117 protein-coding genes and 4 riboswitches (1 of these 121 only partly in view) are annotated in these 113,154 nt (G+C 47.8%); of the genes, 83 read left to right on the top strand and 34 right to left on the bottom strand.

Annotated elements, in window-relative coordinates; genetic code table 11:
* A protein-coding gene (locus C7R92_RS11980) for an acyl-CoA dehydrogenase family protein (protein ID WP_106834410.1) crosses the window boundary here: on the top strand, positions 1 to 1,061 show its 3' portion. 718 nt of this gene lie to the left of the window's left edge; only the last 1,061 of its 1,779 coding nucleotides appear in the window; its start codon lies beyond the left edge, outside the window; the stop codon is at positions 1,059 to 1,061.
* A gap of 90 nt (positions 1,062 to 1,151) precedes the next feature.
* On the opposite strand, the gene C7R92_RS32015 is transcribed toward C7R92_RS11980, so the two are convergent.
* Positions 1,152 to 1,319, bottom strand: coding sequence for a hypothetical protein (locus tag C7R92_RS32015; RefSeq protein WP_158265746.1), 168 nt, complete (start codon positions 1,317 to 1,319; stop codon positions 1,152 to 1,154).
* A gap of 189 nt (positions 1,320 to 1,508) precedes the next feature.
* Between C7R92_RS32015 and C7R92_RS11975 the strand changes: the two genes are divergently transcribed.
* Together C7R92_RS11975 and C7R92_RS11970 are read left to right on the top strand one after the other, a co-directional pair.
* Positions 1,509 to 2,150 carry a hypothetical protein gene (locus C7R92_RS11975; RefSeq protein ID WP_146147611.1) on the top strand — a complete coding sequence of 214 codons (642 nt, stop codon included), beginning with the start codon at positions 1,509 to 1,511 and terminating at the stop codon, positions 2,148 to 2,150.
* Between the two features lie 24 nt (positions 2,151 to 2,174).
* The gene (locus C7R92_RS11970; protein ID WP_106834408.1) at positions 2,175 to 2,777 is read left to right on the top strand and encodes a hypothetical protein; all 603 of its coding nucleotides are present in this window, start codon (positions 2,175 to 2,177) and stop codon (positions 2,775 to 2,777) included.
* A 176-nt stretch (positions 2,778 to 2,953) separates the two neighbouring features.
* Here the strand turns inward: C7R92_RS11970 and C7R92_RS11965 are convergent, their stop codons facing one another.
* Genes C7R92_RS11965 through C7R92_RS11955 form a run of 3 tightly spaced genes read right to left on the bottom strand, consistent with a single transcriptional unit; the run spans position 2,954 to position 6,786 of the window.
* Positions 2,954 to 4,105, bottom strand: a complete 1,152-nt coding sequence (locus tag C7R92_RS11965) for a Ger(x)C family spore germination protein (protein WP_106834407.1) — start codon at positions 4,103 to 4,105, stop codon at positions 2,954 to 2,956.
* Between the two features lies 1 nt (position 4,106).
* Entirely contained in the window at positions 4,107 to 5,615 is a 1,509-nt protein-coding gene (locus C7R92_RS11960) for a spore germination protein (protein WP_106834406.1), read from the bottom strand.
* On the bottom strand, positions 5,602 to 6,786 hold the full coding sequence (locus tag C7R92_RS11955) for an endospore germination permease (protein WP_106834405.1): 1,185 nt from the start codon (positions 6,784 to 6,786) through the stop codon (positions 5,602 to 5,604). Before C7R92_RS11955 ends, C7R92_RS11960 begins: the two co-directional genes overlap by 14 nt.
* Positions 6,787 to 6,850: 64 nt before the next feature.
* Between C7R92_RS11955 and C7R92_RS11950 the strand changes: the two genes are divergently transcribed.
* Genes C7R92_RS11950 through C7R92_RS11940 form a run of 3 tightly spaced genes read left to right on the top strand, consistent with a single transcriptional unit; the run spans position 6,851 to position 10,607 of the window.
* Positions 6,851 to 8,395, top strand: coding sequence for a spore germination protein (locus C7R92_RS11950; RefSeq protein ID WP_106834404.1), 1,545 nt, complete (start codon positions 6,851 to 6,853; stop codon positions 8,393 to 8,395).
* Positions 8,395 to 9,495 (top strand): GerAB/ArcD/ProY family transporter, encoded by a 1,101-nt coding sequence (locus C7R92_RS11945; protein WP_106834403.1) that lies wholly within the window; start codon positions 8,395 to 8,397, stop codon positions 9,493 to 9,495. The genes C7R92_RS11950 and C7R92_RS11945 overlap by 1 nt, the downstream gene beginning before the upstream one ends.
* Complete coding sequence (locus tag C7R92_RS11940) at positions 9,492 to 10,607, top strand: Ger(x)C family spore germination protein (RefSeq protein ID WP_106834402.1); 1,116 nt, start codon at positions 9,492 to 9,494, stop codon at positions 10,605 to 10,607. Before C7R92_RS11945 ends, C7R92_RS11940 begins: the two co-directional genes overlap by 4 nt.
* Positions 10,608 to 10,659: 52 nt before the next feature.
* Here C7R92_RS11940 and C7R92_RS11935 read toward each other — a convergent pair whose 3' ends face one another.
* From C7R92_RS11935 to C7R92_RS11920, 4 genes are read right to left on the bottom strand one after another with little or no spacing between them, the layout of a single operon-like run.
* Positions 10,660 to 11,172 (bottom strand): 1,2-dihydroxy-3-keto-5-methylthiopentene dioxygenase, encoded by a 513-nt coding sequence (locus tag C7R92_RS11935; RefSeq protein WP_017251464.1) that lies wholly within the window; start codon positions 11,170 to 11,172, stop codon positions 10,660 to 10,662.
* Between the two features lie 13 nt (positions 11,173 to 11,185).
* Positions 11,186 to 11,842, bottom strand: coding sequence for a methylthioribulose 1-phosphate dehydratase (locus C7R92_RS11930; RefSeq protein ID WP_069848847.1), 657 nt, complete (start codon positions 11,840 to 11,842; stop codon positions 11,186 to 11,188).
* 3 nt (positions 11,843 to 11,845) lie between these two features.
* The gene (locus tag C7R92_RS11925) at positions 11,846 to 12,514 is read right to left on the bottom strand and encodes a 2-hydroxy-3-keto-5-methylthiopentenyl-1-phosphate phosphatase (protein WP_106834401.1); all 669 of its coding nucleotides are present in this window, start codon (positions 12,512 to 12,514) and stop codon (positions 11,846 to 11,848) included.
* Entirely contained in the window at positions 12,511 to 13,725 is a 1,215-nt protein-coding gene (locus C7R92_RS11920; protein ID WP_106834400.1) for a 2,3-diketo-5-methylthiopentyl-1-phosphate enolase, read from the bottom strand. The genes C7R92_RS11925 and C7R92_RS11920 overlap by 4 nt, the downstream gene beginning before the upstream one ends.
* Before the next feature lie 86 nt (positions 13,726 to 13,811).
* Positions 13,812 to 13,988: riboswitch (SAM riboswitch) on the bottom strand.
* A gap of 285 nt (positions 13,989 to 14,273) precedes the next feature.
* Between C7R92_RS11920 and C7R92_RS11910 the strand changes: the two genes are divergently transcribed.
* The 8 genes from C7R92_RS11910 (at position 14,274) to C7R92_RS32320 (ending at position 23,236) form a co-directional block, all read left to right on the top strand.
* On the top strand, positions 14,274 to 14,441 hold the full coding sequence (locus tag C7R92_RS11910; RefSeq protein WP_244195728.1) for an anti sigma factor C-terminal domain-containing protein: 168 nt from the start codon (positions 14,274 to 14,276) through the stop codon (positions 14,439 to 14,441).
* Between the two features lie 96 nt (positions 14,442 to 14,537).
* Positions 14,538 to 14,683: riboswitch (SAM riboswitch) on the top strand.
* A 135-nt stretch (positions 14,684 to 14,818) separates the two neighbouring features.
* Positions 14,819 to 16,048 (top strand): S-methyl-5-thioribose kinase, encoded by a 1,230-nt coding sequence (mtnK, locus tag C7R92_RS11905; RefSeq protein WP_069848840.1) that lies wholly within the window; start codon positions 14,819 to 14,821, stop codon positions 16,046 to 16,048.
* The gene (mtnA, locus tag C7R92_RS11900) at positions 16,045 to 17,085 is read left to right on the top strand and encodes an S-methyl-5-thioribose-1-phosphate isomerase (protein ID WP_106834399.1); all 1,041 of its coding nucleotides are present in this window, start codon (positions 16,045 to 16,047) and stop codon (positions 17,083 to 17,085) included. Before mtnK ends, mtnA begins: the two co-directional genes overlap by 4 nt.
* Before the next feature lie 100 nt (positions 17,086 to 17,185).
* Positions 17,186 to 17,758 (top strand): GNAT family N-acetyltransferase, encoded by a 573-nt coding sequence (locus C7R92_RS11895; protein WP_069848838.1) that lies wholly within the window; start codon positions 17,186 to 17,188, stop codon positions 17,756 to 17,758.
* A gap of 138 nt (positions 17,759 to 17,896) precedes the next feature.
* The gene (locus C7R92_RS11890) at positions 17,897 to 19,639 is read left to right on the top strand and encodes an ABC transporter ATP-binding protein (RefSeq protein ID WP_106834398.1); all 1,743 of its coding nucleotides are present in this window, start codon (positions 17,897 to 17,899) and stop codon (positions 19,637 to 19,639) included.
* Between the two features lie 19 nt (positions 19,640 to 19,658).
* Positions 19,659 to 21,743, top strand: a complete 2,085-nt coding sequence (locus C7R92_RS11885; protein WP_106834397.1) for an ABC transporter ATP-binding protein — start codon at positions 19,659 to 19,661, stop codon at positions 21,741 to 21,743.
* 28 nt (positions 21,744 to 21,771) lie between these two features.
* Positions 21,772 to 22,956: an MFS transporter gene (locus tag C7R92_RS11880; RefSeq protein ID WP_106834396.1), complete on the top strand. Its 1,185-nt coding sequence runs from the start codon at positions 21,772 to 21,774 to the stop codon at positions 22,954 to 22,956.
* A 133-nt stretch (positions 22,957 to 23,089) separates the two neighbouring features.
* On the top strand, positions 23,090 to 23,236 hold the full coding sequence (locus C7R92_RS32320) for a hypothetical protein (RefSeq protein WP_167403201.1): 147 nt from the start codon (positions 23,090 to 23,092) through the stop codon (positions 23,234 to 23,236).
* A gap of 65 nt (positions 23,237 to 23,301) precedes the next feature.
* Here C7R92_RS32320 and C7R92_RS11875 read toward each other — a convergent pair whose 3' ends face one another.
* The 3 genes from C7R92_RS11875 to sppA all read right to left on the bottom strand — a co-directional run bounded on the left by C7R92_RS11875 (position 23,302) and on the right by sppA (position 25,916).
* Positions 23,302 to 24,312, bottom strand: coding sequence for a CAP domain-containing protein (locus C7R92_RS11875; RefSeq protein ID WP_106834395.1), 1,011 nt, complete (start codon positions 24,310 to 24,312; stop codon positions 23,302 to 23,304).
* Positions 24,313 to 24,428: 116 nt separating this feature from the next.
* Entirely contained in the window at positions 24,429 to 24,920 is a 492-nt protein-coding gene (locus C7R92_RS11870; RefSeq protein ID WP_017251451.1) for an RDD family protein, read from the bottom strand.
* 30 nt (positions 24,921 to 24,950) lie between these two features.
* Positions 24,951 to 25,916: a signal peptide peptidase SppA gene (sppA, locus tag C7R92_RS11865; RefSeq protein ID WP_017251450.1), complete on the bottom strand. Its 966-nt coding sequence runs from the start codon at positions 25,914 to 25,916 to the stop codon at positions 24,951 to 24,953.
* Positions 25,917 to 26,093: 177 nt separating this feature from the next.
* On the opposite strand from sppA, the gene C7R92_RS11860 reads away from it, so the two are divergent.
* Entirely contained in the window at positions 26,094 to 26,822 is a 729-nt protein-coding gene (locus tag C7R92_RS11860) for an amino acid ABC transporter ATP-binding protein (RefSeq protein ID WP_083261665.1), read from the top strand.
* A 57-nt stretch (positions 26,823 to 26,879) separates the two neighbouring features.
* Here the strand turns inward: C7R92_RS11860 and C7R92_RS11855 are convergent, their stop codons facing one another.
* On the bottom strand, positions 26,880 to 27,581 hold the full coding sequence (locus C7R92_RS11855; RefSeq protein ID WP_017251448.1) for a polysaccharide deacetylase family protein: 702 nt from the start codon (positions 27,579 to 27,581) through the stop codon (positions 26,880 to 26,882).
* A gap of 141 nt (positions 27,582 to 27,722) precedes the next feature.
* Between C7R92_RS11855 and C7R92_RS11850 the strand changes: the two genes are divergently transcribed.
* From C7R92_RS11850 to gcvH, 7 genes are all read left to right on the top strand, one after another.
* Entirely contained in the window at positions 27,723 to 28,535 is an 813-nt protein-coding gene (locus tag C7R92_RS11850; protein WP_017251447.1) for a DUF2797 domain-containing protein, read from the top strand.
* 47 nt (positions 28,536 to 28,582) lie between these two features.
* Positions 28,583 to 28,774 (top strand): hypothetical protein, encoded by a 192-nt coding sequence (locus tag C7R92_RS11845; RefSeq protein WP_106834394.1) that lies wholly within the window; start codon positions 28,583 to 28,585, stop codon positions 28,772 to 28,774.
* 83 nt (positions 28,775 to 28,857) lie between these two features.
* Positions 28,858 to 29,706, top strand: a complete 849-nt coding sequence (locus C7R92_RS11840; RefSeq protein WP_106834393.1) for a hypothetical protein — start codon at positions 28,858 to 28,860, stop codon at positions 29,704 to 29,706.
* A gap of 58 nt (positions 29,707 to 29,764) precedes the next feature.
* Entirely contained in the window at positions 29,765 to 30,130 is a 366-nt protein-coding gene (locus C7R92_RS11835; RefSeq protein ID WP_106834392.1) for an arsenate reductase family protein, read from the top strand.
* Positions 30,127 to 31,317 (top strand): aminotransferase class I/II-fold pyridoxal phosphate-dependent enzyme, encoded by a 1,191-nt coding sequence (locus C7R92_RS11830; protein WP_106834391.1) that lies wholly within the window; start codon positions 30,127 to 30,129, stop codon positions 31,315 to 31,317. Before C7R92_RS11835 ends, C7R92_RS11830 begins: the two co-directional genes overlap by 4 nt.
* A gap of 33 nt (positions 31,318 to 31,350) precedes the next feature.
* Entirely contained in the window at positions 31,351 to 31,803 is a 453-nt protein-coding gene (locus tag C7R92_RS11825; RefSeq protein ID WP_106834390.1) for a redoxin domain-containing protein, read from the top strand.
* 59 nt (positions 31,804 to 31,862) lie between these two features.
* Positions 31,863 to 32,243 (top strand): glycine cleavage system protein GcvH, encoded by a 381-nt coding sequence (gene gcvH, locus C7R92_RS11820; protein WP_017251442.1) that lies wholly within the window; start codon positions 31,863 to 31,865, stop codon positions 32,241 to 32,243.
* Positions 32,244 to 32,297: 54 nt separating this feature from the next.
* On the opposite strand, the gene C7R92_RS11815 is transcribed toward gcvH, so the two are convergent.
* Complete coding sequence (locus tag C7R92_RS11815) at positions 32,298 to 34,352, bottom strand: methyl-accepting chemotaxis protein (protein ID WP_069848819.1); 2,055 nt, start codon at positions 34,350 to 34,352, stop codon at positions 32,298 to 32,300.
* Between the two features lie 308 nt (positions 34,353 to 34,660).
* On the opposite strand from C7R92_RS11815, the gene C7R92_RS11810 reads away from it, so the two are divergent.
* The 5 genes from C7R92_RS11810 to pckA all read left to right on the top strand — a co-directional run bounded on the left by C7R92_RS11810 (position 34,661) and on the right by pckA (position 39,439).
* Positions 34,661 to 35,101, top strand: coding sequence for a hypothetical protein (locus tag C7R92_RS11810; protein ID WP_017251440.1), 441 nt, complete (start codon positions 34,661 to 34,663; stop codon positions 35,099 to 35,101).
* Positions 35,102 to 35,123: 22 nt separating this feature from the next.
* Positions 35,124 to 35,516 (top strand): VOC family protein, encoded by a 393-nt coding sequence (locus C7R92_RS11805; protein ID WP_007726371.1) that lies wholly within the window; start codon positions 35,124 to 35,126, stop codon positions 35,514 to 35,516.
* A gap of 497 nt (positions 35,517 to 36,013) precedes the next feature.
* Positions 36,014 to 36,361: an SCP2 sterol-binding domain-containing protein gene (locus C7R92_RS11795; RefSeq protein WP_244195727.1), complete on the top strand. Its 348-nt coding sequence runs from the start codon at positions 36,014 to 36,016 to the stop codon at positions 36,359 to 36,361.
* A 59-nt stretch (positions 36,362 to 36,420) separates the two neighbouring features.
* Positions 36,421 to 37,563: a M20 peptidase aminoacylase family protein gene (locus tag C7R92_RS11790; protein WP_106834389.1), complete on the top strand. Its 1,143-nt coding sequence runs from the start codon at positions 36,421 to 36,423 to the stop codon at positions 37,561 to 37,563.
* Between the two features lie 292 nt (positions 37,564 to 37,855).
* On the top strand, positions 37,856 to 39,439 hold the full coding sequence (gene pckA, locus C7R92_RS11785) for a phosphoenolpyruvate carboxykinase (ATP) (protein WP_106834388.1): 1,584 nt from the start codon (positions 37,856 to 37,858) through the stop codon (positions 39,437 to 39,439).
* 98 nt (positions 39,440 to 39,537) lie between these two features.
* Here the strand turns inward: pckA and C7R92_RS11780 are convergent, their stop codons facing one another.
* On the bottom strand, positions 39,538 to 40,113 hold the full coding sequence (locus tag C7R92_RS11780; RefSeq protein WP_158265745.1) for a stalk domain-containing protein: 576 nt from the start codon (positions 40,111 to 40,113) through the stop codon (positions 39,538 to 39,540).
* Between the two features lie 282 nt (positions 40,114 to 40,395).
* Between C7R92_RS11780 and sufC the strand changes: the two genes are divergently transcribed.
* Genes sufC through sufB form a run of 5 tightly spaced genes read left to right on the top strand, consistent with a single transcriptional unit; the run spans position 40,396 to position 45,591 of the window.
* Positions 40,396 to 41,184, top strand: coding sequence for a Fe-S cluster assembly ATPase SufC (sufC, locus tag C7R92_RS11775; protein WP_017251436.1), 789 nt, complete (start codon positions 40,396 to 40,398; stop codon positions 41,182 to 41,184).
* 21 nt (positions 41,185 to 41,205) lie between these two features.
* Complete coding sequence (sufD, locus tag C7R92_RS11770) at positions 41,206 to 42,504, top strand: Fe-S cluster assembly protein SufD (RefSeq protein WP_106834386.1); 1,299 nt, start codon at positions 41,206 to 41,208, stop codon at positions 42,502 to 42,504.
* Positions 42,504 to 43,730: a cysteine desulfurase gene (locus C7R92_RS11765; RefSeq protein ID WP_017251434.1), complete on the top strand. Its 1,227-nt coding sequence runs from the start codon at positions 42,504 to 42,506 to the stop codon at positions 43,728 to 43,730. Before sufD ends, C7R92_RS11765 begins: the two co-directional genes overlap by 1 nt.
* Positions 43,717 to 44,154 carry a Fe-S cluster assembly sulfur transfer protein SufU gene (sufU, locus tag C7R92_RS11760; RefSeq protein ID WP_069848808.1) on the top strand — a complete coding sequence of 146 codons (438 nt, stop codon included), beginning with the start codon at positions 43,717 to 43,719 and terminating at the stop codon, positions 44,152 to 44,154. Before C7R92_RS11765 ends, sufU begins: the two co-directional genes overlap by 14 nt.
* Positions 44,155 to 44,193: 39 nt before the next feature.
* On the top strand, positions 44,194 to 45,591 hold the full coding sequence (gene sufB / locus C7R92_RS11755) for a Fe-S cluster assembly protein SufB (RefSeq protein WP_015893091.1): 1,398 nt from the start codon (positions 44,194 to 44,196) through the stop codon (positions 45,589 to 45,591).
* A gap of 119 nt (positions 45,592 to 45,710) precedes the next feature.
* On the opposite strand, the gene C7R92_RS11750 is transcribed toward sufB, so the two are convergent.
* On the bottom strand, positions 45,711 to 46,028 hold the full coding sequence (locus tag C7R92_RS11750) for a hypothetical protein (protein WP_106834385.1): 318 nt from the start codon (positions 46,026 to 46,028) through the stop codon (positions 45,711 to 45,713).
* Positions 46,029 to 47,091: 1,063 nt separating this feature from the next.
* Here C7R92_RS11750 and C7R92_RS11740 point away from each other — a divergent pair.
* The 5 genes from C7R92_RS11740 (at position 47,092) to C7R92_RS11715 (ending at position 50,878) form a co-directional block, all read left to right on the top strand.
* Positions 47,092 to 47,274: a hypothetical protein gene (locus tag C7R92_RS11740; RefSeq protein ID WP_106834383.1), complete on the top strand. Its 183-nt coding sequence runs from the start codon at positions 47,092 to 47,094 to the stop codon at positions 47,272 to 47,274.
* A 271-nt stretch (positions 47,275 to 47,545) separates the two neighbouring features.
* Positions 47,546 to 48,082, top strand: a complete 537-nt coding sequence (locus tag C7R92_RS11730; RefSeq protein ID WP_069848803.1) for a suppressor of fused domain protein — start codon at positions 47,546 to 47,548, stop codon at positions 48,080 to 48,082.
* 16 nt (positions 48,083 to 48,098) lie between these two features.
* The gene (locus tag C7R92_RS11725) at positions 48,099 to 48,563 is read left to right on the top strand and encodes an NUDIX domain-containing protein (RefSeq protein WP_026133939.1); all 465 of its coding nucleotides are present in this window, start codon (positions 48,099 to 48,101) and stop codon (positions 48,561 to 48,563) included.
* 234 nt (positions 48,564 to 48,797) lie between these two features.
* The gene (locus C7R92_RS11720; RefSeq protein ID WP_106834382.1) at positions 48,798 to 49,337 is read left to right on the top strand and encodes an NfeD family membrane protein; all 540 of its coding nucleotides are present in this window, start codon (positions 48,798 to 48,800) and stop codon (positions 49,335 to 49,337) included.
* On the top strand, positions 49,337 to 50,878 hold the full coding sequence (locus C7R92_RS11715; protein ID WP_017251413.1) for a flotillin family protein: 1,542 nt from the start codon (positions 49,337 to 49,339) through the stop codon (positions 50,876 to 50,878). Before C7R92_RS11720 ends, C7R92_RS11715 begins: the two co-directional genes overlap by 1 nt.
* Positions 50,879 to 50,940: 62 nt before the next feature.
* Here C7R92_RS11715 and C7R92_RS11710 read toward each other — a convergent pair whose 3' ends face one another.
* A complete protein-coding gene (locus tag C7R92_RS11710) occupies positions 50,941 to 51,693 on the bottom strand; it encodes a polysaccharide deacetylase family protein (RefSeq protein ID WP_106834381.1) in 753 nt (250 codons plus the stop codon).
* Between the two features lie 188 nt (positions 51,694 to 51,881).
* On the opposite strand from C7R92_RS11710, the gene C7R92_RS11705 reads away from it, so the two are divergent.
* Complete coding sequence (locus tag C7R92_RS11705) at positions 51,882 to 53,285, top strand: aspartate kinase (RefSeq protein ID WP_106834380.1); 1,404 nt, start codon at positions 51,882 to 51,884, stop codon at positions 53,283 to 53,285.
* Here the strand turns inward: C7R92_RS11705 and C7R92_RS11700 are convergent.
* Positions 53,216 to 53,722, bottom strand: a complete 507-nt coding sequence (locus tag C7R92_RS11700; RefSeq protein ID WP_106834379.1) for a M67 family metallopeptidase — start codon at positions 53,720 to 53,722, stop codon at positions 53,216 to 53,218. The two genes, C7R92_RS11705 and C7R92_RS11700, sit on opposite strands and share 70 nt — an antisense overlap.
* A gap of 52 nt (positions 53,723 to 53,774) precedes the next feature.
* Here C7R92_RS11700 and C7R92_RS11695 point away from each other — a divergent pair, with 52 nt between their 5' ends.
* From C7R92_RS11695 to C7R92_RS11675, 5 genes are all read left to right on the top strand, one after another.
* Positions 53,775 to 54,632, top strand: a complete 858-nt coding sequence (locus C7R92_RS11695; RefSeq protein ID WP_106834378.1) for a DUF72 domain-containing protein — start codon at positions 53,775 to 53,777, stop codon at positions 54,630 to 54,632.
* Between the two features lie 19 nt (positions 54,633 to 54,651).
* A complete protein-coding gene (locus tag C7R92_RS11690; RefSeq protein WP_017251408.1) occupies positions 54,652 to 55,476 on the top strand; it encodes a sulfite exporter TauE/SafE family protein in 825 nt (274 codons plus the stop codon).
* A gap of 24 nt (positions 55,477 to 55,500) precedes the next feature.
* Positions 55,501 to 56,955 (top strand): bifunctional metallophosphatase/5'-nucleotidase, encoded by a 1,455-nt coding sequence (locus tag C7R92_RS11685; RefSeq protein ID WP_106834377.1) that lies wholly within the window; start codon positions 55,501 to 55,503, stop codon positions 56,953 to 56,955.
* 47 nt (positions 56,956 to 57,002) lie between these two features.
* Positions 57,003 to 57,242, top strand: a complete 240-nt coding sequence (locus C7R92_RS11680) for a DUF6154 family protein (protein WP_106834376.1) — start codon at positions 57,003 to 57,005, stop codon at positions 57,240 to 57,242.
* A 72-nt stretch (positions 57,243 to 57,314) separates the two neighbouring features.
* Positions 57,315 to 57,617 carry a YunC family protein gene (locus C7R92_RS11675; protein WP_017251406.1) on the top strand — a complete coding sequence of 101 codons (303 nt, stop codon included), beginning with the start codon at positions 57,315 to 57,317 and terminating at the stop codon, positions 57,615 to 57,617.
* Between the two features lie 201 nt (positions 57,618 to 57,818).
* Here the strand turns inward: C7R92_RS11675 and C7R92_RS11670 are convergent, their stop codons facing one another.
* The 3 genes from C7R92_RS11670 to C7R92_RS11655 form a co-directional block, all read right to left on the bottom strand.
* Positions 57,819 to 59,885, bottom strand: coding sequence for a hypothetical protein (locus C7R92_RS11670; RefSeq protein WP_106834375.1), 2,067 nt, complete (start codon positions 59,883 to 59,885; stop codon positions 57,819 to 57,821).
* Positions 59,886 to 59,893: 8 nt separating this feature from the next.
* Positions 59,894 to 60,724, bottom strand: coding sequence for a hypothetical protein (locus C7R92_RS11665; protein WP_106834374.1), 831 nt, complete (start codon positions 60,722 to 60,724; stop codon positions 59,894 to 59,896).
* Positions 60,725 to 61,012: 288 nt separating this feature from the next.
* Positions 61,013 to 62,026: a DUF2804 domain-containing protein gene (locus C7R92_RS11655; protein WP_106834372.1), complete on the bottom strand. Its 1,014-nt coding sequence runs from the start codon at positions 62,024 to 62,026 to the stop codon at positions 61,013 to 61,015.
* A gap of 159 nt (positions 62,027 to 62,185) precedes the next feature.
* Here C7R92_RS11655 and C7R92_RS11650 point away from each other — a divergent pair, with 159 nt between their 5' ends.
* Positions 62,186 to 63,280, top strand: a complete 1,095-nt coding sequence (locus C7R92_RS11650) for an HD-GYP domain-containing protein (RefSeq protein ID WP_106834371.1) — start codon at positions 62,186 to 62,188, stop codon at positions 63,278 to 63,280.
* Here the strand turns inward: C7R92_RS11650 and corA are convergent, their stop codons facing one another.
* From corA to C7R92_RS11640, 3 genes are read right to left on the bottom strand one after another with little or no spacing between them, the layout of a single operon-like run.
* Positions 63,281 to 64,216 (bottom strand): magnesium/cobalt transporter CorA, encoded by a 936-nt coding sequence (gene corA, locus C7R92_RS11645; protein ID WP_106834370.1) that lies wholly within the window; start codon positions 64,214 to 64,216, stop codon positions 63,281 to 63,283. It lies immediately after the preceding gene.
* Entirely contained in the window at positions 64,179 to 64,355 is a 177-nt protein-coding gene (locus tag C7R92_RS32010; protein WP_158265744.1) for a hypothetical protein, read from the bottom strand. The genes corA and C7R92_RS32010 overlap by 38 nt, the downstream gene beginning before the upstream one ends.
* 47 nt (positions 64,356 to 64,402) lie before the next feature.
* A complete protein-coding gene (locus C7R92_RS11640) occupies positions 64,403 to 65,083 on the bottom strand; it encodes an NAD(P)H-binding protein (protein WP_069848779.1) in 681 nt (226 codons plus the stop codon).
* 118 nt (positions 65,084 to 65,201) lie between these two features.
* Here C7R92_RS11640 and C7R92_RS11635 point away from each other — a divergent pair, with 118 nt between their 5' ends.
* Positions 65,202 to 65,993 (top strand): hypothetical protein, encoded by a 792-nt coding sequence (locus tag C7R92_RS11635; protein ID WP_106834369.1) that lies wholly within the window; start codon positions 65,202 to 65,204, stop codon positions 65,991 to 65,993.
* A 124-nt stretch (positions 65,994 to 66,117) separates the two neighbouring features.
* Positions 66,118 to 67,434, top strand: coding sequence for a globin-coupled sensor protein (locus C7R92_RS11630; protein ID WP_106834368.1), 1,317 nt, complete (start codon positions 66,118 to 66,120; stop codon positions 67,432 to 67,434).
* 20 nt (positions 67,435 to 67,454) lie between these two features.
* Here the strand turns inward: C7R92_RS11630 and C7R92_RS11625 are convergent, their stop codons facing one another.
* On the bottom strand, positions 67,455 to 67,922 hold the full coding sequence (locus C7R92_RS11625) for a cysteine dioxygenase (protein WP_017251399.1): 468 nt from the start codon (positions 67,920 to 67,922) through the stop codon (positions 67,455 to 67,457).
* A gap of 400 nt (positions 67,923 to 68,322) precedes the next feature.
* Here C7R92_RS11625 and C7R92_RS11620 point away from each other — a divergent pair, with 400 nt between their 5' ends.
* From C7R92_RS11620 to C7R92_RS32860, 4 genes are all read left to right on the top strand, one after another.
* Entirely contained in the window at positions 68,323 to 69,513 is a 1,191-nt protein-coding gene (locus C7R92_RS11620; protein ID WP_106834367.1) for an MFS transporter, read from the top strand.
* A gap of 51 nt (positions 69,514 to 69,564) precedes the next feature.
* On the top strand, positions 69,565 to 70,290 hold the full coding sequence (gene yunB / locus C7R92_RS11615) for a sporulation protein YunB (protein ID WP_106834366.1): 726 nt from the start codon (positions 69,565 to 69,567) through the stop codon (positions 70,288 to 70,290).
* 117 nt (positions 70,291 to 70,407) lie between these two features.
* On the top strand, positions 70,408 to 70,716 hold the full coding sequence (locus C7R92_RS32865; protein WP_244195726.1) for a hypothetical protein: 309 nt from the start codon (positions 70,408 to 70,410) through the stop codon (positions 70,714 to 70,716).
* A gap of 27 nt (positions 70,717 to 70,743) precedes the next feature.
* Positions 70,744 to 71,052 carry a hypothetical protein gene (locus C7R92_RS32860; protein WP_244195731.1) on the top strand — a complete coding sequence of 103 codons (309 nt, stop codon included), beginning with the start codon at positions 70,744 to 70,746 and terminating at the stop codon, positions 71,050 to 71,052.
* Here C7R92_RS32860 and C7R92_RS11605 read toward each other — a convergent pair.
* A complete protein-coding gene (locus C7R92_RS11605) occupies positions 71,015 to 71,239 on the bottom strand; it encodes a hypothetical protein (RefSeq protein ID WP_328138860.1) in 225 nt (74 codons plus the stop codon). The two genes, C7R92_RS32860 and C7R92_RS11605, sit on opposite strands and share 38 nt — an antisense overlap.
* 175 nt (positions 71,240 to 71,414) lie before the next feature.
* Here C7R92_RS11605 and C7R92_RS11600 point away from each other — a divergent pair, with 175 nt between their 5' ends.
* From C7R92_RS11600 to C7R92_RS11545, 12 genes are all read left to right on the top strand, one after another.
* Positions 71,415 to 72,410 (top strand): ABC transporter substrate-binding protein, encoded by a 996-nt coding sequence (locus C7R92_RS11600; protein WP_106834365.1) that lies wholly within the window; start codon positions 71,415 to 71,417, stop codon positions 72,408 to 72,410.
* On the top strand, positions 72,407 to 74,593 hold the full coding sequence (locus tag C7R92_RS11595) for an ATP-binding protein (protein WP_106834364.1): 2,187 nt from the start codon (positions 72,407 to 72,409) through the stop codon (positions 74,591 to 74,593). Before C7R92_RS11600 ends, C7R92_RS11595 begins: the two co-directional genes overlap by 4 nt.
* A 7-nt stretch (positions 74,594 to 74,600) precedes the next feature.
* Positions 74,601 to 75,980: a sigma-54-dependent transcriptional regulator gene (locus C7R92_RS11590; protein ID WP_106834363.1), complete on the top strand. Its 1,380-nt coding sequence runs from the start codon at positions 74,601 to 74,603 to the stop codon at positions 75,978 to 75,980.
* 158 nt (positions 75,981 to 76,138) lie between these two features.
* The gene (locus C7R92_RS11585) at positions 76,139 to 77,071 is read left to right on the top strand and encodes a c-type cytochrome (protein WP_069848758.1); all 933 of its coding nucleotides are present in this window, start codon (positions 76,139 to 76,141) and stop codon (positions 77,069 to 77,071) included.
* A gap of 152 nt (positions 77,072 to 77,223) precedes the next feature.
* Positions 77,224 to 77,892 carry an HAD family hydrolase gene (locus tag C7R92_RS11580; RefSeq protein ID WP_106834362.1) on the top strand — a complete coding sequence of 223 codons (669 nt, stop codon included), beginning with the start codon at positions 77,224 to 77,226 and terminating at the stop codon, positions 77,890 to 77,892.
* Between the two features lie 66 nt (positions 77,893 to 77,958).
* A riboswitch (FMN riboswitch) is annotated at positions 77,959 to 78,107 on the top strand.
* 111 nt (positions 78,108 to 78,218) lie between these two features.
* Positions 78,219 to 78,363: riboswitch (FMN riboswitch) on the top strand.
* Positions 78,364 to 78,496: 133 nt separating this feature from the next.
* Positions 78,497 to 79,603, top strand: a complete 1,107-nt coding sequence (gene ribD / locus C7R92_RS11575) for a bifunctional diaminohydroxyphosphoribosylaminopyrimidine deaminase/5-amino-6-(5-phosphoribosylamino)uracil reductase RibD (RefSeq protein WP_106834361.1) — start codon at positions 78,497 to 78,499, stop codon at positions 79,601 to 79,603.
* 19 nt (positions 79,604 to 79,622) lie between these two features.
* Positions 79,623 to 80,279, top strand: coding sequence for a riboflavin synthase (locus tag C7R92_RS11570; RefSeq protein ID WP_106834360.1), 657 nt, complete (start codon positions 79,623 to 79,625; stop codon positions 80,277 to 80,279).
* Between the two features lie 16 nt (positions 80,280 to 80,295).
* The gene (locus tag C7R92_RS11565; protein ID WP_106834359.1) at positions 80,296 to 81,495 is read left to right on the top strand and encodes a bifunctional 3,4-dihydroxy-2-butanone-4-phosphate synthase/GTP cyclohydrolase II; all 1,200 of its coding nucleotides are present in this window, start codon (positions 80,296 to 80,298) and stop codon (positions 81,493 to 81,495) included.
* Between the two features lie 15 nt (positions 81,496 to 81,510).
* Positions 81,511 to 81,975, top strand: coding sequence for a 6,7-dimethyl-8-ribityllumazine synthase (gene ribH / locus C7R92_RS11560; protein WP_015893048.1), 465 nt, complete (start codon positions 81,511 to 81,513; stop codon positions 81,973 to 81,975).
* A 124-nt stretch (positions 81,976 to 82,099) separates the two neighbouring features.
* Positions 82,100 to 83,602 carry a spore germination protein gene (locus C7R92_RS11555; protein ID WP_106834358.1) on the top strand — a complete coding sequence of 501 codons (1,503 nt, stop codon included), beginning with the start codon at positions 82,100 to 82,102 and terminating at the stop codon, positions 83,600 to 83,602.
* A 5-nt stretch (positions 83,603 to 83,607) separates the two neighbouring features.
* Entirely contained in the window at positions 83,608 to 84,696 is a 1,089-nt protein-coding gene (locus tag C7R92_RS11550; RefSeq protein ID WP_106834357.1) for a GerAB/ArcD/ProY family transporter, read from the top strand.
* Positions 84,693 to 85,811, top strand: coding sequence for a Ger(x)C family spore germination protein (locus C7R92_RS11545; RefSeq protein WP_106834356.1), 1,119 nt, complete (start codon positions 84,693 to 84,695; stop codon positions 85,809 to 85,811). Before C7R92_RS11550 ends, C7R92_RS11545 begins: the two co-directional genes overlap by 4 nt.
* Positions 85,812 to 85,834: 23 nt before the next feature.
* On the opposite strand, the gene C7R92_RS11540 is transcribed toward C7R92_RS11545, so the two are convergent.
* The 3 genes from C7R92_RS11540 to C7R92_RS11530 form a co-directional block, all read right to left on the bottom strand.
* Positions 85,835 to 87,367, bottom strand: a complete 1,533-nt coding sequence (locus C7R92_RS11540) for an aldehyde dehydrogenase family protein (protein ID WP_106834355.1) — start codon at positions 87,365 to 87,367, stop codon at positions 85,835 to 85,837.
* Positions 87,368 to 87,370: 3 nt separating this feature from the next.
* Complete coding sequence (locus tag C7R92_RS11535) at positions 87,371 to 87,997, bottom strand: TetR/AcrR family transcriptional regulator (protein WP_106834354.1); 627 nt, start codon at positions 87,995 to 87,997, stop codon at positions 87,371 to 87,373.
* Positions 87,998 to 88,112: 115 nt separating this feature from the next.
* A complete protein-coding gene (locus tag C7R92_RS11530; protein ID WP_106834353.1) occupies positions 88,113 to 89,120 on the bottom strand; it encodes a M23 family metallopeptidase in 1,008 nt (335 codons plus the stop codon).
* Positions 89,121 to 89,326: 206 nt separating this feature from the next.
* On the opposite strand from C7R92_RS11530, the gene C7R92_RS11525 reads away from it, so the two are divergent.
* The 4 genes from C7R92_RS11525 (at position 89,327) to lipA (ending at position 94,338) form a co-directional block, all read left to right on the top strand.
* Positions 89,327 to 89,878 carry a DJ-1/PfpI family protein gene (locus C7R92_RS11525; RefSeq protein ID WP_106834352.1) on the top strand — a complete coding sequence of 184 codons (552 nt, stop codon included), beginning with the start codon at positions 89,327 to 89,329 and terminating at the stop codon, positions 89,876 to 89,878.
* A gap of 136 nt (positions 89,879 to 90,014) precedes the next feature.
* A complete protein-coding gene (locus tag C7R92_RS11520) occupies positions 90,015 to 91,142 on the top strand; it encodes a metallophosphoesterase family protein (protein ID WP_106834351.1) in 1,128 nt (375 codons plus the stop codon).
* Entirely contained in the window at positions 91,139 to 93,334 is a 2,196-nt protein-coding gene (locus C7R92_RS11515; protein ID WP_106834350.1) for an ATP-binding protein, read from the top strand. Before C7R92_RS11520 ends, C7R92_RS11515 begins: the two co-directional genes overlap by 4 nt.
* A gap of 101 nt (positions 93,335 to 93,435) precedes the next feature.
* On the top strand, positions 93,436 to 94,338 hold the full coding sequence (gene lipA, locus C7R92_RS11510; protein WP_017251375.1) for a lipoyl synthase: 903 nt from the start codon (positions 93,436 to 93,438) through the stop codon (positions 94,336 to 94,338).
* A 71-nt stretch (positions 94,339 to 94,409) separates the two neighbouring features.
* On the opposite strand, the gene C7R92_RS11505 is transcribed toward lipA, so the two are convergent.
* Entirely contained in the window at positions 94,410 to 95,267 is an 858-nt protein-coding gene (locus C7R92_RS11505; protein WP_208636200.1) for a YhcN/YlaJ family sporulation lipoprotein, read from the bottom strand.
* Between the two features lie 79 nt (positions 95,268 to 95,346).
* Between C7R92_RS11505 and C7R92_RS11500 the strand changes: the two genes are divergently transcribed.
* Both C7R92_RS11500 and C7R92_RS32580 read left to right on the top strand, forming a co-directional pair.
* Positions 95,347 to 96,012 carry a YutD family protein gene (locus C7R92_RS11500; RefSeq protein ID WP_106834348.1) on the top strand — a complete coding sequence of 222 codons (666 nt, stop codon included), beginning with the start codon at positions 95,347 to 95,349 and terminating at the stop codon, positions 96,010 to 96,012.
* A gap of 222 nt (positions 96,013 to 96,234) precedes the next feature.
* The gene (locus C7R92_RS32580) at positions 96,235 to 96,540 is read left to right on the top strand and encodes a hypothetical protein (RefSeq protein WP_106834347.1); all 306 of its coding nucleotides are present in this window, start codon (positions 96,235 to 96,237) and stop codon (positions 96,538 to 96,540) included.
* Between the two features lie 143 nt (positions 96,541 to 96,683).
* Here the strand turns inward: C7R92_RS32580 and C7R92_RS11485 are convergent, their stop codons facing one another.
* Together C7R92_RS11485 and glpX are read right to left on the bottom strand one after the other, a co-directional pair.
* Positions 96,684 to 96,953, bottom strand: a complete 270-nt coding sequence (locus tag C7R92_RS11485; protein WP_017251371.1) for a DUF3055 domain-containing protein — start codon at positions 96,951 to 96,953, stop codon at positions 96,684 to 96,686.
* Between the two features lie 12 nt (positions 96,954 to 96,965).
* A complete protein-coding gene (gene glpX, locus C7R92_RS11480; RefSeq protein ID WP_069848719.1) occupies positions 96,966 to 97,940 on the bottom strand; it encodes a class II fructose-bisphosphatase in 975 nt (324 codons plus the stop codon).
* A gap of 345 nt (positions 97,941 to 98,285) precedes the next feature.
* Between glpX and C7R92_RS11470 the strand changes: the two genes are divergently transcribed.
* From C7R92_RS11470 to C7R92_RS11455, 4 genes are all read left to right on the top strand, one after another.
* The gene (locus C7R92_RS11470; RefSeq protein ID WP_106834346.1) at positions 98,286 to 98,720 is read left to right on the top strand and encodes a DUF86 domain-containing protein; all 435 of its coding nucleotides are present in this window, start codon (positions 98,286 to 98,288) and stop codon (positions 98,718 to 98,720) included.
* Between the two features lie 276 nt (positions 98,721 to 98,996).
* A complete protein-coding gene (locus tag C7R92_RS11465; RefSeq protein ID WP_106834435.1) occupies positions 98,997 to 99,626 on the top strand; it encodes a helix-turn-helix transcriptional regulator in 630 nt (209 codons plus the stop codon).
* 307 nt (positions 99,627 to 99,933) lie between these two features.
* On the top strand, positions 99,934 to 101,163 hold the full coding sequence (locus tag C7R92_RS11460; RefSeq protein ID WP_106834345.1) for a DUF4073 domain-containing protein: 1,230 nt from the start codon (positions 99,934 to 99,936) through the stop codon (positions 101,161 to 101,163).
* A 135-nt stretch (positions 101,164 to 101,298) separates the two neighbouring features.
* Complete coding sequence (locus tag C7R92_RS11455; RefSeq protein WP_106834344.1) at positions 101,299 to 102,078, top strand: TIGR01457 family HAD-type hydrolase; 780 nt, start codon at positions 101,299 to 101,301, stop codon at positions 102,076 to 102,078.
* Here C7R92_RS11455 and C7R92_RS11450 read toward each other — a convergent pair.
* Positions 102,073 to 102,588 (bottom strand): phosphatidylglycerophosphatase A family protein, encoded by a 516-nt coding sequence (locus C7R92_RS11450; RefSeq protein WP_106834343.1) that lies wholly within the window; start codon positions 102,586 to 102,588, stop codon positions 102,073 to 102,075. The two genes, C7R92_RS11455 and C7R92_RS11450, sit on opposite strands and share 6 nt — an antisense overlap.
* A 164-nt stretch (positions 102,589 to 102,752) precedes the next feature.
* Here C7R92_RS11450 and C7R92_RS11445 point away from each other — a divergent pair, with 164 nt between their 5' ends.
* From C7R92_RS11445 to C7R92_RS11435, 3 genes are read left to right on the top strand one after another with little or no spacing between them, the layout of a single operon-like run.
* Positions 102,753 to 103,838: a protein kinase family protein gene (locus C7R92_RS11445; RefSeq protein WP_069848709.1), complete on the top strand. Its 1,086-nt coding sequence runs from the start codon at positions 102,753 to 102,755 to the stop codon at positions 103,836 to 103,838.
* Entirely contained in the window at positions 103,795 to 104,754 is a 960-nt protein-coding gene (locus tag C7R92_RS11440) for a 2-hydroxyacid dehydrogenase (RefSeq protein WP_106834342.1), read from the top strand. The genes C7R92_RS11445 and C7R92_RS11440 overlap by 44 nt, the downstream gene beginning before the upstream one ends.
* The gene (locus C7R92_RS11435; RefSeq protein WP_069848703.1) at positions 104,751 to 105,671 is read left to right on the top strand and encodes an alpha/beta hydrolase; all 921 of its coding nucleotides are present in this window, start codon (positions 104,751 to 104,753) and stop codon (positions 105,669 to 105,671) included. The genes C7R92_RS11440 and C7R92_RS11435 overlap by 4 nt, the downstream gene beginning before the upstream one ends.
* Positions 105,672 to 105,722: 51 nt before the next feature.
* On the opposite strand, the gene C7R92_RS11430 is transcribed toward C7R92_RS11435, so the two are convergent.
* Complete coding sequence (locus C7R92_RS11430; protein WP_007715787.1) at positions 105,723 to 105,950, bottom strand: NifU family protein; 228 nt, start codon at positions 105,948 to 105,950, stop codon at positions 105,723 to 105,725.
* Positions 105,951 to 106,145: 195 nt separating this feature from the next.
* Between C7R92_RS11430 and cysK the strand changes: the two genes are divergently transcribed.
* The 8 genes from cysK to C7R92_RS11390 all read left to right on the top strand — a co-directional run bounded on the left by cysK (position 106,146) and on the right by C7R92_RS11390 (position 112,198).
* Entirely contained in the window at positions 106,146 to 107,069 is a 924-nt protein-coding gene (gene cysK / locus C7R92_RS11425; protein ID WP_007715789.1) for a cysteine synthase A, read from the top strand.
* Position 107,070: 1 nt separating this feature from the next.
* Positions 107,071 to 108,204: a bifunctional cystathionine gamma-lyase/homocysteine desulfhydrase gene (locus C7R92_RS11420; RefSeq protein WP_069848700.1), complete on the top strand. Its 1,134-nt coding sequence runs from the start codon at positions 107,071 to 107,073 to the stop codon at positions 108,202 to 108,204.
* A gap of 29 nt (positions 108,205 to 108,233) precedes the next feature.
* A complete protein-coding gene (locus C7R92_RS11415) occupies positions 108,234 to 108,569 on the top strand; it encodes a YuzD family protein (protein ID WP_106834341.1) in 336 nt (111 codons plus the stop codon).
* A 180-nt stretch (positions 108,570 to 108,749) separates the two neighbouring features.
* Entirely contained in the window at positions 108,750 to 108,884 is a 135-nt protein-coding gene (locus C7R92_RS33130; RefSeq protein ID WP_279629818.1) for a hypothetical protein, read from the top strand.
* Between the two features lie 115 nt (positions 108,885 to 108,999).
* Positions 109,000 to 109,893, top strand: a complete 894-nt coding sequence (locus C7R92_RS11405) for a hypothetical protein (RefSeq protein ID WP_106834340.1) — start codon at positions 109,000 to 109,002, stop codon at positions 109,891 to 109,893.
* Positions 109,894 to 110,037: 144 nt separating this feature from the next.
* Entirely contained in the window at positions 110,038 to 110,379 is a 342-nt protein-coding gene (locus C7R92_RS11400) for a hypothetical protein (RefSeq protein WP_106834339.1), read from the top strand.
* Positions 110,380 to 110,518: 139 nt separating this feature from the next.
* Entirely contained in the window at positions 110,519 to 111,424 is a 906-nt protein-coding gene (locus C7R92_RS11395; RefSeq protein WP_106834338.1) for an ATP-grasp domain-containing protein, read from the top strand.
* Positions 111,425 to 111,439: 15 nt separating this feature from the next.
* On the top strand, positions 111,440 to 112,198 hold the full coding sequence (locus C7R92_RS11390; protein ID WP_106834337.1) for a carbon-nitrogen hydrolase family protein: 759 nt from the start codon (positions 111,440 to 111,442) through the stop codon (positions 112,196 to 112,198).
* Positions 112,199 to 112,250: 52 nt separating this feature from the next.
* On the opposite strand, the gene C7R92_RS11385 is transcribed toward C7R92_RS11390, so the two are convergent.
* Complete coding sequence (locus C7R92_RS11385; protein ID WP_106834336.1) at positions 112,251 to 113,111, bottom strand: MBL fold metallo-hydrolase; 861 nt, start codon at positions 113,109 to 113,111, stop codon at positions 112,251 to 112,253.
* Between the last annotated feature and the right edge of the window lie 43 nt (positions 113,112 to 113,154).

Genomic DNA, 113,154 nt, shown 5'->3' with positions numbered 1-113,154 from the left:
CTGTGCCGATAGACAATCTGCTAGGTGAGCCTGGAAGAGGTCACGTGATCGCGTTCAACATCTTGAACGTTGGTCGTTACAAGCTCGCGGTGGGCGCAGTCGGCTCCGCGAAAAAAGCGGTGGAACTCGCGTCGAACTACGCAAAAGAACGCAAGCAGTTCAAAACGCCAATTGCCAACTTTACTTTAATCAAAAACAAGCTGGCGAATATGGCAGTGAAAACGTATGCAGCTGAAAGCTCCGTCTATCGGACAGTGGGTCTGTTCGATACAGCACTGACTCGATTGGGTGAAAAAGCGGATGATGGCGCAGAGGTTGCGAAGGCGATTGCGGATTATGCGATCGAATGCTCGATCAATAAAGTATTTGCCACTGAGGTTTTGGATTACTGCGTGGACGAAGGCGTGCAAATCCACGGTGGATACGGCTTTATGTCCGAGTATGAAATCGAGAATATGTACCGTGACTCGCGGATTAACCGCATTTTCGAAGGAACGAACGAAATCAACCGCATGCTCATTCCGGATACACTCGTGAAAAAGGCGATGAAAGGCGAACTGCCGCTCATGCAAGCAGCAAGCAGCCTGCAAGCAGATCTGATGAGCTATTATCCAGAAGAGATTGAAGATGCACCTTTAGCTATGGAGAAGCATCTGATCAACATCACACGCAAAATTATTTTGATGGTGGCTGGTTCTGCGTTGATGAAATACCAACAAGCGATGTCCAAAGAACAGGAACTATTGGCATTCGCGGCTGACATGCTGATCGAGCTATATGCAATGGACAGCATCGTGAAGCGTACAGAGAAAGCAATGGCGGCAAATGGCATCGAAGCCGAGCAGCAAAAGCTGGAAATGACCGCTGTCTATGTGCATGAGGCATTCGATCGTATCGAAGGCTGGGCGAAGGAAGCATTGGCGGCAATGGAAGAGGGCGACGAGCTTCGTCTGCGCCTCTCGATCCTGAAAAAGCTGACCCGCCGCACGCCGATCAATACGGTGGCACTCAAACGTTCGATTGCGGATCGTGTGATCGAAGCGGGAGCATATGTGGTGTAGTTCTAAATAGTAAAAGAGAAAAGGAGCAAAGCTCAAAGCTTTGCTCCTTCTTAATTATCTGGGGTGGAAAATATACAAGAATTTTGCAAATTAATATAACCATTTGATATAGATAACGGAACAAATATAAAACGTTAAATATCCAAAGACAAATCCCAAAATTATCTTTCTTACTTTATTTTCTCCTTTAGCAGAGGAAACTACCGCTGCGACAAGTACAGGAATCAGACCGAGTAACAATAGTGATAACAACAACATTTTGCTCCCTCCTAAACTTTCAAATTCCGTTTATTGTTATTGAAATAAATTCTCTCTCAGGATAGGGGGTGTTAAAGTCTCTTCGATACCTATCGTTTCCTGATTATATCATAAAATAAAATAAATGTATTTTATTGCCGTTATTTGTAAAATGTTAACAAAAGCATCACAAAATAAGCATGAAGTAATATGTTAAAATATGTATATAATTGGAAAAAATACAAAAGAGGTGTGATGATGTTGCGGAAAAAACTTGTTTTACCTATTTCAACTTTAGTTCTAGGTCTCGCTTTATTTCCCCAGCAAACATTTGCAGCAGATTGGAGTAAATCTAAAAGCTGGTCTGAATCAAATTATTCTGCTTTCCCATATGAGGGAAACACATCCTTGAAAGACACTGGTGACACTGTAGAGACCCATGTTAGGTTTACGTTTGATAAGAAAGCAATTAGAGAATTAAAATCATTGGGACAATATTCTCAAGATGACGGAGTTACTTATTACACGATGGATATTTCTGTTAATGATGATAATGATGAAACAGTTAGTGCATTAGATGGAGGTATTTATACCGATTTGCCTGATCCTTACATGGAAGTAGAAGATGATCCAATGGGTGGAAATGGCTATAATGATGAAGCTGAAGTGGTCTGTCAAGATCCAGATTCACTTGAGGCTGAAACCGATTATCGAGTTGAAGCAACCTGGGATGTACATGATCGAGGAGGGACAACATTCCAATTTCATTCTCAACTAAGCACTAAAGATTATTCCTTCGAGTACAATACAATTAGGTACGAGTTTCATGTTAAACAAAAATTCCCTTGGTAAAAAATGAGTAGGAGTTGATCATTAATGAGTAAAAAGAAAGCAATTTCCGTAACTCTGGGTGCAATGCTACTATCGGGTAGTTTGTTTAGCGGTCTTGTATATGCCAAACAACATAAACCCTTAGATCCAATCGACAGAATATCCCAACTAAAAAGTAGTGAAGATATACTAAATTACAAAAAAGAGATCGAACAAATAAACAAAGAACTTGCCGAACAAGTTTCTCTTAGATCAAATAGTGGGGATGACGTGAAAATAACATTAACTTTTTCACAATTCATCACTGAGTCCAAACTTAAAGAAATCGTTGAAAAATACGATATAAAACCAAAAATGGTAGCTGCAAGGTTTAATCAAGAGGATGGAAAAAAAGGAACGTATTTTGTTGCTTTTGAAAAAGCAGGAGAGAAAGAGATTAATCGAGTAGCAAAAAAAAATGAAGCTACATTTGAAGGTTATATTGAACTTGTCGGAGATATTCCGCGGGAACAAATTGATATGCTGTCTAGTGAAGAGGAGGTTTTCTTAGTAGACCCAACAGCTGATAAGACCCTATCTGAAAATCCAAAGGAAAAGTATGCTCCAGGTTTATTTTGGAAAATTGAAAAGCATGAATTGGTGAAGTAATATAATTGGCTCGTCCTAAGCAATGCTTTTATTGTGGGACGAGCCTTTATGATTGACTATCGTGGAATGTAGTTGATGAAATCAACAGGCCAGAAAAGATGGCTTTTATTGACAAGATGGTGGAGGGTGGCACAGAAAAAGAAAGGAGCAAAGCTCACGCTTTGCTCCTTTCCCATTCAACGCTCTTGCTTCACCTTCGAAATCCCGCCATCGAAAATCGTTACTTTGACGTTCACCGCCTCCAGAGAGGACGGGTTAAGCGGTAGCGTTTCATTTTGCTGCATTCGTTTCCATTCTTTCGGATATTTGCGATAAAGGGTGTGCCCCAGTTGAAGCGTGTCCATCTGTTGCTTCCGTCCTTTTTCGTATAGCCCCCGAATCTCCTCTTCGATTTTTTTCGCGGCTTCTTTCTCAATTTCCCGAACGGGGCTTATGTGATGGTATAGCGGTATGAAGCCCAGCAGCTCCACATCGATCTGAAACGTGACTTGATTGTCTCGCAGCAGCGGCTGTATCTTTACTTTTGGTTTTTGCAGGACGAGATTTGCCAGAGGTTGTTTGCCCTTTTTTACGGTCAGTAACGATCGATTGGTATGCTCGTCTAGCCAGCGCAATCCGAGCAGCTCAGAGCGCGGCCAGCAACCCTTGACCTCCTTGTTTTGCAGCATGCAGGCACCGGTTGTTTTAAGCTGGGGCAAAGGTTTGTTGTCCTCCGACCAGGTCTTTCTGTTAATGGAGAGCATTGGCAAATAGACGACCTTGTTGGGTTCATCTCTTTTCCTGACAAATTGAAACAGCTTCATCGGATAAATCGCCGAGTTTTGCTTGTGAAGATACTGTGGATTGGACAATTGCGAGTAAATGGCAGGCTGGTTGAATACTTGCTTGGGCGTAAGAATATCCATCAGTGGTTCTTTGGACACATACGTCCAGATGGTGTAACGAAATTCGTAAAACCGGTCGAGCTCATCGATGACTTGATCGAGAAGCGGGCGTTTCAATACCTGTTCACTGAGAACCAAGGAACGAATATGACTCCAAGTCATTTGCGCCTGATTCGTGGGATACAGACTAAAAAGGGCGCTCACAAAAGAATCGCCGCTTCCTTTTGCAATGGCCACCCCGCTTGCAGATCGTTCTCCTCCCGCTTCTTGTTTGGCGATGGTAGAGAAGTTCAGCAATTGGGCGTACACCTCGAATTTATTGTCAACATAATCGACCCCAAGTGCATTGACATAAAGTAGATTTTCAATTTCACGTGCGTTCCAGCAGCCACTTAGCAGGAGCGGGAGGAGGAGGATGACGGCCATTACACGGATGCGAGCCATATCAGGAGCCCTTCCTTTTTGAGGGAACGTGCAGGAATTCAGGGCTTTTCTCTACTTTTCGCCAAGGTGTGCGGAACAGTGTTTTATACAAGTCAGGCCAAGAGGTCGGCGCAAGCGGAGACAAATAGTAAAGGCCAAAGGAGCGCATGTTGGAAAAGAACAGAACCATTGCCAGAAGCGACATCATGAAGCCAAACATCCCGAGAAGGGAGCATAAGAGCAATATCCCGAACCGAAACAGGGTAACAGACGAGACGATATGCTGATTGGATAACGTAAAGGTTGCCATTACGGAAAGCGCGACAATGACCAGACTGCCTGTAGAGGTCAAACCGGCCGATATCGCTGCTTGTCCGACGATCAGGCCTCCAACAACGGACAGTGTTTGACCAATCGATAGAGGAAGGCGCAAACCAGCCTCTTTAAACAAATCAAACAAGAGCACCATGAGCAAAACTTCCAATGCAGCTGGCAACGGAACGCCTTGTCGCGACTTCACAATGGTGGCAATCAAGGTGTAGGGAAGCTGTTCCTGATGATAGGTAATAAGCGCGACCCAAAGGCCGGGTAAAAAGAGCGCAATGATCACACAGGCCATCCGCAGAATACGGACAAACACTACGGAAAAAACAGATGAGCTCGAATCCTCGGCAGCGTTTAGCAGCATGAAAAAGTTAACCGGGCCAATTAATGAAATAGGTGAGCCATCGATCAATATGGCAAATCGACCTTTTAAAAGAGCGTTCACTACATAATCGGGCCTTCCGGTGTACTGAAATTCTGGCAAAAGAGTAAAGGGGGATCGAGATAACCGTTCTTCTACTTGCATACCGCTTACAATGCCCTTGCTATCAAGCGAATCCATTCTGTCGTGAATTTCCTTCAACAAAATCGGATCGATTTGGTCTTGCAAATACAATAAACCAATGCGCGTATGAGTGTGGCTCCCGACGATATATGGAACGAATTTTAGCTGATACGTCCGAAGCCTTTTGCGGATCAGACCCAGATTCGTATTGATTTCTTCCGTAAATCCATCGCGCGGGCCGCTAATCGATGCGTCGGTATTGGTTTCCTCAGGTTCGCGTCGGGGGGGATTTCCCGTCTCTACATAATAGACAGTATGAAAGTCTTCAAACACCATCAGCAAATTTCCGGAGAAAACGCGTCTGCAAATCCAATCAACATTCGTCGTCTGTGTCAGCTCATTCATGAAAAAGAGCCGTTTTTCAAATAAATCCTCAGCATCTAGGATGTTTTCATTCACAAAAAGCTGCACGAGCTGCGGCATCAAATACTCGCTGATCTGGTTCAAATCGCACAAGCAGTCGGAGTAGATAAAATGCACGCGAGTGGGAGAGTGTCCTGGGACGAGGGAGTGCGTATCTATGCATATGTCATTGCAGTCTTCAAACAAATCTTGAAATGCCTGTAGCGAAATCGAAGGCAATTCTTTAACGGTTGTTGCTGGCGTGTACCCTTTGACCTTGGCAAACCTACGATTCGTCATGTTGTTTCCTCCTAGAGGCGAAGGTTGTCAAGAGAGCAAAAACGATGGAAAGAGACAGGGCCAATACGAAAAGACTGGGCAAAAGCTGTTTCGATAACAGGCTGTAAAATTGGATCGCACTTATGGGATAGCGGGAGAGGGCAGATGAGAAGAAAAAGAGCCCGATTAACCACCAAATCCGTTTCTGTCCATACGGAATCATCAGTATTTCGACAATCAGCAAAAGCGAGAGAGAAATGCGCGTAAAGGCACCGCTAAACCATTGGTATAGGCTCAGGGTATCGAGATGCTCGATATATAGGCCAATATTGGCGAGTCGCCATTCCTCATAGGCAGGATAGCGCAATTTTCCGGCTTTATCCGGACCGAATTCTACAATAGCACCTAAGGTTGGCCCGAATGTGAGGCCAATCATGACAAACGCCAAAATGAAAAGTTGATAGTACGGCACTCTCGATTGAAGGTGATGCTGCATACATAACAGGAGGATCAGTTCGACAAAGCCTGTGCCTGCATACATCATTCCTCGTAAAACAGGGGCAATCCCGTTTTCCATCATAGGGAGGAGCAGACTGTAATCTTTGTTTGGAAAGTTAGTAGACATCACGAAAAATCCCAAAAGGACGACGAATGGCAAAAGTACAGAAGAGGTCATTGCGATGGAGCGGATTCCAAACATCGCGTTGACGAGACAAAGGACTGCAAACAAGATCGTATGTACCTCTAGCGGTGTCTCTGGAGCAAACGATAAATTAACCCACGTAATCGTATCGGTCATCGTCATGGTGGCGATTGTAAAGCAGTAGACACATGTCAGCAGCGCCAATACGAAATAAAGCGGGAAGCCGTAAGTCTTTTTGATCCACTGGAATAGATGCCCATTCTCTGTTTTTTTATAAACCGAATAGAGTAAACCAGTCCACAACAAGTAAAGCACCCCAGCTAACAAAACCGAGATCCAGGAGTCTCTTTTGGCCGAATCTAGCATCATCGGAATGACGATGACATGGTTCATCAATCCGTTGGTTAAAAGCAGCATGACGACGATTTGTGTAAAAGATAATCCGTTTTTCATGATTTCCCCGCCAAAGTAATCTCGTACTCCCAACAGTATTTGCAGGGCGTTGGGATTTATTCGATCGAGCGGCAGAATGTGCCAAGTCTCATGCATATTTTGGGAAGCTCTCACGAACGCTAATGGAACATACTTCGTAAAAGGGCGGGAGCTGTAGGAGATGGCGATGAGAGGGTGGCTGAGAAGAAAAAAGACATCTGTCAAAGACAGGATGAGCCACTCGAGTGAGCCTATCCGTGTTCGGGAGATCAGTGAGCGATTGAGTGATAACCTTGCGGAGCTGAATGCGATTTTCACGCTGACACCCGATTTGGTCATTCGGACGTTTGCTTGTCAGCATATAGAGGGCATGGTTACACTCGTCTACTTGAATGGCTTGGTTGACAAAAATTCGATTAACAACAATGTCCTTCGGCCGCTTTTGTCACACCCAGAGGGTGAGAAATCGAGTGTTTTTGACCTGTTATCTGTCGGAAAGGTATCAGTTGCCTACGACTTTCGGAAAGTAGAAACTGAGATTTTGCTTGGGAGCAGTCTTTTATTTATCGAGGGTCGAAAAGAAGTGCTTGTGATTGAAGCGAATGGATGGCCGCAGCGGGCGATAGAAGACCCGCAGTTGGAGGCTGCGCTGAAGGGCGGACACCAAGGGTTTGTCGAAACGGACACGCAGAATATTGCCCTCATTCGCCGCTATATTCCTAACCGTGAATTGAAAATAAAAGAAATGTGGTTAGGAGAACGAGGCCTTACCAAGCTCTCGATCATCTTTTTGGCTGATGTGACGAATCCGGAAATATTACAGGAGCTGGAAGATCGACTCAAGAGCATCAAGGTTGACTCGATTCTCAATGCGTCTGAACTGGAAGAGTATATCGAGGATAATCCTTACTCGCTGTTTCCGCAGTTTTTGACTTCAGAACGGCCAGATTCAGTGGCCTCTCATATCTTGCAAGGGAAGATTGCTGTCGTTGTGGATCGTTCACCAAGTGTATTAATTGGTCCAGCTACTTTCGTTTCCTTTTTTCAAAACGTTGACGATTACGGTACGCGCTGGCCAGTCGCTACGTTCATCCGCATGCTTCGGTACTTGGCTTTCTTGATTGCTACTTTTTTGCCCGCGATTTATATTGCGTTGATTTCTTTCAATTATGAGGTGATCCCACTCGATTTGATTTTGTCAGTCGGAGAATCCCGCGAAAAGGTTCCATTCCCTCCCTTGTTAGAGGCATTCATTATGGAGCTCACACTGGAAATGCTCCGGGAATCGGGAATTCGCTTGCCGGCGCCTATCGGACAAACAGTAGGTATCGTAGGAGGTATCGTGATCGGGCAAGCGGTCGTACAAGCGGGGATTGTCAGCAACATTATGGTGATTGTCGTTGCATTTACAGCGATCTCATCTTTTATTATCCCGAACTACGATATGGCTTCGGCAGTCAGGCTGATTCGTTTTTTGATGATGATACTTGCTGCGATGTTTGGGTTCGTTGGAATTATTGTGGGATTAATGGCGCTGATTGGCCATTTGATTACGCTAGAATCATTAGGCGTCCCTTATGGAAGCCCACTTGCCCCTGCGCGTTTCGGAGATTGGAAGGACTTGTTTATCCGCCTACCACTATGGAAAATGAAAGATCGTCCCCTGTCAGCCCACACGATTGAGGAGCAAAGGCAGGGGGATAATCGGCCAAGGGAGGACGGGTGATGAAAAAGTATACATACAACCAATTGAGCGTTCTCCAGTACATTCTCCTCATTCATGGGGCACAAGTAGGGATCGGAGTATTGACGATTCCCAGAGAATTGGCGGAGAAGGCGAGCACCGATGGATGGATATCGCTTTTGATCGGATGGCTTGCGGCAACGTTAGTCAGTCTCATCATCACGAACATGATGAAGCAGTACCCGGAGAAGACGATTATCGATATATTTCCATTGATCTTGGGCAAGTGGCTCGGTCGTGTCGCTATTGCTTTGATGTCCATTTATTGTGGGATAGCGGCGTTCGTTTTGCTGATAAATGCCACGGGAATCATTAATGTGTGGCTCCTGTCTCAGACACCGGCCTATGTCGTCGTATTCCTTTTTGCTCTGCCGACCTATCTGGTTATCCAGGGTGGGGTTCGCGCGATTGGAAGGTACGCCGAGCTCGTGTTCTATCTTACACTTTGGATACCTTTTGTTCTCACGACAGCTTACCGAGAGGTTCATTGGTTAAACCTGCTGCCAGTAATTAAGGAGGGCTGGCACCCAATATGGGAAGCGAGCAAATCCACGGTGCTCTCGTTTCTTGGATTTGAATTTGGTTATTTCGCCTACCCTTTTTTGCAAAAAAAGCAATATGCGTCTCTCGGCATTGTCATTGCGAATACATTGACGATGCTTGTGTATATATCTGTCATCATCGTTTGCTTTGCTTATTTTAGCCCCGATGAAATCAAGGAGTATACATGGCCTACGCTCAATCTATGGAAAGCCATCGAGTTCCGTTTTTTGGAACGTGTCGATATTCTATTTCTCTCTAGTTATTTGTTTATATTGTCAACAACTGCATCTCCGTACATCTATTTTTGTGTCTTTTCATCCAGTCAGTTATTCGGCATGAAGGATCACCGCAAGCATTTGCGTCTGTTCCTTCTTTTGGTTCCAGTGGCGCTATGGTTATATACGCCATCCTTTATCGATCTGAAGAAAGCGTCACAAATTTGGAGCTATACAGGATTGTTCTTTGCTTATGCGCTTCCGTTACTGGCTTGGGGACCGATCAAGCTATCGAAACGAGCAGAAGGTGGGAAAAAAGCATGAGGGCATTTCAGATTCTGTTATGTAGCTTCCTGGTAATCATGTTGGCAGGATGCAAGGACCAGATCAATTTGGAGGATACTACTTTAACGCTGATGCTCGGAATCGATTTGAACGAAAAAAACGAGCTTCTCTATTTTATCTCAAGCCCCGTGTTCAATCGGGAGGCAAAGGAAAAATCTGAGCAATACGGTATCCGGTCATCTACAATTAGAGAGGCGAGAATGGGCTTTGATGAGCGAGTGACAGGCTTGACCCAGCCAGGCAAGATTCAGGTGCTTGTAATGGGGAAAAAGCTGCTGGCTCACCCGGACTGGTTTCGGTTGCTGGATGTCGTTTTTCGGGATGCAAAGTTCAGTGTCAACGCCCGCATGGCTGTGCTTGATGGTCCGTTGCATGAGTTGTTTGATTTTAAACCAAAGGACAAGCCTCGTCTGTCCATTCATGTAACAACGCTGATTGACACAGCCAATAACAGAAATCTGACGGTAAAGACGAGGGCGCAGGAGCTCCATCGGCAAATGTATGAAAAAGGGATGACGCCTACCCTGACTGAGTTGAAGAAAGAAAAGAAGGCGGTCAAGGTAATGGGGACGGCTTTGTTAAAAGAAAATGGAACGTACGCAGGCTCGATAGAACCGCGGGATACGATTCTTTTGCAAATGTTGCTCCATGAAAAACAAGGGGAACTGTCCGTCACCATCCCGATTAAAGAGCCGAACGAACACAATCAAATTGTGAAAGACAGGATCAGTTTTTTTATCAAGGGCGTCCAAAAAAAAGTGAAAACAACCTATCAGAACGGTCGATTTCATTTTGACGTTCATTTCAAGTTGCGAGTGTCCGTATCGGAGCGAATGTTTCCGTTCGACATGAAAAAGGACTACAAAAAGATGGAGCGAATGATCAGTGACGAGTTACAGAAGGATTACATGAAGTTAATCAAGAAATGCCAGGAAATCGGTGCAGACCCATTTGGGTTTGGTCTCTATGCGCGTGCCTATGAATATAAGGAATACAAAAAGGTAGAGGATGATTGGACGAAAGCCTTTTCCAATGCCACAGTTGAAATCAAGCCTGACGTATCGATTAAGGGAAATGGCGTCATAAAGTGAAGGGTGAAAGACAAAACCCCCTGGCAATCAGTAAATGCCAAGGGGTTCGTTATTAATAGATCGCTTCCCAGCCTGCAGGAGTGACGAACAGGCGAATCGCCTTGATTTTGCGGTCGTCCATCAGGGTGAAGTAGTGGCGGTAGTTCGGTGGTACGGAGATCAGATCGCCTGGCTCCAGCTCGACGTCGAAGTAGCGATCATCTTTGCCTTTGATGGCGAAAATACCGTGACCATCGACGCAAAAGCGGCACTCATCGTCTGTGTGGTGATGCTCGCCCTTGAATTTCACCAACAGCTCGTCGAGGTTAGGCGTTTTGTCAGAGAGGACGATAATGTCCGCTGTCAAGTAACCGCGACGTTGGCTGATCGCATCAATTTCCGGCTTGAAGGTGTCGAGAATCTCTTGTTTTTCCTCGTCTGTCGGGCTGTAGTTATCACGGTGCTTCGGATCAAGACGATCCACGCCCCATTTTTCGTAAATGATCTCTTGGGTGTCCAGGAAGGAGACAACTTCCTCGGGTGCTGAGATGTACTCATTGTTGTCGTGAAAACGAATTTGTGCCATCGTTTATTCCTCCTTAATTGGTGGTTGTAGTGGACACGACTGCTTGGCGCAATTGCAGCCAGCGGGCGTGATACTCGAATAGGAATTCAAAAGCTTCCAGGTGGCGCTTGGCCTCGAAGTCATTGCCGCCCCACGTGTAGATACCGTGGTTACGGATGAGTACACCGGGAACTTCTGGTGTGATCACTTTTTCAATTTCGGTAGCCAAGGTCGGAATATCGGCAAAGTTCTCAACAATCGGAACAGTAATGCGCGCGTTTTCTTCCCAGATTCCGAGTCCCTTGATCAGCTCTTGTCCTTGAATGGAGAAGGCTCGTTGTCCAAAGTACAGCTCGGAAATGAGGTTGTTCCACACGGTATGGACGTGGAAGCAAGCACCCGCCTTCGGGAACGATTTGTAGACGACGGCGTGGATGAGCGTTTCCGCGGAAGGCTTGAGCGTAGTTTCATCCACCGGACGCGAGTCTTGATCTACGACCAGATAATCTTCGGGGGACAGCTTGGTTTTGTCTTTGCCGCTTGCCGTTACGGCAAATTGCAAGGGATCGTTTTGTATTTTAATAGAGAGATTGCCGCTGGTGCCGGGAAACCAGTCCCGGCGGGCAAATGTCAGCTTGGCGTCATCCAGACGGCGAAAGGCATCTAGACGTTGTTCGAGTGTTGCAGTCATGAGTTAGACGACCTCCTGTTGGACTTGCTGTAAAATGCGAATCACATCGTGGAACGTAGCGAACTTGCTATGCGACAATTGCAGCTCTTCCGCCTTGTCAGCGAGGAAGTGACGGGCAATCACATAGTCAGCGATTTTGGCTCCAGCCAAATCAGTGATAGAGTCGCCGATGACGATGCGGAAATGGGTTGCTGGATCGTAACGGCGGATGATTGTCGTCTTGCACATGCCGCAGCCGTTCGTGCAATGCTCATCGCACGCGTTGGGCCATGTAATGGTGATGCGCTCTCCGCTGAAATCACTGCCATTGCAGTAGATCGGTACATCGGTAAGATCAAAAGGTGCCAGGATAGGCTCCAGGAAAAAGTCGATGCCACCACTCGTGATCAACAGCTCAATGCCTTCTTCGCGGCAATAGCTCACGAATTCAGCAAATCCCGGGCGAATCGTCGCTTCTTGGACAATGAAATCAATAATGTCCTGGCGCAAGGAGGAGGGCAAGAGTTGAAACAGCTTGCCTACCCCTTCTTGAACGCTTATTTTTTGCGAAAGGATTTGCTCCGTCAAGGCTTCCCACTCAGGGGGAGCAAACTTGCGGACAATCGCTACAATGTTGTCTTTTTCGGTAATCGTTCCGTCGAAATCGCAGAACAGGACGAGCTTCTTGCTCATCGTGCACTACCCCACTTTTCCAGGGCGATCGCCAGTTCTTGTGATTCCGCGGCAGCCTCTTTCAGTGTTCGGCCTGCGGTGACAGCCTCAATCGCGGCGACGAATGCTTTCGCTCCTGCGGTTGCTCCACCGGGATGACCGTGGATTCCGCCACCTGCATTGACAATTTGATCTAGACCGAAGTCTTGATAAAGCTGTGGAACCAGCCCAGGATGAATGCCGGCAGATGGAACCGGGAAGGAACGGCGTACACCATTCAGTGGGTCGGTCAAATGCTTGGCGAGCTGTAACGCTTCTGTCTTGTCCAAGGCGACGTTGCCATATGGAGATGGGAAGAGTACCAAATCTGCACCAGCTACGCGCATCAACGTTCCGAGCAGAAGCGGGGTGGCGATACCGTAGTCAGGTGATGGATAGTAAGCGCCTGCCAATGCTGGATGCGCCATGATCGGTACGTGTACATCTGGATCGGCTGCCAAACGGTGCAGGGCATCGAATCCAAAGGCCAGCACATTGAACAAGAGGCAGTCAGCACCTGCATCTACCGCACGTTTCGCTTTTTCGTTCAGCTCATGCACTGGTCCAGTCAGGTTGGCTGCATAAAGGACGGGCTTGCCTGTTTCGGCTTCTGTCTCCTGGGCGATTTGCTTGAACGCTTTGATCCGTTCGATAAAAGGAGCGCGATCATCTGCAAAGAAGATTTCGTCATCTTTCACCAGATCGACTCCGCCTAAGGCTTGTGCCCGAAATTGCGTCTTCAGGTCATCGAAAGGAAGACCCAGGCACGATTTGAAAATGCTCATCAAGAGTGGACGGTTATGTGCTCCTAAACGTTCGCGCAGACCATCAATGCCGAACTTCGGTCCAGGAAAAGCCTGAAGGAATGAGTCAGGGAAAACGATGTCGACGAGCTTAATTTTGCCATCCATCGACAGTTTGCCGAATATTCCGGTCAACAAGGATGGAATGTCTGCTGTAAAATTGCGGGTCGGATAGCTGACGGTAATCAAACCGCGTGTTTCTCCGTTTTCCAGTGTCGCAAGCGGTGTCGCACTCACGGCTTCACCAAGATACGGCGCTAGCTCAGCTTGCTTGGCAAGCGGCAGGTCCGTCCAGGAACCGACTGTCATGCCGACAGCAATGGCTTGCGCTTTCTTGTTCAAGTCTTTTGCTTGTGTGAGATAGGTGACGAGGATACGTTGTTCACTCATGGTACGTCTCATCCTCCTTGAATGATTAAAAAAAGCCTCCCCATTGAGCGGGGAGGCGGTTGTCGACTATGAAAGCGTCTCGTCTCCTCTCATCTCTCGGGTCAGTAGCCGAAACGAGCCCAAAAGGCTCCATCTCGACTCTTATCCGTTGGAATTAGCACCGTTTCGCTATCCAAGGTACGCATCATCCGCGTACGATTCATGGTATAGCGCCGGTTGCCGGGCATCATAGGGCCAGTCCCTCAGCCAGCTCGCGATAAGAGTTATTCGTTTCCCCCATGATATGACGTTCATTGTCAGGAGTCAATCCTTGTTTTTGCAGTGAATGTGCAGCAGGTTATCAGAAAAATAAGACGAAGGTGAAACTATTTGGCACTTCCTTCGTGGTAAGGGATGAAGGGGTGTGAACGGCTTGGGAAAGTAGGTCTGGAGGATGTGTACCGGCTGCATGTAAACGATATTTACCGCTATCTTTTCCGGCTGACACAGGAAACCTTTTGTCGCGCCTACTCTTCCTTGGACGACTACCGTGGGGAAAAAGTACGGCCTTGGCTGTTCAAAACGGAGTGCGAATCTACAGAGCCGTCCTCACCGGACCTACCAAAGAACTGCTGAAGCTCAAGGCCGAAAAGTCGATAACAGCAGCGTTTCTAGGCAAGATAGACTGGTGGAATTGGGAGCGACCTGCGGCATCGGGAACACAATACAGCTACTGATAGCAAGGTGCGAATTTTTGCACAAAAGGGTGTTGACATCGCGGAAGCGTTGGTTGTATGATTCAAACTAAATCAAAAACCGAATACGTTTTGGATACCTTATCCAGAGAAGGTGGAGGGACTGGCCCGATGATACCCGGCAACCGACATGACGCCATTCAGACGCGAGGAAGCGACTGATTGACAGGCGACATGCACGGTGCTAATTCCTGCAGAAACAAAAGTAGTCTGGAAGATAAGGGGGACATCAACACGGTTCTTACACGTGACGACAGCGACCTCTTTTCTTCGGGAAAAGAGGTCTTTTTATTGCTTCAGGTACTCAAACAAAACAAGTAGAGATAGAGGAAAAATACGTAGAGGGGAGTTTTGGAATCATGGCATATCGCGCATTGACTGAACAGGAAGCAGTGGAGTACGTAAAAGGAATACCAGGTCTTTTTAGCGAAGGAGCAGAGCTGACCAGCCGTGAAATCGGGGATGGCAATCTCAATCTGGTTTTTGACATTCAGGAGTTGGCAACCGGTAAGAGCGTTATTGTCAAACAAGCACTGCCTTTTGCCCGCGTCGTGGGAGAATCTTGGCCACTTACGATTGATCGGGCTCGTATCGAGAGCGAGGCACTCCGCATTCAGCACAAATACGTTCCAGACTTGGTGCCGCAGGTGTATCATTTCGATGGGGAACTTGCGTTGACTGTCATGGAAAACGTCGGGGACCACATCATCATGCGCAAAGGTCTGATCGAAGGAAAGCGGTACCCACTATTCGCGAAGCAAATTGGTCGTTTTCTCGCGCAAACCTTGTTCTTCACCTCCGATCTGGGCGCGCATCCGTACGATAAAAAAGCGCTAGTCGGAACATTCATAAATCCAGAATTATGCAAAATCACGGAAGATCTCGTCTTTACCGATCCGTATGAAAATGCGCCTACCAACGACTTCAACCCGTTGATTCGCCGGGAAGTCGAGGCGATCTGGAACAACAGGCCGCTGAAGCTGGAAATCGCCAAGCTGAAATACGATTTCCTTACGCGCTCGGAAGCGCTGCTGCATGGTGACTTGCATACGGGAAGTATTTTCATCACGGAAAACAGCTTGAAAGCAATCGATCCAGAGTTCGCTTACTACGGTCCAATCGGTTTTGACATCGGGGCGGTCATTGCCAATCTATTGCTCAACTACGCAGGACAGCACGGTTTGCAAAAAGATCAAGGAGAACGGGAAGCGTACCGCGAATACTTACTTGAAACGGTCGAGGATGTCTGGAATGAATTCGTTTCGCAATTCGTTCAGCTCTGGCACAAGCAAGCCAAAGAGCGCAGCGCCCATGTCGAGGGACTGTGGCAAAGCTACGTGAAGCGCTTGATTCAGGATACAGCAGGCTATGCCGGATGCAAAATCTTGCGCCGTGTCATCGGCTTGGCAGGCGTAGCGGACCTGAATGCCATTGAAGACGACCAGACTCGCGCAGAAGCAGAGCGTCTGGCTCTCTCGATTGGAGAAGCGCTGATTCTCGGTCGCGGCGGCATCGACGAATCGACAGATATCACGGACATCGTACGCACTGTGACCGAACGTTACTATCAGGAGGCTACAACAGTATGACAACCAGCACCCAATTGGCACCTGTTAAGTGGGAGAATGACGCATTGGTCTTGCTAGACCAGACGCGTCTGCCAGTAGAAACGATCTATTTGAACTTGACTACCTCCGAGCAAGTATGGGGTTCCATTCGTCGCTTGGAAGTACGAGGCGCACCGGCGATTGGCATGGCGGCGGCTTACGGGCTCTACCTTGGTATTCGTGGCAGTGAAGCGAGTAACTACGACGAGTTTTGGCAGGAACTGAACCAGCAGGCAGACTACCTGGGCTCTTCCCGTCCGACAGCCGTGAATCTGTTCTGGGCGTTGGATCGCATCAAAGCTCGTGTTGAAAAAGAAAGCGGAGCGTCGATTGCCGAGTTGAAGGCGGCTGTGCTCGATGAAGCACTGACGATTCAAAAGGAAGACGCTGAAGTATGCCGGACCATTGGAGAGCATCTGCTCACTCTGTTGCATGACGGTATGGGAATTCTCACGCACTGTAATCCAGGCGCATTGGCTACAGCAGCGTACGGTACGGCTACCGCTCCATTTTATTTGGCAAAGGAACGCGGCTGGAACCTGAAGGTGTACGCGGACGAAACCCGTCCTGTCCTGCAAGGCGCTCGTCTTACTGCATTTGAATTGCAGCAAGCAGGGATTGATGTGACGCTGATCTGCGACAACATGGCGGCGATGGTTATGTCCCAAGGGAAAGTAGAGGCTGTCATCGTGGGTACAGACCGCGTAGCAGCGAATGGCGATGTCGCCAACAAAATTGGTACGTATGGGGTAGCGGTATTGGCAAAAGCTCACGGCATTCCTTTTTACGTGGCAGCTCCTTTGTCCTCCGTCGATCTGGACACTCCGACAGGCGCAGATATTCCGATTGAAGAGCGTCCAGCCGAGGAAATTACCCATGGCTTGGGCAAACAGGTAGCTCCAGACGATATCAAGGTGTACAATCCTGCGTTCGATGTAACGCCTGCGAAGTACATTACAGCGATCGTCACGGAGACAGGCATTTTCAAGCCGGACGAGATCGGCAATAGCAAACCATAAAAGAATGATTGATAAGCGTTCGCCCTGTTGTTACTGGCGGGCGCTTTTTTGCTCATTTTGGCGTTTTCCAGTAAAATATCCAAGAAAAGGGGAGATTCGTATGCAAACGATTCAACGGATAGCAATCAATGAAGATACATACTTGAAACAATTAGAATTAGCAGATGCTGAGGAGTTATTTTTGCTTACGGATTCGAACCGGGAGAATCTTATGGAATGGCTGCCGTGGCTGAATTATACGAAGAAGGTAGAGGATTCTCGCCAATTCATCCAAGCGACGATCCATCAGTACAACGATAATCGCGGCATCAACTACGGCATTTGGTACCAAGGACGTCTGGCTGGTACAGTCGGCGTACATACGGTGGATTGGATCAACAAAAAGACGTCTATTGGCTACTGGCTGGGATCACAATTTCAAGGCAAAGGCCTGATGACAGAAGCAGTGGCGACCTACTTGGATGTATTGATCTTCGGGTCATGGGATTTGGAAAAAGTAACGATTCAGGCTGCTACGGAAAACGATAAGAGCAGATCGATTCCAGAACGATTAGGGTTTCAACTGGAAGGGATACTCCGCCGGAATGAATTCCTTTACGATCATTACGTGGATCATGCCACTTACAGCCTGCTAAAAGAGGAATGGCTTGACTGGAAAACCGATAAAAAATAGTAGATTGAACTGTATGCTTCGATTGACAATGAAAATTCTGTCAATTACGATGGTGAAGACAGATCAAGAGGGCTGCGTGTGATTCGCAAGCCCTTTTTTAGTCGTGCTGTTAGGTATGAATAAATAGAGGTGATTTACATGCAGACACTACGGCAATTATCTTGGTTTTTCCGTGCCTATTGGAAACGGTACGTCATTGGAATCTCTGTGTTGTTTATTATTGATGTCCTCATGCTTTGGCCGCCGAAATTAATCGGGGACACGGTGGATTCGATTCGCAACAGTTCCCTGACAAACGCTGACTTGACGCAAACAGTGGTCATCTTGCTCGTTTTGGGTGTTAGCTTGTATGGATTGCGGTTTCTCTGGCGGTTCTTGTTAAATGGGGGGGCCCTGATACTGGAGAGGACGTTGCGCGAGCGACTGTTTGCCCATTTGACGAGAATGACCCCGTCGTTTTTTCATCGCAAACGCAGTGGGGATCTGATGGCCGTCGCTACCAACGACATTCCTGCCATTGAACAAACAGCTAGTACAGGGGTGCTTACGCTTGTCGATGCGCTGTTCATGACCTTGTTAACGCTGGGCGTCATGGTGACCGCGATTGATTGGAAGCTGACGCTGGCTGCACTGATCCCGATGCCGTTTTTGGCTTGGTCAACGGCGTACTATGGAAGGTTGCTGCATGAGCGCTTTTACTTAGCGCAGGAAGCCTTCGGAGAGATGAATGATCATGTTCAACAATCCGTATCGGGCGTTCGGGTATTGAGAGCATTTGTTCAGGAAAAGGCCGATATCGAGGCATATCGACGGGTCAGTGAAAAAACGTTGGAGCGAAATGTGAGCGTTTCGCGGATCGACGCCCTGTTCGAGCCAACAATCGCGATTATTATTGGCTTCAGCTTTTTGATCGGGCTGGGCTATGGGACGTATTTGGTGTTCACCAGCGTCATCTCCTTAGGGGATTTGGTTGCGTTCAATTTATACTTGGGACTTTTAATTTGGCCGATGTTCGCCTTTGGTTGGCTAGTCAATGTGTTGCAGCGCGGTGGTGCTTCCCACAAGCGTTTTACAGAGCTAATGGTGGAGCAGCCAGATGTGGCGGAGGCAGCGAATCCGGTCACGAGCCAAATCGCCAATACCGTAGAAGCACGCCATTTTTCCTTTACGTATCCGGGGACTGACAAGCAGGCACTCACCGACATCTCGTTTCGTTTGGGTGAAGGAGAGACGCTTGGGATTGTCGGACGGACAGGAAGCGGCAAGTCGACGCTATGCCGTGCTTTATTGCATCAAAATCAGATGAAGGAACAAGCTCTGTTTATCGGGGGCATCCCGATTGAGGGACTTGCTTTCGATACGCTGCGAGAAAAAATCGGCTATGTGCCTCAGGAGCATTTGCTGTTCTCACGGACGATTGCAGAAAATGTTACATTCGGGAAACCACAAGCGACGACCGAAGACGTGATGCATGCTTTGGAGCTTGCGGAGATGAAGAGAGATCTGGCGCAATTCAGAGATGGATTGCAAACCATGGTTGGAGAGAAGGGGGTCACCCTCTCCGGTGGGCAAAAACAGCGCATTTCCATTGCGCGCGCTCTTTTGATGGATGCGGGTATCTTGATTCTCGACGATTCTTTATCGGCTGTGGATGCGCGGACCGAGGAGAGTATCCTGCGTCATCTGAGACAGGAACGCGCAGATAAAACGACGATTATTACCGCTCATCGTCTGTCTGCCGTACAGCATGCACAACTGATTCTCGTGCTGGATGAGGGGCAGATCGTCGAGCGGGGGACACATGACGAGCTGATGCAGCGCAACGGCTGGTATGCAGAACAGTACCGTCGTCAGCAAATGGAACAGGATGTGGCTGGTTGAGAGAGGGGGAAAGCGTTTCATGAGCAAAGAAAATGTATGGGGGCGTTTGACCGAGTACGCCAGGCCATTTCAAAAGCAAATACTGGGAGCGCTGTTCCTGCTCTTGCTGGGAACGAGTGCAGAGTTGGCGGGTCCTTTTTTAGCCAAGGTCATCATTGATAATCACATCCTAGCGATCCAAAAGCCTTGGTATCAACTGGACGAAGTGCCACCACAAGCAGCGGGGCAGGTCGCCTCACTGAACGGTACGAACTATATTCGTGAAGATGTTGCAGCAAAGACGGGTATTGCTTTGGATAGTATCCGTCAAAAAGAAGGAACCGTGCTGACAGAAGGCACGACCTATTACTTGGTTTCCGGCAAGGTGAATCCAAACACAGAGAAGCAATTCACTCCGATTGCGCCAGAAAACGGCAGGGAACGCTTCGAGGTAACAACGAAGGATCAATCAGGTCAAAAGATGACCTCCACAGGCATTCGGCTGACCGTTGAGGAAGTCAAGGCGATGTATCAGGGGGATGTCCTGCCTATTGTCTGGCTGTCCGCAGGTTATGGAGCACTGATCTTGCTCTCAGCAGGATTCAATTACGTCCAGATTTTGTGGCTGCAAAAGATCGCGCAGCGCATCATTCAGCAAATGCGGATGAAGCTGTTTATCCATTTGCAAAAGCTCCCGGTTGCCTTTTTTGATAAAACGCCAGTGGGTGCGCTTGTTTCCCGTGTGAGCAATGATACAGAAGCCATTCGTGAGCTGTATGTGAGTGTACTCGCGACGTTTGTGCAGAATGGTCTTTATTTGATCGGAATCTTGATCGCGCTCTACATCTTGCAGCCTGAGCTCGCTCTCTTCTGCTTTTTGACGGTGCCAGTGCTCGTACTGTTAGTCTACGTGTATCAAAAGTACAGCTCTCGCTACTATGCGGTGATTCGAGCGAAGCTCGGTGATATGAATACAACGATCAATGAAATGATCCAGAACATGACGATCGTGCAGGCTTTTCGTCGGGAGAAAGGTGTGCAAAAGGAGTTTGCTGATGTAAATGAAGACTACTTCAAGGTGCGGATGAAAGAAATTAATCTCGAATCCTTGCTTTTGCGCCCAGCGGTAGATCTGATCTGGAAAATTTCCTTGACCCTGATCGTCTGGTATTACGGCTCGAGTTCCTTCCACAGCGCGATTTCCTTTGGTGCGCTTTTTGCTTTTGTTGATTACATGGGGCGTTTTTTCGAGCCGATCAACATGATCATGAATCGGTTGTCACAAATGCAGCAGGCGACCATTTCAGCGGGGCGCGTCTTCGAAATTATGGATGAGACCACGGAGAAGAGAGAAGCTGGTGCACAAATCGAGCGCCCGCGTGGAGAGGTTGTTTTTGATAACGTATCTTTTGCTTATCAGGGTGACGATTACGTCTTAAAAAACGTCTCCTTTACGGCGCAGCCTGGTCAGACGATTGCACTGGTAGGGCACACTGGATCGGGAAAAAGCTCTTTGATGAATTTGCTGCTCGGGTTCTATCCGGTGACGAAAGGGAGCATTTTGATCGACGGGCAAGATATGAGACAGATTGATACGCACTCGCTGCGCAGTCATGTCGGACTGGTTTTGCAGGACCCGTTCTTGTTTACGGGAAGCATTGGATTCAATATTCGCATGTACAACGATACGATTACGGATGAAGAAGTGAAGCGGGCGGCAAAAGCTGTACGTGCTGACGAATTCATTTCCAAGCTGCCGGGCAGTTATGACGAGCCAGTCGTCGAGCGAGGCATGACGCTATCGGCAGGCCAACGCCAACTGATCTCTTTTGCACGTGCATTGGCTGCTGATCCCGCGATGCTGATCTTGGATGAAGCAACGGCAAGCATTGACAGTGAAACAGAGCTAGCCATTCAGGAAGCGTTGCATGTACTATCAAAAGGTAGGACGACATTCATCATTGCCCATCGCTTGTCGACGATTCAGCACGCCGACCAGATTCTTGTTTTGTCCCGTGGAGAAATCATGGAGCGAGGTACACATGATGAACTCATGGTGAAAAATGGTCTTTATCAAAAAATGTATCAGCTTCAACAGGGGAGTGCTTCCGTAGAGAGTGCTTAGTAGGGAGCTAGGAAGGAGAAACAACACCATGTCACAGTCACGTTACACCTTTTGGGTGTTGATTTTGGTTGTCGGCATTGCGGGGTTAAGCCAAGGCTTGACGATCCCGATGCTGACGGTTTTATTGGAAAAACAAGGTGTTTCATCCGTGATGAACGGACTCAACGCCGCTGCCTTGTATATTGGAATGGTCATGGTCAATCCATTTTTGGAAATCCCACTGCGGCGCATTGGATACCGATCCACAATATTATGGGGGTTGCTGCTGGTGACGATCGCAACAGCGCTCATCCCGATGTTCAGCCATTTGGCGGTCTGGTTCGTATTACGTTTACTGATGGGAGTGGGCGATAGTGGTTTACATTACGCCAGCCAAATGTGGGTGACCAAGATCGCAGCCCCCGAGAATCGAGGACGCGATCTTTCCATTTACGGGCTGGCATATGGCGTGGGCTTTAGTATTGGTCCATTAGGCTTAAGCGTGCTCCATTTGGGGATTTGGGTACCATTTGGCGGCTTGCTCGTTCTGTATCTGATTGCCTTCTTATTATTATCCCGGATCAAAGATGAGTTCCCTGCACAGATCGAACAAACGGAAAAGAAGCAAAACAAATACGCATTTGTTTTGCGACTGGCCTGGCTGGCGCTGATTCCTTCGTTTTTGTTCGGATTCATGGAGACGTCGCTCAACGGCAGTTTTCCCGTTTATGCCTTGCGTACTGGCTTGTCTGTTGAATGGGTTTCCTTGATCCTTCCGTCGTTTGTCGTGGGAAGTATTATTTTGCAGATGCCGCTGGGGGCATTGAGTGACCGTTTAGGTCGCAAGCAGGTCATGCTCGCGTGTGCGCTTGTAGGGGGATTGGCCTTCTTCCTGTTCCCGTTTGCAGGTGAAAACGTATGGCTGATGATGCTGTTGTTGGCTATAGCTGGAGCGGCTGTCGGTTCCTTTTACTCGTTAGGTTTGGCTTTTTCGGCAGATATTTTACCAGCATCGATGGTTCCTACCGCAGGAATTATCGCGGGCGTCAATTTTGGTGTCGCCAGTATTTTGGCTCCGAATGTGAATGGCCTGCTGATAGACGTGTGGGAGCCGTGGACGATCTTTTGGCTGATGGGATCGCTGCTCATTGTTTTCGCGGCAGCTTGCCTGTTTTTCAAACAAAAGGCAATCCAAGAACAGACGTATTCGATGCCCTTGCAAAAACAGGGGTAAAAACAAGGATGGATAAGCTTCGCCAAGCTTTTGGCGAGGCTTTTATTTTTTTGCCCAAAAAAGCATAAACGGGCATCAAGGTGGGAAGCGTATGAATAGTAAGTAGAACAGCATGATTGGAAGGGGTTACCCGATGCTGACACCATGCATTTTCAGAAGAGGCATTGCCTGGATCTTATTTTTCGTGCTCAGTCTGGTAATCATCCCGTTTTTCTCAGATGACGGCCAGGCTCCGACACCGTCTGCACCTGCCACTACAAATGCAACTTCGCAGCCATAGCTTTGCCCTTGTGTTCACGAAAAAAAGACACGCCACTTACGAAGGCGTGTCTTTTTGCTGTAGTGTTAGCGGGTGACAAAATTTTGGGTGAAATATGGGCGGCCATCTTTGATCAGGATACCGACGCCGAGCTGCTTGAAATTTGGAGAGAGCAAGTTTTGACGATGCCCTGCGGAGTTCATCCAGCTCATGTGGGCTTCGATCCCGTCTAGCTGTCCGTAGGCAATGTTTTCACCAGCTGCGCTGTAACGAATGCTGGCTTGCTTCAAACGATCAAACGGACTTCCCGTAGATGGGGAGGTATGGTTGAAAAAGTTATTCTGGGCCATGTCTTGGCTGTGTGCTCTGGCCACTGCTGCAACTTGTTCATCCCACGTGATAACGGGCAGCTTGGCACGTTGCCTTGCCACGTTGAGCAAGTCCAAATTTTGTTTCTCGTATGCGAGCGCTGCCTGCTTCATCTGTGCGTCTGTCAGTTTCGGCAGTTCAGGTAATTTCGTATAGGAAATGGGATACATCAAGCCAATCGCAATAGTGGCAAAATGCTCAGGAGTAGAGATGCGCACCCCTGCGACCTTATTTCCACCCAGCTGATCGATAGAGAAGGTGATCGCCTGATTGTTTTGGAGATAGGTCGGATGAGTAAGGGTATTTTTTTGGATACGCAGACTCGGGTTGATCGTCAGCGTATTTTGCGGTGCACCCCAGCTGTTTTGTAGGTCTTTTGTAGTAGAGCCAATCGTGATGCCATTCAGATTCAGCTTGGCTCCATTGGTAAACAACGTCACGACTTTGCCGTTTTGCAGGCCGACTTGAATATAGTTGTTCAAATCTTGATTGTAAATCCACCATTCCACGCCCGTATGACTTGGATCAATGCGGGCAGGCTTGCCTAATATTTGTTCTACCTGTGCTGTGCTCATTCCTAGCTGAAGGTTATAAACGACATTCGTTTTAACGGCTGCTGCTTGAGGGGCAGCAGATGCAGCTGAAACAGGAAGGACAGGGGCAACGTGGCCGAGCAGAGCCAGCGAAAGGCTCAGGGCGAGGATGCTGGTTACTTTCTGTTTTCGCATGTATCTTCCTCCTCGGTTGGATAGGATCTGCCTTGTTGGTAATGGTATCGGCAGGAAGCTCCTACAAAAATAGGGACCAAGGATGCAAAAATAAAACCCCCGCTATAGAGCGGAGGTTATGGTCGACGATCCCGGATGACATACGTTTTGGCGATCAGATCATGCCAGCCTTGCTTACGTGGGTGCCATGCAACCCATAGATAGCCCAGTCCGAATACGAGTGAAGCGACGAATTTGCCGATGACTTCTCGTAAAAATACCTGTCCGCCAGACAGATTGCCTCGCGCCTGTCTGGCACTGATGACACGGATGCCTGTGATCAGCTTTCCCAAGGTTTGTCCGGTCCACCAGGTCAGCAAGATCATATAGAGGAGATCAAACAACGCCTCTACCAAATCGATGAAATGAAAAGAGGCGTATGGAACGGCAAAAAAACGTCGTAATGGATTGAAAATGAGGTAGCTAATGCCGATCAAGAACATCGAATCAAGGAGCGACGCCACCACACGAATCCAGAAGCCAGCATACAAATGTTGTGGTTGTGCTTCTGAATATGGATCAAGGGAATCAGGATCATGTGCTTTTTCTTCGTCGGGAAGCTGGTTCATAAGAAGCCACTCCTTTTTTGTTTTAACAGGCTAAGGCATGAACTGATACAGCAGGCGAGGTGAACTTTGGCGGTCCCATATTCGATTGAGACCAAGCGGATCAGGATTCGACCAATACTGCTTCATGCTGAATAACAGCTTGCTGATGGAGAGTTGGTCCGCATAGCGTATGACCATGGCTTCTTTTTCTCCAGACAAAGAGAGGGCATAGCGTGTCGCTTCCTCCAAATCGCCGAATTCATCGATGAGCCCCAAGCGTTTTGCTTGCTCACCGGAATAGACACGGCCGTCAGCGATTTCCAGCACGCGTTGACGGGAGAGGTTGCGGCCCTTGACGATGACGTCGACGAAATTGTTGTAGCTTTCGTTGACGAGTGTTTGGAAAATGTGCCGTTCTGGGTCCGTCAGTGGCCGGGCTGGACTGCCGATGTCCTTGAAGCGTCCGCTTTTGATCGCGTATTGATGTACACCTAGCTTGTTCGCAGCTTCACTATAGTTAAACAGATTGAAAATGACGCCGAGGCTGCCGGTTAGTGTGTTGGGATTGGCAAAAATCGCATCGCCTGTTGTGGCCAAGTAATAGCCGCCTGACGCTGCTGTGGAACCCATGCTGACGACAATAGGAAGATTGCGAACCTGCTTGAGCCGCAGCAAGCGTCTGTGCAGTTCATCGGTAGCGACGACCTCTCCCCCTGGACTATCAATGCGAAGGACCACGGCTTTCACCATCTCATCCTCTTCAATTCGGCGTAGCTGTTCAGTCAATAGCTCCGTCATCGAAGGCAGCCCGGCGTTATTTTGTTGCCCCGAAATAACGCCGTTTACAAATAGCTGCACAATTTTGCTGTTGCCATAGCCCGATACCACATTTTCTTCCCAAGCGAACCCAGGATGGTCGACGAGATCTGTATAAGTCCCGTAAATACCCTCCACCAAAAGCCCTAATAGAAAAACGACCAGTACGATTACGAGCGCGACCCATTTTTTTCGATGCATGAAAACCACCTCACACTTAGCATGAGCCGTCGAGGGCAGAGTTACGCATAGGACTAGCACTGGAAAAAATGGGAATGAGGTAGGCTGATAGTAAATTCATGCAATCTTTTGACTATTGCGGTAAAATGAAATCACAAGAACTACAAGCTTGTTTTATCGCAATAGGGGGACAGACAAATGATTATACAGGTGTCGGATTTGACGAAGAACTACGGCGATCTGAAAGTGTTGAAAGGCATTACGACTCAGGTAGCAGAAAAGGAAGTAGTCTGTGTCATTGGTCCGTCTGGCTCGGGCAAGAGCACGTTTTTACGTTGCTTGAATCAGCTGGAGGAAATGAGCGGCGGAAGGATTGTCATCAACGGACATGATTTGTCAGACCCCAAGACCGATATTAATAAAGTCAGAGAAGAGGTCGGGATGGTCTTTCAGCGCTTTAATCTCTTTCCGCATAAAACGGTGCTGGAAAACGTCATGCTGGCCCCTGTAAAAGTGAAGAAAATGTCCCAGGAAGAAGCCCGCAAGCAAGGCTTGGTTCTCTTGCAGAAGGTGGGGCTCCAGGATAAGGCCGATGTGTATCCCGAGCGGCTGTCTGGCGGGCAGATGCAACGAGTCGCAATCGCAAGGGCGCTCGCCATGAATCCAAAGGTTATGCTGTTTGATGAGCCGACATCCGCCCTAGACCCGGAGCTGGTAGGAGAGGTGCTTGCCGTCATCAAAAATTTAGCCAAAGAAGGCATGACAATGGTAGTCGTTACACACGAAATGAATTTTGCCAAGGAAGTGGGCGACCGCATCATTTTTATGGATCAGGGTATCATCATGGCAGAAGGTCATCCCAGCGAGGTTTTTGGCAACAGCAGTAACGATCGCTTACGCTCGTTCTTGGGCAAGGTATTGGCGTAAAAAAAAGGCACCAGTTGCTTCGTTTCGTTTCATGAAAAACGAGGCACTGGTGCCGTATTATTTTGCTGCATCCAACAATTGACTGACCGTGACAAACCGATAGCCCTGCGAACGCAAATCCGTGATGAGCTCCCGAAGCGCAGCGACTGTTTGCCGTTGGTTCAGACCCCCATCATGAAACAGGATGATATCCCCGGAGGAGACATTGCTTTTGACGCTTTTGGCAATGACATTAGCCGTGCGTGCCAAAGACCAATCACGAGGATCAATGGACCAGTGAATGATGTCGTAGCCACTGGATTGAACCGCATTCATGACGTCATGTGTCAGGATGCCGTAGGGTGGACGGTAGTATTGCGCCAAAATGCCGGTCGTCTTCAAAATGGAGCGCTCTGCATGCTTGATGTCTTCGTACACTTCATGCTCGGTCAGCTTGTTCAGGTCAAAATGGTGGTAGCCGTGGTTGCCGATTTCATGCCCGGCCTTGTAAATCCACTGCATGACCTTTGGATGCTTGTCCACTTGTGAGCCAAGGACAAAAAACGTAGCGCGAACATTGTACTGGTGCAGCACCTCAAGAATTTTGGGCGTGTAGATAGCATCCGGCCCATCATCAAAAGTGAGGGCGACGACCTTTTTCTCTGTGTCGATTCTGTGGATCGGCTCATACGAAGGTAGTGTTTGCTGGGCAAAGGTAGGTAGAGTGCCGTAGCCAAGAAGGCAGGCGAAAAGCAAGGCGTACCGTATGCATTTGCGCATGAACAATCGCCTCCTTCTTCTGGGATGTGATTAGGTTCACCTCCTGCCAGGGAAAACATGCTACCAAAAGAAAACAGCGGTCAGAGTAGGTGGCGGTTATGTTAAAATGGAAGAACCGTACATAGGAGAGGAGAGAGTTTGGTGGAACTCCGCGGTATTTTGCAAGGACTAACACACGAGTACCATGGAGGGGACAAGCCGGTAGACTACTATTTGAATATCGGTGAAGATCGCCTTCCGCTTAATGAATGGCTGGGCAGTGAATTGACGATTTCGTTTTTGGGCGAAAAAAATTGCATTGCCTGTGGCCGCAAAACAAACAAGACGTTTAACAGCGGGTATTGCTATCCCTGTTTTACCAAACTGCCAGAAAATGACTTGTGCATCGTCAAGCCGCATGAATGTCATTTTGACTTGGGGACTTGCCGGGACGAGAGCTTCGGCGAGAGATATTGCATGATTCCTCATTTTGTCTATCTGGCAGTATCGAGTGATATAAAGGTAGGATTGACTCGCAAGCATAATGAATTGAGACGCTGGGTGGATCAAGGTGCGATTCGCGCGATTCCGATTGCGGAGCTTCCCACTCGTCGGATGGCTGGGGAGCTTGAATTCCATTTGAGTCAGTTTTTGCCGGACAAGACCAACTGGCGCAAAATGCTCAAGGGAGATGTGAAGGAAATTGACTTGCTCGCCATGCGTGACGAAGTGTACGGTCATTTTCCTGAACAGTTTAAAGCATTCCAATATCGCGAGGACGAATGGGTAGATATTGCCTATCCGATCTTGGAGTCACTAGATAAAATTAATTCCAAGACACTCGATAAAGAAGAACAGCTCGGCGGGCGATTGATCGGTGTGAAAGCACAGTATTTGATTTTTGACAATGGTGTATTCCAGACGAGAAAGCACGCTGGCTACCAAGTCGAGATCAAAGCAAAACCGTCTGCATAATGACGTGCAAACTCCTCACACTAGGACATGTGAAGGAGGATGGGCAGATGGATGAGCATATTGAGTACACCATGCCTTTAACCGGGACACTGGCTGAGGCTGAGGAAGACCAGAATGCCAAACAACTAGGGGTGCCCTTCTCGCCGCTTTCGCAAATGTGGCAGGTAAATCCGGATGCTCGGACGAATGAAGAAGAGACTGCGAAAAGCAGGCGCAATGAAAGCAACATGTCGCAATAGCAGCTTACGTATGAACGACAGCCAGAAGACAGTGATGGCTGTCGTTTTTGTTTAGCACGTTGAATACGTGAGGAGGCAGAGGTATGCGAGTCTGGTTGCATTCTTTTTGGGTAGCGATGGTGCTAATCGGTTGCATGTGGGGGATGTACGAAATCGGGGCAAAGCAGATCGGAAATATGAATACGAAAAAAGCAGCACTTGAAACGCCGGTTACTTCCACACAAGCGAGTCAGAAGTTGGTGGACCGTGACGCCGTTGTTGAAGCGTTTGATTGGACAGACGACAAGGGTGTGGGCCTCGAGTATAACGAAGCTGAGCTGTTACAAATGCAAAAAGATCCGGACAACCATAACTACAAAAAAGTTCTCCGCCGTTTTGTGCAGAGTGAGTTGAAAACGGAAATCGAGAGCTTTCAAACGATAGGCAGTCAATTAAATCCCAGGAGAATTCTTGTAGCGACGACAGACGGTATGCTGTACGAGGTGACGATGAAAAAAAGGAGTAATCATCGGCAAATGTGGACGGTAGAAAGGTACAACATGACGGCTGGATATAGGACGGATGTGGAGCAAGAGCAAGACCTGCTGCCGGAAGATATGTATCCAACCTATCGTGTGATGGAGCTAGCCGAAGCCGATTTGCAAATCCAAGCGTGGGCCAAGCCGCTTATTCAAAATAGTCAGGGCCATACATTTAACACCGCTCTAAATGGCAAAACCTATCTCTTGATCAAAACATCCCAGAGCGAAACAGATTCGGTGGAGATTGAGGGAATTAGAATCTGGGTGGAAGAAATGCTCGTCCATTATCAAACATATGAATTTGGACAAGGGGCAGATCGTTCCATACTTAATAACTACTTGCTGATTGAAGTGCCGGAAACTGCAGGATCTGGCGTGACGTTTTACAATACGGTAACCGTTGTCCGCTAGGTGTACTTCTTTTACAATGAAAGAAACGACGACATAAACCGAAAGCGAGGAAATACATATGACGATGAAAGCCTACCTGTACAATAAATGTGATACATGCCGCAAAGCGAAAAAATGGCTCACGGATCAAAATATTACCTTTGAAGAAATTCCGATTGTTGATGCACCGCCGTCCAAAGAAGAGCTACGCCAAATTTGGCAGACAAGCGGTCTCGATTTACGCAAGTTTTTCAATGTGAGTGGTGTCCATTACCGCGAGCTAGGCTTGAAGGACAAGCTTCCTGCGATGTCAGAGGATGAAATGCTTGAACTGTTGGCTTCCAATGGCAAGCTGATCAAACGGCCTCTTATTGCAAGCGATCGTACCGTAACCCTTGGTTTCAAAGAAGAAGAACTGGAGAAGGCATGGGGAGGGAAGGCATGATGCGCCAACCTTCCAAAAGACTGAACCATCTTACCGCCGATATTTTTTCAGAGATGGAGGCTCGCAAAAGGGAAGCTGCCAAAACAAGAACGGTATACGACTTGAGCATCGGCAGTCCTGATCAGCAGCCTGACGAGAATCTCCTTCAAACGTTAATCCATGCCATCCAGCAACCAACTGCTTTTCGCTATCCATTGAGCGACGGAACGGCGGCCTTCCGAGAAGAGGTCGCCCGCTGGTATCAATGTCGTTTTGGGGTGGAGCTGGCGCCAGATGGGGAGGTTCATTCCTTGATGGGATCACAGGATGGATTGGCTCACTTTGCTTTGGCATGGACCGATCCTGGAGATATCGTCCTCGTACCTGATCCCGGGTATCCGATCTACGAAGGCAGCGTTCATTTGGCGGGAGCTGTCCCATACCGGATGCCACTGCGGGCAGAAAATGGATTTTTGCCAAAGCTGACAGACATTCCAGAGGAGATTGCCGCTCGTGCTACGTTCATGATTCTGAACTATCCGAATAATCCGGTTTCCGCGGTCGCTACCCTTGCCTTTTTTGAAGAGGTCGTGGCTTTTGCCAAGCGTTTTGACATTATCGTGGTTCATGATTTGGCATATTCGGAGATGGTGTTTGACGGCTATCAAGCGCCGAGCTTTTTGCAAGTGTCAGGAGCGAAGGATGTAGGAATCGAATTTAATTCGTTTTCCAAGAGCTTTAACATGGCAGGTTGCCGGATCGCTTACGTTGTAGGGAATGCAGACATCATTAAGCCGCTTGCGATTGTAAAATCCAATATCGATTACGGCGTCTTTTTGCCTGTACAGCAAATGGCCATTGAGGCTTTGCGAAGGGATCGGGAATCGGGTGGGAAAAACACAGTCGCACCCGTTTACCAAGAACGGCGTGATGTGCTGCTGGGGGCATTGGCACAGGCAGGATGGAGCATTCCATCTCCCAAGGCGACCATGTTCGTCTGGGCAGCTGTACCGAACGGCTGGACGTCACGAGAGTTTGCCTTCGCTGTACTGGAGAAAGCCGGAGTCGTGGTCGTTCCGGGAAGTGCCTTCGGCGAAGAAGGAGAAGGGTATGTACGAATTGCTCTCGTTCAACCTCCCGAAATCCTGTTAGAGGCAGTGGCTGCCATCGATCAATCCGGGATTCTTCGTATGAAAACAAGTGTGTAGCGGTTGAAGTCCAAAAAGAGGGGATGAGCTTTCATGCGTTTGCACGAAGAAATGCCTGACTTTCCTGGGATTACGGAGTGGATCAACGGGCAAGCTACCAAAGCTGATTTGGCTGGAAGTCCTGTTTTGGTGCATATCTGGTCCGTCAGTTGTTACATGTGCAAGGAATCGATGCCAAGCATAAACGAATGGCGAGACCAATACGCTGCTAACGGTTTGAAGGTCATTGGAATTCATACGCCTCAATCGGAAAAAGATACAGACATCGAGATGATCAAGAAGGCGATTGCAGAACAACATTTGACACACCCTATTGCAATCGATAATGATAGAGAGACAGCCGATGCATTCCAGAATGAATACGTCCCCGCTTTTTATTTGTTTGACGAGGCTCTTCAGTTACGTCATTTTCAGGCAGGAGAGAAGGGTCTCCAACTGGTAAAAAAACGCTTGTTCAGAATTTTGGGGATCGAAGAGGAATCCTAGAATGTTCGTCTAATTATGTATGTGTAATGGATTGTACCCGATAGGAGGATATGTAAACGATGGAATTCCCGAAAAATCTACGTTACAGTGAAGAGCATGAGTGGGTGCGAGTAGAAGGAAACAAGGCGTACATCGGAATCACTTCTTTTGCTCAATCAGAGCTGGGTGACATCGTGTTTGTCGAATTGCCTGAGGTAGGCACGACAATCCAACAGGATGAGCCGTTTGGCAGCGTGGAATCGGTAAAAACCGTTTCTGAGCTGTACGCTCCTGTGACTGGTAAAGTAGTAGAAGTAAATGGCGAACTGGAAGATGCACCTGAACTGGTTAACTCCTCGCCATACGAGCAAGCATGGATGATCGTCGTCGAATTGTCTGATGCAGCTGGGCTGGACAAGCTGATGGATGCAGACAAATACGAAGCGATGGTAAAAGAATAGGAAACAAAAAAGCCGGGGCTTTTATGCTCCGGCTTTTCTTTATTTAGGGATGGACTACTCCAGCTTGAATGTTCGTACCGCATCATTTAGCTCTTCTGCCATTTTCGCTAGCATCGTTGCAGCCGAAGAGATTTCCTCCATGGAAGCGGTTTGTTCTTCCGCTGCTGCTGCAACTGTTTGAGAGTTGCCAGCTGATTGTTCTGCGATTTGTGTAATATGCGTTATTGCAGATACAATCGTTTGCATTTGCTGACTGATCTTGCTCATTTCTGTTGTCACTTCATTCATACGGTCGAGCAGCCCTGACGTGGAGCCAGTAATTTGCTCAAATGCATTTCCTGTTGAGCGAACGAGTGTCATGCCTTCTCCCAAAATAGAAGCGCCATGATTCATTGCCGCGATCGCTGAGCCTGTGTCCTGCTGAATCACGGTGACGATGTGACTGACTTGCTCAGCGGCAGAGCTGGACTGCTCGGCCAACTTGCGCACCTCGTCGGCTACAACTGCAAAGCCTCGTCCTTGTTCTCCGGCGCGAGCTGCTTCGATAGCGGCGTTCAGAGCGAGCAGGTTGGTTTGATTGGCGATCGTCGTGATGAGTGAGATCATTTCTCCAATCTCTTGGGAGCGCTGGCCTAGCGTATTGACGATGGTAGAGGTCTTGGCCATCTGGCTATGGATCACATCCATGTGCTCGACCGTTTTAGCTGCCATCTGATTGCCATCTGTGGCTTGGCGGTTCGCTTCTTGTGTAGAGAGATTTACATCCTCAATTCCTTTTTCCATCGCTTCAATGTGTACGGCAATCTCGTTGATGACTTCATAGCCTTGAACAGTCGCATCCACTTGCTGCTCAGTACCGTAGGCAATTTCTTGAACGGATTGAGCGATCTGCTCTGTTGCTTTGCTCGTCTGTTCCGCACTTGCCATCAATTGCTCAGACGTAGCAGCAACCTGTTGAGCGTTGAAGCTGACTTGACCCAGCGTTTCGCGCAAGGTTGCCGTCATGGAGTTGAAGCGATTTGCCATAACCCCTATCTCATCGGCTGTCTGAATATCCATGGAAGCAGTAAAATCGCCGTTGGAGAGGGCTTGCGACAGCTGGTTGGCTCGCTCGATTTGTTTGGTCAGGTATTTGCTGAAGGAATAAATGACAGCAATCATGATCAACAGACCGATCAGGCTCACTGTACAAAGCTCAAAGAACAAGTCATAGAGAGGATCTGCAATTTCTTTTTCTGGCATAACGAGAGCGATTGTCCAGTTTGTATCTCCGAGCTCTTGAAAATAAACACGATTGATGCCGTTTTCATCGTTAAACGTCTTCATGCCTGACTTCTCTTCTAGAAGAGAAGGACCTATTGCTGCCAAGGAAGCATTCTCGTCAGATTGAACGGAATGATTCATCAGCTTGTCTGATTGAGGATGAGCGAGGTATCTCCCTTTTTGATCCACCAAAAAGGCCCAACCTGTTTCGCCTACTTTTGTACTAGAGACGAGCTTTTCCACGTCAGTGAGGGTAATATCGTCTGTGGCCACACCCAGAAGCTTTTTATCCGGGGTGTAAAAAGGAGCGACTACCGTCACCATTGACACCTTGGAAATTTCGTCAAAGTACGGCTCTGAATAATCGCTTTTCTTTGTGGTCGTGATGCCGACCTTGTACCAGTCTTGATTTGGATAGTTATAGGAGTCGCTGCTGTATTCATCTGTAATGTTAACCTTGCCGTCAGTCTTTGCCCCGTATGTAGCAACGAGTTTTTTGTTCGGGTCAAAAGCGTAAGGTTCCATGAAAATTCCCATTCCAACCGTCGTGTCATTAATGAGAACGGTTTTGGACAGCAGGGAATTTAACTGCTCCAGCGAATTTGTAATAGGAGCCATTTCAATAAAGCGAGCCATACTCAGGGTTACCTTGCTGTGGGCTTCCAGTTGCTTTTCCACATTGCTGCCGACCATATCTAGTTGATAATTCATTTTGTCCTCAATTTCCTGGTTCAGTTGGTCGACAGAGAACCAGAAACCGATACCCACAACGAGCAAAAGTGTCAAGATAATGACAGGAAGGGTAATAGTCAGAGTCCGAGCACGAAGACTTTTGAAACGAAACATGAAACCGCTCTCCTTTTGAATTTTTGCTAAAACGATTATTATTCCTTATTATCGGATAGATTAAGACTATCTTGTATGATGGATTTAGGCAAATGAGGGAAAATATTCACACTAGTCAGAAAATGTTGCAGAAATCAAAGTAAATCGAGTAAAATAGATAAACCAAATCTTTATGCGATTTCCTTCATTGGTATCATTTGCGGGTGGAGTGTTAATGGGTATATAAGCTACAATGCGGATACAGACAGAAAGTTTCGACCAAGAAACGGACATGGACGTTTCATTTGGCGAATAGGGAGGGAGACTATATGAGTTTTTGTTGTGGTGCTGGAATGGTAGGTTCCGTAGGCTCAGTCCGTCATTATAAAACGCTTGTACACAATGTCCCCATCATGTTTTGTCCTGTATGTGACAGAATTGAGGTTCATCCCGGTATTGAGGGAGAATACGAAATTTTAGTAGAATATGCTCAGGGAGATCAGGCTCCAGAAGTGGATTTTGCTGACTTTGTGAGTGTTGACAATACATCCGAGTTGTTTGAGAATTGTACCATGACGGATGAAGCGGCCAGCTTCGCCGAAGTATTAAAGCAGCAGATCGATATTTCACTTGATCTGCTCGGAGTCGCCAAGGAGTTACAGGATGACGATTGGCGGGAAGCATTGATGATTCGTTTAAGACGGTTAAGCGAGCGATTGAAGCAGTACAATAAAAGAAAAGCTAATGTCGCACAAGAGCGCATGACCTGAGTTGACGTGGGAGGCAGTGTGAATGTTTCATTTGAAAGCCGTTCACCACATCGCATTGAATTGTAGTGATGTTGTGAAGGTAGCTCGTTTTTTTAAGGACATTTTGGAAGTCCCTATCCCGGAAGAGAATATGACGGAAGGAGCACCTGTCTACTTTCAAATTGGCACATACACACGGATCGGTCTTCATCCTCATGGCGGGGAAGCTGGGAAAGGCGGCGTAGGGCAGGTCGATCATCTCGCCTTCTCTGTGCAAAGCCGAGCTGAGCTGGACTATCTGGTCGATAAGCTGGAGGCAGAGAATATTTGCTATCGTGGTCCAATTACACAGCCTACTAGCTATAATTTGTATTTTGAGACACCCGATGGTCACCACCTTGAGGTGCGACTCGATAAAGACGAGTTTGATGAGTAGTGTTTCAGGAAGCATCTGCGTAAAGCGGATGCTTTTTTTATTTGCCATCTCACTACTGTGGTGCGGAAAAAGCGGTTGCGGTTGTGGATGTTTTTTTAGTTTTAGAAGGTTCCGATGAACAAACAAAGCTGGTGAGAAGAAAAAGCACAGGGCTCGTAGACCTTGACAAAGCCTCCCCAGTCGGAACTTAAAAAAGGGACCACGCTTGTCGAACACTTCTTCCTTGAGAAACGTCCGCCCGTAGGGTGGCTTTGGCTCGACGGTCCCCTTTTTAAAGTGGAGACGGTCAGTGAATCCCCCTTGTGGGCGTGTCAGAGTCGAAGGGAACTGTGCTTTTTCTTCTCCTCCACTATGTTGACTCAAAGCCTTCTTTAAAGGTCTTTCTAAAATGTCGAGAAAAAGATGGCTCCCCTGACAACAGCCGACAGTGACTCTCATTCCTCGCCAAAGGATTCGACCTGACAGGCCACGAACCCAATTGGGAAGAGAGGGGTGGAATGCAGATGATCGGAATGGGCAGACTGCTTTTTGAACTGGGCGAGAGACTGCAAGGAAAAGCACACTTGCGATTCATAACAGCAGGATGGGAGCGCAGGATCGGAATTGTGGTCGATGATTCACCGTCACAGTGGCAATTGACGATAGCAAAAGGCGTTGCATCATGGGATGTGTGGACAGAAGAGCAGTCTGCCGATCTGATCATCAGGGGAGCGGAGAAACAAATGCACATGCTGTTTGGCGGCGATGAGCTCGTCTATGCGCTCGCCAAAGAAAAGGTGCAAATAGCAGGGCCATTGCGCGACCAATTGAAGCTCGATGCCATTTTGCGACTGACCTGTCGGTGAACTGTCTATTAGGGCAGTGTGATATAATAGGAAGAAACGGTTTTGGAGGAGGCGCTTTAATGTCTACTGTTATGTCGTTGCAACAGACGGTTGCCGCACGTAAAGATGCTATTGCCGAAACATTCCGTCATCTGCATGAGAATCCGGAGATAAGCTGGAAGGAAGTAGAAACGACTCGTTATTTGGCCGAGCGCATGCGTGCCTTGGGACTGCGTGTTACGACTTTTGACGATTGTACAGGATTAGTGGCTGAATGGGGCGAAGGGAAGCCAGTTGTTGGCTTGCGCACAGATATCGATGCTCTCTGGCAAGAAGTGGGCGGTGAATGGCGCGCGAATCATTCCTGCGGTCATGACGCCCATATGACATTGATCGTGGAAACGGTAGAAGCATTGGTTGCCGCTGGATATCAACCGCCGGGAACGTTAAAAATTTTGTTCCAACCAGCAGAAGAAAAAGGAACGGGAGCATTGAAGCTGGTGGAGAAGGGTGTTGCCGATGACATCGATTATTTGTACGGTGTTCACTTAAGACCGATTCAGGAGATGGCAAATGGAACCGCGGGACCCGCTATTTACAATGGAGCAGCTATGTTCCTTTACGGAGAAATCACAGGAGTGGCTGCGCACGGAGCGAGACCGCATCTCGGGATCAATGCGATAGAAGTAGCGGGAGCCATTATTTCTGGACTCGGGCATATACATATCAATCCGATGGTGCCTGCTACCGTTAAAATGACCATGCTGCAAGCCGGGGGAGAGAGCTACAACATTATTCCGGACAAGGCGCGTTTTGCTCTCGATCTGCGAGCGCAGACGAATGAGGCGATGGAGACCCTCGAGAATCGCGTTCGTCAAATGATTAACGGAGTCGAGGAGTCTTTTCAGGCACGCATAGAGGTAGAGTCCGGTTCTCGCATGATGGCGGCGGAGGTCGATGATCAAGCGAAGGCATTTATGGAGCAGGCGATCGTAGATGTGCTCGGTCAAGAGAATTTGCGAGCGGCTCCTGTCAGTCCGGGAGCGGAGGATTTCCACTACTATACGGTGGAGCGCCCTCATATCAAGGCGACGATGCTGGCTCTTGGATGTGATTTGGTGCCAGGGCTGCATCATCCGCTGATGCACTTTGACCGCTCTGCATTGGAAAAAGGTGTGGCGATTTTGTGTCAGACAGTCGTAAAAACGTTTGAAAATACGTAAATCTTTATGCCTTGTGAGAGCAACACTAAGGGAGTAAACTCTTGGTGTTGCTCTTTTTGTGGGGAAAATGTCTCTGTGTACTTCCCGTATAGTCGATAGACTGATTGGTTTGTGGACAAAATACTGCTGTTGGGGAATAATACGCATGAGGAGGGTTATTCACACATTCTCCATGAGAGATTATAAAATTATGTAGCTTATTTAGCTAAATGTGATATACTAATTACAAATCGAGCGACAATTAGAAAGTCACAATAAATGATACACATTTTGGGAAGGAGATCGTTCACACATGGAAACCAATACGGTTCAAAAGCTTACTGACATTCTTGGAGCTACAAAAGTGTATCATAACTTACCTGTAGCTAATCTTGTTGAGATGGCAGTGAAGCGTGGCGAAGGGATTTTGACCGATAAGGGGGCGCTCAATGCGCTAACAGGGAAGTTTACCGGCCGTTCGCCAAAGGACAAATTTGTGGTGGACGAAGCTTCCGTACACGATAAAATCAACTGGGGTCCGGTTAACCAACCAATCAGTACTGAAAAATTCCAAGCACTTCAACAAGACGTGCTCCAATACTTACAATCAAAAGATGAACTGTTTGTCTTCGATGGCTTTGCGGGTGCAGATACAACCTATCGCCTGCCAATCCGCGTAGTGAACGAATTCGCATGGCATAACCTGTTTGCACGTCAGCTGTTTATCCGTCCGTCCGAAGAAGAACTGGCTGCGCACGAATCAGAATTCACGGTTATTTATGCGCCTAATTTCAAGGCCAATCCTGCGGTACACGGAACAAACTCCGAGACCTTCATCGTGATGAGCTTTGAGCAAAAGACAGTATTGATCGGTGGCACTGAGTATGCTGGCGAAATGAAAAAGTCGATCTTCAGCGTCATGAACATGCTGCTTCCAGAGCGCAACGTACTCTCGATGCACTGCTCTGCGAACGTAGGTAAAGACGGTGACGTTGCCCTGTTCTTCGGTTTGTCCGGTACAGGAAAAACAACGCTGTCTGCTGACCCGGACCGCTTCTTGATCGGTGACGATGAGCACGGCTGGTCTGACAATGGCGTGTTCAATATCGAAGGTGGATGCTATGCAAAATGCGTCAAGCTGTCTGAAGAAGGCGAACCGCAAATCTGGAAAGCAATCCAGTTCGGTACCGTACTTGAAAATGTAGACGTAAACGAAGCGACTCGTGTAGCAGACTACGATAGCACCAAATATACAGAGAATACACGCGCTGCATACCCAGTGGAAGCAATTCCGGGTGCTGTGATTCCAGGCGTGGGCGGGCAACCAAATGTCATCGTCTTTTTGACAGCCGATTCGTTCGGTGTATTGCCTCCAATCTCCAAGCTGAATAAAGAGCAAGCCATGTATCACTTCCTGTCTGGCTACACCAGCAAAATGGCAGGTACAGAGCGTGGTGTAACTGCTCCGCAAACAGAGTTTTCTACTTGCTTCGGTTCTCCATTCTTGCCACTGCATCCTGTAGTATATGCAGAAATGCTCGGTAAGAAGATTGACGATCGCAAGGTTCAAGTATACCTGGTGAACACTGGTTGGACTGGTGGCCCGGTAGGTGTTGGGCAACGTATGAAGCTGTCCTACACGCGTGCGATGGTAACAGCAGCATTGAACGGTGAGCTGGAAAAAGTAGACTATGTATCTGACGAGATTTTCGGGGTACAAGTACCGACTTCTTGCCCGAACGTTCCTGCTGAAGTTCTGCAACCACGCAATACATGGGCAAACAAGGAAGAATACGACAAGCAAGCGGCTGATCTGGCTGCACGCTTCATTGAGAACTTCGAGAAAAAATTCCCGAATGCAGCAGATATTGCGAATGCGGGTCCTAAAGTAAAGTAATCGAACAAGAAAGAAACGGGTAGACAATAAGGTCTATCCGTTTTTTCTTCGTGAAAACAGAAAAAACCGTCAGTGACCGACGGTTTTTAGCTCATCCGTTACTTGCTGCCATCGAATACTTTCGAGGTATTGATTGGGACAACTTTTCCATTTGACTGACGGAAAAGAGTCAGGTAAGCTTCCCAAGGGAGCCCTTCAATAGTGTGATAGCGATACATAACGAGAAACTCCTGATCACTCATTCCTGTCAGATTGACATAACCTTTGGAAACGACCTCTTTCTCTGGTCCGCAATAGTACAAGCTACCTTTTACATCGGAAGGGTCACAAGGAAGCGGCAAGGTGTCTTTTGCCTGCTGGACAATTGCTTCTGGAATGCTACTGCCACCGGTGCTCCCGCCAGCGCCTGAAAAACGGACAGCAGGGGTTTTATTGTCCCATTCCTGCTTTATGCCGAGTGCATTGGCAACAGTCGCTACAGGTGCATAAACGTTTCCATTATATATGAATGGTTCTGCTTTCGTTTTGACGACCTGGTCATTGACTATCAATTTAATGTTGGAGAAACGAGCAGGTATTTTCTCTGTGCCCGTTTTTGCGAAGACTGTGGTGCCACCTACAAGTAGTAAGACAATAGCGAGTCCAATAGCGAGTTTCTTGTTACTCTTTTTCAAAATGCTCCATCCCTTTCTAGGTATCCAGTGGTGTTTTTTTGCAAAAATTACCTAGAATTTAGACGGAAACGTATGTCCAAAAGTTACAAAGGGAAAAATGCTGCGGAGGCAACAATATTTAGGAAGGATTCATGAGCAAAAACGGACTTTCTAAATATAATGATATAAAAAATACAGATATGTTTCATTCCTTGATTTATAATTATTCTTATTATAAGATAGTTATTGAGAATGGATTGAGAATTTACCAACTCACTTTTGACGTGTATGGAGGGAATTCAGATGACAGCAGTACCGCATTTGCAAATAAAAAACCTTCGCGCCAAGATCGAGGACAAAGAGATCCTCAAAGGCCTGAATTTGGAGATCAAGGGCGGCGAAGTGCACGCGATCATGGGACCAAATGGTACCGGTAAATCGACATTGGCATCCACGTTGATGGGTCACCCAAAATATGAGGTAACCGATGGCGAAGTGCTGATCAATGACGAAGACTTGTTGGAAATGGCAGTAGACGAACGCGCACGTGCAGGTCTGTTCCTGGCGATGCAATACCCGTCCGAAATCAGCGGTGTAACTAACTCTGACTTCCTGCGCTCTGCGATCAACGCACGCCGTGGCGAAGGAAACGAAATCTCCCTGATGAAATTCATCCGTGAGATGGACAAAAAGATGAACACGCTGGAAATGGATGAGTCTTTCTCCCACCGTTACCTGAACGAAGGTTTCTCCGGTGGTGAGAAAAAGCGTAACGAGATTCTGCAAATGATGCTCTTGGAGCCAGCTATCTGTATTCTGGATGAAATCGACTCCGGTTTGGACATCGACGCATTGAAAATCGTTGCAGCTGGTGTAAACGAAATGCGCTCCGCAGACCGCGGATTCTTGATTATTACGCACTACCAGCGTTTGCTGAACTATGTAAAGCCTGACTTCGTACACGTCATGATGCAAGGTCGTATCGTGAAGTCCGGTGGTCCTGAGCTGGCTGAACGCCTGGAGGCAGAAGGCTATGACTGGATCAAGGAAGAGCTCGGCATCGAGGACGAAACCGTAAACGCCAACGTGTAGGATGAAGGAGGCAGCAGTGAAATGAGTGTGGATGTACAGCTACGCTTCGATTCCGAGGCGATCACCCAGTACTCCAAAGCTAATCAGGAGCCTGCCTGGTTCCTGGAAAAGCGCCTCGCTGGACTGAAGGCGGCGGGAGAGCTGGCGCTCCCTGCCTTGGAGAAAACGAAGATTGATAAATGGAATACCGTTGATTTCGATCCGTTCCAAACCACTGCAAAGGTGGCAGCGGCGAATGAACTCAGCGATTTGGTAAAAGCACAAATCGATGTCGACAGCGTGAAAAACCTGTTGGTACAAAAAAATGCTTCTACCGTTTTTCAAGCAGTATCTGATGAGCTGAAGGCACAAGGCGTGATTTTCACGACGTTTGCTGATGCACTGCAAACACACGGCGATCTCGTGCAAAAATACTTGCTGAACGTAATCGCACTTGATGAGCACAAGCTGACTGCTCTGCATACGGCAGTTGTGAATGGTGGCGTATTCCTCTACGTTCCGAAAAACGTGGAAGTAGATGTTCCACTGCAAGCTGTGTATGAAATCGCAGGCGACAACGCTCTGTTGGCTCCACATGTTTTGATCGTGGCAGAAACGAACAGCAAAGTAACCTACGTGGATACATATGTATCTGGCGAAGGCAAAAGCATGGTGGCGAACAGCCTAGTTGAAGTATATGTAGGCGCGGGCGCATCTGTGCAAGTAGCTTCTGTACGTTCTCTGTCTGTAGACGTTCACGACTACAGCTTCCGTCGTGCAACCGTTGAGCGCGATGGAAAAATGGAATGGATTTTGGGTGAGATGAACGATGGCAATACCGTTGCCAACAATACCACCATCCTCAAGGGAACTGCTTCGATCGCAGAGACCAAATCCATTTCTGTAGGTACTGGTTCCCAACGTCAAAACCTCACTTCCCAAGTTCAGCATATCGGCACGCACACCGAGTCTGACATGGTGAGCAAGGCTGTTATGACGGATGAAGCAGTGAGTATCCTGAACGGTATCACGAAAATCGAAAAAGGCGCTGAAAAGGCAAACGGCGTACAGGCGGAAAACATCCTGATGCTGAGCGATAAATCTCGCGGTGATGCCAACCCGATCCTGTTGATCGACGAGGATGACGTTAAAGCGGGTCACGCAGCTTCGGTAGGACGTTTTAGTGAAGAGTCTATCTTCTACTTGATGTCCCGTGGTATTTCCCGTCAAGGCGCAGAACGTCTGATCATTCTCGGCTTCCTGGAGCCAGTTGTCGCTGAGATTCCAGTAGAAGAAGTGAAAAACAGACTCCGTCAGGCGCTTGAAAGGAAGTTAGGCTAATGAACGCCAAGGAGCTTCGGAAATATTTTCCCATCCTTGACCAGGAAGTAAACGGACATCCGCTCGTTTACTTGGACAATGGTGCAACCTCTCAAAAACCGATTCAGGTTATTGAGGCGATGGCTAAATACTACAGGGAGTATAACTCCAATGTGCACCGTGGCGTGCACACCTTGGGCAACATAGCGACAGATGGGTACGAGGGCGCGCGTGAAAAAGTTCGCGCCTTCATCAATGCCCGTGAAGCCGCAGAAATCGTCTTTACGCGTGGTACGACATCTGCTTGTAATACGGTAGCGTATGGCTATGCTCGCATGTTCCTTAAGCCGGGAGATGAAATCGTGACCACATTGGTGGAGCATCACGCCAATTTCATTCCTTGGCAGCAGGCAGCCAAGGCGACCGGAGCGACTTTTAAGTTCATTCCGCTGGCAGAGGACGGCACCGTTACTCTGGAAGCGGTTAAGGAAACGATTACGGACAATACCAAACTCGTTGCCATTCACCATGTTTCCAACGTATTGGGGGATACTACCCCAATCAAGGAAATTGCCCAAATCGCCCATCAGCATGGTGCACTTCTCTTTGTTGACGGAGCGCAGGGTGCTCCACACAAGAAAATCGACGTTCAGGATTTGGATTGCGATTTTTATACGTTTTCCGCGCACAAGATGGCTGGTCCGACAGGCGTAGGTGTCCTGTATGGCAAGCGTGAGGTGCTGGAGCGTGTGGAGCCGATGGAGTTCGGCGGAGAAATGATCGACTATGTGGATATGTACGACTCCACGTGGAAGGAGCTTCCTTGGAAATTTGAAGGAGGTACACCGATCATCGCAGGAGCTATCGGATTGGGAGCAGCGATTGACTTTTTGGAAGAGATCGGAATGGACAATATCGAGCGTCATGAAAAACATCTCGTGAAATACGCGATGGAACAAATGCGCGAGATTGAAGGACTGAAGATTTACGGCCCACAGCAGGATCGCAGCTGCTTAATTACATTCAACCTGGATACGGTACATCCGCATGATTTGGCGACGGTGCTCGACAGCTACGGAATCGCAGTTCGTGCCGGTCATCACTGCGCACAACCGCTGATGCGTTGGCTGAATGTGACGGCTACCGCTCGGGCAAGCTTCTATCTGTACAATACAGAAGAAGAAGTAGATGTGCTGATCGCGGGCTTGAAGAAGACGAAGGAGTATTTCGGCAATGTCTTCTCTTGATGATTTATACCGCCGCGTCATTATGGATCACTACCAGAAACCACGCAACCGCGGGAAGCTGGAAGAATCCGAAGGACTCATTGTAAATTTGAATAACCCGACCTGTGGCGACAGCATCTCGCTCTCCTTGAAAGTGGAGGATGGCAAGGTGGTAGATGCCAAGTTCCTCGGAGAAGGCTGCTCGATCAGCATGTCATCTGCATCAATGATGACGGATGCGATCAAAGGCAAACCAGTTGCTGAAGCACTGGAGCTGTCACAGAAATTCTCCGATATGATGCAAGGTAAAGATATCGATGACTCGATTGATCTTGGCGATATTGAAGCTTTGTCTGGCGTAGCCAAGTTCCCAGCGCGAATCAAGTGCGCGACATTGGCTTGGAAAGCATTGGAGCAAGGCGTCAAACAGGCAGAGCAGGAATAGGGATGAGTAAGGGAAATAAACACGAAGGAGTGAGCAACGATGGCTGTTAAAGGCCCAGAAATACAGGAGTATCAGTACGGTTTCCACGATAAAGACGTTTCCGTATTCCGTACGAAAAAGGGTTTGACCCGCGAGATCGTCGAAGAAATTTCGAAGATCAAGGATGAGCCAGCATGGATGCTGGAATTCCGTCTCAAAGCACTGGACATCTTCAACAGCATGCCGATGCCAAAATGGGGCGGCGATCTGGATGACCTCGATTTTGACAGCATCACCTACTACGTAAAGCCTTCTGAAAAGCAAGGCCGTAGCTGGGATGAGGTGCCGGAAGAAATCAAGGCAACCTTTGACAAGCTGGGTATTCCAGAAGCAGAGCAAAAGTTCCTCGCAGGTGTATCGGCTCAGTATGAATCTGAGGTAGTTTACCACAACATGCAGGAAGACCTGGAAAAACTGGGCGTTCTCTTCTGCGACATGGATTCCGCAGTAAAACTGCACCCAGAAATCGTGAAGGAATACTTCGCGACTGTTATTCCTCCAGCTGACAACAAGTTTTCTGCACTGAACTCGGCAGTATGGTCCGGTGGTTCCTTCATTTACGTACCAAAAGGCGTGAAAGTAGAAACTCCGCTGCAAGCATACTTCCGCATCAACTCCGAGAACATGGGTCAATTCGAGCGTACGCTGATCATCGCCGATGAAGATTCCTTCGTTCACTATGTAGAGGGCTGTACTGCTCCAATCTACAGCACGGATTCCTTGCACTCCGCTGTTGTAGAAATCATCGTAAAAGAACGCGCTCGTTGCCGTTACACCACGATCCAAAACTGGTCCAACAACGTATACAACCTCGTTACCAAACGTGCGGTTGCTTACGCGGATGCGAACATGGAATGGATCGATGGTAATATCGGTTCCAAGCTGACGATGAAATACCCAGCTGTTATCATGAAAGGACCTCGCGCGAAAGGTACTGTTCTTTCCATCGCAGTAGCAGGAAAAGGACAACACCAAGACGCAGGTGCGAAAATGATTCACCTGGCGCCAGATTGCACATCGACGATCATTTCCAAGTCGATCTCACGTGATGGCGGAAAAGTAACCTACCGTGGTCTGTCCCAGTTTGGACGCAAATCGGAAGGCTCCAAGTCCAACATCAAGTGCGATACGCTGATTCTGGATAAACTGTCCACGTCCGACACGATCCCGTACAACGAGATCATGAACGACAGCATCACGCTTGAGCACGAAGCGACTGTATCCAAAGTATCCGAGGATCAGCTCTTCTACCTGATGAGCCGCGGTTTGTCAGAAGCAGAAGCTACTGAAATGATCGTAATGGGCTTCATCGAGCCATTCACGAAAGAGTTGCCGATGGAGTACGCGGTAGAGATGAACCGTCTGATCAAGTTCGAGATGGAAGGTTCTATTGGATAACCGTTTCTATAACGTGTAAATACGTGTCTGATTCGTTCAGACACGTATTTTTTATTTGCCCCTTCTTTATTAGGGGAAACGCATAAGCCCTCTGGAGGTAATTCGCCGGAGGGCTGTTTTTATGAGGACAAACCGAATTTCCATAATAAGATCATAAATAACGCCATCGGAATGACCCAAAGTAAAGGAATGGCGTTGAGTGCGTAACTCGTTTTGAATTTCAACTTGTGATAGTAGTACCAACTGCCCATCGCTGAGGCAAGTAGTACAAGCGGATACGATAGGATCGTATAGAATACTTCCGGCGCTCCAGTATCATATTCATCTTCAGGTAGAAGCACAATGGTAAAAATAACAGAAATTACCCAAGCCAATAAGAAAATGGCATAGATGCTTTGACTAATCGAAAGGACGAGACAAGCTGTCTTGTTTTTCATAAGTGCCTGGTTCCTCCTAAAAAGTGGAATTACTAATAAACAAGACGAGAGGAGATGGAAAAAGTAACAATAACAATTGGATAGATATCAAGGTCACCCGTCTTCCCATTAGAAGGCGGGTTTTTTGCTTGTTATCATTATCATGTTATTCCGTTAGCCAACTTGCAAAGTATCTTACCAATTAAGTAAAACAGCGAGGAAAACATGAGAACTGGAGAAAGAATAGCGGCGCGAAAAAATAAAAAACCCGACCATTGGATCGGGCAAAAGAAATCCTTCTATGAAGCTATCCAATCGATGACAAACGCAATGGACATAACTACGATGTAAGTGTATTCCTGGAACTTTTTTAACACGGGAACACCTCCAAAAGCGTTTCCTAAATCATACCATGTCAAAGTCGTAATGATCGAGTCAGTTCAATCTATGACGCTGTCTTAATATTGAGTATAGAAAGATGAGCAAACATCCACTAAGACTTACACAGCTCATCAATGTATCGTATGGATGGTAATTGTACTTCAAATCTCGAATTGTGTTGTCACCCCATAATAGGATGGGGATTACAAGAAAATAATGCAATTTTGTATCATCAACAAACCTGATATAGACAAGAGCAAGGATAGTAGAAATGCTAAAAATCTGTAGGAAATCTTGCATTTCATTGAATGAAATTGTTACTGGAATGTCACTTGCAAGAATCATTTGCTTACACCAAAGAAGAAAGAACCAGCCAGTTGCTAAAGTGCCCACTGTGAGCTTTAAAAATAATTTCATAGATAAATTACTCCCTGTATTCAAGTTGATATGTAAGAATTGTGAGGAAATCGCACCATTAGTTTAGTTCATGGATTACTCATAGTGAGGGGATGGAGGGTCAAAGTAATATACTAATTCGACAATCCCCCAAAAAAGGATGAATGTGAATAGTACATACAGCCATCTTTTACGAATTGACTGGGAATTTACGATAAAGCCCCAACTAAGTAGGGGTAGTGCTATCAATATGATGGATACGAAGTCGGTCATGCGCAATTCACTCCTTACATGTTTTATTACGTAAATGGAGAATATTGGTTACTTTTTCGATACGGTCAATGAGAACGGAGAAATCATCGGGCTTGCGCCGGGTGTGACCGTCAGTTCAGCCAAATATGCCGGAAAAATATCCAAGCTGACAGTCTATGAGGGCGGTGCAGAGCTGATCAGTCGACTTTTCATTAGTAATACTATGGAAAAAGCATGACGATTTCGGTGAAAGTCACGAAATAAACAAGCACAGTGCCTTCGGGATTACCGGGGGCTTTTTTGCGCGTGTTCAAACATGTACATTCGCTTCACACAATGATAAAATGTTCGTATATACAAGAAAATGCTGCCCAACATCATCGAAGTATGCCTACGTATCCAGGCATGCTTTTTTCGGGCGAGCACAACCATTTCACAAAGATGCAGTTGCTCTTCTATGAGCAGGCAGCCGTAGAGGTTTTCATACTTTTTGGAGCGGGGTTGCACATATGATAGTGGTAAAGCAATTAATGGATCATTGCCACCGCTTTTTTGGGAGTCAAGGTGAGCTGTATCAATCCGAGGATGCGGATATCCTGATTGCCGTCTATCCGGCTACACGCAATCGAGGTTGGTGGACGTATGCCACACTTGAGCTGCACAAGATGGGGGCAACGGAGTACCTCGTCTATTCTTATCAGTTTGAGCAGAGAATGATTACCCATTTGGCGAGAGTAGCGGCCCAGGTAATTCGTCAGTGGGAGAGTCAAACGACCCGCATGGAGTCTGGGAGCATCTTTTCGCTCGGGGATACAATCGTGGAAAAATCGGTTTTGAATCATATGGTACTGACCCCTGCCTATTATGAAGAGGCTGGACTTGAATATTATACAAACGGCAAGGACGTAATCAGGTTCATGATGCTTCATGCAATCGCGGATTCTGAAGCAAAGTTTTTGGAACAATATGGACTTATGGCATTACAGGAATGGTTAGCGCACTCCGGTGTCGATTCCCTGAATGTTACGCGTACGCCTGCCATCTGAGAAGGGAGCGAGCGAAATGTCAGCGATTCGCTTGAGAGTCACCGTAGTAGTGGAACACGAAGGGAAAGTCCTCCTCATCCGTGAGCAGACACAACGAGGCATCTTTTACAACCTGCCAGGGGGAATCGTAGAATATTTGGAAGCGATTCCAGACGCGGCGAAAAGAGAAGTGATGGAAGAGACCGGACTCCTCGTGGAAATGGAGCGATTGATCTGGATAGACGATCGGATCGATCAGGAAGGGAACGGCAAGCATACAGTCGGAGTGGGAGTTCTGGCGAAGCTCGTCGGTGAAGAAACAAACCCTACGCCAGGTGGTATCGTCGATGAAGAAATTGAATGGGCTGGCTGGGTCACGCTAGACGAGTGGAAGCAACTGCCGAACGACCACAAGACACGCCCGGATCAAGTCAAGCAAGTCTTGTCTGATCCGACTTATCAACCGATGTACTTGGGAAATATGCTTAGCCGAGCAGAATAGAAACGAAAGACACCGCCATTTTCTTAGTGAATAGGAGCGGTGTCTTTTTACTTACGCTTTTTGCCGAGCGGAAGCAGGCTGGTTTCGGCTGACCTATTCGTGGGAGTGCCCGGAAAATAAAGAGTCCTTCAGCAGAAAAAGCGATAAGAAAAGGGATTATTTCCTTATTTATGAAACTAATTCCCATCTCACTCGTATGCACTATAGAGGCAATTTTAGAAAGGGGGGACAGTCGTGGGCGTACTTGAAACCGTCTACATGGTCTGCCTTGTACTTGGTCTAATCTACACGGTCATCTCGCTGTTGTTTGGTGATACGCTCTCAGATTGGCTGGGACATCTGCATCTGCCTTTTGCACAGCCCATTTTGTTGGTCAGCGGCATGACTGCCTTTGGTGGAGCGGGGTATTTGCTATCTCGATACACTTCTATTGGTACGCTTGTCGTGTTGATGCTGGCTGCTGTCATTGGCATCGCTTTGGCTTTTGTATCATACTTCCTGTGGGTAAAGCCGATGAGCCATGCGGAAAATTCCACGAGCTATTCCATGAGTCAACTAGGAGGAAAGCTGGGGGAAGTCGGGACAACGATCCCAGCAGAAGGACTGGGAGAAGTGCTGCTGCCGATGATTAGTGGAACTACTTACCATATGGCGGCGAGTCTTGAGGGCGAGATTATCCGGCAAGGAACCCGTGTCGTCGTGGTCGAGGTGCGTGACCATGTCTTGTATGTGATCCCCTTTTACACTGAATCTGGCGAAGGAGATGAGAAGTGATGGTAGATCCTGGTGTTTTGACGATAGTAGGTGTTGTCGTCGCAGTCTTTCTCGTTTTGGGAATTGCCTTTTGGGCCCGTTACAAAACAGTGGGTGCAGATGAAGCCATGATCGTGACGGGTAGCTATCTCGGCTCGAAAAATGTACTAAGTGACGAATCCGGCCGCAAAATGAAGATCGTCCGCGGAGGCGGCGCATTCATCCTCCCTATTTTTCAACAAGCAAACTTTCTGAGTCTTCTGTCTCATAAGCTGGATGTATCGACGCCAGAGGTGTACACCGAGCAGGGCGTTCCTGTCATGGCAGATGGCGTAGCGATCATCAAGGTAGGCGGCTCGATTGAAGATATCGCCACCGCATCCGAGCAATTTATGGGCAAGAGTGACGAGGCACTGCGCGGAGAAGCACAGGAGGTACTCGAAGGCTATTTGCGGGCAATCCTCGGCAGTATGACGGTAGAGGAAATTTACAAGAACCGTGAGCGATTCGCGCAAGAGGTGCAATCGGTAGCGACAAAGGATTTGAAGAAAATGGGGCTGTCCGTTGTCAGCTTCACGATCAAGGATGTCCGGGACAAAAACGGCTATTTAGCTGCCCTTGGAATACCGCAAATCGCTGCAGTGAAGCGCGATGCGACTATTTCGCAGGCTGATGCGGACAAAGAAGCGCGGATCAAGCAGGCACAGGCAGAGGAAGAGGCACGCAAGGCAGAGCTGTTGAAGGAAACGAACATTGCCGAAGCAGAAAAGGAAAAAGAGCTGAAGGTAGCGGCGTTTAAGCAAGAGCAGGACAAAGCGAAGGCGAGCGCGGACCAAGCCTACAAGCTGCAAGAAGCTGTCGCCAAACAGCAGGTAACCGAAGAAGAGATGAAGGTCGATCTCGTCCGCAAGCAGAAGGAAATCGAGCTGGAGGAAAAAGAAATTCTTCGCCGCGAAAAGCAATATGATGCGGAAGTGAAGAAAAAGGCCGACGCCGACCGCTACTCTGTGGAACAGGCGGCAGAAGCGGAAAAAGCGAAGAAGCTGAGAGAAGCAGACGCGATCAAGTACCGCATTGAAGCGGAAGCAAAAGCAAATGCGGAGCAGAAGCGTCTGGAAGGTTTGGCGATTGCCGAGGCTGAAAAAGCGCGTGGTAGCGCTGAGGCAGAAGTCACGCGCCTCAAGCTCGAAGCCGAGGCAGAAGGGAAAGAGAAGCTGGCTGAAGCATTTGAAAAATTCGGTCATGCGGCTGTACTCGATATTATTGCGAAAATGCTCCCTGAGCTGGCTGAGAAAATTGCCGAGCCAATAAAGGCGATCGACAAGGTAACGATCGTGGATGCAGGAGGCGGTCAGGGAGATGGCGTCAATCGTCTAAGCGGGAATGTTACGAAGCTGATGGCCCAACTGCCAGAGATGCTGAAAGACGTATCTGGTTTGGATATGAATAAGATGATCGCAGACTTTATGCAAAAGGGTGGTACCGTACCCACACAGCAACAGCCTGTACCCGTAAAAGTTCAGGTAGAGACGGATTCTGTTTTGGAGAACGAAAACAAATAATCAAACTGATCAGAGGAGAAGTGCCCCTTTATAGCGAGGGGCACTTTTTCGTGGGAAGAACATCAAGGATAGTCTACCTGCTTGGCACGTCCATATCCTCTCAACAATTCGCTGACCGTTACGAATTTATACCCTCTATTTTTCAGTTCAGGCAATACTTGCTCGAGGGCTTGTACGGTCTGTCTGCGATTGCCTCCGTAATCGTGAAATAGCACGATGTCTCCATTCCGTGCGTTGTTCAAAACCTTGTTGACGATTTTTTTTACACCGGGATCGCTCCAATCACGTGTGTCTTGATGCCACGACCACATGATCAGGAGAAAACCGGCTTGCTTGGCTGTATCGACGACTTTCTCGTCATAATATCCTCCCGGAGGACGAAAGAGGGTGGGACGAACCCCTGTTGCCGAATAAATCGTCTCCTGCGTTTTTTGCACCTCTTCTAATAGTCGATTCGCTGACAGCTTTCGAATATCTGGATGACTGTAAGTGTGATTGGCAATCTCATGTTGATCATTCACGAGAGATTTGACGATTTCCGGGTACTGGCTCACACGATTTCCTACGACAAAAAAGGTAGATTTCGCTTGATACTGCTTCAACAGCCCTGCAATCTGCGGAGTGTATACCTGGTCAGGACCATCGTCAAAGGTAAGGGCAATCACCTTGCTCTCTGTCGGCACTTCCCAAACGATATCTCCTCTTGTTTCGTAATACTCGCGATTTTTTTCCCGGATTGCATTGGCTGTCTCGCTGAAGGAAGGAGCAAGAATGACAGCTAGCAAAAGTGGGAAAAAGAGGATATGCTTTTTCATTCGTTCACCTCTTTATCAGAGACTTTCCTGCTAGGTAGCTGTACATGATGATGTACTCCCCGTTACTATGCGACAAATCTTGATGATTATTCCTGAGTGTCCTTGTGGAAAAGACACTTGTTCTTTTTGTGCGGATAAATTAAGCTAGTAAAAGCATAAGACGTGAGAGTTAGATGGAGGAATCGATCATGAAGGTAGCAAAATTTGGGGGAACATCACTGGCGAATGCCGAGCAAATAAAAAAAGTATGCCAAATTGCATTGGCGGATCGGGACAGACAATTCATTGTTGTATCGGCGCCTGGGAAACGGCATAAGGAAGACACGAAGGTTACTGATTTGTTAATTGCATATGCTGAGCGATTTTTGGCTGGAGAGCCTACAGAGGAAGCGAAACAAGCAATATTCTTGCGCTATCAGGAGATTGTGGCAGGTCTCGGGCTTTCTGCCGAGATTGGTGAAGCGATTGAAGTGGAGCTGAGGGAGGTTCTGGCAAACAAGGCGGGCTTGTCCAAGGAAAGATTCATGGATGCGGTCAAAGCTGCGGGAGAGGATACATGCGCCAAAATTGTCGCTCTTTACTTGCAGAGCTTGGGCGAGGTCGCGACCTACATCAATCCAAAGGATGCAGGAATGCTGGTTACGGATGAAGCAAGCAATGCTCATATCCTCCCTGAAGCGTATGCCAAGTTGGCGACATTGCGAGAGCGGGAGGGTATTGTCATTTTCCCTGGCTTCTTCGGCTATTCACGTTCCGGAGATCTGGTTACTTTTTCGCGCGGCGGCTCGGATATTACGGGATCGATTTTGGCTGCGGCGGTTCAGGCAGAGGTCTACGAGAATTTTACCGATGTCGATTCTGTGTATGTGGTCAATCCGAACCTGATTGCCGATCCGAAAAAGGTGACAGAGATTACGTACCGAGAGATGAGGGAGCTGTCTTATTCCGGTTTTAGTGTGTTCCACGAGGAAGCGTTGATTCCTGCGTATCAAGCAGATATACCCGTATGCATCAAGAATACGAATAATCCGTCTGCACCTGGTACGATGATTGTGGCCGAGCGAGGATCTGCTACAAACAGGGTGTCGGGTATTGCAAGTGATAGCGGCTTTTGCAGCATTTACGTCAGCAAGTATTTAATGAACCGTGAAATTGGCTTTGGCCGCAAGCTGCTGCAAATTCTGGAGGAGGAAGAGCTTTCGTACGAGCATACTCCATCTGGAATTGATAACATTTCCGTCATTCTGCGAGAGCGCGATCTCACGGAAGAGAAGGAACAGCGGATTGTAGAACGCATCCGCCGAGAGCTGTTCGCTGATGATGTCGCTGTTCAGCATAGTCTTGCACTCGTCATGATTGTCGGGGAGGGCATGCGTCAATCTGTGGGGACAACAGCGAGAGCCACAGCTGCGTTGGCTGCTGCGAAAATCAATCTGGAAATGATCAATCAGGGGTCATCAGAAGTAAGCATGATGTTTGGGGTAAAAGCCGAAGAGGCAGATCGTGCTGTGATTGCTTTGTATCAAGAGTTTTTTGGAGCCGAGGAACCATTGGTTTCCTCATCGTCACAATCCACTTCTGTCAAAGTGTAGTCGATTGCTGCAAATGAGCTGCAACTTCCATCCTGTACCCATTGATAGACACGCCATTCTGGCTGTTCGGTTGCGAGTCCCACAATCCAATAGCTGAGCGTGGGATAATGCCAGCCAGCTATGTCGCGTGCAGAAGGGATTGGCGGCGTATGGGGATGTGTATGCAAGACCCCCAACCATTGAAGATTGTGCTTGCGGATGTGCTGCAAGGCTTGAAGAAATGTTTTCCCATCCCAAGCGAACACGTGCTTGTCGGGTGAGACGGGCATCGGTACACAGGCCGTAATCGTTGCTCCACGACCTGCGAGCAAAGCAGAATACTCATAAGGAAACGCCTCTTGTGCTTCGGCCAGGAGGCGTTTCGCTACTTTTTTCGTCAGGAATATTTTGTTATCCTTAATCGCAAAGGGTTCACCCAACCAAGCGGGATTTTTCATTCGGCTTCCGTCCTTCTTCTCTATTCGACCATGATTTGGAGGTTAGCATTCGATGACTACGATACAAGTGGGAGTTTGCGGCTGGGGCGATCAGCACGAATTGTACGTACAAGGTGTACGCAATCGAGACAAGCTGTCGGTATATGCCAGCCACTTTCCAATTGTAGAGGTGGATAGTTCTTTTTACGCTATTTTACCACAGCGAAATTACGAATCGTGGGTGAAGGATACACCTGAACGATTTGGCTTTATCGTCAAGCCTCATCAAGGGATGACGGGGCATCAACGGGGGGACGCTTCGGGAAGCAGACGGGAATTGTTTCGTCAGTTCGAAGAGAGCATTCAGCCGGTCGTGGAGGCTGGCAAGCTCAAAGCGTTGCTGTTTCAGTTTCCGCCGTGGTTTGATTGTACCCGAGAGCATGTCCAGTATGTGACCGCTTGTCGCCAAGCCATGCAGGCGTATCCGTTTGCCGTTGAGTTTCGCCATCAAAGTTGGTTTGAATCACGGTATTTGGAGCGAACACTGGATTTCTTGCACAACATTGAAGCGACACATGTTGTATGTGATGAGCCACAAGTGGGAAAAGGCTCGGTCCCGATTGTTCCTGCCGTGACGAAGCCAACCTTGGCGTTGGTTCGCTTTCATGGGCGCAACAAAGCGGGCTGGCGAGATCCCGGAGAGGGACAAAATTGGCGGGATGTCCGTTATTTATATCGATACAGTGAGACAGAGCTTGCAGAATGGGTTGAACACATCAGACTGCTCGAACGGCAAGCGGATGAAGTCTGCATTTTGTTCAACAATAACTCTGGAGGAGATGCAGCAGCGAATGCGAAGCAGTTTTCGGAGATGCTTGGCCTTGCACCTACTGGTCTGAATCCTCGTCAGATGGACCTGTTCTCCACGTAGCAAGAAAGAAGGGGAGTTCATGCTTGTAGTAATTGCCATCTTATTTGTCATCATCGGAGTCTTGGCTGGCGTCATTGGCAGTATCGCGGGTCTGGGTGGTGGGATTTTTTTCGTGCCTGCTCTGCTGTATTTTGCAAACTGGTACATGCCTGGATCGATGAACCCGCAAGTAGCAGCGGCGACTTCGTTGATTGTGATTGCGGTAACCGCCCTTTCTTCTTCCCTTTCTTATCTCAAGCAAAATAAAGTAGATAAGCAGAGTGCCTTGCTCTTTTTTATCGGGAGTGCGCCGGGTGCTATTGTGGGCGTGTATCTTAATACATTACTAGCAGTGGGGGGCTTTTCGCTGCTGTTTGGCTTGTTTCAGCTCTCCATGTTCGTCGTATTGATGGTCAAAGACAAAATCAAACCACGCAGCATGGAGTGGGAAGTCCAACGCCACTTCATCGACAACGAAGGAAATGAATATGTGTACGGGTATAGCAAATGGTCCGTGATTACGATTGCCTTCTTTGTCGGGATTACCTCGTCGCTATTTGGCGTGGGTGGCGGCATCCTGATGGTTCCAGCCATGATCATTTTGTTTCGCTTTCCGCCACACATTGCTACCGCTACATCCATGCTGGTCATTTTTTTATCAGCAGTGGTTGGATCCATCACGAATATCTTCCACGACAACGTACACTGGCTGTATGCAGCGATGCTCGCGCCAGGAGCATGGGCGGGCGGAAAGCTCGGAGCGATTGTTGCCAGTAAAATGAAGGGGCGCACCATCGTGCTATTTTTGCGTGTTCTGATACTGGGAATTGCCATACAAATGATCGGAGAAGCGATTTTTGGATAATGAGACGAGAGGGAGGGGAAAGTCGTGGCTGACACCTGTACCTTACACATTTTGCACACGAATGACTTGCACAGCCATTTTGATACGATGCCGCGAATTGCAACCTGCCTGAGGAAGCATCGAGAAGAGTGGGAGGCCAGGGGAGAGCATGTGCTGACGGTCGATATTGGAGACCATATGGATCGAATGGATATCCGATCGGAAGCGAGCTTTGGGAAAAGTAACGTCGAGATCATGAACAGAAGCGGGATTCAATACGCGACGATTGGAAACAACGAAGGCATCACACTCCCAAAAGACAAGTTGAATGAACTGTACACAGATGCGCGTTTTGCGATCATTACAGGCAATCTGTTTGAACCGCCAACAAATTCTGTCCCGTCTTGGGCTGTACCATACGCCATTCATACCGTAGGCGAGCTGCGGTTGGCTATTTTGGGAATGACGATACCCTTTGGCCCTTCCTATCAAAGTATGGGATGGGAGATCAAGGAACCGATCCCGATTTTGCGTGAGCAGATTGCGGCACTGCGCTTGTCTGTGGATGTTGTCATTTTGCTATCGCATCTTGGCTATCAGACAGATTGTCTGCTGGCTAGTGAAATCGATGGGCTCGATATCATTTTGGGCGGACACTCTCACCGGACGCTGCCTCATGGAGAACGTATAGGCGGTACCTTAATCACACAAGCGGGGCGATTTGGCGAGTATGTCGGTCATGTAGAGCTTGTCTGGGACGGGATTCATAATGGCATCAAAGACGTGCGCGCAGAGCTTTTTCACACAGAACAGTACCAGTCAGACGAATCATTGAGCCAGTTCATTGAGAGTGAAAAAGTATGGGCAGAGAATCGTTTGTTTCAGCCGATTGTTCAATTGGAGCAAGACATGCACATGGGCTGGACGGAGGAGACCCCCTATGGTTCCTTCATCGCAGCGAGTATTCGTAAATGGACGGGTGCTGAGATTGGCATGGCAAATGGAGGGCTGTTACTTGCTGATTTGCCGCGGGGTAGCTTGTCCTTTGCCGATTTGCTGCACAGTATTCCTCACCCGATCAATGCCTGTGCGGTCACGATTACAGGCGAGCAGCTCACCACTGTTCTGGAGCAAGCGATTCAACCGGAAATGGTTCATCGGGAGCTGCGAGGGTACGGTTTTCGCGGCAAAATAGAAGGCTGGATGTGTGTAGACGGATTGTACATTCGCTACAGTGAGGATGACCAACCGCAAATTATCCAGATTGAAGTCAACGGGCAACCGCTTGATCGCGAGCGTCTGTATCGAGTCGGGACGATCGACATGTTTATGTACAATCGCATGTTTCCCGATTTGCTGCTCGGCAGTGAGGTTACATTTTTCTTGCCCGAGATGCTGCGTGAAGTGCTCGCCACCACGATAAAGGATCAACAGATGCTGCAAAATGCGTTTCGTCCACGTTGGGAAAAGATATCGTCAACGTCAAAAAACCAATCGTAGAGACCGGTTTTTCGGGAATGCTATCGAAAAACGGGAGGAGACGAACGATGCGCTTCATAGATGAAGTATACGAGCTGTACAGAGGGCATTTTAATGGTGATGAAGAGGACATTACAGCAGTTGTCGTCGGCATTCTCGCGGAGCAGTCTCGGGATGATTTGTTGGATTTGGTTGAGGAAATGGACGAGGAAGAGCTGTTTCACATGCTCGCGACGTATATGATTGAGGTCATGAAACGAAAAGTCGCGATGGAGGATGAGCAATTTCCGACAAGCGTCATGCATTAAGAGCTCACATTTCTCTTCTGCGCGTCATAGGATGGTAACGCCAACAGACAGGAGAGAAAAGGAGGAATCTTGATGGTCGAGGTAGTGCCAATCCACTTTCCAGAGGGGACGGCTATTGCTGTCACCGTTCGTTTGCCCAAGACGACGCTATTGGCTGTAACGACCGATCATGGCTACATCATGTGTGGAGCGCTGGATGTGGGGCTCTTGAACGAACGATTAGCAGCGAGAGAAATTCTTGCTGGTCGTGCGGTAGGGGTCAAGACCATACAGGAATTGCTGGATGCGCCACTGGAGTCTGTGACGACGACGGCGGAACAGAAGGGGATTACGGCTGGTATGACTGGTCGAGATGCTGTCGTGAAAATGCTGTAAACAACAAAGAGATAAAGGGCTGTCCAAAAAGGGTCAATCCGTTACCATACGAAAATCAAAAACGTTGATTTATTATGAGGTTTGAATGCAAAAGGGGCGCCTCTTTGTCGGGAAAATCGACTTTTGAGACAGCCCCATTTTCTTCTACATGGTAACTTATTCTATTCTCGGAAATTCCTTAGCCTTTGACGAACGGAATTTTTAATTTGTATCATCAACCCACCTTGATATGGAATTATCATCCAGCACCTTTACGATTTTTGGTAAACCAAAATGTGTTGGTTCCCCTTGATCTGGGTATACGAACTGTCTCCATATCTGACGGAGCATAATTTCGCTGGAAGTAGGTATCGTAATATCCTTCAAAGTCGGCTTACACCTTCCATTGATATCATATAACGTCGTCCACTCGCTTCTTACGGACGGGCCATTCTTACTGACGAAGCACAGAGCATAACGGACTTTTACGGCTGTCTTCCAAGGTGTGTCTTTTTCTGCTGTGGCTTCCCATTTTTCCGGGATCACGATATGGTTAGGCAAACTGTCAGGAGGAAGGCGTGACATTAATAGCTCCATTTGTTTCCTTAATGAAGAAAGGTTTGCTAAATCGTTTTTGTAGGTTTCATTCAAGAACTGTTTTTTGTAAAATTCTACCCTGGCAACAAAATGAGTTACAGCCTGATCTCTATGACTCTCTCTATGGACATTTTGATCACAACAGCCCGTAGCCCATACTTTATCGCTAAACATAAATGTTTCCGGTGGTTTTACAGAATTATCCGTGTACTCGTTTCCTTCGTCATATTTTATTGAACTAGGATATTCACTGCCCGGAGTATCTTTCAAATTTGTACAATCATAAAAGGTAACAGGCGTCAAAAGTAACAGTCTGGCTACCTGCCTATGAAGAATCAATCTTTCTACCGCATTGGCCCATCCATACTTTTCAGCATAATTACTGAGATCAAACTTTCCAAAATTATTAAGTAAATAGACATAATCCTTATTATTTAAATTGTTATCAGGCCTGTTCTGCTTTAATAGTTCACAAATAAAGTCGAGGGTAAATCTCCTTGCGTTTTTTTCATCATCATCTGGATTTTCATAACCATTTATGAATTGATTCAATGTCTTCACAGAATCTATCCACAAAGAAGTGTAAGTCTGATAATCTGTATCAGCTGCAAGACTTATGCATGTTGACTCCGGTCTAAATTTGGATGCCAGCTGTACTGAGAGATGTGCCGTCAATTGCAAGGTTAATGCAATAGCAGTGAGGTTGATAAGGGTAATTTGCAGGCCTGAATCATATTCTCTGTTAATCCAGCTACTTGTATCAAGAAATTCGGAGGCAGTTATCTGGTATAAATCATTTAAAAGTGTGCCGTGCTCATAGGATACATTCTGTTGAAGATGCGGTATAACATCTTGTTTCAAGATGTTGATTGTTGCATCATCCAATTCTTGATCTTTATATTTGTTAACCTGTTTTTTGTACGAATCAAAGAAGGCTAATATATCCCGTTGAATATCTTCTTTTTTCAATTGATTAATATAGTTTTTTATTTCATTTGTAGAACTATCGATCAGTTTAGATATGTCTTCTGATGAAGAGGAAGTCCCTCCAAATGCAGCCCTGAAAATTACTCCAAGTAAAGCAGAGGCTGCTACTCCCCATGGAGCCGGTATAGCAAAAGCAAAGGTCTGTGCGAAATCTCCGAAGATTTCACAGAATTCTTCCCCCGAGCCTGACAGCTTAAATTGATCTAGTTTATGATCATTGGACTCACCAAGGCTCTCCACACTTGGAAAGCCAGTTTTTATATCGTATTTTATAAACGGTAAAATGAAATAAATCAACATAACATTGGTTTCACGGACATAAACTACGGATTTACCGTCACAACCATAAAAATCAGACTTTAGAACGGACAAATACTGATTAACAATTTCTTCACCATCCAAAACCGGATAGGCATTTTTTAATATGTCTAGCAAAGGTGAATAGTACTTTTTCGCTTTTTCGAATAAGTCGACATCTTTTTGAGCGTATATATGTGGTAAAATTTCCTCTTTAGTAGCTAGACTTATAAAAGCTTTCAACAACTCTTGAAAATCTTTTTCATCAATTTTTATTCCGCAACGGTCATAATAAAGCCTAAGAAATCTATCTCCATACTCATGCAGGGGCATGCCATTCTTTGGCTCAGAATTTATATATAACTGAGCAGTATAATGATACGGTAGTTTGTCTTCCATAATTTTCATCGTTTCTCCTATTCGTAGTTTATATACCAGAATGTAATGGCATGTGACATAAGGTTTGCAGCAATAGTACGGGGCAGTATTTTGCCTTTATAAGTAAGCTGCGGGAGCATCCGCAGTGTAGTAGCAAATGACTCCTTATCTATCTGATCTGCCAGTGATTTAACGATAGTAAGCTTCTCATCCCCGTTCTCCCACGTAAATGTTGACTGCATCAAATATTTTGAAATATCTTCAGTAAATTCCATGAAAAGAAGCAAATCCTGATAAGAATAGGGTGGTGTAGCGCTTTCTACATTGGAAGCTATGTTTTCCCAGAAGTCTTTATCAGATTTACGTTTCCATGCCATAAAAATTTCCTCAGCCTCCGGAATATCCGGAATATCACTCTTAAGGCGTGACTTCACTTCTGTTGAATTTTCTGCTATCTTCATGATGTTGTAATAAATACCAGTAGCGGCAGCGATTGTAGTAACAACTCCAGCTGTGATTGCAGCATATTTTGCAATCGCAGCCGATCTGCCATTTGCTCCTAACCTTCTTACGAGCTCTGATACTTGCTCGGACAGTCTATTTAACGCGGTTTGTTCTTGCCTAACCGTCTCTAATGAATTTTGCGCCCCATATTCTGGTAGTTGTGCCATTGCAACAGTCTGATCTTCCAAATGACTTGCCATGCGTTCTTGTACAATCATACCGGCTTCCGTGCTAGCTCTTTCCGTTTGCTTTTGTTCTTCCGTCTTTTTTTCTTTTATTTTTTCTACTTCTATTTTTATGTCCTCTTCACGTGGATTCTTGTCCTGTTCCTTGCGGTCAATATCCTCAGCTTTCATTTTTAACATTAGACATTCTCCTTTTTCTGAATGATAAAAGCTTTCTTGTACAGTGCTACTTATCGTTTTACTCATGCCATATTTCCAACAACGTTGTTACGTAAAGTGTTTCACATCAGTAATGTGGCAATATCTTTTCTACATGATACGGATTATTTTTAGACAAAAACTTACATGTTGCTTTAGCCATTAATTTCCTTGCCACTTCCACAAGGCAACTATAGATAAAAATGGAGCTGATAGAAAACGAATTGTTCTCACCAGCTCCATTATCATTTTTCAGGTTGTCTGTCTTCATCACCAACGTGCCGACTGCTCCTCACAAATCCCAATCTTATTTTCCACCGCAATCGTTTTTCCATCAGCGGATAAAATGGTTCCGTCATAACGGCCAATTACTTGATGCAAAGTGGTTCGCACCAATGCAAAATTTTTGTGCTCGGTTCGAGCAAAGAGCGGCGTAAAGGTGAGGCGTACCGCAGAAGATTCTTCACTCGCAAGCGTCCAAGGGAGCATCCGGTTGTCAGGATCGTAGGAAAAACGAATCTGTTCGCTCAGCTTGTAGAGGACACCATCAATCATCAAGCCATTTTCCGTCATACCCGTTCCGTCCGTCCAGCCTCTGCCAAAGTTAAAGCCTGCGACACCCTTCGCGTGACGGAAAGAGCAGGTCGTCCAGTTCCAACGAGTGTGGTATGGCCAAACGCCACGTCCAAAATCCAGACTGGCAAAGGTATTCTGCCGATCGAGCAAATAGGTTTTCCCGTTATAGGCAATAGTGCCGTGCACAGGCCGTGCCGTTTGCTTCGAAGTGAACTGAAAGCGCTCCGCACTCCACGGTATCACGACATTTAAGGATTCGGATGGCGGATCAATCACGATGTCGAGCGAGAGAGTTTTATCGCCGGGACATATGGCAGTCGCTTCTACGCTCGTTCCGCTGGCTCCTGGCTGAAAGGAGACAGAGAGCTTGCGACTCACAAAATGACAAGGCTCATCTACGGTGGCACCCAGTCGAATCCCTGCACCAAAAGGAACCGTTACGGCACTGTCCGCGGTCTCCCCTGTCGTTAGATCAATAAAATGGACAAAGACAATGCCAGCGTAATCCAGATTGACCATCGCAATCGACATCGCACATTCAGGCGCGGTGATAAACCAAAAATTCCATTTTTTCCGACGAAGCCAATGCCCGCTAAACTGGCAGTCATGCAACGGATAACGGGACCAACCAATCGCTTCGGGAAGCAAGCGGCCATCCTGATCACATAATGAAAGAGGCTGCGTTAATTCTTTTTCGATAAGCGACATACGATCGTCTCCCTTGCAAACAAGGATTCTTCCAGACAAACTCGTCTCCAGTGTCTTTCCTCGGTAGACATAAAAAGAAAATCTAGAAAAAATTTCATGTAGAATCAAGTCGAATCACGCTATAATAGGGATACCCTGAGGAAAGGCGAAGGAAAGGAAATGCGACTGAAATCCATTCAAAAATGCCAGCCGGGTGATAAACTGGCTCGTTCCATCTATACAGAGAACGGAACGATTCTCGTTGGCGCTGGAGTAGAACTAACCCAACGAATGATAACTCGACTCAAAAACAAAAACGTGAACAGTCTCTACATCCAAGACAAGCGCACGGATGATATTATTGTGGAGACAGTCATTTCCGAAAATACTCGCAGACAAGCAATGTCCATTATTCACGATACATTCCGAACCGTTCATCAAGTCCCGGATAAATGGCAGCAGCTTTTTTCGGACAAGGGTTTGGGACGTAAGCTGCGGGATGTCATGCAAACCGTTGCGGATGAATTGAACAGTAGTGATTCAGCCATGAATTTACTGGCAGATGCTTGCGCCTTCGACAATTACATATTCACGCACTCATTTAACGTTGCCTTGTATAGCACAGCTCTCGCTATAAATACTGGCTGTTCGGAAAAAGATGTGTTGGAGATTAGTATTGGCGGTATGCTCCACGACATAGGAAAAATGCATATCCCAGACGACATTTTGCAAAAACCGGGCCGCCTTACGCAAGAAGAATTTGAAATCATGAAAAGACATACAGAGATCGGTTTTGAAATGCTGCGTCGTCAAGACGACATCCCATTGCTTGCAGCCCACTGTGCTTTTCAGCATCACGAGCGCTGGGATGGCTCCGGTTATCCGCGGCACTTGAAAAAAGAAGAGATTCATCCGTTTGGTCGCTTGATGGCAGTGGCCGATGTATTCGATGCTCTGACGTCGCATCGGGTATACCGTCGCGGAATGCTCCCTCATGAAGCGATGGAGGTGCTCTACTCCGGTTCAGGCAAACTGTTTGACCATGTGTATGTAGAGGCTTTGCGAAATACGATTGCACTCTACCCTGTTGGTCTGACCGTCAGCCTGAACAATGGTATGTCTGGTGTCGTCGTCGATTCGAACAAAGGAATGCCGAGCCGTCCGATCGTCAGAGTCCTGGTGGATGAAGAAGGTCGGGATATTGAGCAACCCTATGAGTGTGACTTGTCCAAAATGCTGACGCTCATGATCATCGCCTGTGGAGATTTGGTATAATCAGAGCCAGTCTTTCTTTTTGAAAATGATAAACATCGTCGTGCCGATCGCCGCCATACTTCCCAGCACGATGTAGTAGCCGTAGGGTGAATGCAGCTCAGGCATCACATCAAAGTTCATCCCGTATATACCGGTCACAATGGTCAACGGCATAAAAATCGTCGTCAAGGCGGTAAAAACACGCATAATATCGTTGGCTCTGCCAGCAAGCGCCGCTTGATACGCTTCGCGCAAGTTTCCGATGAGTTCGCGAAAAGCTTCAAAGCTCTCTACAATTTTGCTGGCATCCTCTACAATATCGCCAAAGTACTTCCGCAAATAAGGTTGAATCAGCGGGAGTTCTTTTTTATGTAGGGCGTCAATCAAATCCCGCTGGGGAACGAGCATTTTACGGGCGTACAAGATTTCACTGCGCAGCCCGATAATTTGATCCAGATGGGATTTTTTCGTGTGCATCAAAATTTGTTCTTCCAGGTTTTCAAGCAGGTCTTCAATTTTTTCTGTCACATCAAAATAACGATCGACAATTTGATCTACCAAGTAGTACAGAAACGCATCGGGCCGATTGACTTCTTTTTCTCGGATGATTGACAGCATGGTAGTGAATTCGGGGGCCTCCTGCTTCGTTACGGTGATAATGGTGCTGCTGCCCAAAAAAATATTGATCTCGCGTAAGAAGATATCATGATTGTGGAAGGTAATGCCATTAATGACCATAAAGTAATGATCATCGTAATGTTGCAGCTTGGGCCGCTGTTCTTCCTCGTCGATGCAGTCCTCGACAGCCAGATGATGCAGTCCGAACAGCGGCTGTAAAATATCCAAATCGAATGGTGCGGCATGAATCCAGTAAAACCCGTTCACAGGTGGAGTAGCAGCCTCTTCGATGTCTTCTATCTCAGTGATGATTCCGTTTTGTACGAGTCTGATCTTCATGATCGATTCTCCTGCTAGTGGATTCGGTTGCGGCGGGTAGACGGGGCCAGATCTGTGTGAGAATCAGTTCATAAGCAGAACGAAGTGCTCGGCGACTAGGCGGAGCCTGTGATGCACGCTGTTGCTTGGGAGTCGTCATGCCAATTCGCCTCCTCGATAAAAGTCTTCATCCTATACGTATGAACGTCAACTCGTCCTTTTTCCCGCTGCGGCTAACTGTGGTAATTCCCTTGATTCGTACACATGCGCACCTGCCAGTCCAAGAGAGGCGATGTGATGCATGGCTCCTGCGACATCTGTTGCAGTGACAGGTTGATAGGCGCGTAACGGTCCGATCCAGAGAAACGAGAGTGAGTGTGATAGCTTCGCACCGAGCTCTTCCGATCGCCGGTGTTCCTGTCGCGGGCCCAGTAAAAGGGAAGGGTGGAACAAATGCAGACTCGGAAGCGCCAACTCGCGCAGTGCTTCCTCCAGCTCACCTTTTACACGATTATAGAAAAAGACGGATCGGCTATTTGCGCCGATTGCTGTGATGATGAGAAACTGGCTGGCTCCTTCTTCTTTTGCCAATCGAGCAATTTCGAGCGGGTACTGATAATCCACTGTGCGAAAACCCTCACGACTACCAGCCTTTTTCATGGTTGTCCCCAAGCAGCAAAAGATGTCTGCTCCTTCTAAAAACTGTCGGCAATCCCCCAACTGACGAAAGTCAATGACGACTGTCTGCAAGCGAGGATGTGTGAAAGGGAGCGCGTTGCGGACGACAGCGATGATTTTTCCATATGCGTCATCTTTCAAGAGATGTTGTAGCAATGCACGGCCGACGAGTCCGGTCGCTCCAAATAATACCGCACGTTTCATTGCCATAGTGTTCCTCACTTTCTGCGATCCCTCTCTCTTATTTTACCGTTTCGAGCGGTTTGACCAAAGCTATTTTTTGCATACTACAGGTAAGCTGAACAGATGAAAAGGTGGATGTATCGATATGTGGACAAACAAGAGGGTAGGTATGATTGGCTGTATCGTATGGATGTTGACAGGAGCCGGGTGGGGACAAGTCGCTCTTGCCTTGGAGGGGAGAGACGTACAGCCTCCTCCAACTGTGTTCGAGCAAATCCAGATCAAACGGCAGGATGTGACAGGCGATGGTCGGCTGGATTTCGTTACGTTGCTAGGAAAGAGGTTTGCGGCAGACAGTCCTTACTTCGAGCACCTAAAAATCATGGTTCAAGATCCCGTTGCGAAAAAAACAACCTTTTTTACAACACCGTATGGCGCTTATCAGCCGGAGATGTTCTTTTGTGATTTTACCGGCGGGGGTGTGCAACAAATTTTGCTTCAGGCGCCGACTGGGGGCAGTGCAGGGACGTCTGAGTTTTATTTGTTCGCAGACAAGGACAATAAGCCGGCGATTCTGCCTGTTCCTCAGCCCTTGACGATTTCGGGCTCCTACCAGGATCATTACAAAGCGTCATTGACGATCAAGGAGACGGGGGAGACTGTCGTTCTGGATTTGTCAGATCGCAAAAAAATCTATGAAGAAAATGGGGTATACAAGAACGGGAAGCTAGTTTCTCCAGTAGAGGTCATGCCTAACACATTCAGCGTACTCATGCCCATCGATGAGAATCGTGATGGTATTTGTGAATTAAAAGGAGAACAAAGAGTCAGCGGTGTAGCCAACGCCGATACGATCGCATATGTGGAGTCGTATTGGAAATGGGACAAGACTAGCTGGAAGCTACAACGGGCAGTCGTGAGGAAAGCGGAAATGTAGGTGTTTGCTAGGCTCAAACAACCGCCCATAGCCCATGTGGGCGGTTTACACCCGTTTGCAAAGGGGTATATAATTGAAAGGATATTCCAGAGTTATATGTACTCGGATAAAAGGAGTTCAGGCTATGAGCACATGTCCGTTTTCCACCTTTTTTGGATTGAAAGGGAAAGGAAAAAGTGAATCTTTTTTTCAGGGGGTGAAGGAAAAGGGGGAAGTGTACATTGGAGGGAAAAGTACCCTCGCGAAGCAACTAGCAATGATCAATTTGACCGAAGAAGAATTGGCCATTGTGAAAGCACTTCAGCCACTTATCATTCAAAATATTGACGCTATTGTCGACTATTTTTATACCAGTATTGAAAAAGAACCGCTTTTAATGAAGATTGTAAACCAAAACAGTACGATTGAACGGTTGAAATTAACGTTGAACCGCCATATCTGCGAAATGTTTAGCGGACGCATCGACAGCGCTTACATTGAACAGCGCAGTAGAATTGCTGTTATTCATATGCGAATAGGCTTGGAACCAAAATGGTACTTGAGTGCATTTCAAAACATGATGGTTTCCTTGATTGATCTCTTGCATAAAAATATCGCGGACAAGGACGAATTCGTACAAGCCCTCACGACCGTCACGAAGATTCTCAGCATCGAACAGCAAATTGTGCTGGAGGAATACGAAAACGAGCATGAAAAGGCGCGGCGAGCGGAACAAGACAAAAAGGACGAGCTGCGAATCCTCCTGACCAATTCTGCGCATGAGCTGGCAGCGGTCTCAGAAGAAAACAGCGCGTCTGTTGTACAATTGACAGAACAGTCGAGAGAAGTGCTTCGTTTTGCTGAAAATGGCACGGGCTTTTCCACGAAAGCACAAGACCTGTCCCGTGAAGGCAAAGAAAAGCTGGAAAAACAACAGGAACAAATGTGCTTGATTCAGAGCAGCGTCAAGCAAATCTCGGAAGAAATGAACGCGATGGAGAAAAACGCAGAAAAAATCCAAGGGATTGTAGAGGTCGTGACGGCAATTGCTGAGCAGACGAATCTCTTGGCGCTAAATGCTGCGATTGAAGCAGCACGTGCGGGTGAACAGGGACGCGGATTTGCCGTCGTAGCCGATGAGGTACGCAAGCTGGCAGAACAGACCAAAAAGTCGGTTTTCGGTGTGCGTGAGCTGATCGAGAAGACGAACCAACAGACAGTGGTCCTCTCGTCTGTCGTGGTAGAAATTCAGGCGCTGGTCCAATCGAGCACTGCGGTAGTAAACGAGACGAATGCCTTTTTTGAAGGAATCATGAGCGCTGTCTCAGACAGTAAAGAACAGAGTTCACGGATTCAGCGGGAGCTGGAAAACTTCTTCAAAGTCATGGAAGATATGAACCAAGCGGTGGCACAGGTAGCCAGCTCTGCGGATGAGCTATCGGAAATAACAGAAAACCTGTAAAAGATAGTAAGTTTTTCAGTTCAAAGGGAACAATAGTGACGGCAATTACGCAATGGAGGACTGTAGACGTTTACGGAAACAACCGGACTTTGTCCATTGTTGCGAATGGCGTGGATTTCCCCAGGCTCTACAAAATAGTATTCACCCGTACTGACATGAGTGGTTTGTGCTCGTTGTACTTCATTTTCATTATTCGTTTGGACATAAATCATATTCGTTAGCGTGCCTGAGACTACCAATTCCCATCCAAAAGAGTCACCGTGATTATGGGGAATGGATTCCTGATCTGTCGGTAGATGGATCAAGACAACCTCTACATGTGGCGTGGAGAATAATACTTTGCGTCCATAGGGCAGGTTTAGTGGCTCCGGGATGTATGGACCGAGTTGTTCCATGCACGGAGACAGGGAAATGAGAGCGTGTCTAAGCTGGGCAGGAGTAGGTGAAACGAGGGACCCAAATGCTTGTTCCAGACGTTCCAGATTCATAAAAAACCTCCCAAACGAAAGTCATACTCCCTACACCATATGATCAAATTTCAAGAGTAGTGATAGCCTGAGCTTGTCCAAAAGGGAATTATTTACCATTATTATTACATTGTAAATCAACAGGATTACTTGAATTTAGGGCGCTTTTAAAGAAAAAGCGTCCTTTTTGTGCTATCGACAATCTGCTGACCCACCACCTATTATGGAAGTACGGCAACAAATGCCGTACAGGACGATTTGGGGAACGTCCCCCTTCCGATTGTTTCGAGTAACATAAGCTTTTTTTGATTTTCATTCAAGAGGAGGCATGCGCATGTCAACTGCCATAATCAGTGTACGCACCCACTAGAGGGGGGCGTTGATTCAAACCACCTGTCATGATCGGGAGGTTTGGATGTAGATGAATAAGAAATGGTATTTGTATGTCAATGCATTGTCATCCTTAGGATCACGGATGAATTTGATCGCGTGTAGCGCGTTGATTTTTACATTTGAACATAGTGCTTATTGGATGACGGCTTTTTTCGTTGCAAGACAGCTAGGGGGGATGCTGTTTAGTCCCCTGGCAGGCATGTTGGCTGATCGAATGGATAGAAGGCGCACCATGATCGCAAGCGACCTGGGGGCCGGTCTTGCTATTTTGGCCATCGCATTTTATCCGACACCGTATGTATTAATCGCAGCGGCTTTTCTCAATGGAATGCTGTATACGCTGTTTCATATTAGCTTTCAGGCATCCTTGCCACAAATATTTGGGAGTGAGCAACTGGTTCAGGTCAATGGATTAAAGGTCAGGCTGGAGTCATTGGTAGGCATCATGGGCTTCATGCTGGGAGGATGGCTGACAGATCACTATGGTTATACGATTGTGATCGCTTTGGATGCTGCCAGCTTTCTTTTCTCTGCGTGGATTCTGATGAAACTTCGTTGGGAGGAGAAGGGGGACAATGCGTTAGCTACGTCATCTGACGCGGATATCAGAGGAAAAGCAGCGAGTGGCTTTCGTGTCACCCTTCGTTATTTGCGGGAAACACCCGTGCTTCTGACGATTAGTCTGTTAGCTTTTCTCGTATCGCTGAGTACATCTGCGTATAATTACGGGTTGCCTTTTTTGGCGGATCAGTTGCACGGTAGTGACGCTACCTTGCACGGATTAATGTGGACGGCGATGAGCGTCGGAGGTTTGATTGGCTCCTATGTGGCAGTTCGTTTGCAGGTGAAGCTGGTGAATGGGATGCTCGTTGCTTATGCTGTTTTTTCCGTTGGGATTGTAGGTGCATTCGCGGCAAACCATGCTGTGGCTGTGCTATTGCTCTTGATTTTCGCGGGTCTATTTTCCGGCGCAGCACAGGTTTATGAGAGCACACTTTTGCAACAAGCCCAAAATGAGCTGCGCGGCAAGGTGATGGGGGTGCAGGGGCTCTTGAGTCGAAGCGGGTACTTCGCTGGTTTTCTCATGGCTCCATTCTTAGCGGGTGCCTTCACTTTATTGGGGATGCTGGCCTTTGCCCAATTGATGTTTGTCGCAGGGCTGATCGGATTTGGCTTGTACCTTGTTATTTCTCCCAAAAAATCGAAATCGGCCTCCTGATACACGTAGTCTTTTTTTCACCTTCTAGCCATAGGATGTACCAGTTGGGAGGTGTCGGGATTGGCCGTATTTCGACCCCGGCGGCGTTGGAGAAACCCGCTTTCACGTACGAAAGCGTTTTTGATCGCATTGGTTATCTTTTTGGTTTTGACGATACAGACACTTGTGTTTTTGCAAAATCGATTGGAGCCTACTCTCTTGATTCTGGCTACGCAAAAAGCCGAGCAATTGGCGAAAGAAGCGATAACAGATGCCGTAACCAAGCGGATTTCACAGCAAGGCGTCGATTTCAACCAGATTGTCAAAATCGAGAAGAACAACGAGGGGCAGATTCAGGCGTATCAGTTCAACTTCAAGGAATATGCAAGAATCGTAGGCGAAACAACAGCGAGAGTCCAGAACAAGCTCCAAGAGTTCGAGCAAGATAAAGTAGACCGCACGATCCCGCTTGGTTTGGCTACCGGAAACTCCTTTTTGGCATCGATGGGGCCGAATTTGCCAGTGACTTTCGTACCCATCGGCTCGGTCAAGACCAAGCTGGAGACAGAGCTGAAGGAAGCAGGCATCAACATGGTGCTGGCGACGGTATATATTTTCGTGGAGGTCGATCTGCGCATTGTTATCCCTTTTGCGACTGAGGAGCAGACGGTCACGACGAAAATCCCGATCACCCACTCCTTGATCATTGGCGATGTCCCGACGTATTTGTACAACAACCCGGAAGGCAAGCCGGATGTGCCGCGGATTCCTGGGGATGTACCGAATAGCACTCCGTAATCGCGGAATAGGAAAAAGCGACAGCGCGTTGCTGTCGCTTTTTTTGTGCGCACCCAGCATGTAGACTTGGATGATACAGGTAAAATCCTTCGAGAATAAGTTTGAGGAGGAAATTTGATGAATATCACTAAGGTAGTTGAGGGCATATGGGGAAAGAAATGGTCTCCTTCAGAGGATGTGGAACAAGATACAGAGTGTGATACAGCTCTCTTAGATCATAGTCATCTTGTGGCGGAACGTTTCCCGCAAAAAAGCTTTAATCTGGATAGATTCCCCTTGCAAATGAAAAATCAAACTGTTTTTGAACAGGTAAATATCTTTTTTGATAGGACGGATGATAATCCTAGCCTACTTCCATTCTGTCTAAGAGAAGAAGAGAAATTTAAGCAGGTATTCCGTAAACTTTGGGCGTACAATTCAGTTTAGATTGAAACAGCATTACCTAATGTAAACGTGGAAATAGCAGCAGATGCTCTAGATAGTGAGAATAAAAAAATAAGGGTTAAAGAAATTCATTCACAATTGAAAGCATCTGGTAGTAAGAGCATGAAAATAAAAAATCTACATGATTTTGAATTATTTCTTGAATTAGGGCTTCGTGAGAAAGTTTCTACCGTGTTTGTATTTGAAGATATGAAGATTTGTGTATGGTCAAATTTTGATTTTACGTTACCGTTGTATTCGGATGATGATAAATACACGGAGCTACTCCAAACGATTTGTACTACTGAGGGAATATATTTGCGCTCATTAACTGATTGATCATTTTAGAGTAAATAATATTAATGAAACAATTTATGTAATTAGAAAAAGCGGCAGCTCTGGGCTGTCGCTTTTTGTCGTGAAGGAACAACTCAATACTTTCATGCCGAATCCACTTTAAAGACTCACCCAGAATCGATTCCGCTCTTGTCTCCGAATACACATCAGCAGTATCGAACATGGTGATTCCAGCGTCTCATGCAGCCCGTACGCATGATTGTGCTGTGGTGTCCTCTACTTGTGCACGGTGAGTGACTCAGTTGGCCAATGCAATTTAGCTAACGGACATTCACCAAGGTTTGTTAATTATTCACATTTTCTGCAATCATTTGCCGCTATGATGAGAGTTGGATGTGATACCTATGAAGAAACAAAGGAAAATCCTCTTTCTCATCTTGTTTGTGGCAGGAACTCTGCTCGATTGGTCCAGTAGTCAGCAAAAACAGGACGTCGATCTTTACACGATAGGAATTGTGATTGCCAATGAGGATAGAAAAGATAAAGTAGCGGGATTAAAGGCGGGATTGCAATCGTTAGGTCTCAGTGAAGGCGCACGTGTTCAATATGTGCCCGTTTATTTGAATGCGGGTCAGACGCTAGAAGAGGAGCGCTCCCTTGTTCAGGACTTGATTTCAAAAAAGCCTGATGTAATCGTAACGACAGGAGCGCACGAGACCTTTTTGATTCAACAGGCGTCAACGACGGTTCCGATTGTTTTTATTGGTGTCGCCTCAATGGCAGAGCTACCGCTTGTTGAGACTGAGGGAACGGTTACGTGTGGCATCAGTAATGGCCAAATGAATGTCATTGGGAAAAGATTGGAGCTGACAACTCGTTTGTTGCCTGACGCCAAGCGCTTTCTGGTCATTGCCGATTCTCATGCTCCTACGACAGAGCAAGCCATCGTAGAAGCAGAGTCAGCTGCTTCCTCGCTTGGCATTCGCTTACAGGTGAAGCAGGTTGCCTCCCCAAAAGACTTAGAGCAGTTGCTCAGTGGGCTCTCTCCAGGAGAATACGATGCCATGCTTCCTTTACCTAGCTACGTTCTGGAAGATGCGATTATCGATTGTTTACCTCTTTTGATCGAGAAGCAATTGTTTGTCATGGGCGCATACCCCGAGCAGGTGAAGGCTGGTTTGTATGCCGCTTACGGCGTTTCTTTTCATGCACAAGGCATGCAGGCTGCTCATATGGTGGCTCGGGTGTTGGATGGAGTGCCTCCTACCACTCTGTCAATCGAATGGCCGGATGACGTGCGGTTAGCTGTCAATGCCACTTCCCTGTCCAAGCTTCCTATTACCGTAACCGACCAACAATGGTCACTGGCACAAGAATGGTATGGAGTGAGGAACAAATGAGGAGGAGCAGACTACCGCGAATCAATCGACTGAAGACAAAAATGCTCCTGTTTGGGCTATGTATGTCCATCATCCCTTTTCTGATTCTTGGTTATATCAATTTGCATACCAGTAAAGAAAAGGTTCGAGAAGAGGTAGACAGAGCCAATCAGATCTACGTGGAAAATACGTTGGCGCAGTTAGATATGCTTTTTTTACATACGTCCCAATCCATGCAGGTGGTTCAGCAGCGTTTTCTCAATGAGCGCCCTAGCGATGACGATGCTTATTTCTTGCTGAATACGTTATTGAAAACGTCAGCTTACATGGAGGAAGTCGCGCTTTTTCATCAGGATGGAAAGCCGCAGTATTTGCTGAATCGCTGGAAACTCCATAGGCAGGACACACCCAAGGAGAGAGACAACCAATTTCTTTCCACGATCCAGTCGGGAAAACCATACATCGGAAGCATTGTCCGATCAGCAGAAGGGAAGCTGCTGGTAACTGTCGCGATCCCTCATGTATCTGCCAACGGTGTAAAAGGCGGCATGTACGCAAAGCTCAATGTAAAACAGTTACTCGAACAAGTCACACTGCGAGCTCGCTATGAAAACGAGGCCTATTTGTTCGTCACAGATGGGAAAAGCGATAGGTTTGCCGATCCATTTATGCTGGGCAAGCCTTCTGATGGCTCTTTGACCTATTATGAACAAGCGGTTCCTCTCTCCTGGACACTACCAGATCGAACGGAAAAGCCTGTTATCCGTACGTATCAAGCTTCCAATGGAGATGTCATGGTCAACTATGCCATGCGCTCTTCGGTCACACATTGGGTCATTATGCTGGAGCAGTCAAGCCAAACGGCGTTTGCTGCCTTTTCAAAATTGGAACAATCTCTGCTCTTTACGACCTTATTTATCGCACTTATCGTTCTGGGGATTAGCATTGTGTTCTCTGTCTCGTTTAGTCGATTAATGGAAAAGATCGAATCGGCTGTGCAAAAAATCGCAGGTGGCGACTTATCCGTACGAATACCAGTGACGACCTCAGATGAAATTGGCAGGTTAGCAGCGTCCTGTAATGCAATGGCACAAAGTCTGGAGATGAAGACCAATCAGCTTCTCGAAGAAAAGAAACGGCTTGATCTCGTCGTCAGTGGTATGGGGATGGGGCTGATTCTCGTAGATGAGTCTTTTCGCATTCGCTGGATTAATCAAACAGCATCGGCGTGGTTCCAGGATGCTTCTAATCTCCTGGGAAAAGACTGCCATCAGACGATTGGTCAGCAATTCAGTTCATGCAATGGTTGCATGCTCCGAACGCGACAAATGGTAAACGAAAAACAGACTGACCTTATTTCCTCCAGAGTCGATCAGGATGGACGTGTCCGTTCTTATCGACATCAGGTTTTCCCTCTGCATCCGGAGAAAGAGTCGTCTGCTTTTCTAGAGGTCATCGAGGACATCACGGAGAAACGAGAGCTAGAAGCCGCTATTGCACAAGCAGACAAGCTCGCTGCTATTGGACTCTTGGCATCGGGCATCGCCCATGAAATCAATAATCCATTAGGTATTCTGTCGGTGTATGGACAAGACTTGCGAGACCGTCTCGTGGACGAGGATATTCGAGATTTGCAGGACACAGGAGAGCTTACCCAATACTTGGACACGATGGATAAACAAATTAACCGTTGCAAGGAAATCACGACCCGATTGCTGCATTTTTCTGGGAAATCACCCGTTACCGTAGAAAGAGTAGATATTCATCAAGTCCTATCAGACATTCTCATTCTTCTGTCCCATGAAATACGTGTCAAACAGGTAACGGTGAATCAGTCTCTGTTGGCCTCTGCTCCGTATCTTCTCGCTACGCCTGGACAACTTCAGCAAATCGTGCTCAATTTGTTAACCAATGCGCTGTACGCGACCACAGAGCGAGGAAATATCGAGATAGCAACTGATTCTCCATCGAATGATCGACTCCGTCTGTGGATCAGAGATGATGGATGCGGTATACCCGCAGCAGATTTGCCCCATGTTTTGGAGCCTTTTTATACAACCAAGCCTCCTGGAAAAGGGACTGGTCTGGGGCTATCGGTCTGCTACGGGATTGTGACGAATTTAGGCGGAGAAATCGAGATCGAAAGTACACCAAACAAAGGCACGACTGTTACGGTCATCCTGCCGTCAGCAAAGGGGGAATGAACAAAAGATGCACGCAGACACACGTATACTCATCGTTGATGACGAAGCAGATTTCCGCCATCTATTAACCAGTCGATTAAAGAGAAAGGGATATACCACGCTGGAAGCATCTGACGGAATCAGCGCACAGAAGCTAGTAACCAGCGAAACGATTCATGTCATTCTGCTTGATTTGAAAATGCCCGGGATGGACGGCCTCTCCTTTTTGCAATGGTGCAAGGAAACCTCTCCTGCCATTCAAATCATTGTTGTGACCGGACACGGAACAATCGAAACAGCTATCGAAGCGATGAAACGCGGCGCTTATGATTATTTGACAAAGCCTTACAACCTCAATGAATTGGAGGTTTTGATTTCCAAGGCCGTCGAAAAACAGCTGCTGACCGAGGAAAACCAACAGTTGAAAGAAGCTCTATCGACAAACGGGAAAACGACGTTTCAAATCGTTGCGGAAAGCCCGAGGCTAAAAGAGGTCCTAGCAACTGCTAGGCGAGTAGCCAGCACGGATTTTCTCGTTCTCTTAAAAGGGGAAAGTGGAACAGGGAAAGATGTCATCGCGAGACTCATTTTTGAATGTAGTGAGAGAGCATCAGAGGCATTCGTACCGATCAATTTGGGGGCGATACCAGAAACGATGCTGGAAAGTGAACTGTTCGGGCACGAAAAGGGAGCTTTTACAGGCGCAACGGCGCAGAAAAAGGGACTGGTAGAGATTGCCCATCTGGGGACGCTTTTTTTGGATGAAGTAGGGGACTTACCTTTTCCTTTGCAGGTCAAGCTACTCCGTTTTCTGGAAACTGGCGAATTTCGCCGAATAGGGAGCCCGATTCTGCACAAGGTGGATGTTCGTATCATTGCTGCTACCAATGCTGATCTGGAGAAGAAGGTGGAAGAAGGAACGTTTCGATCTGATCTTTATTTCCGGCTGCATGTCATGGATATAACGATTCCACCTCTCATAGAGAGAAGAGAGGACATTTTGCCACTGTCGGCTTTCTTTTTGAATCGACTCAAGCGTAAGTATCCAGTCAAACCGCTTTCTGTGAAAGCGCAGGCAGCTCTTTTGGCCTACTCATTCCCGGGGAATGTTCGGGAGTTGGCTCATATGATCGAACGGGCTGTCGTTTTGGCAAAAGGAGAGGAAATTGACGACAAGGATCTCTTTCCTCACGAACAGCCAGTACCTCACAACGCGTCAGATAGGAAGCTCATTTCATCAGCGGAAACTGGCGAGGAAGAGGCGTTTTTACTGAAAAATGTAGAGCGAGAACATATCAAGCATGTGCTGGACGTTCTGCAATGGAACAAGACCAAGACAGCAGAGAAGCTGGGGATCAGCGTACGCAATCTGTACCGAAAAATCGAAGAGTACGAGCTGCGACCCTGACATTTTGTCACGTACTGACCATGACATTTTGGCATGGTCTTTTCTTTTTCTTGCTATTCGGAAGCGTTAGGCCGTTCGTTTTCCTGCATCTATCGTATGGCACGCCTCTTGCTACTCTCCTGTAGTGAATGCACGATCAACATGGAGGAGTGAGACCTATGATTAAAAAAGAGAAGACAGGCTGGAAGAAGCTGTCTATGGTAGTAGTGGCGATGCTGGTCTTTGCAGGCTGCGCTACACAGCCGACCGCTCAACCCACCTCAACAGCGAGTGAGGCCAAAGATAAAACAGCGAGTGGGGCAACTGGAGCGAGCAATCTAGATACCTACACCCCGCCTAGTATGGACAAGGTACCAGAGGGGCCATTGGGAGAATCGATTAAGTATGGACATAAGTTAATGAATGAAACGAGCACAGCGATCCCTGAATACACAGGGAATAAGCTCTCCTGCTCCAGCTGTCACGGAAATGCCGGAATGGATGCTACCTCTCCTTTAACGGGTGTCACAGCAGTCTATCCCCAGTACATTCCAAGGTCTGGCAAAGTACTTACCATTGAGGATCGCATTAATGGTTGTTTTCAACGAAGTATGAACGGAAAGCCATTGCCTTACAACAGCGATGAAATGAGAGCGATGGTTGCCTATCTGACGTATATCTCAACAGATGTACCAGTAGGAATTAAAGAGCGTCCGTGGATAGAGAAAAATGATATGAAGAGCGTACCTCAACCGAATGTGGCAAATGGAGAAGCACTCTTTCAAAAATCGTGTTTGCAATGCCATGCAGCTGATGGTTCAGGAACAGGACCAAACTCTGGACCAGCGCTATGGGGAGATAACTCCTTCAATATTGGTGCAGGTATGGCCCGAATTTCCAAAGCTGCTGGCTACATTCAGCGCAATATGCCTCTAGGTGAAATGGGCGGTATCAAGCAAGGCTCGCTAACGGATCAAGAAGCAGCCGACCTAGCAGCCTATATTTTGTCCAAACCACGTCCAGACTTTGCCAAAAAGGCACAGGATTGGCCAGCTGGAGGAGTTCCAAAGGATGTGCCGTATGAAGTAGAGAGCGCCAAGAAGAAGCAATAGGAACTCAATATCTAACCCAAAAAGGGACTGTCCCAAACGTTATAAAATGACGGAGGGATCGTCCTCTTTTTGATAAAATGGGAGGAGCAGCCACGAGATTATTCCGTCATTCTTGGACAAGCATGGCGTATTATCAAAAAAGGAGACGCAAAATGAGTAAAACCTTTCAAAAAGGCATTATTTTCGATATGGACAACACTTTGTTGCAATCCAGGATCAACTTTGCCGAGATGAAGCGGGCCATTTTTCAGCTATGGGTGGACAATGGGATCGTTCCTTCTACACTTGAGTGGGAAAAGCATACCGCGTCGCAGCTTATTGAGATCGGGCGAAAAGCGGAGCAGATGACGAGCGAGTTGGAGCAAGCGATGTGGGATGCGGTAACCGCGATCGAGAAGGAAGGGATGCATGGCGCTGTATTGGAGCAGCACGCGGTAGAAGTGCTAGAGGAGTTGAAGAACCGCTATCAGCTGTATATCCTGACCAACAACGCTTATGCCGCCGCAGAGGAGGCTTTGAACGAGACGGGAATCGCCTCTTACTTTGATGAAATCGTAGCCCGCGAGCAGATGACGGTCTTGAAGCCATCTCCATCGGGCATTCACTATATTCGCAGCCGCATGCCAGATTGGCCTGTTTCGGCTTGGACGATGATTGGGGATTCGTGGATCGATGGTAAGGCGGCATGCGACGGACAAGTCGCTTTTATTGCCTATCAAGGGAATGAGCAGGACATGGAGCAAAATGGTGTTGTGCCAAAGGCGTACATAAATGATTTGCAAGAACTCCTGACGGTCCTCGAAGAGTGCGAGCAAGAGTAAGTGCACTTCTCCAATAAATGATTACAGACAATAGCGAAAAATGTGCTATACTTTGCCTAACTGAATACCAGCCTTCAGGGTAGGGTGCAATTCCCGACCGGCGGTAATGACGAACGCACGTCTGAGCCCGCGACTCGCTATCGTAAGCAGTTGATAGCGACTGACTTGGTGCAAATCCAAGGCCGACGGTACAGTCCGGATGGGAGAAGGTATTTGGAACGGCCTGTTTCGCTGTTTTTTCAAAAAACGGTAGAAACAAGGCTTCTTTCTGAACGCCCTGAGCATAATATTCATGGGCGTTTTTATTTTTCATAAAACTTCATAGCGACAATCTTCAGGGCAAGGTGAAATTCCTGACCGGCGGTAATGGCGTACGTACGTCTGAGCCCGCGACTCGCTGACCACGCTTGCAGCGACTGATCTGGTGAAAACCCAGAGCCGACGGTACAGTCCGGATGGAAGAAGATTTTTGTGCTTTCTTCATTTGTTTTTTTCAAAAAACGGATGAGGTAAGGCTTCTTTCCCTATGCCCTGAAACGCTTTGAGGTTTCAAGGGCTTTTTGCGTTGTGCTTGGCTGGAATGCTGGACAGAAAGGAGTGCGGTATGGAACAGGACAGCAAGTACATGGATCTGGCGCTGGAACTGGCAAGATCGGCAAGAGGCCAAACCAGCCCGAATCCCATGGTCGGAGCTGTGATTGTGAAGGATGGAACCATCGTGGGAATGGGAGCGCATCTGCGGGCAGGAGAGCCCCATGCTGAGGTGCACGCACTGCGTATGGCTGGGGAAAAAGCGAAAGGCGCGACCGTGTACGTGACGCTGGAGCCTTGCAGTCACTACGGGAAAACACCGCCGTGTGCAGAGGCGTTGATCGCAGCTGATGTACGTCGTGTCGTTGTAGCGACGCTCGACCCGAATCCACTAGTGGCGGGAAGAGGAATGGAAATGCTGCGAGCAGCAGGGATGGAAGTGGCGGTGGGCGTGAGAGAAGAGGAAGCGAAGGCGCTCAATGAAGTCTTTTTCCATTACATCCAGACCAGACGTCCATTTGTGACGGTAAAGACGGCCAGTACATTGGATGGGAAAATCGCTTCGTTCACGGGACACAGTCGGTGGATTACTGGAGCAGAGGCTCGGGCAGAGGTGCATGAACTGCGCAGGCAGCACGATGCGATCCTGGTTGGGGTTGGGACGATTCTCGCTGATGACCCACTGTTGACGGCGCGCCAGGAAGAGCAGTGTTTTGGAAGTCAGCCAGTTCGAGTGATTTTGGACAGTCATTTACGGACGCCGCTGGATGCCCGCGTCGTCCAGAATGCAGATACGAAGACATGGATCTTTACGACAGATGCAGCGCCAAGGGAAAAGCAGAAGCTGCTTGCGGCAAGAGGAGTAAATGTCATCACGACGGAAGCGCCAATTCGCGTGGAAAAGGTGCTGGATACGTTGGGAGAGCTGGGGATTACCTCGTTGCTAGTGGAAGGCGGGCAGGAAGTAAACGGATCCTTTTTGCAGGCGAGAGCGATTCAAAAGGTAGTGAGCCATATCGCGCTAAAGCTGATCGGGGGAAGCGGCGCGCCCTCGCCATTCGGTGGTCAAGGCTTTGCGACGATGGGAGAAGCGGTACAGCTGACAAATGTTACTGTCACACCGATCGGGAAAGGTGATGTACAAATCATCGGGTACCCACAATGGGAGGATCAGACGTAGCAAGTGAGGAGGAGAGAGCATGTTCACGGGACTGGTCGAAGAAGTGGGCGTGTTGGAATCGATTCAAGGGAACGAGCAGGCGAGTCGACTGGTCATCCGCGCACAGCAGGTACTCGAAGGGGTGAAGCTCGGGGACAGTATCTCGGTCAATGGCATTTGCCTTACGGTTACTGCTTATACGAATCGTCAGTTTAGCGTCGATGTGATGCCAGAGACGATGAACAAGACGAGCTTGCGGCAATTACGGAGCGGACAGCGAGTGAATTTGGAGAGAGCGATGCGGCTAGGGGACCGTTTTGGCGGGCATATCGTCTCCGGACATGTAGATGGGACCGGAATGGTTGCTTCACGAGAGGTGAATGCGAATGCTGTTGTGTTTCGGATGGAGGCCAAACCGCAACTGTTGAAGTATGTTATTGCCCGTGGATCGATTTGCATAGACGGCATCAGTCTCACCGTGGTGGACGTAAACGATAACGGTTTTACCGTTTCGATCATTCCGCATACGCTGGCGAATACGAGTCTTGCAGACAGACGACCTGGGGACTTGGTAAATCTCGAAACAGATGTCATCGGCAAATATGTGGAGCGTTTGTTAGGTTATCAAAACCATAGTGGTTCAGAGAAATCTGGCGGGCTCAGTCTAGCCTTTTTGCAGGAAAATGGCTTCGCGTGAGTAGGAGGGAGAAAGCATGTTTCATCGCATAGAAGAAGCATTGGAAGATTTGCGTCAAGGCAAGACGGTCATCGTGGTAGATGATGAGGATCGGGAAAACGAAGGGGATTTTGTCTGCATGGCCGAAGCGGCTACGCCTGAAATGATTAACTTCATGGTTACACATGGGAGAGGACTCGTTTGCGTACCGGTGACAGAAGAGCACGCAACTCGCTTGCAGCTCCATCCGATGGTGAAGTCCAATACAGACAAGCAAGGAACGGCTTTTACCGTGTCCATCGATGAAGGGAGTACACACACAGGGATATCCGCTCATGAGCGCTCTCAGACGGTCGTGGCGATGCTGGACGATCAGAAGACGGCAGAAGATTTCCGCAGACCAGGACACATTTTTCCGTTAATCGCGAAGTCTGGCGGTGTATTGCGCAGAGCGGGACATACGGAGGCGGCAGTTGATTTGGCTCGCTTGGCGGGGGGCAAACCGGCGGGAGTCATTTGCGAAATTATGAACGAGGATGGCTCCATGGCACGTCTGCCGCAATTGGTAGAGATCGCACGCCGCTTTGATCTCAAGCTGATTACGATTGCAGACTTGATCGCGTATCGGATGAGGACAGAATCGATGGTGAAAAGGGAAATCGAAGTGCAGCTTCCGACCGCCTACGGTGATTTTCGGATGGCGGCCTATACGAACGAGCTAGATGGCAAAGAGCATGTGGCTCTTATCAAGGGAGAGATCGGACCGGATGAGCCCATTCTCGTTCGTGTACACTCGGAGTGCTTGACAGGAGATATTTTCGGCTCTCATCGCTGCGACTGCGGTCCACAGCTGCACGCTGCATTGGAACAGATCGAAGCGAACGGACGCGGCATTTTATTGTACATGCGCCAAGAGGGCAGAGGCATTGGCTTGATTAATAAGCTGCGTGCCTACAAGCTGCAGGAGGAAGGCTTGGATACCGTTGAGGCCAATGAAAAGCTAGGGTTCGCCGCTGATCTGCGAGATTACGGTATTGGTGCGCAAATTTTGCGAGATTTAGGAGTGCAACGCATGCGGCTTTTGACTAACAACCCACGAAAAATCCGCGGGCTTATCGGTTACGGATTAACCGTAGAAGAACGGGTGCCGCTTCAAATGCCGGAGCATCTGCACAACAAACAGTACCTATCAACAAAACAAGAGAAGCTGGGTCACCTGCTTCATCTGCACGGATAAGGAGAGGGAATAAGCATGAGAACATTCGAAGGACATTTGGTTGGAACAGGTTTGCGTGTAGGGATCGTGGCAGGACGCTTTAACGAATTGATCGTAAGCAAGCTGGTCGGAGGGGCTCTCGATGCCTTGAAGCGTCATGGTGTAGAAGATGAGCAGGTAGACGTGGCTTGGGTACCGGGGGCATTTGAAATTCCGTTGATCGCTAAAAAAATGGCAGAATCCGGTCGCTATGATGCGGTTGTTACATTGGGAGCTGTCATTCGTGGCTCCACTCCGCACTTCGATTACGTCTGCAATGAGACCGCAAAAGGAGTTGCGTCCTTATCGCTATCGACTGGGATACCCGTTATTTTCGGTGTTTTGACGACAGACAATATCGAGCAAGCCATCGAGCGAGCGGGAACAAAAGCAGGCAACAAAGGCTGGGAAGCAGCAACGGCAGCGATCGAAATGGCTAATTTATCTAAGCAGTTCGCTTAATCATTTCATAGGGAACGAGATGTTTCAACGGGGGCTACGGCTCCCGTTTTCTATTTTTTTGGATAAAATCACCACAGACAGGCCAAAGTAAGAAAGATTTTCCTGAAAAAAGGGGGGATCTAGCGTGAAGCCGACTGATTGGTGGAGAGCGCAAGTACAGGCCATACAAGCAAAGCGGCGCATCGGTTCGGTTCAAGCGCGGCGAAGCGAACAAATTACACCCGATATGGTAAAACAATGCATGCAAAACGTGGATGACCTCAGTAGCTTGTCATTGAAGATGAATGACGAAGAGGTACACGTTTTTTTTCTCGATACGCTGGTGGATGTGTCCCAGATTTATGAGAATGTCTTTCTTCCGTTGCAGCGTTCCGATGGTAGAGATCCGATGCAGGCGCTTCCTTTCTCTCAGGAATGTCTTCTTGACGATATGGAGACGTTGATGAGTAACTTGCTACGCGGTCATACCATCTTGTTTTTCCTGGAAAGAGACCTCATTCTGCATGTGAATACATTTCAGGTCGCGCATCGTTCCATTACGAAATCCGAGACGGAGGCGACCGTCCTTGGACCGCAAGACTCCTTTGTTGAAATGCTGGAGATCAATTTGTCTTTGCTTCGGAGAAGACTGGCTACGCCTCATCTGAAAGTATCGAGCTACACGATTGGTACCCAGGCACAGAACAAGGTAGCTGTGATTTATTTGGACAATATCGCGAACGCGGAAAATGTGGAGCGCGTGAAAAAAAGGATCGACAATGTCATTTACCACGGATTTGTCGGGATGCCTATATTGAAGCAAATGCTGGAGGACAAGCCATACTCTCCGTTCCCGCAGTTTGGCTTGACGGGTCGGCCTGACAATGCAACAGCAGCTTTGTTGGACGGCAGGATCGTGATCATGCTGGATGGCAGTCCGGATGCCGCGATCTGCCCGACTTCCTTTCTGGAGATGTTTAGTAGCCCTGAAGACTTTTATAATCGATGGTCAACGGCGAGCCTGCTGCGGATGATTCGCTTTTTCGGTTTATTTATCACTATTATGCTCACATCCAGTTACGTCTCTGTCTTGACGTATCATCCGGAAATGCTTCCCCCCGCTTTACTGACAATTTTGTCTGAATCGCGCAGCCGGGTGCCATTTCCGCCTGTGATCGAGGTGCTCATTATTGAGCTTGTCATCGAGATCCTGCGGGAAGCGGGGATACGCATGCCGACTAAAATCGGCCAGACCATCGGTATCGTTGGCGGTATCGTGATCGGGACAGCGTCTGTACAAGCGGGGTTAGCCAGTAATATCTTGATCGTCCTTGTTTCTGTATCGGCACTGCTTTCTTTTGTGCCACCCAATTTTTTGATGAGTAATGCGATTCGGCTCGTTCGCTATGGTTTCATCTTGATGGCAGGTGTATTGGGCATGTACGGCCAGATACTGGCACTGGCGTTTTTATTCGCGCACTTGCTCAATCTGACTTCACTCGGGACGCCGTACATGGCTCCGGGGGTTCCGCGTCAATGGACTGATTTGATGAATAGTCTGGTACGTGCACCATTAAGGTTTATCGTCAATCGCAACCGCATGTCCCGGGCAAAGCAAAAGCATGTCCGGCCAGTTGGGGAGGACTAGGGTAGATGGATAGAGGGAGAATTCACAGCCTGAATCCGATCCTGGTAATCGGATTGATTATGAATACGATGGTAGGGGTTAATTTACTTGGACTGGCTCATCATGCGAGCAAAATGGGCTACAATCTGTGGTGGTCTCCGATTTTGCTGGGATGCATCGTCAGCTTAACGCTAATCCCGATGATGGCCTTGTGCCGTCGCTATCCAGAGGATAATCTTTTTCGGATTCACGAAAAGCTGTTGGGAAAATGGCTGGGAGGCTGTTTCAATATCCTGATTATCGTCTACGCCATTCTGAATGTATCTACTGCGAATGAAGGATATATCAGGCTGGTGCAAACCTCCATGCTGAACAATCAGACTGTCACATTGCCGTTGCTTGGATTGACATTAGTCATGGTCTACATTACAAATGGCGGCATCAAATTGATTGCACGTTTTTGCCTGCTAACGTTCTTTTTTACGGGCTGGATGATTTTTCTTTTGCCGTACGGATTTCAAAAGGGAGGAATGATGCATATTTTTCCTCTTTTTCATACAGATTGGCGCAGTATAGCCGAAACGGTTCACAATTCTTACGCGAGCATGCTTGGGTATGAAGTGGTCTTGTTTTTTTATCCATATATCCAAGAGAAGAACAAGGCACACAAGCATGTGCTGATTGGGGTATGGATCGTTGTTTTTTTGTACGTCATGATTCTGCTCACGAGTGTGTCTTATTTTTCCGAATGGCAAATGGACAATCTCATTTATCCCATTTTGAATTTGTTTAAGGCTGTAGAGCTGTCTTTTTTGGAGCGGATCGAAAATCTCGGGATTGGTCTCTGGGTCTTCCTTATTCTCAGCACGAGTACGGGTTATTTGTGGGTTGCGCGTACTGGTCTTGAAGAAATGGCAGAAAAGACAAGGCTGTGGCATCTACTTGTACCGACAATCATTTCGTTTCTATTCATTGTGGGGCCATTATCTGTAGAAAAACAACGCTACATTTATGACAAGGTGACTGTTTATATGGCCTATGGATTGATCTTGTGGCCGATTTTTTTGTTATTGCTGCATTCCTTGAGGTTTGGTAGAGGAGAGCGAGTATCATGAAGAGGGCGAGCTGGCTCATTGTTTCGGTTATCCTCTTGCTCAGCCTTTGCGGTTGTGGGCGTGAACTCGAACGGCCGGCACTGGAAGACATGGCCATGATTGGGGTTATGGGCTTCGATTATGTGGATCGTGAAAAGATAGATATCACCGTAGCGGTACCGGTTCCCTCCAAAAATAAGGAATCGACACAGGTGTACTCGACTCATGCCTCGATGACGAGCGAGGCAATGCTGAATCTCGCAACAAAAGCAGAGAGGACCATGTCCCTCTCGCAATTGCGTGTGATTTTGTTCAGTGAAGAATACGCCCGCAAAGTAGGGATCGGAAAAGTCATCCTTGATCTCTATCGCAATCCTATTGTAGGAGAAAATGTATACATTGCCGTCGTAAAAGGAAAAGCGAAAGATGTCATCAAAGGAACCTATAACCACAGGCCGGAAATCAACACGTATTTGAACAACTTGCTTCGTCCGCGAGTGGAAACGGCCTTTTCGTCTTTCTCGACCATTCACGATTTTGTTTTTATGATGACCAGCAACACGATGGACCCCAATCTTCCTTATCTCATTCACAGCAACGGAGAGATTCAGATCATCAAGGCGGCTCTTTTTCGAGTAGACAGGATGATCGGAATGTACACGCAGCGAGAGGGGAAGCTGATTCAGGGGTTTTTGGGAAGAGAACGCTTGCCCCGTATGAGCTTCGAGTTCCAGCACGAGACGAAGACAGGTAAAAAACAAACGGAAAAGGTCGTCTTCGATTTTGTGCGAGCAAACACGAAGGTAAGAAGCAAAGGCAGCCTGAAAAAGCCTGTCATCAACATCGAGCTTCGGGTAAGAGGGATGCTGGTGGGCTATTCAGGCAGCAAGGATTTGGAGAAGCGGGCTCAATTTCGGACCATGGTTCAAGAGCTTGAGAAAAGAATCAAAAAGGAAAGCGTGGATATGCTGGTACGTTTTCAAAAGCAAGGGGTCGACCCGGCGCAGCTCGAGGAGAGCATTCGCCAAAGATATTATGGCAAATGGACACGGCAAACGGGTCTCGCCCTTTATACAAAAGCGAAAATCAACGTTAAGGTTCATGTGGATATCGTCGGTTTTGGCACACTGAAATAAGGAGCGATAGCATTCCGGCGTGGTTAGAACAGACGCTTGAATTCGCGCCAGATCGCCCCCAAAGTCCGACGATTTACATTTTGGAGCTTGCCGTACAAGAGGTTCGTCAATCCAACAAAGGTGAGCTCCTGATCTTTCGTATACGGATACCAATTGAACTCACGCTTGCGTTTGCCCGGATCATGGATGACAGAGATGCTGTGCGTAAAGGCTTGCAATCCCGAAGGTCCGCGATAACGACCGATGCCACTCTGTTTGACCCCGCCAAAAGGCAGATGGGGATTGGCGTAGCTGATAATGACGTCATTGATACACACATTGCCGCTTTCGAGCTGACGAGCTACGCGATCCGCTTTTGTTTTATCGGCTGACCATACCGAGGCATTCAGTCCGTACGGTGAGCTGTTAGCCAAGCGGACAGCCTCCTCTTCGGTGGCAAAAGTCATGATCGGCAATACCGGACCAAAGGTCTCTTCCCGCATGATTTTCATGTCAGATGTCACGTTTGTGAGAATGGTCGGCGCGATATACATGCTGTCAGAGGAAGGGAGTCCTCCGGTGACTGTTGTCGCGCCCGCAGCCAGTGCTTCGTTCACATGCTCACGGACAATTCCGATTTGTTGGGAAGACGTCATCGAACCGACCTCGGCCTGATTCGGATAACTTTGGCGCAATGCTTTTGTCTTTTCAGTGACCAGCTTGAGAAATTCAGGATAGACCCTTTCATGGACAAAAAGCCGTTCAACAGACATACATACCTGCCCGGAGTTCGTAAAAGCCCCCCATACCGCGCCATTTGCTGCCCGTTCCAGATGAGCGTCTTCAAACACGATCATCGGGTCTTTTCCGCCTAGCTCCAGTTCTACCGGGATCAAATGCTCCGATGCTGCCGCCATAATTTTTTTGCCTGTCGCGACAGAGCCTGTGAAAAAGATTTTATCTGGGCGAGCAGCTACCAGCGCCTGTCCAGCTTCGCGTCCTCCATGCAGAACGGTAACGACTCCATCCGGCATAGAAACAGCGGAAAACACCTCTTCAATGAGCAGTCCGGTAGAAGCAGTCACCTCGGAAGGTTTTAAAATAACGGTATTGCCTGCTACGAGGGCAGATAATACGGGAATGACGGCAAGCTGAAACGGATAATTCCACGGAGAGATAACCGCGACGACACCCATCGGCTTGTAGTGGATAAACGATTTCTTCGGCCACAGCACGAGGGAGGTTGGTACCGGCTGATCGGCAAGCATCTGATAAGCATGTTTTTCATAAAACCGAATCGTGTCGACAGTGACGAAAATTTCGGTCATGTACGCTTCCAATGTAACTTTTCCGGTAGCCTCACTAATTTTTCGGGCGATTTCTTCGCCGTGATCGACTAAATAGTGCCGCAACCGTGTCAAGTAGTCCAGACGCTCAGCCAACGATGTAGTGGACCAAGCTGGAAAGGCGAGACGCGCAAGTGCCATCGCGTCTTCTACTTGTTCTGGAGTCGCTTCCTGTAAAGAACCAAGCAGCTCTCCAGTGGCGGGATTTTGCATGGACATGATTGCCATCATGATTCACCTCGATTTAGGAGATAAAGATTCTGAAGAGAAGAGTGTATGCATCAAATAGGCAAAGGTCTGTTCAAAACGGGCAATCGCTTCTTCCGGCTTCTGTGACTCATCGAGCAAAAATTGAAAAAGGAATCCGTCGATTGCAGAGTAAATGAGGGAGATTGCGGAGTCTTCGTCGATGGTCAATGAGGATTGTTCTTCGCGCTGCAACCGTACGAGCATACGAGAGATGAGCTGATGCAGACGGGACCGAATGACTTTTACCTGCTCACCAAACGCAGGAACGTACATGGCCTGTACCTGCAAGTCATACCAGAGCCGATGCAGCTTCCGATCCTCTTGTAGACTCCGGCACAAGACACGAGCTAGAGCTGCTGACCATTCACCAGATGGAGCTGCGATCACTTCGCGTTCCAACTCTTCCATGAAACGTCCTTTGTAGCTAGAGATGACAGCGAGCAAAAGCTCTTCTTTGCTTGCGAAGTAATAATGCAGAATGCCAAGTGAGACGCCAGATTCCTTGGCTATGTCGCGCAAGGAAACATGTGCATACCCTTTTTCAGCCAGACAAGCAGTCGCTTGCTCAATCAAAAATGCCTGTTTTGCTTCGGCTTTTTTCTGGGTAGTCACTTTTTCACCTCTTTTTTTTTTTTTTTTGGACGACTGTCCAGTTTTTCTATTTTTATTGTATTTTTACAGATGATGTCTGTCAATGAAAAGAGCTGCCCATAAAAAAGAAGCGGCTTCATTGCCGCTTCTTTTGCCGTTCCCAACGACGTAAATATGGATAAGGATCAAATGACCAATCTGCGCCACCTGTTTCCCGATACATACCGTAGTGCAAATGGGGAGGGAATTTGCCTGAGGTGCCGGGCTTCCCATATCCAGAGCTGCCGATATATCCGAGCACTTCTCCTGGCTCCACGATGTCACCCGGCTTCAATCCCTTTTTAAATGAGGACAGATGTGCGAAGTAATGGTAAACATTGCCCATGTCACGCATGCCGATCCGCCATCCGCCAAACCTGTTCCAGCCGATTACCTCAATGACTCCGTACGCTGTGCTGAGTACAGGGGTGCCGTGACTCGCAAAAATATCGGTCCCCTCGTGGATCCGACGACCACCCCAGCCGCGTGGTGCCCCCCATGTACTGCGGTAGCTGTAATCGTACCTCGCAGGGATAGGAAAATGCCGCTCATCCAGGTGCAGATGGTGATACTTTGCATACACCTGCGCGAACTGTCTGATCGTCTTCACGGAACGATCCCGCTGGTAGTACGACCAAAGACCAATTTGCCAATCCTCATGGGAGAAGCCGTATTGGGATAGGTAGTGAATGAAGGTAGTGAGTGCATCGAGATCGTTGTGACGATCAGCGACACCATCGCCATCTCCATCCATCCCGATGCCTTTAAAAAATTGGATGGATACCGGATTCGTATCCTCTGCATCAGGATTGAATGCACCTGCCCAACGATCGCTTGGAATGTCCACGGCTGTTAGTCGTGAAACGTTTTCTTGCTCCTGCTTCTTCCGGCGTATTTTCATGGTTCGCTCGTATTGATCAATGGCTGCTAAATAATTCCACGGAATGCCGTACATCGATTCCAAGCGCAAAAAAACTTGCAAGCGCTCTTGAAGAACCGGGTCTTGCTCATTGGCGGACGGAGCAACTCCGGCGACGGATTCTAGTGGTGAAATAGCTGCAACCACGCACAAGCTGATCAGAATGATTAGGCGGAAAACTCGCATGCCGTCTCCCTCCAGCCTCGTAGTCTTTTGTTGTAGTTTCTGCCAGTTGGAGTGGATTATCCAAGATACTTTTGGAAAGCTTTTTAGTTGTTGTCGAGGAAAGTTTTGTAAATTTGCAGGAAAGGAGGCAGGAGCATACTGTACAGCCAAAGAATTGAAATCAGGAGGAGTGTATTCCTTAAAAATCGTCATGAGGAGGCTGTGTGATGAGCAAAAAAGTGTTGATTGTAACAGGTGATGCTGTAGAAGCACTGGAGGTTTTCTATCCGTATTACCGCTGCTTGGAAGAAGGGTATGAAACGGTCATTGCAGCACCCCGCGTGAAAACCCTACACACCGTTTGCCATGATTTCGAAGCACACAGTGAGACATACACAGAAAAGCCAGCTTATCAGCTTCCCGCCCATGCTGCATTCTCAGACATTAACCCTGAGGCGTTTGACGCCTTGATTATTCCGGGTGGACGGGCACCTGAGCATATCAGGCTCAATGAGCACTTGAAGCCGATTGTGGCGCACTTTTTCGAGACTAACAAGCCAGTCGCAGCCATCTGCCATGGTTCCCAAGTATTGACCATCGTTCGCGAGCACGTAGCCGGACGTGAAATCACAGCTTACCAGGCATGCAGACCCGATGTAGAGGCGTGCGGAGCGATCTACCAAACAGAAACGCTCCATGTCGATGGCAATCTTGTTTCCGGACATGCATGGCCAGACTTGCCAGGCTTCATGCGTGAATTCCTTCGTTTGCTCAAGTAAAAACCAAATCCTTCTAACTTCCGTCACTGCTGGCGGAAGTTTTTTCGTTCTGACAGATGCTTTTCATCCAGCCTTTTCCTCTGTATCATAAAGAGAAAGTATGTTCGTCTGTTTCATGTAAGGAGTGGAATTGATCGTGCTGTCATTTATTCATACAGCGGATGTCCATCTGGATGCGCCGCTTCAAATGTTGGGGGAGCGTTACGAGCTGCGTCAGGATGATTTTCGTCAAACGATGAAAAGAATCCGTGACCTCGTCCGAGAAAAGGAAGCAGACTTCTGGCTCATTGCCGGAGATTTGCTGGAATACCACGGGGGAAGACGATCAACTGCGATGTTTTTACGTGATCTTTTTGCCAGCATCGCACCAATCCCTGTTGTGATCGCACCTGGCAATCACGATCCGTGGCGAGCAGATTCGTTTTATCAAACGTTGGAATGGTCAGGGAACGTCTACTGGTTTACACCCGAGTGGGGTGTGTATGAATTTCCCGAAAAGTCATGCGTGATCTATGGCTGGGGCTTTGGGCAGCCACATGTGTACGAGTCGCCACTCGAGACGTTTCCAGGGAAATTGGAAGGGTATGCCCATCATTTGATGGTTCTGCATGCCAGTGTGCTTTCCGATTCAGGTGCCGAAGAGCATCATCCGTATGCGCCTGTCACCTTGCAGCAGCTCGTACAGACGGGCATGGACTATGTTGCGATGGGACACATTCACAAGCCGGAGCAATTCATACATCCTGTCAAAAAACAACCGTTCGCAGCTTACCCTGGCTCTCCAGAAGGATTGACGAGTAAGGAAGCGGGAGAACGTAATGTTTTGTATGGAGAGCTAGATCATGATGGCAGATTGCAGCTCACGGCGATTCCTGTCCAGTCACGCAAAATTAGAAAGCTGGATATCAAAGGGAATGGAGTCGAAACGACTGAGCAGCTCATTGATCGGATGGAGCAGCAACTCGCAGAGGAAAAGGATTCCGATATGATGTACATCACGCTGACAGGAGAACGTGCTGCGCATTTTCAGCCTCCATTGTCCGTCCTTCAACAGCGATTTTCCCGTTTTTTTGTGCTGCAGCTGACAGACCAGACCTGGCCTGATGTGGATGAGGACAAGCTGATCGCAGAGGGTGGCGTCTGGGGAAGATGGCTTTCCAAGCTGGCAGAGGCGGAATCCCGTGCGCAAAATGAGGACGAGCGAGAAATCGTCAGGTTAGCCAAGCAAGAGGCTTTGGCGCGGATTGGAGGGACCATTCGATGAAAATAGAGGAGCTAGTGCTGGGGAGCTTCGGAAAATGGCAGGATGCTACCTTTCGTTTTGCTCCAGGCATCAATCTGTTTTATGCCCCTAATGAGTCAGGAAAATCAACGATCCTACAAGGTATTTTCGCTGCCTTGTATGGAATGAAGCGTGATTACGTCAAATCGGCAAGATACTTGCCTGAATATGAAAAATACCGTCCGTGGCAGAGTGGTGCGTACGAAACGATCATTACGTACAAATTAGCGGGCAAAACCTATCGCCTCCATCGTCAGTTGACGAAGGAACGGGAGGATGCGCGCCTCTTTTTGGACCCCGAATGGACGGAAATGACTGATCTTTATTTGGAAGACAGACGCAAGGAACGGAATTTTATCGAAAAGCATACGGGTCTTACACGCAGTCTATTTACGGATTTGACGTGGATCAGGAGGGAACCACTTCAGGCGGCTGAGCATTTGATTCCGACTTTTACGACTGCGGAAGAAGCCAATCCGGCTGTCCAACTAATTTTGGCGGAGCTGGATCGGGAGGTTGCGGTCATCGGCAAAAAAGAACGGGCCGAAAATACACTTTTGGGAAAAGCCGCTACGAAGGTGGCGCAAAAAGAGCAGGAGAAGGAAAACGCAAAAGAAGCGTGGCGAACGATCAGCCAACTGACGCTGCAAATAGCGGAAGCCACAGAAGAATGTCAGCAATTAGAACTGCGGCGCAGCAGATTGCAGCAGCGTCTGGATCGCTCAACCAGACAAGCAAAAGCGTTGCAGGAACGCTGGCAACGAAGCCATGCCCCTGTCAGTCAACAAGACTGGACGTGGTGGGAGCAAACGGCTCGCTCTGAAGCCGAGCTGGCTATTCACGAAGAGGCAAGACGTGGTTTCACTCAGGTAACTATGCCGACGGTAGCCGTACAACAGAGTGATGGCCAGCTCATACCCTTACAGCACGATTATGAAAAAGGCGTACAATTGCTCAAACAGCGAGAAGTATTGCATATTCGTTTGGCGTCACTGGCTGTATCGGCCCTTTCCACAAGTCCGCGAAGTACAGCATCACGAAGGACTCGCCAAGGCAATCAGGCGAAAAGGAAGCGGGGAGCTGCACTCATGTGGGGCGGCGCAGGGATATTCTCTGTTCTCGGGGTAATCGGCTTCGTGAGTGGACATCCCGTTCTGGGAGGAGTTTCTGTGACTGCCGCTTTGTTGCTGTTCGGCTTTGGGGTTTTCTTGCTGCGAGTAAAAGGGAGTACGGGCGAACCGAAACAGATAGCAGAAAATGATACGGTACAGGAAAGTCAAAGAGTACAAGAAGAAATCGCTTCACTCGATGCTGAACTCGCCATACTCGTTCAGAAATGGGGGACGAGTAATTGGGATACATTTTTGGAAAGACGGGAAGAGCTACTGAAAAGCACGCGCACGCAACAATCTGAGCAGCTACTATCCGAGATGGCGAAAACGAAGCAGGAGGCTGATCTGTCTGCAAGCTGGGGGGAGGCACTTCGAACCCTACTTGATCAGGAGAAAAACGCGCTTGAGACAGAGCAAGGCAAATTGCGTATCGAGATGGTGGAGATTGAGGAGAGACTGCAGGAGCTGCGGGAACAAATGGCTAGAGGAAATGGGGAGATGGCGGTTCATGAGAGCCTGTCATTATCTCGCGCGACTGATGAGCTTGAGGAAGCGCAGGCAGCACTTCGTCAGCTGCAAAAAAAGCGGGATGCTCTTCAGTTGGCTCGGGAAATGCTTCAGGAGGCAGTAGGGGAATGGAGACGGGATAGCACCCCTGCTGTAAATCAGCAGGCTTCAGAGATCATCGAGCATATTACAGGGGGAGCGTATCGGGATGTCAGACTCGATCCCCGTGACGGATTTGCCATCCGTTTGCTTTCGCCGACGAAACAAATGGTGCTCGAACAGGACCAATGTTCCACGGGGACCATCGATCAGCTATACCTTGCCCAGCGTTTGGCATTGGTGCATCATGCCAAGCAGACGGAGCCATTGCCGCTGTTTTTCGATGATCATTTTGTCCATTATGATGAAGAGCGTCTGCGTCGAACGCTTGACTATGTCGCGATGCTGGCACAAGAACAGCAAGTGTTTCTTTTCACCTGTCATGAACGAGAGCTGCGTATGCTGGAGTCATTGCTTCGTCAAGGGAACCGTCATACCGTGCATCGGATTGGGTAATTGTTTCCGGGGGAGGAAAGAGGTTGCCCCTCCGAAATCCAACCTCTATAATGGAGATTGTTATTGTCTTGTATCATGATGTCACATGAGGAGTGAGCCCTATGACGCAACGCAAGCCGGAGTGGCTCAAGATCAACCTTGTTTCAGGATCAGAACTAGCCAGCTTTAAAGAGCTTAAGCAAACCATGCGCACGAAGACGCTACATACCGTTTGTGAAGAAGCAAAATGCCCCAACATTCATGAATGCTGGGCAAGCGGTACAGCAACTTTCATGATTTTGGGTGATATATGTACCCGAGCCTGTCGGTTTTGTGCAGTAAAAACGGGACTACCGACGGAGCTGGATACAGCTGAACCAGAACGTGTAGCAGAAGCAGCAGAACAAATGCGTTTGAAGCATGTCGTTGTTACTTCCGTTGCTCGTGATGATTTGGCAGATGGAGGCGCACAGATTTTTGCCGATACGATTCGTGCGATTCGTCGTCGACTGCCGTTTGCCTCTGTAGAAGTATTGATTCCCGATTTTATGGGGAACTGGGATGCGTTAAAAGTGGTCATGGACGCAAAGCCTGACGTACTAAACCACAACATTGAGGCGGTTCGCCGGATGTCAGATCGCGTACGGGCAAGAGCCAAGTACGATCGGACGCTGGAACTGTTGAAAAAGGCGAAGGAATTCCAGCCGAGCATTCCGACGAAGTCCAGTCTGATGATTGGTGTAGGCGAGACGATGGAGGAAATCATCGAAACGATGGATGACCTGCGTTCTGTCGACGTCAATATCATGACGATTGGCCAGTATTTGCAACCGACCAAGAAGCATTTGAAGGTAGAAAAATTTTACCATCCAGATGAATTCGCTCACTTGAAGGATGAAGGCATGAAGCGTGGCTTTAGTCACGTGGAGTCAGGTCCATTAGTACGCAGCTCGTACCACGCTCACGAGCAGGCGAGTGCCGCGAAGGAAACGATTGCGAAAGAATCCATGCCGAAAGCGCAATAATAAGTAACCCCCTCAAACCGCCCTACACGAGCGGAAAAGAGGGGGTTTTTCACTATATAGGGGAGAGGGCTTTAGCGACTGGTTGTAGCTTTGTGAGTTGCCTTCACGTTATGGGATGCTCCACCCATACGCTTGATAAGCGTTTCAATGCTTTTCGCATCTTCTGTACGTGCTGTACTCACGTTGCTGGAGCGGCTTGCTACACGAGCGATTTCTTGGATGTCATTCGGATTATCGGTAACATACACTTTGTAATAGCGTGGTGAAACCGATTCAGCGTTCATTTTTGCCTGTTTTTTCGCTGTGTGCGCATCTGCTCCTTGTGTGTGCACACCTACAAAAACTTCTTTATCCGTTACCAAGACCGTAGAGCGCTGAACGCCAGGGCAACTGGCAGTGACATTCCCTACAGCTTTTGCCAATGCATCACGGTCTACATAGACGTTTGTTACACTGGCGGTTTTCATATGCTGACGGTCAGTCTGCGCATAGCCCATGCGTGGCATTCCGGTTTGCATGACTCCTGCTCCACCGCGGTTCCAAGAATGCTGTTGATAAATGGAATGGTGTCTTCCGGTCGGAGTATTGTAAACACCTGCTGTACCCGTACCCATACCAGCTTTATGATCCGTAAAGGCATTGTACGGTCTCATCCCGCTGGTGAAGGCGTTGTAGTTGTTTACATTTGCTCGTGGAGAGGTACCATTTGGATATACACCGTTGTTAATCCCAGCATTGTTGGTCAGTCCCATGCCATCGTAGTTGCGGACGTGCATTCCATCAAAATTTCGAACGTGCGGAGCAGACTGGTACGACATCGTCTTGTTCGGATGCGTGTAGTTAGGCGCAGCATTGTTGTAACAACCAGTAGCTAAGAGCGCAATACCTGCAATCGCAGGATACAACCATGTCTTTTTCAATGGTAACACCCCCTACACGATAGAATGTCCAAAGGCACAGGTCAGTTATCGTGGGAAATTTAGCTCATGTTGCGTGAAATATGATAAGATGGACATAGTATACATGCGTAAGGAGGAAGCGAGTTTGATTCGCACGCAAGCCGGTACTTATGAAGTCATGGAAGTAAATCGAGACGGCTGGAACCTTGAAGCGTTCAAGGAGCGCTATAGCGACATCCTCGACAAGTACGATTTTATTGTAGGGGACTGGGGCTATGGTCAGCTTCGTCTTCGTGGGTTTTATACTGACGCTAATCGCAAAGTACCGTTCGAGCAGCGGATCGCCGCTTTGGATGAGTACCTGCATGAGTTCTGCAATTTTGGTTGTCCGTACTTCGTTTTACGCAAAGTAAAAGCAAACGTTGGCAACGGTGACGACCAGAGCGGGCAAGACGAAGCTGGCTTTGATGTCATCATTGATATTCGTCAGGACATCCCCCGTGAAGAGGGTGGCTCTTCGCCTTTTGTAGAACGAAAAGATCGCAGACGCTATCACCCGCGTCAAAATAAACAGGATCGCCAGAACAATGCTGGCGCTGATCGCAATGGGGCAGGGAGAAACGAGCGTGGGGAGAAGCCAAAGTTTCAAAAGGATCGACCCGATAAAAACGGCAAGGATTCCAACTCACGAGAGCGCCGTCCCAATCAATTGAAACCCAATCGCGAACGCGATAAAGTCCCAACAGTACCAAATACGCCGAAACGTGAATCCTAAAAAAGAATCAGAATAACCGAAGCATAAAAAAGAGCCCTGTATGTCAGGGCTCTTTTCGTTTTTCGATCTAAAAACCGCCGCCAAAACCACCGGGTCCGCCAAAACCACCGGGTCCGCCAATACCACCGAGTCCACCAATACCACCGGGACCACCAAAACCACCGGGACCACCAAAACCACCAGGACCACCAAAACCACCGGGTCCCCAACCAGGCCAGCCCCATGTGGGCCAATAGCCAGGCCAGCATGTATTGCATCCCCACCAAGGATATGGCTGTGGGACGACAACGACTTCAGGACCTCGTCTTCTTCGGAAAAAGACTGGGTGTGCCTGATCTTCTGGAATGTATCGAAAATCCTGGTCTGCTGAGTAATAAGGTGGTTGGTCATATTGAGCGGGAACAAATTGGTTTTGATCGTATTCGTTTTGATCATATTGAGTTTGATGGTATTGATTTTGGTCATATGAGCTTTGGTCGTATGAGTTTTGATCGTATGAGCTTTGGTCGTATGGATAAGATTGCATGATGCGATTCGCACTCCTCTCGTTATCTGTCTGTGCAGTAGCAGTATACGAGGCATACGCCTGTAAGGAGCATTGTCCAGTAGGAAATGGGCGGGAGCTACAAATAAAAAAAGGAAGAGCCCTCAATCGCTCTTCCTTTGGTGAATTAAATAGCTGCTTCCAAAAATGATTTCAATTCTTCTGCTTCACTCTCGTTCAAGTTGAACGCGAATTCCAGATAGCCTTCTTCTTCCAGATCATCATGTCCAATAATAGCGGAGCGTCCATTTTGAATGTTGATGACAATCGCCTTCCCATAAAAACGGTTGGTCGTTGTAATCGCGAGGTCAAAACGTGTAGCTTCGCCCGTGAAGCTGACAAAGCGCGTTCGTGTATCCTCAGCTTCGTCGTACAAGTAAAACAAATCATTTGCCATATAGGTATCCCTCTACTTCCATAAAAGATTTGGTTTGTGTTCGGTATTGTGTACAGCGCGGACAAAGCGAATGGTTTTGGTTTGGGCACGCATGACGATCGAATGAGTTTCCACCATATCATCACCGAGATAGCGCACGCCTTGCAACAGCTCTCCATCAGAGACGCCTGTTGCCGCAAAAATGGCGTCGTCCCCTTTGACCAGATCGTTCAGCGTCAAGAGCTGCTCCGGATTGTCGAGCCCCATTTTGATGCAGCGTTCGCGCTCGATGTCGTTTTGCGGCTTGAGCTGGGCTTGCATGTCGCCACCCAGGCACTTGATCGCCGCGGCACTGATCACGCCCTCTGGCGCACCACCGATACCCAAGAACAGGTCAATCCCTGTATGCGGCAGACAGGCAGCAATCGCAGCACCTACATCGCCATCTCCAAAAAGCTTCACTCGCGCACCCTTTTCACGAATGGCGTCAATAATCGCCTGGTGGCGGTCGCGTTCCTGAATAATGACCGTTACATCTTGCACGCGCTTGTTGTTTGCTTTTGCTACAACCTCTATCATTTTATCCACGGGATCGTAAAGGTTGATTTGTCCGGCAGCACGTTTGCCGACGGCCATTTTCATCATGTACATGTCTGGTGCATGCAACAGTGTTCCACGGTCGCCGATGGCGATAACAGACATGGCATTGTTGTGACCCTTGGCGACAATCGTCGTTCCTTCTAGCGGATCAACCGCCACATCTACCTCAGGCCCGCCTGCTTCCGGATTACCGAGCTTTTCACCGATATAGAGCATGGGGGCCTCATCCAGTTCACCTTCGCCAATGACGACGGTACCCCTCATGTTAATCGTATCAAACATGGCGCGCATGGCGCTGGTCGCTGCTCCATCTGCTTCATTCTTTTTCCCACGTCCCATCCAGTGAGAAGAGGCGAGTGCAGCCATTTCCGTTACCCGCACAATTTCCAGAGCCAATTCACGTTCCACAGTGTGTTCCTCCCCTTATGCTTGCCGGCAAAAATTCACCCCATCATTGTAACATAAAGTGAACGATCAAAAAGTCGTCTTTTCAGCACCGAGAAAGTGGCGAGAACCTGTAGAAGGAGGACCGGAGTGTAGGGGAGCTACATGAGCACCCGTGATCAAAAGACGAACGTGATTCGTGACAGGTCGTACAAATTTGGTATACTGAGGGATGAAAAGAGGTGAAACCGGTGAGCAATTCCTATTTGCAGGAAGGGGAATTGGTGCTTCTCGTCCTGGTGCTAACATTTGTGTTTACCGTTTACTACTCAAAACGCAAATCAAAAAAGCGAAAGTAAGGAGAAATATATGTACGACGTGAATACAAAACGAATCGACCAAGTATTGGAACATATGTCTCGTATGCTTGATCTGTTGGACAAGCTCAGCGAACGAGGAGCCAAAGCGGTTTTGGCAGATGAAGTAGCTGTTGCAGCGATGGAGCGAGCCCTGCACTTGTCTATCGAAGGAATAGTGGATGTCGGAAACGCGCTGATCGACGGATTCATTATGCGCGATCCAGGAAGCTACAGCGACATCGTGGAAATATTGCGGGATGAGCAAGTCATCACGGATGAACAGGCTTTGATCCTGACAAGTGTTACTGATTTCCGCAAGCACCTGGTTAATGATTATACAAGTGTGCCGGTCAATGAGATGTACAGCCTGGTAGAAGAAGCTGCCGGGGCCATTCGTCAGTTTGAGCCACAGGTGAGAGCCTTCTTGAAAAAAGAACTGTTTTAAAGAGGAAGTTTAAAAAGTCGTCTTTTGATCACGAAGTAATTTCTGAAAGGTTATTCGACATCGAAAGTGGCGTTCACCTTTGAAGTCCGGTGCTCATGTAGGTCCCCTACACTCCGCTCCTCCTTCTACAGGTTCTCTCCACTTTCTTGGTGCTGAAAAGCCAACTTTTTAAACACAAATTTAAATTGTAGTAGCGGATATTTTATACAAAAGACTTTCGTTTGTTTACTAAAACGTCTACATCCACTACAATAGGGAGAAAGGACGGTGATACGTATGACAAACGAAGGAACGTCCACTCGTGATCAAATCCTGCACATGCTCAAGGTCAAAGGTTCACTCCCTGTCAGCGACATGGCCGTCGATCTAGGGATTACTGAAATGGCGGTTCGACGTCATTTGAACACCCTGGAGAGAGATAATTTGATCAAGTCTACGCTTGTTCGCCAAGCGATGGGACGCCCAACGAATGTTTATTCATTGTCGCAGGAAGCAGATGAACTGTTCCCGCGCAATTATTCTCATTTGACATTAGATTTTTTACAAGACATAAAGGAAATCGATGGTTTGTCCAAAATAGAAATGCTATTTAGACGCCGCGAGAATCGCTTGGAGGAGACTTATCGCTCCCACATGCAAGGTGACTTGGAAAAGCGTGTAGCCAAGCTAGCCGAGCTGCAAAACGATAAAGGCTACATGGTGGAATGGGAAAAGGACGAAAATGGAGACGGCTATCGGATTCAGGAGTTCAATTGCCCAATCTCGCAAGTAGCTCGTGAATTCAACCAAGCGTGTAGCTGTGAGCTCTCGTTGTTCCGTCGGGTCTTGAATGCCAATGTCGAGCAAACCACGTGCATGGCAAAAGGCGGAGACAAATGCGTGTTCCACATCAAGGAAGCGAAATAACGAGCTATAACGAAAGTCCACTCAAATCGGGTGGATTTTTTTCTTTTGTTTACAAGATTTCCCCGGCACAGGATTCGGTTAGGGTCCTGTGCCTTTTTTCTGTAAACAGGCAGGTATTAAGTACCCTTTTGCTCCATTCTCGCAATCTTAATGTTGTTTTAACGTTTTCTTTATGTTGGACATCTACTATTTATGGTGTAAAAAACAATAAAACACAGGGAAAACAACAGAAAGGCGGAATGATATCAGGATAATATTGCTTATTCGGGTGGGTGTCGTGACGAAAACAGATGAGGAGTGATCCGTAATGAAAAAAATGGTATCAAGTATAGCTGCTTCTGCCATCTTGTTGGGTGGAATCCTTCCAGTCGATGATTCCGCTCATGCAAAAGAGAAAAAGGTGACGATGACATTTGACGTGATCAGTGACATCCAAGGAGACCTCCGAGATTTTGATCACGTTTTGCAAGACATTAATGAGGAAAATTCAAAGTCCGAAGCGCTGATCATTAACGGTGATATTACTCCTCGCGGCTATGATTTTGAATATCAAGCCGTTCAAGATGTACTCGATAAAAATCCTCACCCTGAAAACGTGTGGTACAGCATCGGTAATCATGAGTTTTATGTGCCGAAATGGAAGAATCCCCAAACGCTTGCACAAAGTAGCTGGCCAAACGGCACAACGGAAGAAGAGTTGTTCGATAACTTCTACGAATTCAGCGGAGAAGACAAAGTCTATCACCAAAAAGAAATCAATGGATATCCCTTTCTCTTCCTCGGCACAGAAAAATACATGAAATACCACGATCCAAAATTGTGGGATGAAGTATACATGAGCGTCGAGCAACTGGATTGGCTGAAAGAAAATCTGAAGCATTACAGCAAGCAGGACGAAAACAAACCCATTTTCGTATTCTCTCACCATGTGCTTCCAGACAGTGTCTCCGGCTCCAAACAAAATCCATACATGAACGATTACCTGAAGGTGGACAAGCTCCTTGACATCTTGAAAGACTATCCGCAAGTCGTTTTCTTCACGAGTCACACCCATTGGGATCTGAACCTACCGGACTGGGCAGGCAAAAAGAAAGTCAAAGGCGGAGACAAACGCGGTTTTACCGTCGTAAACACGGGCGGGATTGAAACGGGATGGATGTCAGCTGGTCCAGACGGCGGCGAAAAAGTCGCGCCGGATGGAGGGGCTTTCAAGCAAGGACTACGCTTGCAAGTGTACGGTAATGATGTCGTCATCCAAGCGTATGACTACCAACACGACAAAGTCATTAAGAAGCTAGGCATCCATAATGGAAAAATCGAGCAGTTGCCGCCGGATGTACAGGCAGATGATGATAATAATGTGCTTGTCAACGCGACGCCATACATGGAGTACGCAGTTGGCAAGCAAAAAAACTGGCGGGATTTTGATCCCGAAAATCCACCGACATTTCCAGGAAACCAGACCGTGTATGTCCGTCATAAAGGGGAAATGAACCTAGAAGACGGCAAGCCAATCATGGTTAAATTCAAGAAATAATGGGACTTCCGTGCATTGTTCGTTAAAAGAGGGCCGATCGGGTCCTCTTTTTTTGCGATAGAAAGGATGAAGGTTTACACTAAGAGGGGAGAGCTTGTACAACCGGCTTACGAAACAGATGGGAGATGGAACAACGTGAAACCATATAAAGGCTATTTACTTGATCTGGATGGAACGATTTATCGGGGAAAAGAAGCGATTCCGGGAGCCGCAGCATTCATCACCCACTTAAAAACTCATCAGATTCCGTATTTGTTCCTGACCAACAATTCTTCAGCCTCTGCAAAGCACGTGGCGGAACGACTGGTGACAATGGGCATAGAGGCAGAGGCTCGGGACGTATATACCACGAGCATGGCGACCGCTACTTATTTACGAGAGCAAGCACCAGCGGGTACACGCGTCTACGTGATTGGAGAGGCGGGCTTGCATGATCAGCTGACGGATGCAGGTTATGTGATTACAGAAGAAGATCCGGCTTATGTCATTGTTGGGATTGATCGTGCTTTTACGTATGAAAAGCTGGCGATCGCCGCACGCGCTATCCGTGCAGGAGCAACCTTTATCGCTACAAATGCAGATGCAGCCCTGCCGACGGATGCCGGACTGTTCCCAGGCAATGGTTCACTGGTGGCAGCCGTCTCCGTTGCGTCTGCGACCAAACCAATCGTGATTGGCAAACCAGAGTCCATCATCGTCCGATATGCTCTGGATCAGCTTGGTACTGCTGCGGCTGACACGCTGATCGTCGGGGACAATTTATATACGGACATTGAGGCAGGTGCCAACAGCGGCTTGGACAGCTTGCTCGTTTTGACAGGCTATTCCACCCGCGAAGAAGCAGACAAGCATCATGCTGCGCCTACCCATATTGCCGAAGATTTGCCTGAATGGCAGCGACGAATCTACCTATGATTCTGCGCATTCTTCCTGCTGCTTCTGGCGGTGGGCAATACGGCTGGAGGCGGCTGCTGCGACCGCACCGACGAGATCGTCCAAAAAAGTATGGACACCAAAACGCTTGTCGTTGAGGTCGGCGAGTTTGCCGTGCTTCAGCTTGTCTACATAACCGAAGTTGGTGAATCCGATGCTCCCGTACAGGTTGACGATGGCGAGGGCGAGTACCTCGTCTATGCCATAGAGAGGCTCGTCTGATTCAATAATCGCCTGGAGCGGAGGCAGCAGCTGCTTTTGTTCTGCGAGGATGTCGAGTTGAACCCCAGTCAGCAACGCGTTTTGGACCTCACGTTTTTTCAAGACGGCAGTAACACTGTCCAGACACATGTCCAAGGTGATGTCCGGGATATATTTTGACTGTAGGAACATGACAATTTCAGCAATGTCGTTCATACTGACTCCTCGTTTTTCCAAAAGCTCAATAACGAAGTCCAGACAACTCTCACTATTTAGTGGATGCTCACTCATGCTTGAGGTTCCTCCTTTTTCACGTGCGTGTTCAATAAGTCGACTTTTCAGCACCCAGAAAGTCGGCATGAATGTATCTAGTATCTGCATACAGATAGGCACCTATCCCGATCTAACGACATACAATGCCAGAAGAGCAGTATGCAAGGAGGGTGAACGACTGTATGGAAGAAAAAGAGCTTCTTCAGGAGAAGTACGGTTTTGAACTCCAGGGATATCGCACGACGGGTGCAAGCAAGGTACTGGAAACGGATCGAGGCCTTTACTACATGTTCGAGGCGCCAGCCGGATATAAATACAAAAGCAAGTTTATTGAAAAAGTAAAAAATCATTTGAGTCAACAGCAAAACATTCGCTTGTTAAAGCTGGTGAATACAACAAGCGGGCAGGCTCACATCGTTGATGATGAGCAGCTTTACTATTTATACAGAGGCGTGCGGGAGGCGGTTCCTGACAATCCATTTTATGCCAGCGGCCAATCACTCGCACAGTTCCATCTAGCCACGAGTGATTTTTCATCTGACAAGATGTTTATCCCTTATAGCTCTCTTGGCAACTGGCCGAGTATGTGGCGCAAAAAGCTACGGAATTTTAATGAGTACCGGGATGAGATGGATGAGGATAATGTAGAGCTCGCGCCAATGGATGAATATTTGTTGACCTGCTTCACCTACATTACTCAGCTTGGTGAATTGTCCGTTCAATATTTGTTGGATGCTGGATACGATAAAGTTGTGAAGGAAACAGCTAGTCTCGGGAAAGTAGCCTACCAAAATTTTGATCAAGGGTATATGCTATGGAAAGAGAAGGATGTACGTCTAATGGCAGGTGAATGGAACTGGGTTCTTGATATGCGTACTCGTGATGTGGGGCAGTGGATCAAAGCCGAGACAAAGCGAAACGGCTGGAATGAAGAGGCTGTGACCAGCTTTCTCGACGGCTACAACAGCGTCTCTGCGCTACAGCCAGCTGAATATGCCGTGATTTATGCGCTCATGCTCTACCCAGGCAGGTTCTTGAGGCTCGTGGAGACCTATATGGAGTTGCCAGTAGAAGAGCGCCAGGAAGTCAACATCGAAGCATGGCAAACGCAGTTGGAAGACGAGCTAACCAAAATGGAAGACGGACTTCGAAAGTACCCCCTATTCATTGCACAGCGTTATGACGTATCCATTCCACAAATTGACTGGTTGTGGAGGAAAAAAGATGATCAAGCAACAAGTTTTCGTTACGAGGAAACTCAATCCTGAAGTGATCGCGATGCTTGAAAGAGTAGCCGAGGTCGAGCAATGGACAAAAAATACACCGATCCCGCGTGAGTTGTTGCTGGAAAAGATTGAACATGTAGATGCCGTCTTGACCATGCTGACAGAACGCGTGGATGAGGAATTTTTGGCGCGTACAAAACGACTCCGAATCGTGGCGAACATGGCGGTCGGTTACGACAATATTGATTGGGAAGCGTGCAGACGACACGAGGTCATCGTAACCAACACGCCTGATGTGCTAACAGAGTCTACAGCCGATTTGGCTTTCGCTTTATTGATGGCAACAGGCCGCCGATTGACGGAAGCCAATCGATTTTTATTGCAGGGGGAATGGACATCGTGGAGTCCGACCCTCATGGCTGGACAAAATATATATGGTTCGACTCTGGGGATTATTGGGATGGGACGAATTGGGGAAGCTGTGGCGAGACGCGCCAAAGGATTTGGCATGCGGATCTTGTATCACAACCGGAATCGCAAACCGCAGGCTGAGCAAGAGACAGGAGCACGGTATGCTGATTTGGCGGAGCTTCTGCAAGAGTCCGATTACGTCGTTCTGCTTACACCGCTGACAGAGGACACACGCATGTTAATGGGGGAAAAACAATTTTCGCTCATGAAAGAAACCGCTGTGTTTATCAATGCTTCTCGTGGTGGGACAGTCGATGAGTCCGCATTGTATCAAGCGTTGGTAGACAAAAAAATATGGGCGGCAGGCCTGGACGTTTTTGCGGTCGAGCCTGTCCCGATGGATAACCCGCTCTTGCAACTGCCAAATGTAGTCGCATTGCCACATATCGGTAGTGCGACTGTGCAAACGAGGGCAGAGATGGCGAGGCTGGCTGCTGCTAACATCGTAGCTGTACTAAGTGGGAGGGAACCTCTGACTGCCATATGAACACGTTCTTTGTAGGAATCACAGGACTCTTATTGCTACTCTTGATTGCAGCAGTAGCCGTGTCGTTTCACGTAACCTGGCGCTTGACGCATCCCGTACGAAAGCCGGTTAACATGGACCCCCGAGATTTTGGGATTGAACAGGTGGAATCCATCGTTTTTTCGAGCAGGGAAACGACCATTTCGTTGGCTGGATGGTACTTGTCAGCTGAAAAAAATGGGAAAGTCTCCAATGGACGTACTGTAGTCTTCGCCCATGGGTATAGCCAAAACAGATTAGAACCGCATCTTCCCGCTCTGTCACTAGCGGCAAGACTTGTTCATGCCGGCTTTGACGTGCTGATGTTTGACTTTCGAAATGCGGGTGAGTCCAGCGACGCGCTGACTACGATTGGTCTTCGGGAACAGCAGGATTTGCGGGGGGCCATTGATTTTGCGGCAGCCAAGAAGCCGGAACATACACTGGGTCTCGTCGGGTTTTCCATGGGGGCGGCAACCTCCTTGATGGTGGGAGGAGTGGATGAACGCATCACTGCGATTGTAGCGGATTCTCCATTCTATTCCTTGCGTGAATACTTGGTTGAGAACTTGCCGCAGTGGACGGGCCTGCCTCGCTTTCCATTCAACTGGCTCATCCTTACCTTGTGTCCTATATTGCTAGGAGCTAATCCGCGTGACGTCAATCCGTATCAGGCAGTCAAGCAAGCGGAAAAGCCGATCCTTTTTATACACGGAACAGGCGATACGACGATCCCCATGGTGAACAGCGAACGACTATTTGAGCTGACGCAAGACAAAGATTCCGAGATTTGGATCGTACCGCGAGCGGGTCACGTCCGCAGTTATCCGTTAGTTCCAGAGGAATACGAGAAACGCGTTATTGCTTTTTTGGAAAAGGGAATGGGGAAGAGGAAATGAAAAAAGCAGCTACGCGGTTGCTGTAGCTGCTTTCATGTTGATGTGACTGGATTAGAATACTTGTTGAACTTCCTTGATGCCTGGGATTTCTTCCACCAGTGCACGCTCGATTCCTGCTTTCAGGGTGATGGTAGAGGAAGGGCAGCTACCGCAAGCACCCATCAGGCGCAGCTTCACGATGCCATCTTCTACATCAACGAGTTGTACGTCTCCGCCGTCACGTTGCAGGTAAGGACGCAGTTTATCGAGAACTTCTTGTACTTGATCCATGATATCCATGTTACATTCACTCCTTTCCAACCTCTCCTTTATTATAATCATACCATGGTGAGAAATCCATGGCTTACATGCCCTGTTGACACTTTGAAGTTCCGCTGACACACCGAAGTTTAGTAGCATGGACTTTTTGTAATCTTTGCATGTTATAATGAAAAAGAAAGAAGCAAGTACTTCAATATAAGGAGTCAGATCTTCGTGAACGTATTTCGTAATGTGAAGGAACTGATTGGTAATACGCCGATCGTCGAAATTACACAATTTGAGCTCCCTGAAGGTGTCCGCTTGTTCGCCAAGCTGGAATATTTTAACCCAGGAGGCAGCGTAAAAGACAGACTCGGCATGGAGTTGATTCGTGCCGCAGAGGAGAATGGCCAATTGGCCCCAGGTGGTACCATTATCGAACCGACAGCAGGAAATACAGGAATTGGTGTAGCGCTGGCCGCTGTAGGAACTGGTTATAAAGTCATCTTCTGCGTACCAGCGAAGTTTTCCGAGGAAAAGCAAGAGCTGATGCGTGCCCTCGGAGCAGAAGTCGTCAATACACCGACAGAGTTGGGGATTAAGGGTGCAATTGCCAAGGCAAAAGAACTCGCAGAATCGATTCCAGGTGCTTTTGTACCACAGCAATTTGCTAACCCGGCAAATCCAGACGCACACTACAAAACAACAGGTCCGGAAATTTGGAGTCAAATGGACGGCCAAGTAAACGTATTTGTGGCAGGCGCGGGCTCTGGCGGTACTTTCATGGGTGCTGCTCGTTACTTGAAAGAACAAAACCCAAACGTAAAAACGGTCATTGTCGAGCCAGAAGGTTCCATCTTGAATGGGGGAGAATCCGGCCCGCATAAAACAGAGGGGATCGGCATGGAGTTTTTGCCTCCATTCATGGATACGAGCTACTTCAATGCTATTCACACGATTCTCGATGTGGAAGCATTCGATCTGGTCAAGCAGCTGGCTGCCAAGGAAGGCTTGCTCGTAGGCAGCTCCTCAGGTGCAGCCATGGCAGCGGCACTGCGCGAAGCAAGAGAAGCTGCTCCAGGGACGAATATCGTTACACTGTTTGCTGACGGCAGTGAACGTTATCTAAGCAAAAAAATTTACCAGGGGGGAATTTAAGATGCGTATCAAAACTCGTCTGATCCACGGCGGAATCGATGGAGATCCACATACAGGAGCCGTATCCGTTCCAATTTACCAGGTAAGTACTTATAAACAGGAAGCAATTGGCGTTCACAAGGGCTTCGAATACTCCCGTACCGGGAACCCGACTCGTCACGCTTTGGAAACATACATCGCAGAAATCGAAGGCGGCGCTCGTGGCTTTGCATTTGGTTCTGGTATGGCGGCACTCTCTACCATCCTCTCCATGTTCAACAAAGGCGACCATCTCGTGGTAGGTGACGATGTATACGGTGGTACTTACCGCGTCGTTACACGTGTATTCTCCCGTATGGGTCTGGAAGCAACCTATGTAGACACGAGTGATCTGGCAGCAGTAGAGGCGGCAATTCGCCCGGAAACAAAAGCAATCATTATGGAAACACCGACAAACCCGCTGCTGAAAGTAAGCGACATCAGCGCGTTGGCAGGCATCGCGAAAGCAAAAGGCGTGCTGCTCGTGGTAGACAACACGTTCATGACACCATACTGGCAAAATCCGCTGGATCTCGGTGCTGACATCGTGTTCCATAGCGCAACGAAATATTTGGGCGGACACAGCGACGTAGTAGCAGGTCTGGTCGTAGCAAAAGATGCGCAAGTGGGCGAAGACCTCCACTTTGTGCAAAATGCAATTGGCGGAGTGCTCGGGCCACAAGATTCTTGGCTCTTGCTGCGTGGTATGAAGACGCTGGGAATTCGGATGGAAGAGCATGAGCACAACGCACGTACGATAGCAAAATGGCTGTCTGAGCGCAGTGATATCAAACGCGTGATCTATCCTGGACTGTCCAACCATTCCGGTCATGAGCTGATTCAAAAGCAAGCCCGTGGCTTTGGTGGCATGATTTCCTTCGACGTAGGAAGCGCAGAGCGTGCTGACGAAGTGTTGGCAAAGGTAAAATACTACACGCTGGCTGAATCACTGGGTGCAGTGGAGAGCTTGATCAGCGTACCTGCACGCATGACACATGCATCTATCCCGGCAGAGCGCCGTGCTGAGCTGGGCATTACGGATGGCTTGGTGCGCATCTCTGTTGGTATTGAAGATGTTCAGGACTTGATCGAGGACCTGGAACAAGCATTGTCCTAAGCTAGCTGACCCGGGGGAGGGCGGATATAGTGACTGTCGATATCAAGGTTTTTGGGACAGAGCAATTGTGCGCAAGCTGCGTCAATTTGCCATCTGCAAAGGAAACAGCCGAGTGGCTGGAGGCGGCACTCTCTCGCAAATATGGGAGTGACAGCATCCGCATCGTTTATAGCGACTTTCAACAGCCGCAGACAGACGATGACAAAAGCTGGGCGAATCGCATTATCGAGGAAGATTTATGGTATCCGCTTGTCGTAATTTCCGGGGAAATTGTCGGTGAGGGAAATCCGAAATTAAAGGATATCTATGAAAAGCTGGAGAACATGGGCGTGCAGCCGATTGCTTCTACAGCCGATGCCGAATAACAGCATAAGAGCAACGACAAACATTTTTTACAGCGACCAGATGCATGAGCCTGGTCGTTTTTTTTATCTGTGCGAAACGACATCCTTCGTTTTTACGTCCGTATGACCGCTTGTTTCTCTTTATCACGCTCGTTCTGCCGGGGAAAAAGACGGACGAAGGTTGGGAGTATTACCAAGCAAGTGGCTGCCTATCGCAAAAATAAAAGCAGCAAAAACGTAGATGCGGTCTATCATGCGGTCAGACAGCATTACAATCTGAACATCCTACAGGACTCGCCAGCCATTATCAAAAGTGTGCTGGATAACGTCAAGTAACGTGCTGTCTCCTATTTGTATATCATTCGTAAACATTTTGTAACGAAATAGAATGGGTCTCGTCCTATAGTAGTAAATGTAACCAATAACTTACCATCTAGTGGAGGCCATAACGATGAATAAAAAATGGATGAAGCCTGTTACATATTTGCTGCTTGCAGGAGTTGTAGGCGTAGCTGGATTTTCTGCAATGAACACACAGGTAGCACACGCAGACTCTGAAAAAGGAAAGCTGTTCTCTGCGGCAGCTGAATTGAAGCTCGCGAAAAACACCTATGTGATCGATCAAAAAACGGCTGACGTGAATGGCGATAAGAAGGATGACGTCGTATACCTGATTGGAGAAAAAGAAAAAGCGGATGACATCTATTCCTCCAATCTGAACATCGTAGTGAAAGACGGAAAATCCGGCGCTTATAGCCAAACGGATATCAAAGAGCTGGGTGGCTATGAAGGTGAGCTGACTCTCGTGGACTTCACGGGTGATCATGTTGCGGATGCCTTCGTGAAAACAGCGACTGGCGGAAGCGGCGGTGTTTACAGCCACGTAATCGCTACCTTTGAAAACAACAAGCCAACCGTGATTTTTGGTGAGAAGGAAAACGAAGGAATCCGTTACGAGGGGAAATTTGTGGATGGCTTTAAAGTAGAGGGTAAAGGCTCCCACCTGGATAAGCCGCTGACGCTTGACGTGAGTGCCAACCAGGATGTATACGTAGCTGCCAAGCTGTATGACAAAGCAGGCAAAGTACAGCCAACAGAAGATGCTGTTTCTGTATTCTCTTATCCATTCGGGTCTTTGACTCCAGTCGATATGGATGCGAACGGTACATTTGAGCTGGTAGGGGAGCAACGACTCGTAGGTATGAACAACACAGATACCGTTTCCCGCATCAACTCCGTATGGGGCTATCAAGGTGACGGCAAATGGAATCCATGGGAAGTAGAGTATTCTACTTTCTTGAAAAAACACCCGGGTGAAGCAATCAACACGATGATTGAAAAGTAATAATGGTAGAGCTTGATCCGCAGCCTCCTTTTCATGACGGAAATGAAAAAGGAGGCTGTTTTTCATTGCCAGCGAATGGTTCTACCAACCGACTTTTTCTCATATGGATTTTGGGTACAGGGGTAACCAAAGGAGGAAGAGCGGATGGACCAACCGATTGCTCGCTACTACGAGTTAAAGGAAATTCAAAAGCAGGTAGAGGAAGAGTTGAACGAGCTGCGGAGTAAACTGATTGAAGCTTACAGCGAAGCAGGCAGCGCAGAGGAAGGCGAATACAAGCTGCTGATCTACTATCAGGAGCGGCGAGAATACAACGATGATCGCCTTTACAACGCCTTGCCAGATCCTTCGCTTTGGCGCCTCGTGTCGAAGGCGGATACCGGGAAAATTTCGAGTTTGCTCAAGCTGAATGTTATTCAAGAGAAGGTACTGGCAGACACCTTTGAACCAAAAAAAGTACCTGTTTTACGTGTCCAAAAGCGATAAACCAGCAAAATGAGGTAACCGTCAGGATTAATCTTGACGGTTTTTTTGCATTGGGAAAATTATTTTGTATAATGGAATGATATTGAAAATTCCTGTTTTTCCCTTGTTTTTCACTAGCATCTGGAGGAGGGTCATGCAGATGAAAGTCTTATTTTGCAGCCAGCCATTTCAAGAAAACAAAGTCGATGAAACCTACGAATATGAGTATACGTGCGCAAAACAACTCGGCTTGGACATTCATCTGATCAGCTTGGAGCAACTGATATACCATGACAACCCGTTAGCAGCTGTGAAACAAATACAACCAGCTCCTGAAAAAGTAACGGCTATCTACAGGGGATGGATGCTAAAACCGTTTCTGTACCAAAAATTGTACGACATCCTGCTAGCCAAAAATATAGAGTTAATCAATACACCTGAAAAGTACGTGCATTGCCATTACCTGCCTGAATCTTATGAAGTCATCAAAGAGTACACACCGCTTTCGGTCTGGCTGCACAAAGAAGAGATAGACGAGTCATTTGAAAACGTGTATCGGATCGTAAATCGATTTGGACAGGCTCCGATCATGATTAAAGATTATGTTAAATCTCGAAAGCACGATTGGAATGAGGCTTGCTATATTCCCGATGCTTCCGATAAAGAAAAGGTACAGCAAGTGACCAGCCGATTTTTGGAGCTGCAGCAGGATGAGTTGAATGAGGGTGTCGTCTTTCGAGAATTTGTGAAGCTTCAATTTTTGACCCATCACTCGCAAAGCAACATGCCTTTATCCCAGGAATATCGCATTTTCTTTTTGGATGGTGAACCCATGTACATGGCGAATTACTGGGAGGAAGGACAATATGACGATACGTTGCCAGACCTCCAGCCATTTTTAGTGGTAGCGAAAAAAATCAAGAGCCGCTTTTTCACCATGGATATCGCCAAGCTGGAAAATGGCTCTTGGACCATTCTCGAGCTAGGGGATGCACAGGTGTCTGCTCTGCCTGAACAGGCTGACAGATTTGAATTTTTCACAGAGCTAAAAAGAAATCTTTCATAGAAAGAGGTATTCCTCATGAAAATAGGTTTGGCTCAGACGAGGTTTCCCCAATCAGCGGCGGAGGGGCTTGCAATCATCAAGCAGCAGATGATCAACGCTGCGCAAAACAATTGCGATCTGATTTGCTTTCCTGAATCGGTCATTCCGGGGTTGCGCGGTGTAGGCTATGAAGTGGAAGCATACGATCATGAGTTACAACAGAGAGCTTTGGAAGAGATTCGTGCTCTGGCGAAGGAACGCCAGCTCGCCGTCATTTTACCGATGGAATGGAAGGATGAGCGCGGCTTTCATCTAGTCGCCTATGTGGTGGGGAAACAGGGAGAAGATCTTGGGCTACAAATCAAAAATCAGATCGATCCAGATGAGGATCAGTTTGACTATGTCCCGGGTGAAGGGCGCCAATTGTTTACGATAGAGGATGTGTCGTTTGGCATTGTCATTTGCCATGAGGGATGGCGGTATCCAGAGACGGTACGGTGGGCGGCACGCCGCGGGGCGAGCATCGTTTTCCATCCGATGTTTACAGGGGAAGTCAGCAATCCTGATTTTTACAACGGGGCAATGGTTTGCCGAAGCTTGGAAAACAACATCTACTTCGCCAGCGTGAACTACGCGATTCCGAATCAACAGGTGACGACGGCTTTGATTTCGCCTACGGGGGAAAGACTGTGTGTCGCAGCTTCAGGGGGCGAGGAGCTGCTTGTGTACGAGATTGATCCTGCGAGAGCGACACGATTATTAGCCCAGCGCTTCCATCCTGAATTGGTTGAATAGGAAGGAAAAAAGCTGACGTCGATACGATCCCGACGTCAGCTTTTCTGCCAGTCTACATCTCCATATCCACATAACGTCCATACTTGGGGACAGCTACTCGATCAAACTCCGCAGCCAATTGGACTAATCCATCGGCCAACTCCTCGCCATACATAGGTGGACCGTGACCAGTGATTGCATACGCAGGAGCGAGATTGGCAAGCTTTTTGACGGATCGCCGAGCTGCCTGCCAATCGGTTGTAAGATAAACAGGAGGACCGGTCAATTGCTTTTGCTGAGTCACGACTTGATACAACGAGTCCTGCTTAACCGTAACAAAAGCGTCCCCTGCGAGGAGAGTTCTGTCTTCATCACGAAAGAAGGAAATGTGCCCGGGCGAATGTCCAGGTGTATGTATCCAGCGCCATCCAGGCATTTCGGGAACGCTCCTATCTTCGGGCAAAGGAAGAACATGGCTGCCCAAATCGATTGGTTCATTTGGAAACAACGGTGACAGCTTCGCAAGCAGCCCACCCTCAACAGTTCCATCTGGCTCGGGATAGTATTTTTGGCCTGTCAAATATGGGATTTCTAGTGGATGAGCATAGACGGGAACCTTCCACGCTTTTACGAGCTCGATGACTGCCCCGACATGATCGAAATGACCGTGAGTGAGCATGATGGCTCTCGGCTTGGCTTCCTCACCAAAGCGCCCCCGGGCAATCTCGATGATTTGTTCCGCTGATTGTGGCATCCCCGCATCTACCAGAACCCATGATTCTGAATCTCCGACCAGCGCGATGTTCACAATTTGAATGGTGTAGCATTCTACATCTGGTCTGACTGTCTCTTCGACTCCACTTCGAAAGGAAGTCATTGGCATGTAATTGTCTGCCAGCGTATCTTTCATATCCTCATATGTGTTTGGTTCCACTAAAAAACCTCCAAGCTGATTTCTGGTCAAGACCCCATTTAGT

Source organism: Brevibacillus porteri (genome assembly GCF_003013475.1).
GTDB classification, from domain to species: domain Bacteria; phylum Bacillota; class Bacilli; order Brevibacillales; family Brevibacillaceae; genus Brevibacillus; species Brevibacillus porteri.
Note: the sequence above shows the minus strand (reverse complement) of the source record. Positions and strands in the feature narration are given on the sequence as shown.

Excerpts from the sequence above, each read along its gene's own strand:
- C7R92_RS11975 (WP_146147611.1), top strand. The coding sequence starts at position 1,509 with ATGTTAAAATATGTATATAATTGGAAAAAATACAAAAGAGGTGTGATG.
- sppA (WP_017251450.1), bottom strand. The coding sequence starts at position 25,916 with ATGCATCGAAAAAAATGGGTCGCGCTCGTAATCGTACTGGTCGTTTTT.
- C7R92_RS11565 (WP_106834359.1), top strand. The coding sequence starts at position 80,296 with ATGTTTCATCGCATAGAAGAAGCATTGGAAGATTTGCGTCAAGGCAAG.
- C7R92_RS11960 (WP_106834406.1), bottom strand. The coding sequence starts at position 5,615 with ATGACGAATCGTAGGTTTGCCAAGGTCAAAGGGTACACGCCAGCAACA.
- C7R92_RS32580 (WP_106834347.1), top strand. The coding sequence starts at position 96,235 with ATGTGGGCCAATAGCCAGGCCAGCATGTATTGCATCCCCACCAAGGAT.
- C7R92_RS11875 (WP_106834395.1), bottom strand. The coding sequence starts at position 24,312 with ATGCGAAAACAGAAAGTAACCAGCATCCTCGCCCTGAGCCTTTCGCTG.
- C7R92_RS11525 (WP_106834352.1), top strand. The coding sequence starts at position 89,327 with ATGAGCAAAAAAGTGTTGATTGTAACAGGTGATGCTGTAGAAGCACTG.
- C7R92_RS11810 (WP_017251440.1), top strand. The coding sequence starts at position 34,661 with ATGAGTTTTTGTTGTGGTGCTGGAATGGTAGGTTCCGTAGGCTCAGTC.
- sufU (WP_069848808.1), top strand. The coding sequence starts at position 43,717 with ATGTCTTCTCTTGATGATTTATACCGCCGCGTCATTATGGATCACTAC.
- C7R92_RS11835 (WP_106834392.1), top strand. The coding sequence starts at position 29,765 with ATGACGATGAAAGCCTACCTGTACAATAAATGTGATACATGCCGCAAA.
- C7R92_RS11540 (WP_106834355.1), bottom strand. The coding sequence starts at position 87,367 with ATGATGGCAATCATGTCCATGCAAAATCCCGCCACTGGAGAGCTGCTT.
- C7R92_RS11730 (WP_069848803.1), top strand. The coding sequence starts at position 47,546 with ATGATAGTGGTAAAGCAATTAATGGATCATTGCCACCGCTTTTTTGGG.
- C7R92_RS11405 (WP_106834340.1), top strand. The coding sequence starts at position 109,000 with ATGAATAAAAAATGGATGAAGCCTGTTACATATTTGCTGCTTGCAGGA.
- C7R92_RS11705 (WP_106834380.1), top strand. The coding sequence starts at position 51,882 with ATGAAGGTAGCAAAATTTGGGGGAACATCACTGGCGAATGCCGAGCAA.
- C7R92_RS11925 (WP_106834401.1), bottom strand. The coding sequence starts at position 12,514 with ATGAGCAAGAAGCTCGTCCTGTTCTGCGATTTCGACGGAACGATTACC.
- C7R92_RS11795 (WP_244195727.1), top strand. The coding sequence starts at position 36,014 with ATGCAGATGATCGGAATGGGCAGACTGCTTTTTGAACTGGGCGAGAGA.
- C7R92_RS11390 (WP_106834337.1), top strand. The coding sequence starts at position 111,440 with ATGAAAATAGGTTTGGCTCAGACGAGGTTTCCCCAATCAGCGGCGGAG.
- C7R92_RS11690 (WP_017251408.1), top strand. The coding sequence starts at position 54,652 with ATGCTTGTAGTAATTGCCATCTTATTTGTCATCATCGGAGTCTTGGCT.
- C7R92_RS11580 (WP_106834362.1), top strand. The coding sequence starts at position 77,224 with ATGAGTAAAACCTTTCAAAAAGGCATTATTTTCGATATGGACAACACT.
- C7R92_RS11465 (WP_106834435.1), top strand. The coding sequence starts at position 98,997 with ATGACAAACGAAGGAACGTCCACTCGTGATCAAATCCTGCACATGCTC.
- C7R92_RS11485 (WP_017251371.1), bottom strand. The coding sequence starts at position 96,953 with ATGGCAAATGATTTGTTTTACTTGTACGACGAAGCTGAGGATACACGA.
- C7R92_RS11655 (WP_106834372.1), bottom strand. The coding sequence starts at position 62,026 with ATGTCGCTTATCGAAAAAGAATTAACGCAGCCTCTTTCATTATGTGAT.
- C7R92_RS11895 (WP_069848838.1), top strand. The coding sequence starts at position 17,186 with ATGCAAACGATTCAACGGATAGCAATCAATGAAGATACATACTTGAAA.
- C7R92_RS11935 (WP_017251464.1), bottom strand. The coding sequence starts at position 11,172 with ATGGCACAAATTCGTTTTCACGACAACAATGAGTACATCTCAGCACCC.
- C7R92_RS32865 (WP_244195726.1), top strand. The coding sequence starts at position 70,408 with ATGAATATCACTAAGGTAGTTGAGGGCATATGGGGAAAGAAATGGTCT.
- C7R92_RS11710 (WP_106834381.1), bottom strand. The coding sequence starts at position 51,693 with ATGAAAAAGCATATCCTCTTTTTCCCACTTTTGCTAGCTGTCATTCTT.
- C7R92_RS11545 (WP_106834356.1), top strand. The coding sequence starts at position 84,693 with ATGAAGAGGGCGAGCTGGCTCATTGTTTCGGTTATCCTCTTGCTCAGC.
- corA (WP_106834370.1), bottom strand. The coding sequence starts at position 64,216 with ATGAAGATCAGACTCGTACAAAACGGAATCATCACTGAGATAGAAGAC.
- C7R92_RS11640 (WP_069848779.1), bottom strand. The coding sequence starts at position 65,083 with ATGGCAATGAAACGTGCGGTATTATTTGGAGCGACCGGACTCGTCGGC.
- C7R92_RS11430 (WP_007715787.1), bottom strand. The coding sequence starts at position 105,950 with ATGGATATCATGGATCAAGTACAAGAAGTTCTCGATAAACTGCGTCCT.
- mtnA (WP_106834399.1), top strand. The coding sequence starts at position 16,045 with ATGACAACCAGCACCCAATTGGCACCTGTTAAGTGGGAGAATGACGCA.
- C7R92_RS11855 (WP_017251448.1), bottom strand. The coding sequence starts at position 27,581 with ATGCGCAAATGCATACGGTACGCCTTGCTTTTCGCCTGCCTTCTTGGC.
- C7R92_RS11955 (WP_106834405.1), bottom strand. The coding sequence starts at position 6,786 with ATGCATGAGACTTGGCACATTCTGCCGCTCGATCGAATAAATCCCAAC.
- C7R92_RS11825 (WP_106834390.1), top strand. The coding sequence starts at position 31,351 with ATGCGTTTGCACGAAGAAATGCCTGACTTTCCTGGGATTACGGAGTGG.
- C7R92_RS11470 (WP_106834346.1), top strand. The coding sequence starts at position 98,286 with ATGTACGACGTGAATACAAAACGAATCGACCAAGTATTGGAACATATG.
- C7R92_RS11750 (WP_106834385.1), bottom strand. The coding sequence starts at position 46,028 with ATGAAAAACAAGACAGCTTGTCTCGTCCTTTCGATTAGTCAAAGCATC.
- C7R92_RS11805 (WP_007726371.1), top strand. The coding sequence starts at position 35,124 with ATGTTTCATTTGAAAGCCGTTCACCACATCGCATTGAATTGTAGTGAT.
- C7R92_RS11885 (WP_106834397.1), top strand. The coding sequence starts at position 19,659 with ATGAGCAAAGAAAATGTATGGGGGCGTTTGACCGAGTACGCCAGGCCA.
- sufD (WP_106834386.1), top strand. The coding sequence starts at position 41,206 with ATGAGTGTGGATGTACAGCTACGCTTCGATTCCGAGGCGATCACCCAG.
- C7R92_RS32015 (WP_158265746.1), bottom strand. The coding sequence starts at position 1,319 with ATGTTGTTGTTATCACTATTGTTACTCGGTCTGATTCCTGTACTTGTC.
- pckA (WP_106834388.1), top strand. The coding sequence starts at position 37,856 with ATGGAAACCAATACGGTTCAAAAGCTTACTGACATTCTTGGAGCTACA.
- C7R92_RS11515 (WP_106834350.1), top strand. The coding sequence starts at position 91,139 with ATGAAAATAGAGGAGCTAGTGCTGGGGAGCTTCGGAAAATGGCAGGAT.
- C7R92_RS11395 (WP_106834338.1), top strand. The coding sequence starts at position 110,519 with ATGAAAGTCTTATTTTGCAGCCAGCCATTTCAAGAAAACAAAGTCGAT.
- C7R92_RS11420 (WP_069848700.1), top strand. The coding sequence starts at position 107,071 with ATGCGTATCAAAACTCGTCTGATCCACGGCGGAATCGATGGAGATCCA.
- C7R92_RS11740 (WP_106834383.1), top strand. The coding sequence starts at position 47,092 with ATGGAGAATATTGGTTACTTTTTCGATACGGTCAATGAGAACGGAGAA.
- C7R92_RS11840 (WP_106834393.1), top strand. The coding sequence starts at position 28,858 with ATGCGAGTCTGGTTGCATTCTTTTTGGGTAGCGATGGTGCTAATCGGT.
- lipA (WP_017251375.1), top strand. The coding sequence starts at position 93,436 with ATGACGCAACGCAAGCCGGAGTGGCTCAAGATCAACCTTGTTTCAGGA.
- C7R92_RS11635 (WP_106834369.1), top strand. The coding sequence starts at position 65,202 with ATGTGGACAAACAAGAGGGTAGGTATGATTGGCTGTATCGTATGGATG.
- C7R92_RS11725 (WP_026133939.1), top strand. The coding sequence starts at position 48,099 with ATGTCAGCGATTCGCTTGAGAGTCACCGTAGTAGTGGAACACGAAGGG.
- C7R92_RS32320 (WP_167403201.1), top strand. The coding sequence starts at position 23,090 with ATGCTGACACCATGCATTTTCAGAAGAGGCATTGCCTGGATCTTATTT.
- mtnK (WP_069848840.1), top strand. The coding sequence starts at position 14,819 with ATGGCATATCGCGCATTGACTGAACAGGAAGCAGTGGAGTACGTAAAA.
- C7R92_RS11400 (WP_106834339.1), top strand. The coding sequence starts at position 110,038 with ATGGACCAACCGATTGCTCGCTACTACGAGTTAAAGGAAATTCAAAAG.
- C7R92_RS11625 (WP_017251399.1), bottom strand. The coding sequence starts at position 67,922 with ATGAATCTGGAACGTCTGGAACAAGCATTTGGGTCCCTCGTTTCACCT.
- C7R92_RS11530 (WP_106834353.1), bottom strand. The coding sequence starts at position 89,120 with ATGCGAGTTTTCCGCCTAATCATTCTGATCAGCTTGTGCGTGGTTGCA.
- C7R92_RS11585 (WP_069848758.1), top strand. The coding sequence starts at position 76,139 with ATGATTAAAAAAGAGAAGACAGGCTGGAAGAAGCTGTCTATGGTAGTA.
- C7R92_RS11460 (WP_106834345.1), top strand. The coding sequence starts at position 99,934 with ATGAAAAAAATGGTATCAAGTATAGCTGCTTCTGCCATCTTGTTGGGT.
- ribH (WP_015893048.1), top strand. The coding sequence starts at position 81,511 with ATGAGAACATTCGAAGGACATTTGGTTGGAACAGGTTTGCGTGTAGGG.
- C7R92_RS11595 (WP_106834364.1), top strand. The coding sequence starts at position 72,407 with ATGAGGAGGAGCAGACTACCGCGAATCAATCGACTGAAGACAAAAATG.
- C7R92_RS11700 (WP_106834379.1), bottom strand. The coding sequence starts at position 53,722 with ATGAAAAATCCCGCTTGGTTGGGTGAACCCTTTGCGATTAAGGATAAC.
- C7R92_RS11435 (WP_069848703.1), top strand. The coding sequence starts at position 104,751 with ATGAACACGTTCTTTGTAGGAATCACAGGACTCTTATTGCTACTCTTG.
- C7R92_RS11920 (WP_106834400.1), bottom strand. The coding sequence starts at position 13,725 with ATGAGTGAACAACGTATCCTCGTCACCTATCTCACACAAGCAAAAGAC.
- C7R92_RS11965 (WP_106834407.1), bottom strand. The coding sequence starts at position 4,105 with ATGGCTCGCATCCGTGTAATGGCCGTCATCCTCCTCCTCCCGCTCCTG.
- C7R92_RS11500 (WP_106834348.1), top strand. The coding sequence starts at position 95,347 with ATGGACATAGTATACATGCGTAAGGAGGAAGCGAGTTTGATTCGCACG.
- C7R92_RS11550 (WP_106834357.1), top strand. The coding sequence starts at position 83,608 with ATGGATAGAGGGAGAATTCACAGCCTGAATCCGATCCTGGTAATCGGA.
- C7R92_RS11845 (WP_106834394.1), top strand. The coding sequence starts at position 28,583 with ATGGATGAGCATATTGAGTACACCATGCCTTTAACCGGGACACTGGCT.
- C7R92_RS11950 (WP_106834404.1), top strand. The coding sequence starts at position 6,851 with ATGGCGATGAGAGGGTGGCTGAGAAGAAAAAAGACATCTGTCAAAGAC.
- C7R92_RS11880 (WP_106834396.1), top strand. The coding sequence starts at position 21,772 with ATGTCACAGTCACGTTACACCTTTTGGGTGTTGATTTTGGTTGTCGGC.
- C7R92_RS11670 (WP_106834375.1), bottom strand. The coding sequence starts at position 59,885 with ATGAAAATTATGGAAGACAAACTACCGTATCATTATACTGCTCAGTTA.
- C7R92_RS11940 (WP_106834402.1), top strand. The coding sequence starts at position 9,492 with ATGAGGGCATTTCAGATTCTGTTATGTAGCTTCCTGGTAATCATGTTG.
- C7R92_RS11620 (WP_106834367.1), top strand. The coding sequence starts at position 68,323 with ATGAATAAGAAATGGTATTTGTATGTCAATGCATTGTCATCCTTAGGA.
- C7R92_RS11570 (WP_106834360.1), top strand. The coding sequence starts at position 79,623 with ATGTTCACGGGACTGGTCGAAGAAGTGGGCGTGTTGGAATCGATTCAA.
- C7R92_RS11675 (WP_017251406.1), top strand. The coding sequence starts at position 57,315 with ATGGTCGAGGTAGTGCCAATCCACTTTCCAGAGGGGACGGCTATTGCT.
- C7R92_RS11970 (WP_106834408.1), top strand. The coding sequence starts at position 2,175 with ATGAGTAAAAAGAAAGCAATTTCCGTAACTCTGGGTGCAATGCTACTA.
- C7R92_RS11815 (WP_069848819.1), bottom strand. The coding sequence starts at position 34,352 with ATGTTTCGTTTCAAAAGTCTTCGTGCTCGGACTCTGACTATTACCCTT.
- C7R92_RS11870 (WP_017251451.1), bottom strand. The coding sequence starts at position 24,920 with ATGAACCAGCTTCCCGACGAAGAAAAAGCACATGATCCTGATTCCCTT.
- C7R92_RS11790 (WP_106834389.1), top strand. The coding sequence starts at position 36,421 with ATGTCTACTGTTATGTCGTTGCAACAGACGGTTGCCGCACGTAAAGAT.
- C7R92_RS11830 (WP_106834391.1), top strand. The coding sequence starts at position 30,127 with ATGATGCGCCAACCTTCCAAAAGACTGAACCATCTTACCGCCGATATT.
- C7R92_RS11695 (WP_106834378.1), top strand. The coding sequence starts at position 53,775 with ATGACTACGATACAAGTGGGAGTTTGCGGCTGGGGCGATCAGCACGAA.
- C7R92_RS11680 (WP_106834376.1), top strand. The coding sequence starts at position 57,003 with ATGCGCTTCATAGATGAAGTATACGAGCTGTACAGAGGGCATTTTAAT.
- C7R92_RS11650 (WP_106834371.1), top strand. The coding sequence starts at position 62,186 with ATGCGACTGAAATCCATTCAAAAATGCCAGCCGGGTGATAAACTGGCT.
- C7R92_RS32010 (WP_158265744.1), bottom strand. The coding sequence starts at position 64,355 with ATGACGACTCCCAAGCAACAGCGTGCATCACAGGCTCCGCCTAGTCGC.
- C7R92_RS11450 (WP_106834343.1), bottom strand. The coding sequence starts at position 102,588 with ATGAGTGAGCATCCACTAAATAGTGAGAGTTGTCTGGACTTCGTTATT.
- C7R92_RS11715 (WP_017251413.1), top strand. The coding sequence starts at position 49,337 with ATGGTAGATCCTGGTGTTTTGACGATAGTAGGTGTTGTCGTCGCAGTC.
- C7R92_RS11600 (WP_106834365.1), top strand. The coding sequence starts at position 71,415 with ATGAAGAAACAAAGGAAAATCCTCTTTCTCATCTTGTTTGTGGCAGGA.
- sufC (WP_017251436.1), top strand. The coding sequence starts at position 40,396 with ATGACAGCAGTACCGCATTTGCAAATAAAAAACCTTCGCGCCAAGATC.
- C7R92_RS11665 (WP_106834374.1), bottom strand. The coding sequence starts at position 60,724 with ATGTTAAAAATGAAAGCTGAGGATATTGACCGCAAGGAACAGGACAAG.
- C7R92_RS11765 (WP_017251434.1), top strand. The coding sequence starts at position 42,504 with ATGAACGCCAAGGAGCTTCGGAAATATTTTCCCATCCTTGACCAGGAA.
- C7R92_RS11860 (WP_083261665.1), top strand. The coding sequence starts at position 26,094 with ATGATTATACAGGTGTCGGATTTGACGAAGAACTACGGCGATCTGAAA.
- C7R92_RS11440 (WP_106834342.1), top strand. The coding sequence starts at position 103,795 with ATGATCAAGCAACAAGTTTTCGTTACGAGGAAACTCAATCCTGAAGTG.
- gcvH (WP_017251442.1), top strand. The coding sequence starts at position 31,863 with ATGGAATTCCCGAAAAATCTACGTTACAGTGAAGAGCATGAGTGGGTG.
- sufB (WP_015893091.1), top strand. The coding sequence starts at position 44,194 with ATGGCTGTTAAAGGCCCAGAAATACAGGAGTATCAGTACGGTTTCCAC.
- C7R92_RS11445 (WP_069848709.1), top strand. The coding sequence starts at position 102,753 with ATGGAAGAAAAAGAGCTTCTTCAGGAGAAGTACGGTTTTGAACTCCAG.
- ribD (WP_106834361.1), top strand. The coding sequence starts at position 78,497 with ATGGAACAGGACAGCAAGTACATGGATCTGGCGCTGGAACTGGCAAGA.
- C7R92_RS11630 (WP_106834368.1), top strand. The coding sequence starts at position 66,118 with ATGAGCACATGTCCGTTTTCCACCTTTTTTGGATTGAAAGGGAAAGGA.
- C7R92_RS11590 (WP_106834363.1), top strand. The coding sequence starts at position 74,601 with ATGCACGCAGACACACGTATACTCATCGTTGATGACGAAGCAGATTTC.
- C7R92_RS11930 (WP_069848847.1), bottom strand. The coding sequence starts at position 11,842 with ATGACTGCAACACTCGAACAACGTCTAGATGCCTTTCGCCGTCTGGAT.
- C7R92_RS11945 (WP_106834403.1), top strand. The coding sequence starts at position 8,395 with ATGAAAAAGTATACATACAACCAATTGAGCGTTCTCCAGTACATTCTC.
- C7R92_RS11890 (WP_106834398.1), top strand. The coding sequence starts at position 17,897 with ATGCAGACACTACGGCAATTATCTTGGTTTTTCCGTGCCTATTGGAAA.